Annotated in this window: 105 protein-coding genes, 2 tRNA genes and 1 pseudogene; 56 read left to right on the forward strand and 52 right to left on the reverse strand. The window is 51.6% G+C overall.

The window, feature by feature from the left end; all coding sequences use genetic code 11:
• On the forward strand, positions 1-703 hold a 703-nt coding region (locus GOV45_RS17455; RefSeq protein ID WP_170480160.1), incomplete at its 5' end, for a DUF3604 domain-containing protein.
• A gap of 685 nt (positions 704-1,388) precedes the next feature.
• Here GOV45_RS17455 and GOV45_RS17460 read toward each other — a convergent pair.
• The 5 genes from GOV45_RS17460 to GOV45_RS17480 all read right to left on the reverse strand — a co-directional run bounded on the left by GOV45_RS17460 (position 1,389) and on the right by GOV45_RS17480 (position 7,397).
• Positions 1,389-1,823: a hypothetical protein gene (locus GOV45_RS17460; RefSeq protein WP_170480162.1), complete on the reverse strand. Its 435-nt coding sequence runs from the start codon at positions 1,821-1,823 to the stop codon at positions 1,389-1,391.
• 8 nt (positions 1,824-1,831) lie between these two features.
• A complete protein-coding gene (locus GOV45_RS17465) occupies positions 1,832-3,883 on the reverse strand; it encodes a glycosyltransferase (RefSeq protein WP_170480164.1) in 2,052 nt (683 codons plus the stop codon).
• On the reverse strand, positions 3,880-4,935 hold the full coding sequence (locus GOV45_RS17470) for a glycosyltransferase (protein WP_170480165.1): 1,056 nt from the start codon (positions 4,933-4,935) through the stop codon (positions 3,880-3,882). Before GOV45_RS17470 ends, GOV45_RS17465 begins: the two co-directional genes overlap by 4 nt.
• A gap of 32 nt (positions 4,936-4,967) precedes the next feature.
• Positions 4,968-5,279 carry a hypothetical protein gene (locus GOV45_RS17475; RefSeq protein ID WP_170480167.1) on the reverse strand — a complete coding sequence of 104 codons (312 nt, stop codon included), beginning with the start codon at positions 5,277-5,279 and terminating at the stop codon, positions 4,968-4,970.
• Positions 5,280-5,354: 75 nt separating this feature from the next.
• Positions 5,355-7,397, reverse strand: coding sequence for a hypothetical protein (locus GOV45_RS17480; RefSeq protein ID WP_170480169.1), 2,043 nt, complete (start codon positions 7,395-7,397; stop codon positions 5,355-5,357).
• Between the two features lie 657 nt (positions 7,398-8,054).
• Here GOV45_RS17480 and GOV45_RS17485 point away from each other — a divergent pair.
• The 4 genes from GOV45_RS17485 (at position 8,055) to GOV45_RS23660 (ending at position 12,090) form a co-directional block, all read left to right on the forward strand.
• Entirely contained in the window at positions 8,055-9,053 is a 999-nt protein-coding gene (locus tag GOV45_RS17485; protein ID WP_367648158.1) for an alpha/beta hydrolase, read from the forward strand.
• A gap of 555 nt (positions 9,054-9,608) precedes the next feature.
• Positions 9,609-10,991 carry a cytochrome ubiquinol oxidase subunit I gene (locus GOV45_RS17490; RefSeq protein ID WP_170480173.1) on the forward strand — a complete coding sequence of 461 codons (1,383 nt, stop codon included), beginning with the start codon at positions 9,609-9,611 and terminating at the stop codon, positions 10,989-10,991.
• Positions 10,991-11,992: a cytochrome d ubiquinol oxidase subunit II gene (cydB, locus tag GOV45_RS17495; protein WP_170480175.1), complete on the forward strand. Its 1,002-nt coding sequence runs from the start codon at positions 10,991-10,993 to the stop codon at positions 11,990-11,992. Before GOV45_RS17490 ends, cydB begins: the two co-directional genes overlap by 1 nt.
• Positions 11,989-12,090 (forward strand): DUF2474 family protein, encoded by a 102-nt coding sequence (locus GOV45_RS23660; protein ID WP_170480177.1) that lies wholly within the window; start codon positions 11,989-11,991, stop codon positions 12,088-12,090. The genes cydB and GOV45_RS23660 overlap by 4 nt, the downstream gene beginning before the upstream one ends.
• Before the next feature lie 484 nt (positions 12,091-12,574).
• Here GOV45_RS23660 and GOV45_RS17505 read toward each other — a convergent pair whose 3' ends face one another.
• The gene (locus GOV45_RS17505; protein ID WP_170480180.1) at positions 12,575-13,534 is read right to left on the reverse strand and encodes a radical SAM protein; all 960 of its coding nucleotides are present in this window, start codon (positions 13,532-13,534) and stop codon (positions 12,575-12,577) included.
• Between the two features lie 371 nt (positions 13,535-13,905).
• Between GOV45_RS17505 and GOV45_RS23725 the strand changes: the two are divergent.
• Positions 13,906-14,247: pseudogene (locus GOV45_RS23725) on the forward strand (DDE-type integrase/transposase/recombinase); the annotation flags it as partial.
• A gap of 128 nt (positions 14,248-14,375) precedes the next feature.
• Here GOV45_RS23725 and GOV45_RS17510 read toward each other — a convergent pair.
• Entirely contained in the window at positions 14,376-17,672 is a 3,297-nt protein-coding gene (locus tag GOV45_RS17510; protein ID WP_170480181.1) for an adenylate/guanylate cyclase domain-containing protein, read from the reverse strand.
• A gap of 387 nt (positions 17,673-18,059) precedes the next feature.
• Here GOV45_RS17510 and GOV45_RS17515 point away from each other — a divergent pair, with 387 nt between their 5' ends.
• On the forward strand, positions 18,060-19,022 hold the full coding sequence (locus GOV45_RS17515) for a PLP-dependent cysteine synthase family protein (RefSeq protein ID WP_170480183.1): 963 nt from the start codon (positions 18,060-18,062) through the stop codon (positions 19,020-19,022).
• A 200-nt stretch (positions 19,023-19,222) separates the two neighbouring features.
• On the opposite strand, the gene GOV45_RS23500 is transcribed toward GOV45_RS17515, so the two are convergent.
• Positions 19,223-19,354: a hypothetical protein gene (locus GOV45_RS23500; protein ID WP_302478477.1), complete on the reverse strand. Its 132-nt coding sequence runs from the start codon at positions 19,352-19,354 to the stop codon at positions 19,223-19,225.
• Positions 19,355-19,547: 193 nt separating this feature from the next.
• Entirely contained in the window at positions 19,548-20,555 is a 1,008-nt protein-coding gene (locus GOV45_RS17520) for a helix-turn-helix domain-containing protein (protein WP_170480185.1), read from the reverse strand.
• A gap of 396 nt (positions 20,556-20,951) precedes the next feature.
• On the opposite strand from GOV45_RS17520, the gene GOV45_RS17525 reads away from it, so the two are divergent.
• Positions 20,952-21,332, forward strand: coding sequence for a hypothetical protein (locus tag GOV45_RS17525; RefSeq protein ID WP_170480158.1), 381 nt, complete (start codon positions 20,952-20,954; stop codon positions 21,330-21,332).
• Complete coding sequence (locus tag GOV45_RS17530; protein ID WP_170480187.1) at positions 21,329-22,546, forward strand: HlyD family secretion protein; 1,218 nt, start codon at positions 21,329-21,331, stop codon at positions 22,544-22,546. Before GOV45_RS17525 ends, GOV45_RS17530 begins: the two co-directional genes overlap by 4 nt.
• A 228-nt stretch (positions 22,547-22,774) precedes the next feature.
• Here the strand turns inward: GOV45_RS17530 and GOV45_RS17535 are convergent, their stop codons facing one another.
• Positions 22,775-23,677 carry a LysR substrate-binding domain-containing protein gene (locus tag GOV45_RS17535; protein WP_170480188.1) on the reverse strand — a complete coding sequence of 301 codons (903 nt, stop codon included), beginning with the start codon at positions 23,675-23,677 and terminating at the stop codon, positions 22,775-22,777.
• Positions 23,678-23,841: 164 nt separating this feature from the next.
• Here GOV45_RS17535 and GOV45_RS17540 point away from each other — a divergent pair, with 164 nt between their 5' ends.
• The 7 genes from GOV45_RS17540 (at position 23,842) to GOV45_RS17570 (ending at position 31,689) form a co-directional block, all read left to right on the forward strand.
• On the forward strand, positions 23,842-24,885 hold the full coding sequence (locus tag GOV45_RS17540) for a D-cysteine desulfhydrase (RefSeq protein ID WP_170480660.1): 1,044 nt from the start codon (positions 23,842-23,844) through the stop codon (positions 24,883-24,885).
• A 43-nt stretch (positions 24,886-24,928) separates the two neighbouring features.
• The gene (locus tag GOV45_RS17545; RefSeq protein WP_170480190.1) at positions 24,929-25,888 is read left to right on the forward strand and encodes an ABC transporter substrate-binding protein; all 960 of its coding nucleotides are present in this window, start codon (positions 24,929-24,931) and stop codon (positions 25,886-25,888) included.
• 115 nt (positions 25,889-26,003) lie between these two features.
• Entirely contained in the window at positions 26,004-27,059 is a 1,056-nt protein-coding gene (locus GOV45_RS17550) for a quaternary amine ABC transporter ATP-binding protein (protein WP_170480192.1), read from the forward strand.
• Complete coding sequence (locus GOV45_RS17555; protein WP_170480194.1) at positions 27,056-28,597, forward strand: ABC transporter permease; 1,542 nt, start codon at positions 27,056-27,058, stop codon at positions 28,595-28,597. Before GOV45_RS17550 ends, GOV45_RS17555 begins: the two co-directional genes overlap by 4 nt.
• Positions 28,594-29,316: an alpha/beta fold hydrolase gene (locus GOV45_RS17560; RefSeq protein WP_170480195.1), complete on the forward strand. Its 723-nt coding sequence runs from the start codon at positions 28,594-28,596 to the stop codon at positions 29,314-29,316. The genes GOV45_RS17555 and GOV45_RS17560 overlap by 4 nt, the downstream gene beginning before the upstream one ends.
• A 304-nt stretch (positions 29,317-29,620) precedes the next feature.
• Positions 29,621-30,976 (forward strand): MATE family efflux transporter, encoded by a 1,356-nt coding sequence (locus tag GOV45_RS17565; protein WP_170480197.1) that lies wholly within the window; start codon positions 29,621-29,623, stop codon positions 30,974-30,976.
• 125 nt (positions 30,977-31,101) lie between these two features.
• Positions 31,102-31,689: a PepSY-associated TM helix domain-containing protein gene (locus GOV45_RS17570; protein ID WP_302478479.1), complete on the forward strand. Its 588-nt coding sequence runs from the start codon at positions 31,102-31,104 to the stop codon at positions 31,687-31,689.
• A gap of 35 nt (positions 31,690-31,724) precedes the next feature.
• Here GOV45_RS17570 and GOV45_RS17575 read toward each other — a convergent pair whose 3' ends face one another.
• Complete coding sequence (locus GOV45_RS17575) at positions 31,725-33,428, reverse strand: SulP family inorganic anion transporter (protein ID WP_170480201.1); 1,704 nt, start codon at positions 33,426-33,428, stop codon at positions 31,725-31,727.
• Between the two features lie 147 nt (positions 33,429-33,575).
• Positions 33,576-34,775, reverse strand: a complete 1,200-nt coding sequence (locus tag GOV45_RS17580) for a cytochrome-c peroxidase (protein ID WP_170480202.1) — start codon at positions 34,773-34,775, stop codon at positions 33,576-33,578.
• An 87-nt stretch (positions 34,776-34,862) separates the two neighbouring features.
• Between GOV45_RS17580 and GOV45_RS17585 the strand changes: the two genes are divergently transcribed.
• A complete protein-coding gene (locus GOV45_RS17585) occupies positions 34,863-35,333 on the forward strand; it encodes a tetratricopeptide repeat protein (protein WP_170480204.1) in 471 nt (156 codons plus the stop codon).
• A 34-nt stretch (positions 35,334-35,367) separates the two neighbouring features.
• On the opposite strand, the gene GOV45_RS17590 is transcribed toward GOV45_RS17585, so the two are convergent.
• From GOV45_RS17590 to GOV45_RS17615, 6 genes are read right to left on the reverse strand one after another with little or no spacing between them, the layout of a single operon-like run.
• Positions 35,368-36,429, reverse strand: coding sequence for a TRAP transporter substrate-binding protein (locus GOV45_RS17590; protein WP_170480206.1), 1,062 nt, complete (start codon positions 36,427-36,429; stop codon positions 35,368-35,370).
• Positions 36,430-36,453: 24 nt separating this feature from the next.
• Entirely contained in the window at positions 36,454-37,743 is a 1,290-nt protein-coding gene (locus GOV45_RS17595) for a TRAP transporter large permease (RefSeq protein ID WP_170480208.1), read from the reverse strand.
• Positions 37,744-38,331, reverse strand: coding sequence for a TRAP transporter small permease (locus tag GOV45_RS17600; RefSeq protein WP_170480210.1), 588 nt, complete (start codon positions 38,329-38,331; stop codon positions 37,744-37,746).
• Between the two features lie 43 nt (positions 38,332-38,374).
• Positions 38,375-38,899, reverse strand: a complete 525-nt coding sequence (locus GOV45_RS17605) for a flavin reductase family protein (protein WP_170480212.1) — start codon at positions 38,897-38,899, stop codon at positions 38,375-38,377.
• Positions 38,899-39,789, reverse strand: coding sequence for an aldo/keto reductase (locus GOV45_RS17610; RefSeq protein ID WP_170480213.1), 891 nt, complete (start codon positions 39,787-39,789; stop codon positions 38,899-38,901). Before GOV45_RS17610 ends, GOV45_RS17605 begins: the two co-directional genes overlap by 1 nt.
• Positions 39,789-40,943 (reverse strand): LLM class flavin-dependent oxidoreductase, encoded by a 1,155-nt coding sequence (locus tag GOV45_RS17615; protein ID WP_170480215.1) that lies wholly within the window; start codon positions 40,941-40,943, stop codon positions 39,789-39,791. The genes GOV45_RS17610 and GOV45_RS17615 overlap by 1 nt, the downstream gene beginning before the upstream one ends.
• A gap of 106 nt (positions 40,944-41,049) precedes the next feature.
• On the opposite strand from GOV45_RS17615, the gene GOV45_RS17620 reads away from it, so the two are divergent.
• The 4 genes from GOV45_RS17620 (at position 41,050) to GOV45_RS17635 (ending at position 44,476) form a co-directional block, all read left to right on the forward strand.
• On the forward strand, positions 41,050-41,760 hold the full coding sequence (locus tag GOV45_RS17620) for a GntR family transcriptional regulator (RefSeq protein ID WP_170480216.1): 711 nt from the start codon (positions 41,050-41,052) through the stop codon (positions 41,758-41,760).
• A 19-nt stretch (positions 41,761-41,779) separates the two neighbouring features.
• Positions 41,780-42,880 (forward strand): Gfo/Idh/MocA family protein, encoded by a 1,101-nt coding sequence (locus GOV45_RS17625; RefSeq protein ID WP_170480218.1) that lies wholly within the window; start codon positions 41,780-41,782, stop codon positions 42,878-42,880.
• A 172-nt stretch (positions 42,881-43,052) separates the two neighbouring features.
• Entirely contained in the window at positions 43,053-43,421 is a 369-nt protein-coding gene (locus tag GOV45_RS17630) for a group I truncated hemoglobin (RefSeq protein WP_170480220.1), read from the forward strand.
• On the forward strand, positions 43,418-44,476 hold the full coding sequence (locus GOV45_RS17635; RefSeq protein ID WP_170480222.1) for an adenylate/guanylate cyclase domain-containing protein: 1,059 nt from the start codon (positions 43,418-43,420) through the stop codon (positions 44,474-44,476). Before GOV45_RS17630 ends, GOV45_RS17635 begins: the two co-directional genes overlap by 4 nt.
• A gap of 5 nt (positions 44,477-44,481) precedes the next feature.
• On the opposite strand, the gene GOV45_RS17640 is transcribed toward GOV45_RS17635, so the two are convergent.
• The 9 genes from GOV45_RS17640 to guaA all read right to left on the reverse strand — a co-directional run bounded on the left by GOV45_RS17640 (position 44,482) and on the right by guaA (position 54,426).
• Positions 44,482-45,096 carry a TetR/AcrR family transcriptional regulator gene (locus GOV45_RS17640; RefSeq protein ID WP_170480224.1) on the reverse strand — a complete coding sequence of 205 codons (615 nt, stop codon included), beginning with the start codon at positions 45,094-45,096 and terminating at the stop codon, positions 44,482-44,484.
• Positions 45,097-45,792: 696 nt separating this feature from the next.
• Positions 45,793-46,662 carry a polyphosphate kinase 2 gene (ppk2, locus tag GOV45_RS17645; protein ID WP_170480226.1) on the reverse strand — a complete coding sequence of 290 codons (870 nt, stop codon included), beginning with the start codon at positions 46,660-46,662 and terminating at the stop codon, positions 45,793-45,795.
• A gap of 49 nt (positions 46,663-46,711) precedes the next feature.
• Positions 46,712-47,641: an alpha/beta fold hydrolase gene (locus GOV45_RS17650; protein WP_254448043.1), complete on the reverse strand. Its 930-nt coding sequence runs from the start codon at positions 47,639-47,641 to the stop codon at positions 46,712-46,714.
• A gap of 13 nt (positions 47,642-47,654) precedes the next feature.
• Positions 47,655-48,572, reverse strand: coding sequence for a homoserine O-acetyltransferase MetA (gene metA, locus GOV45_RS17655; RefSeq protein WP_170480227.1), 918 nt, complete (start codon positions 48,570-48,572; stop codon positions 47,655-47,657).
• Between the two features lie 44 nt (positions 48,573-48,616).
• Positions 48,617-49,483, reverse strand: coding sequence for an ATPase (locus GOV45_RS17660; protein WP_170480228.1), 867 nt, complete (start codon positions 49,481-49,483; stop codon positions 48,617-48,619).
• A gap of 49 nt (positions 49,484-49,532) precedes the next feature.
• Positions 49,533-50,429, reverse strand: a complete 897-nt coding sequence (locus tag GOV45_RS17665) for a DMT family transporter (protein WP_170480664.1) — start codon at positions 50,427-50,429, stop codon at positions 49,533-49,535.
• Positions 50,430-50,532: 103 nt separating this feature from the next.
• Positions 50,533-51,750, reverse strand: a complete 1,218-nt coding sequence (locus GOV45_RS17670; RefSeq protein WP_170480230.1) for an OmpP1/FadL family transporter — start codon at positions 51,748-51,750, stop codon at positions 50,533-50,535.
• Between the two features lie 119 nt (positions 51,751-51,869).
• On the reverse strand, positions 51,870-52,772 hold the full coding sequence (locus GOV45_RS17675; protein ID WP_170480232.1) for a DMT family transporter: 903 nt from the start codon (positions 52,770-52,772) through the stop codon (positions 51,870-51,872).
• Between the two features lie 94 nt (positions 52,773-52,866).
• Positions 52,867-54,426 carry a glutamine-hydrolyzing GMP synthase gene (gene guaA, locus GOV45_RS17680; RefSeq protein ID WP_170480234.1) on the reverse strand — a complete coding sequence of 520 codons (1,560 nt, stop codon included), beginning with the start codon at positions 54,424-54,426 and terminating at the stop codon, positions 52,867-52,869.
• A gap of 93 nt (positions 54,427-54,519) precedes the next feature.
• On the opposite strand from guaA, the gene GOV45_RS17685 reads away from it, so the two are divergent.
• Both GOV45_RS17685 and GOV45_RS17690 read left to right on the forward strand, forming a co-directional pair.
• The gene (locus GOV45_RS17685; RefSeq protein ID WP_170480237.1) at positions 54,520-54,978 is read left to right on the forward strand and encodes a GNAT family N-acetyltransferase; all 459 of its coding nucleotides are present in this window, start codon (positions 54,520-54,522) and stop codon (positions 54,976-54,978) included.
• Between the two features lie 116 nt (positions 54,979-55,094).
• A complete protein-coding gene (locus GOV45_RS17690; protein WP_170480239.1) occupies positions 55,095-56,639 on the forward strand; it encodes a trimethylamine methyltransferase family protein in 1,545 nt (514 codons plus the stop codon).
• Here the strand turns inward: GOV45_RS17690 and GOV45_RS17695 are convergent, their stop codons facing one another.
• Complete coding sequence (locus GOV45_RS17695) at positions 56,640-57,032, reverse strand: DUF6477 family protein (protein ID WP_367648693.1); 393 nt, start codon at positions 57,030-57,032, stop codon at positions 56,640-56,642.
• 145 nt (positions 57,033-57,177) lie between these two features.
• Here GOV45_RS17695 and GOV45_RS17700 point away from each other — a divergent pair, with 145 nt between their 5' ends.
• From GOV45_RS17700 to GOV45_RS17715, 4 genes are all read left to right on the forward strand, one after another.
• Positions 57,178-58,284: a DUF6456 domain-containing protein gene (locus GOV45_RS17700; protein ID WP_170480241.1), complete on the forward strand. Its 1,107-nt coding sequence runs from the start codon at positions 57,178-57,180 to the stop codon at positions 58,282-58,284.
• A gap of 60 nt (positions 58,285-58,344) precedes the next feature.
• On the forward strand, positions 58,345-59,268 hold the full coding sequence (locus tag GOV45_RS17705) for a hydrogen peroxide-inducible genes activator (protein WP_170480244.1): 924 nt from the start codon (positions 58,345-58,347) through the stop codon (positions 59,266-59,268).
• A gap of 456 nt (positions 59,269-59,724) precedes the next feature.
• Positions 59,725-60,675 carry a lipoyl synthase gene (gene lipA / locus GOV45_RS17710; RefSeq protein WP_170480246.1) on the forward strand — a complete coding sequence of 317 codons (951 nt, stop codon included), beginning with the start codon at positions 59,725-59,727 and terminating at the stop codon, positions 60,673-60,675.
• The gene (locus GOV45_RS17715) at positions 60,672-61,823 is read left to right on the forward strand and encodes an amidohydrolase (RefSeq protein ID WP_170480248.1); all 1,152 of its coding nucleotides are present in this window, start codon (positions 60,672-60,674) and stop codon (positions 61,821-61,823) included. The genes lipA and GOV45_RS17715 overlap by 4 nt, the downstream gene beginning before the upstream one ends.
• A gap of 70 nt (positions 61,824-61,893) precedes the next feature.
• Here the strand turns inward: GOV45_RS17715 and hpt are convergent, their stop codons facing one another.
• Positions 61,894-62,436, reverse strand: a complete 543-nt coding sequence (hpt, locus tag GOV45_RS17720) for a hypoxanthine phosphoribosyltransferase (protein ID WP_170480250.1) — start codon at positions 62,434-62,436, stop codon at positions 61,894-61,896.
• Positions 62,437-62,508: 72 nt separating this feature from the next.
• On the opposite strand from hpt, the gene GOV45_RS17725 reads away from it, so the two are divergent.
• Both GOV45_RS17725 and GOV45_RS17730 read left to right on the forward strand, forming a co-directional pair.
• On the forward strand, positions 62,509-62,955 hold the full coding sequence (locus GOV45_RS17725) for a type II toxin-antitoxin system RatA family toxin (protein WP_170480252.1): 447 nt from the start codon (positions 62,509-62,511) through the stop codon (positions 62,953-62,955).
• A 38-nt stretch (positions 62,956-62,993) separates the two neighbouring features.
• On the forward strand, positions 62,994-64,289 hold the full coding sequence (locus tag GOV45_RS17730; RefSeq protein WP_170480254.1) for an MmgE/PrpD family protein: 1,296 nt from the start codon (positions 62,994-62,996) through the stop codon (positions 64,287-64,289).
• Here GOV45_RS17730 and pyrC read toward each other — a convergent pair.
• Positions 64,286-65,323 carry a dihydroorotase gene (gene pyrC / locus GOV45_RS17735; RefSeq protein WP_170480256.1) on the reverse strand — a complete coding sequence of 346 codons (1,038 nt, stop codon included), beginning with the start codon at positions 65,321-65,323 and terminating at the stop codon, positions 64,286-64,288. The genes GOV45_RS17730 and pyrC overlap by 4 nt on opposite strands.
• 167 nt (positions 65,324-65,490) lie before the next feature.
• On the opposite strand from pyrC, the gene GOV45_RS17740 reads away from it, so the two are divergent.
• Entirely contained in the window at positions 65,491-66,399 is a 909-nt protein-coding gene (locus GOV45_RS17740) for an AAA family ATPase (RefSeq protein WP_170480258.1), read from the forward strand.
• Positions 66,400-66,404: 5 nt separating this feature from the next.
• The gene (locus GOV45_RS17745; protein WP_170480260.1) at positions 66,405-67,664 is read left to right on the forward strand and encodes a vWA domain-containing protein; all 1,260 of its coding nucleotides are present in this window, start codon (positions 66,405-66,407) and stop codon (positions 67,662-67,664) included.
• A gap of 3 nt (positions 67,665-67,667) precedes the next feature.
• On the opposite strand, the gene GOV45_RS17750 is transcribed toward GOV45_RS17745, so the two are convergent.
• Complete coding sequence (locus GOV45_RS17750) at positions 67,668-68,168, reverse strand: hypothetical protein (protein WP_170480262.1); 501 nt, start codon at positions 68,166-68,168, stop codon at positions 67,668-67,670.
• 326 nt (positions 68,169-68,494) lie between these two features.
• Here GOV45_RS17750 and GOV45_RS17755 point away from each other — a divergent pair, with 326 nt between their 5' ends.
• The 5 genes from GOV45_RS17755 to GOV45_RS17775 all read left to right on the forward strand — a co-directional run bounded on the left by GOV45_RS17755 (position 68,495) and on the right by GOV45_RS17775 (position 74,402).
• Entirely contained in the window at positions 68,495-69,463 is a 969-nt protein-coding gene (locus tag GOV45_RS17755; RefSeq protein ID WP_170480264.1) for an XdhC family protein, read from the forward strand.
• Positions 69,460-70,461, forward strand: coding sequence for a molybdopterin-binding protein (locus tag GOV45_RS17760; RefSeq protein ID WP_170480266.1), 1,002 nt, complete (start codon positions 69,460-69,462; stop codon positions 70,459-70,461). The genes GOV45_RS17755 and GOV45_RS17760 overlap by 4 nt, the downstream gene beginning before the upstream one ends.
• Before the next feature lie 152 nt (positions 70,462-70,613).
• Entirely contained in the window at positions 70,614-71,099 is a 486-nt protein-coding gene (locus GOV45_RS17765) for a (2Fe-2S)-binding protein (protein ID WP_170480267.1), read from the forward strand.
• A 55-nt stretch (positions 71,100-71,154) separates the two neighbouring features.
• Positions 71,155-73,515 carry a xanthine dehydrogenase family protein molybdopterin-binding subunit gene (locus GOV45_RS17770; protein WP_170480269.1) on the forward strand — a complete coding sequence of 787 codons (2,361 nt, stop codon included), beginning with the start codon at positions 71,155-71,157 and terminating at the stop codon, positions 73,513-73,515.
• 95 nt (positions 73,516-73,610) lie between these two features.
• Positions 73,611-74,402 (forward strand): FAD binding domain-containing protein, encoded by a 792-nt coding sequence (locus tag GOV45_RS17775; protein ID WP_170480271.1) that lies wholly within the window; start codon positions 73,611-73,613, stop codon positions 74,400-74,402.
• Between the two features lie 29 nt (positions 74,403-74,431).
• Here GOV45_RS17775 and GOV45_RS17780 read toward each other — a convergent pair whose 3' ends face one another.
• Positions 74,432-75,346 (reverse strand): MurR/RpiR family transcriptional regulator, encoded by a 915-nt coding sequence (locus tag GOV45_RS17780; RefSeq protein ID WP_170480272.1) that lies wholly within the window; start codon positions 75,344-75,346, stop codon positions 74,432-74,434.
• Between the two features lie 117 nt (positions 75,347-75,463).
• Between GOV45_RS17780 and GOV45_RS17785 the strand changes: the two genes are divergently transcribed.
• A complete protein-coding gene (locus GOV45_RS17785) occupies positions 75,464-76,228 on the forward strand; it encodes a 3-keto-5-aminohexanoate cleavage protein (RefSeq protein ID WP_367648694.1) in 765 nt (254 codons plus the stop codon).
• Positions 76,225-77,541 carry an aspartate aminotransferase family protein gene (locus GOV45_RS17790; protein ID WP_170480276.1) on the forward strand — a complete coding sequence of 439 codons (1,317 nt, stop codon included), beginning with the start codon at positions 76,225-76,227 and terminating at the stop codon, positions 77,539-77,541. The genes GOV45_RS17785 and GOV45_RS17790 overlap by 4 nt, the downstream gene beginning before the upstream one ends.
• Before the next feature lie 52 nt (positions 77,542-77,593).
• Here GOV45_RS17790 and infC read toward each other — a convergent pair whose 3' ends face one another.
• The 7 genes from infC to cobA form a co-directional block, all read right to left on the reverse strand.
• Positions 77,594-78,142, reverse strand: coding sequence for a translation initiation factor IF-3 (gene infC / locus GOV45_RS17795; RefSeq protein ID WP_170480668.1), 549 nt, complete (start codon positions 78,140-78,142; stop codon positions 77,594-77,596).
• A gap of 159 nt (positions 78,143-78,301) precedes the next feature.
• Positions 78,302-79,135: a ferredoxin--NADP reductase gene (locus tag GOV45_RS17800; protein ID WP_170480278.1), complete on the reverse strand. Its 834-nt coding sequence runs from the start codon at positions 79,133-79,135 to the stop codon at positions 78,302-78,304.
• Between the two features lie 108 nt (positions 79,136-79,243).
• Positions 79,244-79,651, reverse strand: coding sequence for a DUF934 domain-containing protein (locus GOV45_RS17805; RefSeq protein ID WP_170480280.1), 408 nt, complete (start codon positions 79,649-79,651; stop codon positions 79,244-79,246).
• Positions 79,648-80,409, reverse strand: coding sequence for a phosphoadenylyl-sulfate reductase (locus tag GOV45_RS17810; protein ID WP_170480281.1), 762 nt, complete (start codon positions 80,407-80,409; stop codon positions 79,648-79,650). Before GOV45_RS17810 ends, GOV45_RS17805 begins: the two co-directional genes overlap by 4 nt.
• Positions 80,399-82,063: a nitrite/sulfite reductase gene (locus tag GOV45_RS17815; protein WP_170480283.1), complete on the reverse strand. Its 1,665-nt coding sequence runs from the start codon at positions 82,061-82,063 to the stop codon at positions 80,399-80,401. Before GOV45_RS17815 ends, GOV45_RS17810 begins: the two co-directional genes overlap by 11 nt.
• A 64-nt stretch (positions 82,064-82,127) precedes the next feature.
• Positions 82,128-82,442, reverse strand: coding sequence for a DUF2849 domain-containing protein (locus GOV45_RS17820; protein ID WP_170480285.1), 315 nt, complete (start codon positions 82,440-82,442; stop codon positions 82,128-82,130).
• Positions 82,442-83,218, reverse strand: a complete 777-nt coding sequence (gene cobA, locus GOV45_RS17825; protein ID WP_170480287.1) for a uroporphyrinogen-III C-methyltransferase — start codon at positions 83,216-83,218, stop codon at positions 82,442-82,444. Before cobA ends, GOV45_RS17820 begins: the two co-directional genes overlap by 1 nt.
• 143 nt (positions 83,219-83,361) lie before the next feature.
• Between cobA and GOV45_RS17830 the strand changes: the two genes are divergently transcribed.
• Entirely contained in the window at positions 83,362-83,841 is a 480-nt protein-coding gene (locus tag GOV45_RS17830) for an Lrp/AsnC family transcriptional regulator (protein ID WP_170480289.1), read from the forward strand.
• A gap of 10 nt (positions 83,842-83,851) precedes the next feature.
• Here GOV45_RS17830 and GOV45_RS17835 read toward each other — a convergent pair whose 3' ends face one another.
• Complete coding sequence (locus GOV45_RS17835; RefSeq protein ID WP_170480291.1) at positions 83,852-85,033, reverse strand: cytochrome P450; 1,182 nt, start codon at positions 85,031-85,033, stop codon at positions 83,852-83,854.
• Positions 85,034-85,080: 47 nt separating this feature from the next.
• On the opposite strand from GOV45_RS17835, the gene GOV45_RS17840 reads away from it, so the two are divergent.
• The 5 genes from GOV45_RS17840 to GOV45_RS17860 all read left to right on the forward strand — a co-directional run bounded on the left by GOV45_RS17840 (position 85,081) and on the right by GOV45_RS17860 (position 91,500).
• Positions 85,081-86,814 (forward strand): sensor histidine kinase, encoded by a 1,734-nt coding sequence (locus tag GOV45_RS17840; protein WP_170480294.1) that lies wholly within the window; start codon positions 85,081-85,083, stop codon positions 86,812-86,814.
• Positions 86,811-88,040 (forward strand): sigma-54-dependent transcriptional regulator, encoded by a 1,230-nt coding sequence (locus GOV45_RS17845; protein WP_170480670.1) that lies wholly within the window; start codon positions 86,811-86,813, stop codon positions 88,038-88,040. The genes GOV45_RS17840 and GOV45_RS17845 overlap by 4 nt, the downstream gene beginning before the upstream one ends.
• A gap of 289 nt (positions 88,041-88,329) precedes the next feature.
• Complete coding sequence (locus GOV45_RS17850) at positions 88,330-89,331, forward strand: DctP family TRAP transporter solute-binding subunit (RefSeq protein WP_170480296.1); 1,002 nt, start codon at positions 88,330-88,332, stop codon at positions 89,329-89,331.
• 115 nt (positions 89,332-89,446) lie between these two features.
• Positions 89,447-90,124 (forward strand): TRAP transporter small permease, encoded by a 678-nt coding sequence (locus tag GOV45_RS17855; RefSeq protein ID WP_170480298.1) that lies wholly within the window; start codon positions 89,447-89,449, stop codon positions 90,122-90,124.
• Positions 90,124-91,500 carry a TRAP transporter large permease gene (locus GOV45_RS17860; protein WP_170480300.1) on the forward strand — a complete coding sequence of 459 codons (1,377 nt, stop codon included), beginning with the start codon at positions 90,124-90,126 and terminating at the stop codon, positions 91,498-91,500. The genes GOV45_RS17855 and GOV45_RS17860 overlap by 1 nt, the downstream gene beginning before the upstream one ends.
• 71 nt (positions 91,501-91,571) lie before the next feature.
• Here the strand turns inward: GOV45_RS17860 and tpiA are convergent, their stop codons facing one another.
• Positions 91,572-92,321 (reverse strand): triose-phosphate isomerase, encoded by a 750-nt coding sequence (gene tpiA / locus GOV45_RS17865; RefSeq protein ID WP_170480302.1) that lies wholly within the window; start codon positions 92,319-92,321, stop codon positions 91,572-91,574.
• A gap of 125 nt (positions 92,322-92,446) precedes the next feature.
• Here tpiA and GOV45_RS17870 point away from each other — a divergent pair, with 125 nt between their 5' ends.
• Positions 92,447-93,361 carry an isopenicillin N synthase family dioxygenase gene (locus tag GOV45_RS17870; protein WP_170480304.1) on the forward strand — a complete coding sequence of 305 codons (915 nt, stop codon included), beginning with the start codon at positions 92,447-92,449 and terminating at the stop codon, positions 93,359-93,361.
• On the opposite strand, the gene GOV45_RS17875 is transcribed toward GOV45_RS17870, so the two are convergent.
• Positions 93,358-93,723, reverse strand: coding sequence for a HesB/IscA family protein (locus GOV45_RS17875; RefSeq protein ID WP_170480306.1), 366 nt, complete (start codon positions 93,721-93,723; stop codon positions 93,358-93,360). The genes GOV45_RS17870 and GOV45_RS17875 overlap by 4 nt on opposite strands.
• A gap of 188 nt (positions 93,724-93,911) precedes the next feature.
• Between GOV45_RS17875 and GOV45_RS17880 the strand changes: the two genes are divergently transcribed.
• On the forward strand, positions 93,912-94,247 hold the full coding sequence (locus tag GOV45_RS17880) for a hypothetical protein (protein WP_170480308.1): 336 nt from the start codon (positions 93,912-93,914) through the stop codon (positions 94,245-94,247).
• A 242-nt stretch (positions 94,248-94,489) separates the two neighbouring features.
• Here the strand turns inward: GOV45_RS17880 and GOV45_RS17885 are convergent, their stop codons facing one another.
• The 3 genes from GOV45_RS17885 to GOV45_RS17895 form a co-directional block, all read right to left on the reverse strand.
• Positions 94,490-94,852, reverse strand: a complete 363-nt coding sequence (locus tag GOV45_RS17885; RefSeq protein WP_170480310.1) for an SUF system Fe-S cluster assembly protein — start codon at positions 94,850-94,852, stop codon at positions 94,490-94,492.
• 97 nt (positions 94,853-94,949) lie between these two features.
• A complete protein-coding gene (locus tag GOV45_RS17890) occupies positions 94,950-95,228 on the reverse strand; it encodes an NfeD family protein (RefSeq protein WP_170480312.1) in 279 nt (92 codons plus the stop codon).
• On the reverse strand, positions 95,228-96,118 hold the full coding sequence (locus GOV45_RS17895) for an SPFH domain-containing protein (protein WP_170480314.1): 891 nt from the start codon (positions 96,116-96,118) through the stop codon (positions 95,228-95,230). Before GOV45_RS17895 ends, GOV45_RS17890 begins: the two co-directional genes overlap by 1 nt.
• A 174-nt stretch (positions 96,119-96,292) precedes the next feature.
• Between GOV45_RS17895 and GOV45_RS17900 the strand changes: the two genes are divergently transcribed.
• From GOV45_RS17900 to uvrA, 6 genes are all read left to right on the forward strand, one after another.
• Positions 96,293-97,204, forward strand: coding sequence for a nucleoside hydrolase (locus GOV45_RS17900; protein ID WP_170480316.1), 912 nt, complete (start codon positions 96,293-96,295; stop codon positions 97,202-97,204).
• Positions 97,205-97,265: 61 nt separating this feature from the next.
• Complete coding sequence (tgt, locus tag GOV45_RS17905; protein WP_170480317.1) at positions 97,266-98,396, forward strand: tRNA guanosine(34) transglycosylase Tgt; 1,131 nt, start codon at positions 97,266-97,268, stop codon at positions 98,394-98,396.
• Positions 98,397-98,599: 203 nt separating this feature from the next.
• Positions 98,600-101,008: an endopeptidase La gene (lon, locus tag GOV45_RS17910; RefSeq protein ID WP_170480319.1), complete on the forward strand. Its 2,409-nt coding sequence runs from the start codon at positions 98,600-98,602 to the stop codon at positions 101,006-101,008.
• A 419-nt stretch (positions 101,009-101,427) separates the two neighbouring features.
• Positions 101,428-101,504: transfer RNA gene (locus tag GOV45_RS17915), tRNA-Asp, on the forward strand.
• Positions 101,505-101,556: 52 nt separating this feature from the next.
• Positions 101,557-101,633 (forward strand) — tRNA-Asp (locus GOV45_RS17920).
• A 171-nt stretch (positions 101,634-101,804) separates the two neighbouring features.
• On the forward strand, positions 101,805-104,663 hold the full coding sequence (gene uvrA / locus GOV45_RS17925; protein ID WP_170480321.1) for an excinuclease ABC subunit UvrA: 2,859 nt from the start codon (positions 101,805-101,807) through the stop codon (positions 104,661-104,663).
• Between the two features lie 6 nt (positions 104,664-104,669).
• On the opposite strand, the gene GOV45_RS17930 is transcribed toward uvrA, so the two are convergent.
• The 4 genes from GOV45_RS17930 to GOV45_RS17945 all read right to left on the reverse strand — a co-directional run bounded on the left by GOV45_RS17930 (position 104,670) and on the right by GOV45_RS17945 (position 108,222).
• The gene (locus GOV45_RS17930) at positions 104,670-105,056 is read right to left on the reverse strand and encodes a hypothetical protein (protein WP_170480324.1); all 387 of its coding nucleotides are present in this window, start codon (positions 105,054-105,056) and stop codon (positions 104,670-104,672) included.
• Positions 105,057-105,155: 99 nt separating this feature from the next.
• Entirely contained in the window at positions 105,156-106,028 is an 873-nt protein-coding gene (mmsB, locus tag GOV45_RS17935) for a 3-hydroxyisobutyrate dehydrogenase (protein WP_170480326.1), read from the reverse strand.
• Between the two features lie 3 nt (positions 106,029-106,031).
• On the reverse strand, positions 106,032-107,072 hold the full coding sequence (locus GOV45_RS17940; RefSeq protein WP_170480327.1) for an enoyl-CoA hydratase/isomerase family protein: 1,041 nt from the start codon (positions 107,070-107,072) through the stop codon (positions 106,032-106,034).
• A gap of 7 nt (positions 107,073-107,079) precedes the next feature.
• The gene (locus GOV45_RS17945; RefSeq protein WP_170480330.1) at positions 107,080-108,222 is read right to left on the reverse strand and encodes an acyl-CoA dehydrogenase family protein; all 1,143 of its coding nucleotides are present in this window, start codon (positions 108,220-108,222) and stop codon (positions 107,080-107,082) included.
• 159 nt (positions 108,223-108,381) lie between these two features.
• Here GOV45_RS17945 and GOV45_RS17950 point away from each other — a divergent pair, with 159 nt between their 5' ends.
• Entirely contained in the window at positions 108,382-109,242 is an 861-nt protein-coding gene (locus GOV45_RS17950; protein ID WP_170480331.1) for a hypothetical protein, read from the forward strand.
• A gap of 2 nt (positions 109,243-109,244) precedes the next feature.
• On the opposite strand, the gene GOV45_RS17955 is transcribed toward GOV45_RS17950, so the two are convergent.
• On the reverse strand, positions 109,245-110,360 hold the full coding sequence (locus GOV45_RS17955; RefSeq protein WP_170480333.1) for a carboxylate-amine ligase: 1,116 nt from the start codon (positions 110,358-110,360) through the stop codon (positions 109,245-109,247).
• 139 nt (positions 110,361-110,499) lie between these two features.
• On the opposite strand from GOV45_RS17955, the gene GOV45_RS17960 reads away from it, so the two are divergent.
• Positions 110,500-111,351: a class I SAM-dependent methyltransferase gene (locus GOV45_RS17960; RefSeq protein ID WP_170480335.1), complete on the forward strand. Its 852-nt coding sequence runs from the start codon at positions 110,500-110,502 to the stop codon at positions 111,349-111,351.
• A gap of 71 nt (positions 111,352-111,422) precedes the next feature.
• Complete coding sequence (locus GOV45_RS17965) at positions 111,423-111,899, forward strand: fasciclin domain-containing protein (protein WP_170480337.1); 477 nt, start codon at positions 111,423-111,425, stop codon at positions 111,897-111,899.
• A 75-nt stretch (positions 111,900-111,974) separates the two neighbouring features.
• On the opposite strand, the gene GOV45_RS17970 is transcribed toward GOV45_RS17965, so the two are convergent.
• Positions 111,975-112,574 carry a L,D-transpeptidase gene (locus GOV45_RS17970; protein ID WP_170480339.1) on the reverse strand — a complete coding sequence of 200 codons (600 nt, stop codon included), beginning with the start codon at positions 112,572-112,574 and terminating at the stop codon, positions 111,975-111,977.
• Positions 112,575-112,782: 208 nt separating this feature from the next.
• Positions 112,783-114,282: a CoA-acylating methylmalonate-semialdehyde dehydrogenase gene (locus GOV45_RS17975; protein ID WP_170480341.1), complete on the reverse strand. Its 1,500-nt coding sequence runs from the start codon at positions 114,280-114,282 to the stop codon at positions 112,783-112,785.
• Positions 114,283-114,386: 104 nt separating this feature from the next.
• Between GOV45_RS17975 and GOV45_RS17980 the strand changes: the two genes are divergently transcribed.
• On the forward strand, positions 114,387-115,289 hold the full coding sequence (locus GOV45_RS17980) for a LysR family transcriptional regulator (RefSeq protein ID WP_170480343.1): 903 nt from the start codon (positions 114,387-114,389) through the stop codon (positions 115,287-115,289).
• The last annotated feature ends 54 nt before the right edge of the window (positions 115,290-115,343 follow it).

Genomic DNA, 115,343 nt, shown 5'->3' on the forward strand with positions numbered 1-115,343 from the left:
TCTTTTCCTTGTGGCGGATCTGGCCGAGGTAGACCGGGTTCGTGAGGATCTTGTGGATCTGGCCAGTGGACAGAGGACCACCGCCCTGTTCCCGACCCGAATGGAACCGGTGACGCTTGGAGCGCAACCCTATGCGACAACAGGCCCGCGGATGATGGTGCGGTTTTTCGGCGGTTGGAACTTTAATGAAAACGATCTGCGTTCACGTTCCCCTGCGTTTGCCGGTTACGAAAAAGGTGTGCCAATGGGCGCTGACTTACGAGCCGCCACGTCAGACGCACCGAGCTTTATGGTTTACGCATTGCGTGATCCTATCGGTGCAAATTTGGACCGGATCCAAATCGTCAAAGGATGGATGGACGCTAATGGTAACCTCAATGAGAAAGTATATGATGTAGTGTGGTCCGGTGACCGCGCGCCCGACGCAGACGGGAAACTTTCGCCAGTGGGTGATACAGTTGACGTTGAGGCTGCAAATTTCACAAACACCATTGGCGCGTCGGAATTGGCTACTATTTGGACCGACCCACAGTTCAACCCGGCCGAGCATGCCTTTTACTACGCCCGGGTAATTGAAATTCCGACCCCGCGATGGGTTCTTTACGACAAGGTGCGTCTAGATGCCGAAATCCCAGAGGGAGCCAACCTATCAACACAAGAACGGGCTTACACATCACCGATTTGGTACACTCCGCAGAAATAGAGTCGTATCATAGCAAGTAGTAAGCGATTGCCGCCGGGTTGCCGCTTTGGGATCTGGGCGGTCATTCGCTGCGGTCGCGAACAAAGATGTCGTTTGAACGTCTTCTTTGGGATCGTTGCAGTCATTGAAGCCATTTTAGCGAACGTCCGTTTCTGAGCGCAAACCCGTCGTTCGCACCGCGCCTTGCACAAAGCCTGACAGCGAGAGCGCGAGCCCGAGGGCTTTGCCCGGGCTCGCGCTCTCGCTCCTGTTGCGATGGTTCAGGGGAGCTTTCGTAGCGTGTAGTCACGACCAAACCAAGTAGACGACAAAAGTGCGTTATTGAGAGCGATTTTTACCAAAAGCGGGAACAAAGCCGCGGCGTTGAAATTTCTTAAAAAATTGATGGAGCGCCACGGTCATTGGTAAGAAATCGTCACTGATCGTTTCGACGACGAAAACTCGCGATGCAGCGGTTCGGGCATATGCGAAGTATGTAGAAGTTCGTTGCTGTTCACTCCTCTGTCCACAACCACCTTCCATAAGGTGAGAACTCTCATCCATCGAGACACCTCCAAGCAGGTGCGATCCGTTGCTCTTGGCGTTTGACGCGAATTTGGCGCAGCATGCAGGGCCTCTTCACTAGCCTAACAGAGACTGGTACGAGTTGTCCGGACGCCACTAGGTTAAGGTCGGATCGAAAGAACTAACTTAATTTGGCGACTTCGTGCCCTTCTAATATAATCGCAAGCGTCCAGTATTTTCTAATTTCTTCTTCTGCGGCTTTTGCAGCTAATTCTTCGTCGGGAATGCGCTCGACCCGGAAACCGAATTGTTCGAACCCGCAATTATCAACCCTGCTCAGGATAATTGGGACCACATTTCTTTCTATCGCGGCGGCGCTGAGACGTCTTGCGATTTCACATACGGCTTCTGGCTTTTTGCGGATTCGGATCCCTATATTTGTATGGTTTTCTGCATCACGTTCCCAAAGGGTAGTGGACGGAAGCAGGTCCATATCAGGGAATAGAAGTTCTCCACGCGTCTTGCTCTCTCGGCTAGGAGCGATCACGTCGTCAAGATCTACTGGCCGCTCTGGCGTAGTGTTGCTCAGAATTTTGTACCAACGGTTCTCTGTCATCATTTCTGTCATGTTGTTGCAAGCAATTCAGCGGCGGTTGAGGCGCCCGGTTCGGGCAGTTCAATATTCATTAGCGCAGACCGAAACGTTTCCGCGATTCCGTGATCCAGGAATTCCAACACTGCGCGCTCGAGTTTCATGAATTCACTTTCAGTAATCGTTGCGCAAAGTGCGCGGTCGGACAATGCCCTTGCGCGGCGTTCCTGGTCATCCAAATACGGCGCAGACTGTGGGATCAGAATTGACGGAATCTTGTGGTACAGAAATTCATGGACCGAATTATACCCGGCCGCAGATATGACTAGATCCGCGGCCATACACAGCCTGATAGCCTCTTGGGTATAAACCAATTTGGTGTTCTTCCATCCGAATGCTGATGCCTGAACCGTACTTCCGGGCCACGTTACCACGAGATGCAGGCAATCTTCGCGGTTCTCCAGCATCCCCGAAATCGCTTGCAATTGAGCGGACCGATCCGAGGCGACGCCCCCACCCAACATACTGACGACCATTTGCTTAAAGTCACGCCCGAACCTTTCAGCCAGCCGCGCCCGAAGGAGATCCGAGTCTTTCTTTGTTTGGACTATCTGACGAAAAACCGGTCCTACATAGTGAACCTGGTCGCCATAACTGTAAGCATCGTTGAGCTCATCAAATGCTTCAGAGGGTACAATGACCCGGTCGAAGATATCTTTACGGCGCAGCATCGTGTGTCTTGATCGACCTTGCGGCCACAGGCCGCGCCTTATCCAAACCGCCGACAATCTGTTTTCTTGAATTACGCGATGAACCGAGTCAAATACGTAACCTCCATCAAAGACCAATTTGTCGCCTTTTTGTAAAACACCGCTCAGACGGCGATAGTTCAGGATGTCATTAGCGTTGGAACTGTCCAAGGCGTCAGAACGCGCCACCAACGGGACACAGTCGAAGCCTTCGCGCCGGGCAATCGGAACGCAGCTTGGGAATACGGCAAATACAGGTGAAATGTCTGAGGGTAATGCGTTGGCAATAACTGTACACCGTTGCGCATGTCCTAACCCCACACCGTTCGTTGGCAGGAACAAGGTTCTTTGAGTGGTCCGCGAGGGTTGCTGCGGTTTGGCGACTAGGCCTGCTGCAGATTCCAGCTTGGAAATGTCCATGGAACGCAGCCATTGGGATTTCTGCGCTTGTTCAGCGATGAACGAAGTGTTTGGCAGAACCTTGTCAGTCAGGTATCCACCCAGAGCAAAAAGCGATGTTGGTCCTTGTAGTGTTGGGGCGCCGGACGACATAAGAACTTGGTCTTCCGTACAGTCAATCACCAAGCCGCCTGCAGCGATTAATTCAACTGCAAATTCCGCCATCCTGTCTCCGGCAATACCATTTCCGAACATCGCAAGAATGTCGGTTGTTCCCGCCAGAGCAAGCGGCGAAAGATCAGTGTATAGAGTTCTGGAAAGATCGCTGAATTGCGTTTCCTTAAAAAACTCGTTCTGCGCGCCGCTGACGACAAGCTTCAGATTATAGTCACTCTGATTGCTCATCCTGAAAAGACAGGACAAGATTTCTGGGTTGTCCAACTCCATAGAACCCAGGATTACTGTTACTTCCGTCACTTCACCAATAGGACGCTTAACTGGCCGGAGTTCAGCGACCAATGGGCTTACAGCCGAGTTCAGCATGGGCCTGGGCTGGGTGTCGGTCAGGTCAATCATTTTGGCTTCGCGCCCTAGCGCAAATGCCAGTCGCGCTTTCGAACCAATATAGCTTTGATGGGTCTGAAACCGGCCGGTTGCGATAACCGGAATATCCGGGTCTAGCGCTTTTTGTCTCAATGATGCGAGCAGTTGATCTTCGACTTCCTCGGCACCGAGTACGAAGACGGAGTCGGGTCTATGATCTCCGGGGTCGACGAGAAGCCTGGCCGCCTCATAAAGCCTGCCGCGGCCCGCATCATCTGGTAGATAGTCAGCATCTACGCAGGCATTGAACCCGCGATTTTTTAGTTTCTGGGCAAATATCAACTGAGCATCAAAGGATCGGATCGAGCGTGTGCCAGCCTCAACAAAAATCAAGTTTGCACCCCTTTTTCAGCAGTCAGAATACTCGCCAGTTGCACCCTGAAACTTTGGGCTGAGTAGCGTTCAAGCGTTGCCTGCGACGCAACAACCTGCGCACGATATTTCTGCGGGGATGAAACAAAGTCAGATATGATCTCATCCACTTGGGCAGGTTGACACGGGATTACAGCTTTACCAAAGGTTTTTCCGGTCTTCGGATCTGTCAGCACCACCTTGCCGGCTGCCAGAGCTTCGACAATCACCCGCCCAAAGCTCTCGCGCCAAGTTGGAGCGGTAAAATAAACAAAAAAATCTATCTTCTCGAAAAAGCTTTCGACGCTAATGGCATCGAACGGCAATAGCGTCCAGTGCGGTCGCGAGATACCATCACCCACCATCGCATTTGCGCCTAAAATTACATTCGATTTGGCGTGTTTCGGAAAACATAGATCAAGGTCGGCGAGTGGCGGAAACTTCTCAAAACCGGGTCGCGAACGCCTTCCGCGACGATCCTCAGGCTGATCGCAGGGTTCGTTAAGATCAGCAGCAAAAATATTGAACCAGTCAGTTTCCAAGACGCGCCAATGGTGTGTATCACGGAAATCCGAAAGCCAATTCGTCACGGTTTCGCGGTTATACTGCGAAATCGGTGCGAGGGTCTTTCTAAGTGCTAGAGTCGACTGGTCTATCTGGTCGAGGCAGTTCGACACGTCGAAACCTTCTTCGCCACCCGGACGCAAGAAATTCTCATGCGTTACGAGGATTAACTCCCGCGCGAAGATTTCTGCATCCAAAGATGTTTGAAACTTCAAAAAAGATGGATTGTGCAGAATTACAAAATCGGCGGCGATCCGAGGAGCGTCCCAAATAACAGGCATGTTCAAGTCATCTATCACCTGTCGCAGGATTGGGGCGATATGCTTATTGTCACCGAACATCTTAGACGTTCTCGCATGCACGACCACGTCTGCGAATTCGGCGGCAATGGGCAGCTCTGCGGCAACAGCTGCTGATGTGCCTCCTGAAAACCGGGGTTCAATTACATAGGCAATCTTGAGTTTGCCCATACATCGAATGACATCAAACACGGGCATACAAATCAGTGCTGAAGCGAACTATCAGTTCGCGTGGCCTCTGTGCCTTCTGAAGCAGCGGGGGTGTAACCGTAATCCTCTACCGCGCCACGAGTGGCTTCTTCACTAAAATTACGAAGTTCATTGGACAATTCATCATCGCCCTGAAGCAGTTCGGGATTGCTCTGCAAATATTCCAAAAGCCCTTGGGTGTTATTGTTTGACAAGAAGTCATCAAGGGCCAGCAATTGTTCCACCGTTATCTCGGCCCGTACGCCGTGATACGTCGTCAAAAACGAAAGAGCGGTCACTATGGCAACTAGCTTACTGTTAGGCATCTAAAAAACCTGGTCGATGATTATATACACTACTTTACTTGTTTCACACTCTTTCAGACAAAAACCTGTGCTCAGTCACTGGTCCGTCGCTGTTCTAAGTTTACTTAGCACCCGTTTTTTGAGCAGATCGACTGGATTTGCTTGAGGAGCTTTGCTGCTTACCTTTTTCTCTGCTGGTTTCGCGGCGCTATCACCGGCTAACCACAACTCGATTATACCATTTGGTGTCTTGGATCCGGAATCTGTGAAATCCCGCAACAAGGCACCGGCATCCTTTGCAAGCGCCGCTGCCTTTGCTGCGTCTTGTGGGTGATAGAAACGAACGTTGGATTTATTGATCTCGAAATCGACGCTGTTTGATGCCCTCAAATCATGGCCTGTTGTTTCCAGATTTGTAACGACAGTTTCTACCATATCCTCGGTCAGGCTGCTGGGCGCAAACAATACAAAGCGCGCGCTCTCTTTGCCTGCGGCCGATCCAACAGGCTCCGGAGCCGCGACTGGCTCTGTAGAAGTTGTTATTGCTTCAGACGGAATTGAACTAGGTTGCAATTGGTTTGGTGCCAAACCTTCCGAATTTGGCGGCAAGTCGTTTGTTTCGGTCTCTGAGGGTGATGAAATCGTGGTTAGCCGGACACCCTTCTTTTCAATTGGATTAGGCACTTTAGGTGGTTTGTCGAAATCCAGAACAGCCAATTTTACTGGCTCTGGGGAATTCGGCATAGCCGGGAAAATATCTGATACATCCGGTTTCGATCGAAATGTCAGTGCTTGAGCCTGTAGCGATTTATAGTCTTCACCAAAATATAGCGCGACGGGCAGAAACGACTGATCAGGCGGATTAGAGGGGGCAGTAGCAGCGGCGGGAATGTCAATTCCTTGAACTACAGCCGCAATCTGATTCAATAAAACGGGTACTGATCCTTGGGCGGTTTGTGGATCAGTGCTTTTCACAAAGCCTGGAATGGAGTCGGTTTGATATGCTCTGTCAGAGTTCATGGTTAACGCTCGAGGTTGTTCAAGCGCCACAAGGTTTCTTAAAACATCCGGCGCGACCCGTAATTGGCCCGGCGCAATTGGCACTCTGTCCACTGACATTTCCGGCAAGCGGGGCGCAGCCACAATTTTGATGGGCGTGTCCGTTGTCTCGCTAAAAATAGATTCTGGTTCGGGCACGAGGGGCGGTGCTTCGATTGCGTCTGGCGAACTGTAGGCAAGATTCTGAACCTTGGTGGGAAATCCGCTTGTCGGAGTTTCCAATTCCCCCTCATTTCTGTCTGATCGTGCCGTAGGTTCAACTAATTCAGCGCTTGGATTTACGGAGCTGGCGTTTTCGGAGGCCGTCGTTGATTTCCACTTGGGCAGGACAAAAAAGGCAAAGGACGTTGCCGTCACTATCGCGGCACATCCAAGAGTAACTGCAACTAGACCACTTTTGATGGATCGTCTTCGCGCGAACGAACTGTCGGGAAGCGTGTCGGAGTTTTTCTCTGCCGGGAATTCGTCAAAGAGGCTTGCAACTCTACTCAACGCAATCTTTTCTTGCAGATCGTTTTTCGCACTTTCCAAGTTGGCCTGAGTGCCACTGGGTGGCGAGGCGATCTCACCGCTAATGTTTTCTATCGCCGTTTTGCGCTTAGGAACGTGGGAAGCTGGAGCAGATGAATTATGGTCCTGCCGTTCGGAATTAGTGTTCCTTTTTATTCGCCTTTGCGCGCCGGAAATTGCGTGCGCTAGTACATCGACACCATCCTTAGTCTTAACACGGCCGAATGATGCCGACTCACTTCGACCGGAGTTATCTATTTCTGCCGCGCGTTGCGAGAGTATTTTTTCCCGTTTCTCGCGTGCCTCGTCGACTCTTTCCAAAAAGCTCTTTGAACTGCTTCTTTGAATCTTTTTAGTTGAATCTTCTCCTTCACTTTGTTCCGGTTCAGAATCTAGATTTCCGTCATTTGTCCGGTTGCGGGATGTTAGATTTACTTCACGTTGTTTCCGTGCGAGTTCAAGCAGTTGCTGCCGTTCTTCGGATTGCGAAAAATCATTCATATGCGGCAGGTCTTGGCCACCTTTGTCGGCAACCTTAGGAGGCGTTATGGCGCCGCTGACCTTTGACAAGAATAACCCCCCGAACCTGTAACCGCACCGCATTCAGTGCCCACAAAAAAAGAGCAACGGTACCTAAACTCGTCTCCAATAATCTAGCTAAAACCCAACTAATTATAAAAATTTCCCACTCAAAAACAAGTAAGGAGCACTGACCCTTGCGAATGAGTATTCGATGTGTTCTTGAGTCGATTTTGGGTGTCCTTAATATCAGTTGATCAAAGCACCGCAGCGTCAGGCACATTCGTGGCCACAGGTCCGCAACGTCAAAAAATGTCAAGTTCGCGCCAGCGCAGCGCTTGCCGTATTGGGCTAGTGAATGTGTCAAGTGCCAAAAAAGAACCCGCGTCTTTAAAGATTTGTTTTACTTCAAAGTGATTTGCATCAAGATCGAAACCGCAAGGGGTATTTTGTGGACCGCGGCGTATGACCCGATAAAGTAAGATTATTCAAACTACAGAACGTATCGCGCAAAATTCGGTGTGCTCCATTAGTTTGCGAGATCAGAGAGAAGATGTAGTTTATGCTCCAATTGACTTTGAGAGGGCTGTAACAATTACTGATCACGTGTTTATACGGGTTTTGCTTTGCCTTTGTTTTACGTCGCTAATCTCTGCCTGTTCGCGTCCGCCTGAGTTGGTTGGCATAGAAAATCCGGAAATCGACGCCGTGGCACAAATTGGTGTCAAAAAGCAAAAAATCTTTATAGCAACGACTCGGAAGGCTACAAACGTCACTGGGGTCTTCTATTCCGGTGAGAGAGCGCCGGAAATTGGCCTCGCCTCGGTGGATGTGACAATTCCACCAACACACGAAATCGGTAAACTTGAACGGCCAAAAAAACTGCCGCCTGATCCAAATACAGAATTTTCTATAGTCGACCCGATCGTTTATTCGAGTGATGCAGCATTTGTATCCGCGATAAACAGAGAGTTGAACTCGCGCCCGCCGTCGCAACGCACCATTCTGTTCTTTGTACATGGTTACAACAACACCACTACAGATTCACTGTTAAGGCTTGCCCAGTTTGTGGAGGACTCGGAGTTTGACGGCGTGCCCGTATTAATGTCATGGGCGTCCGCCGCAAAGACGACTGGATATGTATATGATTTAAACAGCGCCTTGGTAGCGCGGCAAAAACTTCCAGAGATCGCGGGAATACTTCAAAAAACAAACGCGCGCAGCGTGGATGTTGTCGCGCATTCTATGGGTTCTCTTTTGACAATGGAAGGCATAGTCAATTCAGTTCAGACAGGCCGCGCACGAGGCATTACCAGAGTTGACAATATTATGCTCGCCTCCCCTGACATCGATATCGATCTATTTAGATCTCAAATGGAGATTATCCCCCAATCGATCACAGAAAGAATATTCATTCTAACGTCTGAAGATGACGGTGCTCTCAAAACCTCGCGTCGCGTAGCGGGAGGAATTCCCAGGGTGGGCGCATCGGATGCGCAGGAACTGGAAGAGGAATTCGGAGTTCTCGTCATAGACCTGTCCGAAATTGAAAACTCCGATTCCGGGAGTCACAGCAAATTCACAGGATCTCCGGAGGTCGTTCAATTGATCGGACTTGGATTAAATTCCGCTAGCAGATTTGGGACCAGCGCCGCCCCTCCGATCGAGCGTATTTTGGCGAACTCGCCTATTAGAGTGTTTGATTGAAAACAGGTTGTTGAACCATTGCAAGCGTTCCAGTTCGCTAGCAACGAGTCCAGCGGACTACGTTAAGCCTTTGCGCCGCTATTTCGATGCACAACCGAGATAAAGCTTAATAACAAAAACTGGGTTCGCCGAAGTGGCCGATGCATTGCGTCTTGTCAGATGAACCGAACAATCTGATGTAAGCCCCGAAAATAACCACATTTGTTGGATTTCGCCTTTTCAACACCTCATCAGAAAACGGGTTACGACCCTTTTTTGTATAGTCGACAATCGCTTCGGATGATGCGAATTCGGAAAACCTGCGGGAAACAAGCAACGAAACGTTCCGGTTTAGCTCCAAAAATTCTGCGGTTACTCTTACGGACTTGCACACAGCAACTCATGATCTGAGAGCGGTGACTTTGTCCAGAAACCTAAAGCATCCGTCCAGAACACAAAGGAACCGACAAGGGCAGTACCCCTAAATTCAGCTTATCCGAAGAAATCGATGAGCTGGCGCCTGACCTGACTTTCCTGACTGCCGCTCCTTGCAATCCAAAGCCAAAGGAAACGGCAATGAACTTGTTCGCAAATTTCGACGCAGAAATTCTGGCACGCATCCAATTTGCCTTTACTGTGTCGTTCCACATCATCTTCCCGGCCTTTTCCATTGGCCTGGCAAGTTACCTGGCCGTTCTCAATGGCCTCTGGCTTTGGCGCAAGGACCAAACTTACCTTAACCTTTTCAACTATTGGAAAAAGATATTTGCCGTCGGTTTTGCGATGGGTGTCGTGTCAGGCATCGTGATGTCTTACCAATTCGGCACGAACTGGAGCACATTCTCGGACACTGCAGGCCCTGTAATTGGGCCCTTGATGGCCTACGAGGTCATGACGGCCTTTTTCCTTGAGGCTGGTTTCCTCGGCATAATGCTCTTCGGTCGCGAACGCGTCGGTCCCGGCTTGCACATGATGGCCACAGCGATGGTTGCCCTTGGCACTCTGATATCGGCCACGTGGATCCTGTCGGTCAATTCCTGGATGCAAACCCCGGCCGGGTTCGACATCAACGAACTGGGGCAGTTCGTTCCCGTCGACTGGTGGTCGATTGTTTTCAATCCGTCTTTCCCTTACCGCCTGATACACATGGTTCTTGCTGCCTATCTCACGACCGCCTTCGTGGTGGCTGGGGTTGCAGCCTGGCACTTGCTGTGCCGCAATCGAACGGCCGAGGTAACCCTTATGTTCTCGATGGCGATGTGGATGGCCGTTTTGGTTACTCCTCTGCAGATCGTTGCGGGTGACCTTCATGGTTTGAACACGCTGGAGTATCAACCTCAGAAAGTGATGGCGATGGAGGGCCACTTCGATAGCCACCCCGAAGGAGCGCCACTGATCCTTTTTGGCATTCCAAACGAGGATGAAAAGCGCGTTGACTATGCCATAGCAATTCCGAAACTATCGTCGCTGATCCTGAAACATGACCTGAACGCGCCGATTGATGGGCTGGACACTATTCCCGACGAGGAAGAACCCCCGATCGCGATCGTCTTTTACAGCTTCCGCGTCATGCTTGCTATTGGTTTTGCAATGCTAGGAGTCGGCTTGTGGTCGCTTGTTCAGCGGGTTCGGGGCCGCCTCAACGAAGATCGCTGGTTGCACCGGGCATCCATCCTGTTGGCGCCCAGCGGGTTTGTGGCAGTTCTGGCCGGTTGGATCACTACAGAAGTGGGGCGCCAGCCGTACACGGTGTACGGGCTGATGCGGACATCGGAATCCCTTTCACAAGTGGATGCACCTGCTGTTGCAGCGTCTCTGGTTGCCTTCATTGTCGTGTATTTCACTGTGTTTGGAGCAGGCACGTTCTATATGCTGCGTCTCATGGGCAAAGCGCCCAAATCAGGTCTTCAGAAAACCCAAAAATCCCTTGAATTCTATTCCATGGCGGAGGCGGTGTAATGCTTGAGCTTTCGACAATCTGGGCTGGCATCATTGCCTTTGCCGTTCTGACCTATGTAATCCTGGACGGTTTCGATCTTGGAATTGGGATTCTCTTTCCATTCGCGAAAACCGACAAAGATCGAGATGTCATGATGAACTCGGTCACTCCAGTATGGGACGGAAACGAGACCTGGCTGGTCATGGGAGGCGGAGGCTTGTTCGCTGTTTTCCCGCTGGCCTATTCCGTGGTGATGCCTGCGATCTACATGCCCGTCGTCACCATGCTTCTCGCGCTTGTCTTCCGCGGTGTTGCCTTCGAATACCGATGGAGAACAGTGCGCGGGCGCTGGCTGTGGGATGTCGCGTTTCACGGTGGTTCAACCGTGGCCGCCATGTGCCAAGGCATCGCGCTCGGCGCGTTGGTTCAAGGTATCCCGGTCGCAGATCGAATGTACGCCGGAGGATGGTGGGATTGGCTCACGCCATTCTCTCTACTGACGGGTGTGGCTCTTGTAATCGGGTACGGTTTGCTGGGCGCGACATGGCTCAACATGAAGACTACCGGCGGTATTCAGCGTCTGATGCGTTCATATGTCCGTCCACTGATGTTCATGACTCTGGGATTGATCGGCCTCGTCAGTCTCTTGACCCCCTTTCAAGACCCGATCTATCTGGTCAGATGGTTTTCGTGGCCGGGTGTCTTTTTCTCTGCGTTTGTACCGGCTGTTGTTGTTCTCATTGCGTGGATGCTTGATCGGGGCCTGAAGATGCAGCGCGACTATCAGCCGTTTTTCTGCGCCATTGCCTTGTTCATCGTGTGTTTCATTGGCATAGGGATCAGCTTCTATCCCTATATGCTACCTCCAAGCCTAACGATTGCCGAATCCGCCGCGCCGGACAGCAGCCTGGCTTTCGCTCTGGTCGGAGCCGTCACTCTGCTGCCCGTGATCTTGGCTTATACCGCTTACACATATTGGGTCTTCCGAGGGAAGATTGATCCAGAGGAGAGTTATCATTGAAAACACTAAATCGAGTTTTATGGTTCGGTGCGATCTGGCTATGCAGCGTTTTGTGCTTAGCTGCCGCAGCTTACACAATCAGGTTGTTTATTATGTGAAAATCTTGGGGCGGAAATGCTTGTTGGTTAATGTGAACAGCCGCTAACGCCAAGCGCAGAGATAGTCTGCATTGAAACCATTGTGCCTAAAGCTAAACCTTGGACAGTCCGAGAATATTTTTCCAAAGTTAGTTTCTTGTGGTTTTAACAAGAACTATTTGTTTTCTCCGACCCGGGAAATTCTGACCCAGTTGCCTCAAAATTCGCCATAACATACCCCGCGTGTTACCGCAGAAATTTACGATAAATCCCTTTGCAGCAACATCAAGCGGGAGATGGAATGGTTATGACAGCTCAGTCCGAAAAACGGTTGCTCTCGCCGTGTGCAGCGAAAAACAGCAAAGAGCCCAACGTTGACGCCGAGGTGAAGTTGTCGCGCTACGTCGTTACGAACGACAGCTTGGAGCCTAAAAGCTGACACAAAACCAGTGCGTTCTATTCCTCCGACAATACCATCGCAAAGACTGAAGATTTGTTCTGAGCGTCACAGCTCTTTGCGAGTCAAAATATCAGCCAAGCACGAACAATGATCTCTAGTACATCGAATTGCTTCGCTTGGCAGGTGGATTTCTTCACCCAGATTTCCAAGCACACCGCCGACGCCACAGACACCCCGATGGACTATGCCATTCCCTTTAACCCGCAGGGATTCGAGCCCGATGTTGCACTTGTAACCTTTCCAGCGGTTGACACCCCTGAGAATAAATTCATTTGCTCGCAGCGTTTCGTTTTTACCCGACCGCGTTGTCGTGCGCATGACGGATCGCGGTGTTTCACCAGTCGGCTTGCGCGTTGACGGCAATCCTTTCGAGAGCACACGCAACTGGTCATCTGTGTAGTCGTAGAGATCTGACCCGAATTCTTGTCGCAACGGTTTTAGAGAGATGGTTGCCGCCGGCAGTGCTGCGCGCAACGCTCGCGCCGCATCCAGGGTTTCATTGAAACTTTGGGGATGCATCGTGACATTGATCTGGACGCTAATCCGGTCAACCATCATTTTCGCAACGCTGATAAAATGATCTAACTCGGCAAATTCAGAGTGATAAGTGAGAATAATGTTGTTCAAACACCCGTTTATCTTTTCCCAAAATCGAAGTGTTCGCGACGCATTACTGATCAGGCTGACTTTGAAATCGTGCTCTGACGCTCGGCGCAGCAAATCCATGATGCGGGGATGCATGGTGGGTTCTCCACCCGTGAATTGGAGCCAGACAACCTTGCCTCGCTCATCCACATAGTGCCGTTGCAACTGATGATACAAACTCAGAATGTCGTCAGTATTTTGCCACTTGATCGATCCGTCATGCAATGACTTTGGGCAATAGCTGCACGCATAGCTGCAGGAATTACCTAGCATCCAGTCAACAAGAACCACCTTTCCATACGCGGGGTCGGAATGATCGATCAGTGTAAACACGTCGTGTTCTTCTTGAATATCTTCCATTCAAATCCAAACAGTTTGCATTAAGGTTACTCAGACATCTTTGTAAAAGGCGTTGAACGCATTTATGCGGCACTTACCAACCATTACAACCTACCTTGAAATTGGTTCCCGGACAAAGAGTTTACAAGGTTCGCATCTGAATTCATTGATAGTCGTTTACCATTTGCAAAATCTCGCCCCAATGAGTGCTAAGCGAGCCGGATACGCTGCGATCCGACTAACGTCAGCTCAGTCCGCAAAGCGGTCAGCCAAACGATATTGCTCGCTCTGAGAGCGGTTCGTCTGTTGTCTCTGAGTTGAAGAAATCTTTGCATGAAAACGGCTTATGCAAGATGTGTAAAACTACGCACCGGCGACACATATTTCCGGCAAACAAGGCAGTAGTACTGAAATTTCTCAAAAAATTATTGAAACGCCATGGTTGTGCCGATGGGATCGCCACCAACCATTTAGCATCCTGCATGGCTGCGCTCAGCTAATTCGGTGCTAAAGAAAAGCAAAATAAGGGCAGGGGGTTCAACAATCGAGTTGAAAATTCGCGCCTCCCTTTTCGACGACGAGAACGGACAATGCAGTGTTTAAGGCGGATGCGAAGTTTGCAGAAGTTCGCGTCCGAGCATTCCTTTGTTTGCAACCACGTCCGCCAGCAAAGATCGCCGACCAGCCGAGACACCTTAAAGCGTTTCCGTTCCGTCGCTCTTTCCTTTTGGCGCAGCACAAAGGATTGCTTCGATCGCCTAGCTGAGACTGGTTCGAATTCGTTGGAAAGCGCGGAAAAAATGTCGAAAGTTTCAGGTTCAAAAGGAACGCACGCCAAAATTCTGAATCGTTAACATTCCAATTAAACCGGTCGTAGTTTGAAAAGAGCTTCTTCAATATCTGGGATCGACGGCTGATAACTTCTTTCTTCGGCAAATACTTTCAGTTCCTCAAGAATTTCAGGAAGTTCCGATTTTGAGCTGCCCCTTTCAACTTCTACTAAGGCGCGCGTTCTATCAATGTTAAAATTTGTCCACTCTAAGGGCTCGTTTGCGGTATAATCCTCCAGCGCCTCCGCGTAATGCAAAGCTCTGTCCAATTCACCGGCGGCTCGGCATGCGTCCATCGCGTCAATGTAGAACATCAAATAATTGTGGCTAACCGCTCCTGCGGCCAGCACATTTTCCGCCTGAGTTAACGCCCACTTGCGGTCGGTTGCAGATTGCGCGGCTAAAGCGCCTGTGCCCAACGCGACCGCGCCAAAAAACGCGGCCCCAACCTCTTCGCAAATTGCGTGGGCTGTCTTGATCAATTCGAATGCGCCCGCGGAATCGCCTTCGACAAAGAACTTGCAATCTGCGTAGCTTTTTAATGCGAACGGGATGAAGCGTCTGGCTCCGATGGTGTTAGCAAGTTCTTCCAGATTTTTTGCGTGTTGCCATAGGGCATCGTAGTCACCCCTACGTCGCGAAGTCTCCAAAAGCACGGCGTGGCTGGTTAACTGGGCTCTGAAATCTTTAATCTCAGTGGCTTTGGTAATTGCGTCATGCGCACACATATCAGCACCGTCCGGGTCACCTAAAAAGTGCATGGCAAGGCCGGTCATAGGCAAGTTTGCAACCTCAATGCGGCGAAGGGACTTTGATCTTGCGATTTCAAGGCAGCTCGAGAATTGATTGAAAGCTGACCGTATTCGACCGCCGACGTAATTAGCATCCCCCAGTCCACCCAAAGCTTTTGCCTCGGCCTCCAGTGAATTTGCTTGACGAGCATAACCAAGCGACGCCTCATGCTCGGCCATGCAATCACCGATACGGCCCAGCGGAAAGAAAAGATTCCCTCGTTGATAATGAACTTCAGCCAACACGATTTCCATATTGTTCGCCTGGGCTACTGATTGAGCTTTTTCGAGTTGAATGAATGCGTCATCTGCCCGCTCAATAATCCGCATTGCAGCCGCTAACCCCATATGAACGCGACACCTATCTTTGTCGTTGTCGGCGAAGTCCAGTGCGGTTTCGAATGCCTGAATCGACTCAGCATTTTGTCCAAGATCCTGAAGCAAATCGCCACGTAAACAGTTCAGCTCAAATCGCGGTGATACAGTTGAGTTGATTTCCAAGGCGCGCTCCACGGCGCTCAATGCGGCATTGAGGCGAAGTCTTTCTTGTTGTTTCCTTGCTGCATTTAAATATGCACCGGGAGCTTCTGGATCGCCTGCATAGTCGAGGTGTTGCGCGTGAAGAAATTGGTCCGAATTGCGAAAGTAGTCGGCCGCCTTAGTGTGAAAGTCTTTTCGTTGAGTGCGTAAGAGGGTTTCGTAGATTCCGTCACGGATGAGAGCGTGAGCAAATTTGAACTCTTTCCCGGTTCTGCGAAGTAGAGCCTGACCAATCAACATATCCGGTCGAAACGTGTTGCCGCTTATTGCTTCCACGGCGGCATCCGTGAACTGCTGCCCCAAAACTGATGCAGACTGAAGCATTTGCCTTTCATTGAAGGGCAAAGCGTCAAGACGTGCTTGAACGATTGTCTGGATTGATCCCGGTAACTCCCCATCGCCCACTTCGTCGACGTTATAAAGTAGCTGTTCCAATAAAAGCGGATTGCCGCCGGATTTTTCTACACACGTCATAGCCAATTGGCTGTCTATGTTTGCAAAACACTTCGCTAGCTCTCCAGCTTCGTCCGGATTTATTGGTTCGAGTGTCAGAGTTGAGATCTCTGCATCTGAGCATTCTTTGCGCCAATCTGAACGAAAAGGATCACCAGAGAGGCGAGTCGTCAAAACCAGCACAACTTTTTCCTCTGCGGTTAGACGCGCAAGAATGGCGGCGCTGTCTAACAAAATAGGATTGGCCCAATGCAGGTCTTCTACCCTAAGCAACACCGGCTTGTCCTGAGCCGAGGCGCGAACCAATTCGGCTAGCGTTCGTTGCTTTCCCGCATTTCGCAACTTGTTATCCATCGCATCGTAGAAACCCTGAAGATCCGGCGATTGGTCAAGGTCAAGAAGATCATTGAGGAATGCGCGGTGGTGTTCGCCAAGTTTTCCAGATGCGATTGCTTGATTGGCGATCTCTGATCTTTGGAGGTCACTTGCATCTTGCTCGATGGACAAGAGGCTGCGGGTAAGAGCGCGAACCGTATCCCGGCCGGTCATTGTCCCGAAATCCAGCACAACACCAGTGTGCGTCTCAAAACGCATCTCGCGTGCCAGTCTATCGAATTCGTCCAGCAGTCGGGACTTGCCGATCCCAGCTTCTCCTCTGACGATGCATACAGCACCGTGCTCTTCCTTCAAGCAACGATCCAGAATTCTCTTGAAATTTTCGCATTCAACCTTGCGGCCAACAAACGGAAGCCTGTCGGTTTCAGCTAGATCAGCAATTCTGTCCAGCTGCCAAACTGTGACTGGTTCGGGTAGTCCGTCTATTAGTTTTTCGCCCAGACTTTTGCCAATAAATGATTTACCGAGTGCTCGTTGAATTGACTCGGATACATAAGTTTCTCCGGCTGAGGCAAGATCAGTCAGCCTTGAAGCCAGATTCACGCTGTCGCCAGTAACCGTATATTCACTATGTTCCGACCCGCCTGTGGCACTTGCCACGACTTGTCCTGATGCGACACCGATATGAACTTTGAGCGGAGGATCCAATTTCTCCACAATATAATGGATTTCGACAGCGGCGCGGAGCGTGCGTTCGTGATCATTAGTGTGCGCAAATGGGGCGCCAAAAACCGCCATAACCGCGTCGCCTATGTGTTTGTCGACTATCCCTCCGTAATCAGCGATGACTTCTCCCACGGCGACAAAAAAACGATTTAGCAGCGCATGTGTCTCTTCCGGATCCATTGTAGCCGACAGGGTCGTGAACCCTGAAAGGTCGGCGAACAAAACCGAGACTTGCCGTCGCGTTGTTTCGGGCAATATCGCAACATTTTTAACTTGATTTGGCTCGTCATGTTGCTGCGGTACGACGTTGGAGATTGCTCCCAGAATTTTGCGTCGATGACCAACAGAACGCACACCAATTTCACGAAGATCCTCGCTGGTTAGGTTGGGCAAAACCAGAAGATCAATATCGTTTTCCTCGAATGCTTCGGCGTAGCGTCCAAGTTTTAAGTCTTCGAGCCATTCAGAGACAGAGTCCGACATTAGCCTTCCTCCCAGACCGGCATTGCCTTCCGCTAATCATACCAAAAAATGATCGAAATTTCTCCTTTGACTAGATATGAGACGAATGTGTTCTTACTATTCAGAGCCCTTCATTGCGATCTCAACTGATCATCATTCTGTATGGCAGGGGGCTAACTTAATCGTTTACACAACGTTAACTATAACCTTTTTGGTTTCCAGCTTTCGAATTAGAACCTGCAGATGGTGCTTTTGAAGCATGTATTTTTTCGCAATCAGAACGACTTTATCTGCGGCGCGAACGCTTGTGTTTGAGTTGGCGGATGCTTGCCAAAAGCCCAAATTGTGGATTTTTGTTTAATGAACTAGCGTCGACATTGCAGACCCTATCGACCCGGGAAAAACGACATGAATTGTCCTTCGCGCTCCATTTTAGAGGCAATTGGAAATACGCCGCTGGTAAAACTTGACCGACTTACAAAACACTATGGATGCGACGGTACGATCCTTGCAAAACTGGATCATCTTAACCCAGGATTTTCCAAAAAGGACCGCGCAGCCCTTGGTGTAATTCAAGCTGCTGAGCGCGATGGAGCGCTGGAACCTGGGCAAACCGTTGTTGAGTTAACAAGTGGGAATATGGGAACGGGTCTCGCGATAGTCTGCGGCGTCAAAGGCTATCCATTTGTCGCGGTAATGTCGAAAGGCAATTCACCCGAACGCGCGAAAATGATGGCAGCCCTTGGCGCCGAGGTCGTGTTGGTCGACCAATTACCCGGAAGCCGACTTGGTGAGGTTTCCGGCGCCGATCTTGCCGAGGTAGATCGCGTTGCGACCGAGCTAACCTTAGAACGCAACGCGTTTCGGGCTGATCAGTTCCGCCGTGAAGGAAATCCTAGCTCACATGAGCATACGACTGGCCCCGAGCTTTGGAAGCAGTCAGGAGGTAGCATTGATGCGTTTTGTGATTTCGTCGGTTCAGGTGGAACTCTGGCAGGTGCTTCAAAATATCTGCGTGGACAAAACCCAAAGATCCGTTGCTATCCGATCGAGCCTACTGGCGCAGCTGTTATCGCGGGTCAAACCGTAACCAAGCCGGATCATCCCATTCAAGGCGGTGGGTATGCCATGGCTGATCTCGACTTCTTGCGTGGCGTGAGTTGGGACGGGTTTTTGCAGATCGACGGTGAAACAGCCCGTCAAACCACCCGAGACCTTGCGCGATATGAGGGCATCTTTGCTGGATTTTCAGCCGGTGCAAACGTTGCCGGAGCAATCGAACTTTTGCGAGGCGCTCATAAAGGTCAAACCATTGCGGTTATCATTTGCGACTCAGGTTTAAAGTACCTCTCAACCGATCTTTTTGGGTGAGGAGAGGAGATTTTCGTATGTCAGCCCGCAGGCGGTTAAGTTCTCAAATGACAGCTTTGGGAATTCCCTTTCAAGCCCGATTCCCGATTATCGCCGGACTAAACTGATCTAAAGTGGGTCAGGGGTAAATGAGTGCAGGAGCGTGCGCAAGTTTCGCCCAATTAATTACCCCGAGCACGATCCTCGTGTTAACCTTCCCGTTAATCAAGCTTTAAAGGAACAACAAAACAGATTTGCCACCCGTGAGCCTTCAGGACCCGGGTGGCAACTACGGTAAACAGCATTGCTGCGGAGATCGGAGCGATAAAGAATAATCTCTTAGAGGTAGTCATTGTTTCATCCTTGTTCTGGCAAGCAACCTTTGTGGTTGCCCTGTGCCATTGAACTAGGTGATCAATAGACCAGTTTTCTTTTGGCGACGGGACAAGGTTTTGTTGATCCTGGACATCCGTGAAATTTACTTGAATAGGTTTCTGGACTCGGTGAAAGCGTGCTAACTATTGCTTTCCTAAAACTGCGCAAAGGCTAGCGACCGGACTTTCTGAACTTTGCCGGTGTCTCCCCGGTCCACCGCTTGAAAGCGACCGAAAAGGCGGCCTGATCTGCGAAGCCCAGCATAAAAGCAACGCGTGCAACGCCCTCGCCGCTGCGGAGCATCCGTTTAGAAAGATCGCAAAGCACGCCTTCCAACAATAGTTTGAAACTTGTCCCTTCGGCCGACAGATGTCTAGTCATAGTGCGGCGTGTCAGGCCTAATTCCCCGGCTATTTCGTCTCCATTTGGAATCGGCCCGGGAAGGCGTTGGCCAAGCACGTCTATTATGCGGTCCGAAAGGCTGCGGACTGTATTGGGCTGTGCTTTCAACTGTTCTTCGCCGTGCCTGCGCAGATGACCTAACAGGGTAGGGTCCGCAGTCGGGATCGGGAAACTCATACCGTTAGGCGGTAAGCTCAGTGCGTACCCGGCGTTAAACCCTTCAACATGGCAACCTGCCAGCTCGGCCAACATTCGACAATGATCGGTGTCGTCGGTCTCCAACTCAATAAAGATCGGAGTAAGACCGCCAGAGGTGATCTGCTGAACGCGTTTAAAAAGGCCGAACAGTAACATCTCGCGGTGGCGGGGATATTGATGCGATGGGATTACGTTACTTTCCAGCGTGATTTTTGGCGCTTCAGGTGTACCAACAAAGTCCAGGCGCAAATCAGGGTCTTGCATCGCATAAAATCGCTGCGTCATTTTCAGCGCGTCTTCAATAGTTTCTGCAGCTCGTACGATATAAGCAAGAAGCGTTCCTGGACCTCGCGCCGAAAGACCAACACGGGCGGCGAATGTCTTGTCTTCAAGCACACGGCAGGCCGTTTCGAGTGTGCCCGCTTCGTGCAGTAACTCGACAGTTGCATCGGGTCCATCGATGACCTCGGGAGAAGCGCCTGCCATTGCCAGAACTTCAGCAAACGGAATTTGCGCGTTTGGTTCCAGCGCATAAAGGCGCCCGACATTTTGCAGTCTGTATGCGCTGACGCGTGGCACCTTTTTTGTCCTCCCCGACCGGCAGGCGAAGCCCAAATCTTCTGCAATTGTCCAGAAGCCAACAACAAATGTCCAGAAGCCTAAGGATCGCGAACGAAGCGGAGGTTAGATCCCGGTCATCAGAAAGGAAAAGGCAATGTTCAATTTCGCAAGGTACTACCGGGTTTTTAAGGCAATCCAAGGGCCGGTCAAAAAAGCGTGGTCCAATGAAAATACTGACGGACCACAAAGTCTGGTACGCGGCGAGAAAACTTCAAAAGGGCGCCCTTGGGACCCCCCCTATGCCCCAGCACAGCGACCTTCCAATCCTTCGCAAAAACTAACCTGATTCTGAAATTCCAAACAAACGAAACGCTTCACTCGCAGGCTGCCTGCGTTAGTAAAAGGACTTGAAACATGAAACCACCCTCGTTCCTGATGGCGCCTGTGTTCGGCATCATCTCGACCCCTGCGTTCGCCGCGGGCGGTGACCCCCGCTGGTGGGTCGCGCCTGATCAGACCGACAATTACGCTTGGGTCGGTCTAATAGTCTTCTTTCTTGCAATCCTTTTGGTCGTTCATCTTTATGCGCGCTTTGATCGATATACCGAACACAAGGCAACCGGTACTCCGCTGCGCACAACAATCCCGATGATGCTGACCGTTGCTTTGGCTTATGAGCTGATGCCAGCGCTAAGTCATTTCAGCATTCTATTGCCAGCCGCTTTGCTTCTGACAGCGATCGCCCGTGACTTCATGCTTTGGTGGCGCCCATCTAATGAGGAGACGGTAAAATGATCGAACTGCTCGTCACATCTTTCCCTTTTGTAATCCGCGTAATTTTCCTGAAATGGCGCGGGATGCCCATAACTCTTTACAACGTACATCGGGCTGTCTTCATGTGGTTCGTCCTCGCGCTGATCGTTTTCTTTGCGGTCTTCTACTATTACCCCAAATCCTACACTGGCCTCGTGCCATTCCGCACGGTCCCAGTCGTCGCCGAAAACGGAGGAACGGTCACAAAAGTCTTCGTCAATGGTGGTGATCATGTAAGACCGGGTGATCCGCTTTTCGCCGTCGAGAACACGTCGGAAAAAGCCGCGGTCGAGTTCGCCAAGCGCAAAGTCGAGGAAATCGAAAGCGCCAAGCTAGCCGCTGATCTTCAGGTGGAAACCGCTGAAGCCGTGCTGGATGCTGCTATGACGGCAATGGGACAGGCCGAGCTTGTGCTGATGGATCACCGGGCGCTTCAAGCCAAAGGCTCGTCTGCGTTTCAAGTGAGCCAGCTGGAGAGGGCGCAAGCAATGCTAGACACCCGAGAGGCTGAAGTTGAAGCCGCTGAAACCCAATTGGGAGTAGCTCAAGTCCAAGCGACCGCGGTTTTACCGGCTCAGCTTGCCTCAGCACGGGCATCTCTCAAACAGGCCGAGGTGGAACTGGCAAAAACATTGACACTTAGCTCGGTCGACGGCGTAGTTGAGCAAGTGACCCTTAGTGTTGGATCGCGCGCAGCCCAAGCAGCGATGAGCCCCGCCATGCTTATCGTTCCGGAGAGAAGTGATGTTGAACGTGGCCGAATTGTTGCCGGTTTCTCTCAGGTCTCTCGTACCGAACTGTACGAAGGCATGGCTGCAGAAGTTGCATGCGAAAGCAACTTCAATATTTCGATGCGCAACACCGTTTTGCCTGCGCGGATCGTCCGTATTCAAGAACCCATCTCTTCTGGCCAACTCGCCCCCAGCGGACGTCTGATCGAGCCCGGCGAAAAGGCAAAACGTGGTCAAATCGTCGTACATCTCGATCTCGTGCATCCTGAACACCGCGACCTTTTGGTGCCGGGCAGCGGCTGCATCGTTCAATCCTACACAACGAATTTGGATGGTGATTTGGAAGGTACAACTGTCGCCCATGCGATTCAGGCAATGGGCATTATCAAAGCTGTCGGCTTACGGATCAAAGCTTGGTTTGGTTTGACTTCAGGAATCGGATTAATAGGTGGCGGACACGCTTGATCTATTTAGTTCACTTAGATCTGTGCCCCGCGGTCCCCGGCTTTTACCGGGGGCCGCTACGGGTTTTTTCTGGGCTCAGATCAATATAAATTAGGTCGGGTTCTCAATGTCTACTTGGCCGAATTGGAATTATTGAGTGAGCGCGTAGAGCTTGGCACGAGTGCGGAATGAAACCGCTAAATAGAAACGTTGGCTAATCCTGTATAGATCGCGCGAAGCCTGAACTTTCTACTGTGAAGACTTCGGTCTGTTTGTCCAGAAATCTACAAGCTGTTCCGCTATTTCAATATGGCGATGAGCGTAAATTGCTACATCGAGTGCAACCCGGCCAAAGCCATTGCTCAACGCGATCAGTTCACCGCTTTCGATTTCTCTGTGTACCATACTGAATGGAAGCCAGCCCACACCAAGACCTCCTAGGATCATTTCTTTCGCACCGCTAGAAAATGCGGTCTGGCACACTGGGTTGCTGCTGAAGTTTGCCGTCCCAAATTGACACTGCGATTTGTTCAGTACATCTCCGAAATAGCTGTTTTCGGGATACACTATGGCGGGCGTATCCAGTGGGACGTCATGATTATCCCTCACCGCATAACGCAATACGCCTCCAACAACCGGGATGAGGTAATCATGCCCCCAAAGCTCACGGCGCACTCCGGACCCAAATTGCATCGAGCCTACACTGCTCGCCTCGTAGCATAACAAGATGTCTGTATCGCCGCGCAAAAAGAGTGACACACAATCGCTCAGGTTCGCCGCCCGAACGCGAAACCGGATTCCTTTAAAGGTTGAGCGTGCACGCAAAGCCATGTCCGGGAATGTCGAATAAATTGAAGCGTGCGGCGCAGCTATTCCAACCACAGATTCGGCGGGATCATGTTGCGAAATTTTTGTTCGTAACTCATTTAGGTGCGCGATCAGAGAACGAATTTCTTCTTCGTTGGTGGAGAGGGCGGGGCTGATCTCGATCCGATTGGCCTTTCGGTCCAAGACTTCGACGCCCAACCATTCCTCAAAACTGCGAATTCGCCTTGAAAAGGCAGGTTGTGTAATGTTCCGCCGGTCCGCAGCGCGGGTCATATTCCGCTCTTCTAAAAGTGTTAGTACGTCTTCAAACCACGACATATCCATTTTCTGACTCCCTTTGCTCAAACAAATAGTATGGGCAGGCCAAGAAATTAACACTGTTTTTCCACGATATACTTTGAAAAGGTTTGGCTGCACATTAAGAGGGGGGCTGCTCTGTGGCAGACATTGAACAAACCATCGATCGCGAAACGGCGGTCGGGACTGGAATGGCCTTGAGCCTGTGCAAAGAGTTATCTGTCACGTTAGCAAAATTCCCGCGAATTTCGCTGGGGCATCTTCCTACTCCTCTGGAACCTATGGACCGGCTCAGTGAGGTACTCGGTGGCCCGCGTCTATGGGTCAAGCGCGACGATTGTACTGGCCTTTCCTCAGGCGGAAACAAGACCCGCAAACTGGAGTTTTTAATGGCAGATGCTGTCCAAAAAGGGGCAGACACCATCATCACTCAGGGCGCCACACAATCCAATCACGCCCGCCAGACCGCTGCGGCGGCTGCGAAATTAGGTATGGAATGCCATATTCTGTTGGAGGATCGCACGGGCTCCAATGACCGGAATTACATTCTGAACGGTAACGTATTGTTGGATCGCCTGCACGGTGCCACGGTGTCTAAGCGCGTTGGTGGCGCCGATATGAATTCCGAAATGGAGACCCTTGCCGCGCAGCTGCGAGATAGTGGAAGGTCGCCTTATGTAATCCCAGGAGGGGGGTCGAACCCGATTGGAGCACTGGGGTACGCGAATTGCGCGCGTGAATTAACTGAACAAGCTGTCACAGCAGGATTGAAAGTCGATGCGCTTGTTCATGCGACAGGAAGCTCCGGCACCCAAGCGGGGCTTGTCGCTGGCCTTGCTGCGCTTCGGAGTGATATTCACCTGCTAGGAATAGGCGTGCGAGCGCCAAAAGAAAAACAGGAAGCCATGGTTTACGATCTGGCAGTTCGAACGGCAAAATTGATGGGTGCGGGTGATCAGATCGATCGCGAAGCTGTTCGGGCCAACTGTGAATATGTCGGTGCCGGCTATGGTCTTCCCACACCTGGTATGATTGAGGCACTTAAACTTTTAGCGCGTACAGAGGGGTTGTTGTTTGACCCGGTGTATTCAGGAAAAGGTTTGGATGGCCTGATCGACCAGATCCGAAAAGGCTATTTCGATGGAATGGAAAATGTCGTCTTTCTTCATACCGGCGGTAGTGCGGCGTTGTTCGGCTATCCGGACACATTTGATCTAGCCGGATACACGACCTGAAATTTAACAAAGACAAAAAACTACACAACAAGGAGACCTGCCCATGTCAATAAAAAACACACTAATTAGCGCTGCGGTACTCGGCCTTATCAGTGCACCCGCTTTCGCAGAAGACGTAAAAATTGGCGTGCCATCTTGGACCGGCGCGCAAGCTATTGCCCATGTCCTGGGCGAAATCGTTTCTTCGCGCATTGGGGGAACGGTCGAGTACGTGCCAGGTAACAACGCCACGATCTTCCAAGCCATGGACCAAGGCAAAGGTGATATAGACGTGCACCCAGATGTCTGGCTGCCCAATCAGGAAAGCTTTACCAAGAAATACGTTGATGAGGCCGGTACAGTCACCTTGTCCTCCAACCCTTACGAAGGAAACCAAGGCTTTTGCGTTTCCAAAGACTTCGGCGAGAAGATGAATATTACCGATATCGCTGATCTGGGCCGTCCGGATGTGGCAGCGGCCATGGACAGCGATAGCAACGGTAAGGGTGAGATGTGGATTGGCGCACCAGGTTGGGCGTCCGCCAATGTTAATGAAGTCAAGGTGCGCGACTATGGCCTACTGGACTTCATTGAACCCATCCGCGCAGAAGAGGCCGTGAAAACCGCGCGCATCAAAGACAGCATCGCAAAGGGCGAAGGATATGCCTTCTATTGTTACAAGCCCCATGCAGTATGGTTCATGTTCGATGTTGAGATGCTGACCGAGCCGACATTTGATCCGGCAAAATACGTTATGGTGCAGCCCTCTGACGATCCTGATTGGTACAACAAATCAATGGTGGCGACCAAGGACGCTTTGAAACAAGTTCAGATCGCGTGGTCTAACTCACTGGTAGATCGCTCGCCGGCTATTGCCGAGTTTTTTGACAACTTTGCTTTGACGGCAGACGACGTCAGCTCGCTGGCATTCGAGATCAGTGCAAACGGTAAAGATCCTGCCGATGTCGCCAAGTCGTGGGTGGAGGCGAATTCCGACCGCGTAGACAAGATGCTTGGCCTGTAAAGTACCACAGCGAGATACTCGCCCCCGACCTTGTCGGGGAATAATTTAACAGGACGTCGAGATCCGAGGTCAATCTTGGGTCTCGAAACTATAAGTTGCGAGTCGGGACGAAGCCATGAACGCCGAAACAGTTATTGAAATCTCGAACGTTTGGAAGATTTTCGGCGGCAAGCCCGAGGCAGCCTTACAAGCGATCCGCGATCGAGGACTTACGAAGGCGGAAGTCCTGAGCGAGTTCAATGCCGTTGTGGGTGTCGCCGATGTATCCCTCTCTGTTAAGCGGGGTGAGATTTTCTGCGTTATGGGCCTTTCGGGTTCAGGAAAATCAACGCTTGTACGTCACTTCAATCGCTTGTTGGAGCCCACTGCGGGAAAGATCGAGATTGAAGGCATCGATGTAATGGCGCTTGGGCAAAAGGAGCTGCAACGGTTCCGCAATCAGAAGATTGGCATGGTCTTCCAGAATTTCGCGCTCATGCCGCATCGATCAGTGCTCGACAATGTAGCGATGCCACTGGAAATCCGGCGCGTGGCAAAGAACGAACGTATGCGTCAGGCGGCGGCTATTCTTGACATCGTCGAGCTTGGGGCGTGGGGTTCGAAATTCGCACACGAACTGTCGGGCGGTATGCAACAGCGGGTTGGATTGGCGCGCGCCTTGGCAGCGAATCCAGATGTGCTTTTAATGGATGAGCCATTCTCAGCGCTCGACCCACTTATCCGCCGCCAATTGCAAGATGAATTTATCCGTTTGTCGAAGATTCTTAAGAAAACCACCGTTTTCATTACGCATGACCTTGATGAGGCCGTTCGGATCGGAGATCGAATAGCGATCATGCGCGACGGCAAGGTGGTTCAAGTGGGAACCGCTGAAGATATCGTGATGCATCCTGCCGATGACTACGTTGCGGATTTTGTTGCGGGGATTTCGCGGCTCAAAGTTGTTCATGCTCATGCAGTGATGCAGCCTTTAGAGGCTCATGTCGCTGCCCACGGGCCAATCCCGGCAGACGTTCCGCGTGTCAACGAAAGCGAAACGCTTAGCAATCTGATCAATCTCGCAATTGAAGGCGATAGTGCCATTCTTGTTGAGGACGGCGGTACTGATGTTGGCGTGATCACTCGGGCTGATCTGCTCCGCACCGTGATAGAAGGAACCGAAGTCTCATGAAGGAAGACACCACAAACCCACTAGAGGATACGACCTCGGCCGCTGCAAAGGCTTATGCCGAAGAGCGGCGGGAAAATATCCGCACCTTCGTACGGACTTCACCAGAATATTACATCCGGAATTTTGATAAGATTGGCACCTCGGCCCGCTTTACACCCACCTTCAATGTGTTTGCTGGCCTATTTGGACCCATCTGGTTCGGAGCACGCGGCCTTTGGTCCTGGGCGTTACCGTTTTTAATCCTTGAAGCGCTGGCCTTTGTGCAAATTGCGCGAGGTCTATTCGGTGATCTAGGGGCAGATGCCATGGCACGCATCACCTCCATCGAAGGTACGCTCGAATTGCGGCGCCAACAACTCGCTGCGGCTATTGAAAACAATTCCGATCGGGTGGATGCGTTTCGCCGTACTGTCGAGTCGCTTGAGGCCAATATCGAAGGGTTCAGGGCCGAGGCCGAAGCCGCTGCGGCCCAAGGGCCAACAATTGCGCTGACTGGTCTTGTGATTTTGCTTGTCGTTAAGCTGGTGCAAGCTGTGACGGCCAATACAGCGCTTGAAGCACGTTTTTCGGACTGGCTCAGCGACCGAACAATCCGCTCGGGAATGCCCGTTCAGCAGATAGTTTTTTCAGCCGTCTTCATGGGGTTAATCGTTGCCGCTGCCGTTGTGCACTACAGCTTTCCGGATCGATTTACGCTGCTGACCAATTTTCCGACCGACCCGGATATACGCCTTGTATCGATCGACGGCGTAGAAGCATTTTTTAACTGGGCCGTTCTAAACGGTGAGGCGTTGTTTGATGGAATTACTTATGTAATCCGACTTGTGCTTGACGCTTTGGAAACCATTTTCGTCAGTACGCCCTGGATCGTAATTGCAGCGCTGATCATCTTACTCACATGGCTGACAGCTGGCGTTCGGATGGCGATCTACTCCGGTGCTTTTCTCGCTTACATGGGCTTGCTGGGCTTCTGGGAGAAAGCCATGACAACACTGGCGCTCCTTGGAACTGCGGCTTGCCTTTCTATTGTTATCGGCATTCCGCTTGGTATGTTCGCCGCCCGCCGTCCACGATTTTACGCGTTTATTCAGCCCATCATGGACTTCATGCAGACAATGCCGGCCTTCGTGTTCATGATTCCTGTTATCGCATTCTTTGGCACAGGAAAACCGGCCGCGGTCGTCACGACGATGATCTTTGGAGGAACGCCGGTTGTTCGTCTCACCGTCCTGGGGCTGCGCGGAGTACCCGAAAGTGTGCGCGAGGCGGCTATTAGCTTTGGAGCTAACAAATGGTATCTGCTAACCAAGGTTGATTTACCTCTTGCAAGCCCCTCCATCCGGGCAGGTATAAATCAAACCATCATGCTTTCGCTTGCTATGGTCGTGGTTGCTTCGCTCATTGGAGCCAAGGGGCTTGGCGAAGATGTGTTGGAAGCGTTGCAATACGCCAATGTGGGACAAGGTATTCTGGCGGGTTTCTCTATCTTGTTCTGCGCTATGATCCTTGACCGGATCGTACAGGGTCAGCGTAAGTGAACGCGCTTGTCCTTATTCATGGGTTCATGGGCGGTGGCGCGCAATGGGAAGGGTATATAGATGGCTTGGCCGGGCAGTTCGATCTTATTACGACAGATCTGCCGGGTTTCGGCGCAAGGTCTCATCTATCGCCGATCGACAGCATCAATGGATATGCAGATTGGGTTATCGATCATCTAAGAAAAGCGGGTGTCGTTAGGTATCACCTCCTTGGTCATTCCATGGGCGGTATGATTGCCCAGGAAGTTGCCCTTAAAGACAATGATCGAATTGATCGCCTTGTGCTTTACGCTACTGGTGCAATCGGCGTTTTGCCTGGGCGGTTTGAGACAATAGAAGAAAGTAAAAGGCGGGCGCAAGAAGAGGGTTCTGCAGCTACCGCACGACGTATCGCGGCGACTTGGTTTCTTAAAAGAGAAGCGGCAGAAGGTTTCGAGCGTTGCGCGACGATTGCAGCGCAATCAAAATTGCCTGCAATAAATGCTGGGCTTGACGCTATGCAGTCTTGGTCGGGCAAACAAAACTTAAGCCAGATTGAAAAAGAAACTCTGGTCATATGGGGTGATCGTGATCGAACTTACCCATGGACGCAAATCCAAAAGCTTTGGACAGATATCCCAAATTCTTCACTTGCCGTCGTGCCGGATTGCGCTCATGCCGTCCACGCTGAGAAGCCTGAATTATTCGGGCGTCTGATTGCTGATTTTTTGGCTCGTTGATACTTCAAACCCAACGACCGGTTCATGAAACTGAGTCCGGTAAGTTTGTTGCAAAGGCAAGGGAAGAAGTTGCGGCATTGTGAGAACGGTTAGACTCAGCACATCCACCAGAATTTGGAAAAGAACATAGGCCGGGCGTCTCACGAAAAGAGAATGAACGAAGCAGTATTTTGATCCTTCGGCAAAAAATTCTTGCCGCGCAATTGGGAACACAGGCAGGGTGGTTCAGCGACTTTTGGTGAGGCTTTTTTAACGGATGGCAGCACAATCCGAAAACCAAGCAGTCTTCCTTTCTGGGGGACTGATGAGGCACGTAGTCAGAATGTCTCTGACCACCAGCATTGGGTTAATGGCAATCTTTGCCGTTGATTTCGTCGATATGGTCTTCATTTCGATGCTGGGTAACGACGCGCTGGCCGCGGCGGTTGGCTATGCTGGCACTTTGTTGTTTTTCACCAATGCTGTGAATATCGGTCTTTCTATTTCCGCCGGGGCTTTGGTTGCTCGGGAACTTGGGGCAGGTCGCCCGGATGATGCCCGAAAGTTTGGATCAAGCGTTGGTGTTTTGGGTGTATTAATTGGGGTTCTTGTGTCCCTGATTGTTCTGATTAAAGTTGAATTCTTGCTGTCTTTACTGGGCGCAAAGGGCGAGGTGCTGAGATTAGCGTCTAGATACGTGTCAATAATCCTTCCCACAATGTGGGTCATGTCGGCGGCAATGACTGCCATGGCAGTTTTGCGCGCGCATGGGGATGCACGAAGATCGATGATGGCGACTATTTACGGGGGTGTTGTAAATGCCGTGCTGGACCCAGTTCTAATTTTCGCTGTGGGTTTGGGATTGGATGGGGCCGCGATCGCCTCTGTTTTGGCGCGGATCACAATGTTGGTTGCGGCATTGCTGCCTGCGCTGCGCGTTCATAATGGGTTTGCGAGGCTTTCGATCCGGCAAGTCACGCGGGACTTTAGTGCTGTTCGAATGATTGCAGTACCAGCAATCCTCACAAATATTGCTACTCCGATTGGAAATGCGATCGTGGTGCGTGAGATCGCTGAATACGGCACCGACGCGGTCGCAGGAATGGCGGTCATAGGACGTTTGATGCCCGTTGCGTTTTCGGTAATTTTCGCGCTGTCCGGTGCGATAGGGCCAATCATCGGTCAGAATTTTGGTGCAGGACAGTACGATAGAGTCAGATCGGCTTTCATTGCTGGTGTAAAGTTTACCGCGACGTATGTGTTGATTATGGCGGCTGTTTTGTTCGTATTGCGTTCACCAATTGCTGATTTGTTTGATGCCCAGGGCGAAACACGTGCGCTAATTTATCTTTTTTGTGGGCCGCTGGCGCTGGCGGCGTTCTTCAATGGCGTAATCTTTGTTACAAATGCCAGCTTTAATAACTTGGGCTATCCGATCTACTCAACTTGGATAAATTGGGGACGGCACACTGTCGGAACGTGGGTCTTCGTAATTATTGGTTCGAAAATAGCCGGTGCGCCGGGCGTGTTGCTTGGGCAGGCTTTTGGTGGTGTTTTATTCGCCGTGATCGGTTGGGTGATGGTCAATCGAGTTATTTCGCACTTGTCGAGGCCCGGCCCAACTGACCCGTTCGCCGATCAAAGGCGCATACATTCACTATTTGGGCGCCGAGGGTGGTAGTTTTCAGTTCGGTTCATTTGCATGTTGCTAGTCGGAAGTAAGACAACTTTCCTTTGTTGGGCTAGATCCGCGCCAGCATGAACCATGAGCGAAGTGAAGTACCTTGCGCCTTGGAGAAAACACCTATGCCAGCATCCGGGGGTAGTTCCGGACTCGTCGGAATTTTGGGTCCGGTCACAATGGACTCTGTAGACCGTTTCGCGCGCGAAATCGGGTTCGAAGCGCGGTATCAGTTGAACTTGCCGCAGGGTGAAAACGGGGTTTGGACACTGAGCCGCGACCCTATGAGTACTGATAGTAATTCCCCAACTACAGATAGAACCGTGCACATTGATCAGTACACAGGCAAAATTCTGGCCGATGTGCGATACGAAGATTATTCCTTGGCGGGTAAGGCCATGGCTGTTGGTATCGCACTGCATATGGGCACACTAGGTTTATGGAGCGTTTTGGCGAACACGATTTTCTGCCTGTGCGTTTTGTTCATGTGCGTCACTTCCATCGTGCTGTGGGTAAAGCGTCGTCCGGTAAACGCAAGACGACTTGCTGCGCCCCCAATGCCCAGCGAATTGCCTGTTTGGCAAGGTGCAGTAAAGGTGGGCCTGGCAGTTTCCATTGCTTTTCCGATGGCGGGTGTCGCCATTTTGACGGTACTTTTGTTTGATGCCTTTGTGTTGACCTATTTGCCAAGAGTACGTCGCTGTTTAACTTAAAGTTATAGGCGCAGCGTTTTCGCGTGCTGCGCCTTTCAACTGCCAGTGGCCTTGTTTTGATAGACGGATATCAAACTTTCGCCAGTATCGAAGAACGACTCGGCACCTATCAAATCGCTGACGCCAAATTTGTCGAGCTGGGCTTTGACATCAGGTTCCAGCATCAGGAAAACAAGCTGTATTTTGTTCCTTTTCAAGAACTTGAAAATTGATTTCAATGTATAGCCAGCAGTGAAGTCAACTGTATCTATTGCAGACGCGTCTATGCAGAACCAATTAATCTTGTTCGAAGTTGATTGCACGATGCTTGTAACTTCTTCCGTCAGGCGCTGAGTGTTGGCATAGTACATCCCGTGAGAAAATCGGTAGATAACAAGACCCGGTAAAATCTGATTGGGCTCAGCCAGAGATTTGGTGTGCCACCCTATTTTCTTTCCCTGCACAATCACTGAATTCTTGGGCCGATAACCATGTCTTGTATGATCTATTAGGGACAGTACCATCGCGAAAATGATGCCTTGCTCGACGCCGACGATCACCACCACGCCGGTTGTCGATACGGCAATCCAAAACTCGGATCGCGCCTGTTTATAGATTTTCACCAATCCACGAAGGTCGATCAGGTTAACACCGATTAAAAATACAATAGCAGACAGGGCGGCGTTTGGCAGGTAAGCAAGTGGCGCAGTCAGAAATAGGATGACGACCAGAACAATAAGTACCGTCGTTAACTGTGCGATCTGGCTTTTTCCCCCAACACTAGCGACCATTTCAGTCTTTGTTGGACTGCCGTTGACAACGAATGTACCGGAAAAAGCCGCCCCAAGGTTAGCTGCGCTCAATCCGATTAGATCGTTGTTTTCGCTGAACTTGTCATCGTAACGCGCGGCGTAGGCACGCGATGTAGCTGCACTTTGCGCAAGAATGACCACGAAAATTGCCAAAGCTGTCGGCAACAACTGCTTAATCGGCGCCCAGCTCCAATTCACCTCTGGGATCGCAAGGGCAGGCAGACCACTGGGAACGGGACCAAGTACAGCAATTCCCGAAGCATCGAAATCCAAGAACCAGCTTAAACAGATAACCCCGACTACGGCTATCAAAGGGCCAGGTACTTTACGGGATAGTTGCCTTCCAACTAACACGACCAAAAGCACCGCAATAGAAATCGCCACTGTTGGCCAGTGAAATTGATCAAAGTTCTGAACGAAACTCCACAGTTTGTGCAGTGTTCCATGTTCTGATGCTTCAATCCCCATCATTGGTGGGATTTCGGTCGACGCCACTTGGATTCCTACTCCTGTCAAAAATCCGACCAGCACTGTTCGGGAAAGAAAGTCGGCCAAGAACCCAAGGCCAATAATTCGAGCTGTGATCAAAAGAACACCTGCCAATAGTGCCAGCAGCGATGCCAGCGCTAGATATTCCGACGAGCCAGCAACAGCCATTCCCGCCAGTGCGGAAGCCGTAATCGCCGCAGTTGCGGAATCCGCACCGACAACCAAATGCCTCGACGATCCAAAGATCGAAAACAACGCCATCGGTATCAGGATTGTATAGAGGCCGGTAATTACCGGTGTCCCAACTATCTTCGTGTAGCCCATGACTTCGGGGATCGCGAGGCTCGCAAATGTGATTCCAGCAAGAATTTCAGTCGGCAGAGCAGGGCGATCAAATGGTAGAACACCTTGCAGAACGGGCAGCCGAAATCGATTTAGATCAGATCCCCGTTTTCTCATGTGTTCACCCTTACTGCTTGATATCCAGATTGCCGATTCAGATGATAGAAAAATCTTTGGCAATGAGCGAATTGAGTTTCCCATTCGATACTGAGTCAATGGTGAGCCCATTTAACGGTGTGCGAGCAACGGGTCCTTTAACTTAAGCTACGGCTGAAACCCGTCCGGAACTCCAAATGGCGGTTCTTCGACACTGGTACCAGTCAATGCGTACAAAAAGGCCACTAAGTTGCCGATTTCTTCGTCTGACAAGGTTACTGGACGAATGTCGACTGTCGATCGAACACGCTGCATTTCTAACTTGTCCTGCCAAATTATGAAATCTGCTCCTTGCAACCAAGGCACGGGCGGCAGGTTAGCGTCATATTCAGCCCAATTTTCAAAGCTGACTGCTGGATCGAGATGGTGCCTGACGACGCTCTCCAAGTCGGGGAAGGCACCGTTGTGACCGTAAGGTGCGGTTAAAGCTACATTGCGAAGCATCGGTGTGCGAAAGCGATAGGCATCTTCCAATCTGTTGCTTTCCCCCATGCGACCAACATCGCGAGCGTATGGATCCCATTGCCGCGTCCTACCCGGGCCGAAAGGTGGGATGCTTAACGCATGAAACTTTTGGTCCGACATTAAGGGGCCGGAGTGGCAGGTTGCGCACTTGGCTTTACTATAAAACAGGTCCATCCCTTTTTTCTGCTTTGGCGACAAAGCTGTGGTGTCACCGGAAAGGTACTGATCAAAGGGGCTGTCGGTGCTGCGCCATTCGAGCGCCATAAAAGCAGCAAGTGCGTTCACAACCTGAACAATCGTTATTTCATTGGGTGTGTCTACATCATCAAACGCTTCAACGATGGCTTGCCCGTAAAGCGGATCCGTTCGAACGCGTTTTGCAATGATAGGCCAGCCTTTGTCGATTCTGTCATGAACAGCACCTGTAACTTCGTTTTCAGCAACATTTCCGGCCATTTCAAACTGTGCAGTCAGAGGAAACAAAGCCTGTGCTGCGAGCAGCGAATTCAGTCCTTTCGGCAGCCATTCTTGCGCAGGTGAGTTGATGCCGTTTCCGTAAACATCAGAATGGCTGAGGCGTCCGTCATGAAACAGAGTATGAATTTCCTTTGCGCCAAGGTTCCATAAACCAGGCGAGTTTCGCGGTATGCGTTTGCGAATTTTATGCCGGCCTTTTCCAGGTGTGCGTTCCGGTCCAAGTCCTTCGCCGCCCTCTCCGATGCCAAGAGATAACCCGTCGGAAGTGCCAAAGTCGGGGTGATGGCAATGGGCGCAGGAGATATTTTGATTTCCAGATAAAACCGGATCGTAAAAAAGCTGATGACCGACGGCAGCCTGTTTCATATCAAAGGGGATGAAATCTTCATCTGTCAGCGGCCGAGGTAGCTCTTGTGACGTTGCTGGTACAGCGAACAGGAAAGCAAAACACAAATGCGTCAGTACATTTTTGCCTTTTGTCTTATTGCAACGCCGACGCTGGCTGAACTTGAGGGCGCGCGTGACTTGATGGAAGCCGGAGAGTTTGAAGCCGCCCGAGACGAACTGATGCCAGCTGCGCGCTCGGGTAATGCCGAGGCGGAAGAATTGATTGGCGTGATGTATGGTTTGGGGCTTGGAGTGGAACAGGACTATGAACGAGCTTTTGAATGGTATTTGCGGGCTTCTATGAAAGGACATCCGGGTGCGCAATCGGGCATCGGCTGGTATTACGAGTTGGGGCTCGGTATGCCCGCTCCAGATCTTGTACGCGCCTACATGTGGTACACGCTCAGCGCCATCGGTGGCGATCCCGACGCGGCGATCAGCCTTGAAGAAATAGTCAAGAAAATGACGCCAGAGCAGATCGAACGAGCTCATATTCTAGTAAACGACTACAAAGGGTGGATGTACCCGTTTCGATAGCGGGGCCGGACTGTAACAGCCCGACCCCGGTAGGTCAGTTCAGGTCTGCATCGCGCGATGCGTTGACCTCCGCCTCGGCTGCAGCCACAGCCTCGGTCAGAGCTGAAAACACCTCATCTCCGCGGCCCACGTTAGACTGGAACCATTCGTAGACGGGCGTAGCCGCCTCTTTGAAGGCTGCTTTCTGCTCAGGGGTCGGAACGTACAGATCACCTCCGCCAGCTACGAAATCCTCGTATGCTTGAATGGATTTACGTTTTGGCGATGCAAAAGTAGCCTGCTGCAACGCATAAAATCCATCAACTACGACGCGTCGCATGTCTTCTGGCAGTTCCTGGAATTTCGCGTTGTTCATCCACCAGAGAGCGCCCATATAGGCATGACCATCCAGCGTGACGTATTGAAGCCCTGCATCAGGGAACTTCATTCCCATGATGTCAGTGATGCCGTTCTTGGAACCTTCGACGACACCTGTTTGAAAGCTGGTGAACAGCTCTGGCCACGGGATAGGTGTTGGTGAAGCGCCCAAAGCCTTTACCAGCTCCTGCGGAAGGTCCGCTACCACGGTGCGGATCTTCAGACCTTCCATATCTGCTGGCTCTGCGATCCGGCGCTGAGTGTTGGCAAAGTTGCGCCAGCCGCCAGTATTTCCGATTGTCATCAAGCGGATCGCGCCGCCGGAGTCTTCCAATGCCATATCGCGCATTTTGCGGGTGAAATCACCAGATAGAACGTGTTCGGCAATCCGGTCATCGGCCATAAGATAGGGCAAGTCCAGAACCTGAACGTACGGGAAAATACCGGATGCACCACCAGACGTCGAAATGTATATATCGATTGTTCCGTCAGCGACACCTTGCAGACATTCCGCGCCATTCGAACAAAGCTGAGTACCAATGAAGAGTTCGACTTCGATCGCACCGTTCGAGGCAGCCTCAACATAGTTTTTGAAAACGATCAATCCGTCATAGTCTTCATCGTTTTCATTTGAATTCGCCGTCGCGCGCAGTGTGTAATCTGCAGCCGCAGCTGCAATGGCGGATGCTGCAACCAGCGAAGTGGCCACCGCGGCCGATTTAATGAATCTTCTGAGCATGCGTTTCCTCCCTGTGATACTCAGTTAGTTGGCAAATCCCGTTATTCTCGGGATCGTCATTGAGATTGCCGGAACATAAGTAATCAAAAAGATCACTATGATTTCAACAGCCAGAAACGGCAGAATGGCCTTTGCGATGGTTTCGACTTTTTCGCGCGAAACAGCGGCAGCGACGAAAAGGACTAAACCCATGGGTGGCGTAGCCAGACCGACGGTCAAGTTAACGCTCATGATAATGGCAAAGTGGATAGGGTCTACACCGAGACTGGTAAAAATTGGTGCCAAGATCGGGCCGAGAATAATGATCGCTGGACCAGCGTCCAAAAACATACCCACGATGAACAACAATAGGTTGATCAGGAACAGCAGAATAAGCGGGTTTTCCGACAGGCTGAGGATAAGCTGGGCCAATTGTTCTGGTGCATGGCTTAGGCTCACTACGGTTTTGAAAGCCATCGCCGCACCAACAAGCAACAATACAACAGCGGAAGTCAGACCCGCATTGCTAAGGATTTCGGGGACTTCTTTGAGCGTCAGGGTACGTAAAACGAAAAAACCGATCAAAAATGCATAACCAACGGCAACAGCGGCGGCCTCCGTCGGGGTAAATATGCCGCCCAAGATACCGCCAAGAATGATTACTGGAGTCAACAAAGGGAAAAACGCTTTAAGGCTTGCCTGACGACGCTCGCCCCATGTGTATTTGCGGCTTGCAACTGGGAAGTCATAACGGTCGGCCATTACCTTGATCATCAGCATCAAACCGACACCCACCATTACGCCAGGTACGATTCCTGCTAAGAAAAGGGCGGCAACACTTTCGCCCATGACATACGCGTAGATGATCATGATGCCCGAAGGCGGAATAATCGGTCCGATTACTGAGCTGGCCGCTGTAATTGCAGCAGCAAAACGGCGGGTATACCCCTGTTTTTCCATAGCGGGAATCAGCATTGATCCCAGCGCCGAGGTATCTGCGACGGCCGACCCAGAAAGGCCTGCAAAAAGAATGGAACTGAGAACGTTTACATGCGCCAGTCCACCACGTAGATGCCCCATCAGTGCTTGACTGAATTCAACGAGGCGTATGGTGATCCCACCTCGATTCATAAGCTCTCCGGCGAGCATAAAGAAAGGGATCGCCATAAGGGGAAAGCTGTCCATACCGTTGTAAACATTCCGATACAGCAGCGTGATGTCGTTGGTTTGGCCGTTTAACCACAACAAAATTCCCGGCGCAGCCAGAAGGGCAAAAAAGACCGGCAGACCGATCATCAAAAAGACCAAGAATGTCGGAAGGAACAAGATAAGCATTTATTCAGCTCCTGCTGGGGCGTCGGCGATTTCAGGCAGCATGTCACCGCCGCCCAACAGTGTGATTACCGCCCGCAGGATAAGTTCAATGTTGACTGCGATCAGAAGGATAACACCAACCAACAGTGAGGCCATCATCCAGCTGCGTGGAATTCGGTACCATTCGTCAAATCCAATTGACGTCGGAAGATACAGTGCTGCGGTCGCGAATTTGCCACCAAAACCGGTGACTTCGGACCATCCTATATTTACGGCAACCAGCAAGACTGCCAGGGAAACGACAAGCAAGAAGATGTTCAGCAATTGTCCGAAAACTCGAGGCAGCATTTGCGGAACCATGTCGATCGCTACAAATCCGCCACGACGGAACGCAGTTGGCGCCATCAGACCAGTCATCCACAGCATGCAAAATCGCGCAGCTTCATCCGGCCAGGGCAGGGCATTACCCAGAACGTATCGAAAAAACACCTGAATCAGAATTGCTATGACCATAACGGCCATCGCAACGACCCCAACCGCACGGCCCAGTCGCAGCGCGGTTTCATTTACATACGCGATCGGTGCAAGGACCGATGTTAATCCGCTCATGCGGATCCTCCCTTATTTGGTCACAGGTTAAACCCCGCAACACTTACCGCGCTTTTTGGTGCGCGAATTGGCCGAGTTTCCCGGCGTAGAAGGTCAGGGCGTCTCCGTCTGCCATGCTGGCCCTAAGAACCTTTCCTATTACAATAACGTGGTCACCCGCGTCGTGATACGCATGCCGTTCGCATTCGAATCTTGCCAGACAACCTGTCAGTATTGGCGTGCCATTTTCACAGCGATTGTGTTCAATCGCCTTCAATGCAAACGCATCTTTAGAGCAGCCATAGCATAGCTCTGCCTGTTTCGACGATAAAACGTGAACGCTGAAGTGTTTCGCCTCACGAAAATACCGAAACCTTTTTGAGTTTCGGTCTCCCGCCCACATGATTAAAGCCGGATCCAATGATAATGAAGAAAAGCTGTTGGCCGTAATGCAAATAGGGCCGTCACCACTGTCGCAGGTGACGACTGTCACTCCGGTTGCAAATCGGCCGAATGCGTCTCTCAGAGTTCGGGTGTCGTCCTTCCGGGGAACAAAAGTGTGCGCCATGTTCGGGGTGATTGCGTTCATCATGGTACCTCATGGCCCAGCGCCGCCTCATACAGGCGGAACCAGGTTTCCCGATCCAGATCGACCTTAAGCGCGTCAGATATGCGCTTTATCCGATCTAGATTGTTGGTGCCGAGAACCGGCAGTATCTTTGCAGGATGGGCAAGCAAAAACGCAACCGCTACAGCAGCGCGGTCTACGTCGAACTCTTTCGCAATCTCGTCGGCAACGACCCCGACCGGCGGGTTGCCGGACATTAGCATGCCTCCACCCAGCGGCGACCAAGCCATGACAGGATGGCTATTTTGTTGATGAAATGCCAAATCCCCATTGGTGAACGGAGCGATTTCGCCCAAAGAAATCTCGATCTGGTTTGTGACCAGTTGCGATTTCATTGCGGATTGCAATAGGTTCCAATCCCAAGGCCGAAAATTCGACACACCAACTGCGCCGACTTTGCCACTGTTCACAACTTCGTCCAAAGCCGCCCCGGTTTCGTTGTGGTCCATAAAGGGGTCGGGGCGATGAATCAAAAGAAGATCGATATGGTCGGTGGCCATTTCCGAAAGAGAAGTATCCACCGACTTCAGAATATGCTGCCTTGACGTGTCATAGTATTTGACTTTGACATCTGAATACCGCCCGCACGGAGCAACGATATCGCACTTGGTCACAATCTCCATTTGCTGACGTACGCGAGGGTTGGCGCGTAAAGCGTTCCCCAAAACGGCCTCGGCACCATAATCGCCATAAATATCCGCTTGGTCGAAAGTCGTGATGCCTTGATCCAGACAGGACTGAATCTTGGCTTCGACGTGAGAGGCAGAGGTGTCATTATCATCACCCAGCCGCCACATGCCGTAGACAAGACGGCTCATCTCAAGCGTTTCGGATAATTTAACGCGTTGCATTAGCGACGGACTCCATTGCCTAACGGGGTAGCAGGGGTTTCAGTAGGAACTCTTCCATAAGCTTCTGGAAGAGAGCAGGTTTTGAGGTTTGGCATAACGCGGGTGCCAAAATGCCGCGCCTCATCCAAATGAGGATACCCCGAAAAGATAAAGGCGCGGATCCCCATCTTTTGGTATTCCTCGATCTTTGTCATCACCTGATCGGCGGATCCTACCAGAGCAGCACCGCAGCCTGAGCGTGCCCGGCCAACGCCGGTCCACAGGCCAGGTTCAATATAGCCATATTGGTCCGCCAGATCACGGTTTTTGGATTGATGTGAGACGCCCAGCGAAGTCGCATCCAATGCTCGTTCACGAATGGCGCGGCCATATTCGTCGTCAAGTTTCGACACGATAAATTCGGCGTATTCCTGCGCCTCGGCCTCGGTATCGCGAACAATCATGTGAACACGCAGGCCGTAATCCAGTGTGCGACCGCACTCATCGGCCACGGCATGAACCGCTTTCATGCGCTCAGCCAATTGATCCTTGGTTTCTGGCCACATCAGGTACACATCGCAATGTTCACCGCACAACTGCAAAGCAGGAGGCGAATAGCCGCCAAAGTACAGCAGTGGCCCACCGATTTGGTAGGGGCGTGCTGGATCAGTGGTCAGTCCGGAAAAATTGTAAACCTCGCCTTGATGATTGATCTCGTCTCGCGTCCAGGCCTGCTTAAGTATTTCGACTACCTCGCGTGACCGCTGATAGCGATAAGAGCTTTCAGCTTTTTCGCCCGGAAAGTCAGAGGAGATAATGTTGACGGTCAATCGTCCTTTGAGCATGTGATCAAGTGTTGCAACCGTTCGCGCAAGCATTATCGGCTGCATCTCACCACAACGTACAGCCGCTAAAAGGTTGATCCGATCAGTTATGGGCGCGCAGCCCGCAACAAAACTCAACGTGTCTTGGCCGACTTGATAGGATGACGGGCACAGAATATTTCGGAAGCCTTGAGCTTCAGCCTCTTTCACAATGCTCGAGCAATGTTCCCAACTTGACCGCAAATTACCGTCGGGTACGCCGAGAAATTGATAGTCATCTGAACATAGCGCAGCAAACCATGATACCTCAGCCGCATCCAGATCAGGGGATGTGATTGGGACGATTGTCATTTGGTTGGGCTCCGAGATGTTTTTTGCATTTACTCTTGCGTAGCAATCACTTTGATGTAGATCAATAGTGTATCAATTTTTCCTGCGACCGAGTGAAGCGCCCCTCGTGACACAAGCTGACAGAAATCCGAATGCCCTTCCGATTTATATCCAGATCGCAGAACTGCTGATCAGGGATATAACTGCTGGGCGTTTGATAAAAGGAGAGCGTCTACCGCCGGAACGCGATATGGCTGCGGATATGAATGTATCGGTAGGTACATTGCGAAAATCGCTGGCCGAGCTTGAAAAAAAAGGCATGTTGGAGCGTATTCAGGGCTCCGGAAACTATGTATGCGAGACTGGAACACATAACAGCGTCTACGCGATGTTCCGCTTGGAGCTGCCCGAGGGCGGAGGGTTGCCAAGTGCCGATATTCTTTCCGTCGATCATCTTGCAAAGCCTACCGATCTAGGAGATTTCGGGGAATCGGACCGTGGTTCACGAGTACGCAGGATTCGCTATCTCAATGACACAATTATTGCTCTCGAGGAGATCTGGCTGGACGAATCAGTTGGACTCATTGATGAGCAGCTGCTGTCAGACTCGCTCTACCGTTATTATCAACACCAACTTGGGTTCTGGATTGCCCGGGCTGAGGATCGAGTGACCATTGGATCGCTGCCTGATTGGACGCCAGCCGAATTCACAAAGCCTGCTGGACAGATTGTGGGTTACATCGAACGGTTCAGCTGGTCTGAAAAGGCCGAACCTGTCGAGTTCTCAAAAACTTGGTTTGACCCAGATCGAGCAGCATACGTGCAACGTCTTAAGTAAATAGAATGAGGGATATCGCATGACCCGGACCATAAATTACGGGCTGATCGGATGCGGAATGATGGGGCAAGAGCACCTACACAATATAGCATTGCTTGAGGGTACGCGCGTGTCGGCCATATATGAGCCTGACACAGACATGGCTGATATTGCGCGGCGGATTTCGCCGGGCTCAAGGTTGGTGGCATCGATAACCGATTTGTTGTCAGTAGAGGATTTGGATTGCCTTGTGATAGCAAGCCCAAACCACTTGCACGTTCACCAGATTGTTGAAATCGCCAAAGTCCGCCCTTTACCGTTGCTGGTTGAGAAACCTTTGTTCACAAACCCTGCGGACGCTGATCGATTGCTGGAGATCGAAAAAACATATCCGCATCCGATTTGGGTAGCGATGGAGTATCGGTACATGCCGCCCATTTCAGCCCTAATCGCCGAAGCCAAGGATGCTTTGGGCGGGATCAAAATGCTATCGATCCGAGAACACCGCTTTCCGTTTTTGGACAAAATCGCCAACTGGAACCGATTCAACCGCAATACGGGGGGTACATTTGTCGAAAAATGTTGCCATTTCTTCGACCTCATGCGGCTAATTCTAAATTCTGACCCCGTCAGAATTTATGCCAGCGGAGGGCAGGCAGTTAATCATTTAGATGAAGAGTATGACGGTGAAACGCCCGATATTTTAGACCACGGTTACGTAATCGTCGATTTTTCCTCGGGTGCCCGCGCTATGCTTGAATTATGCATGTTCGCGGAAGGATCTGAATACCAAGAGGAAATCGCCGCTGTAAGCGCCCAAGGAAAGATTGAGGCGTTGGTTCCCGGTCCGGCTAGATTTTGGCCCGATCATCTTGGTGTGCCGCCAGTTCCAAAACTTGTCGTCAGCCCGCGAAAGCCAAAGGGACCAATTTCCAAGGATATACCTGTGGATCCGCGCCTCTTGGCTGCGGGGGATCACAATGGCTCAACTTATTTTCAGCATCAGGGCTTTCTTGAGTTGGTGCGCGGGCACCGGACCGTTCCGGACGTTACTTTGAACGATGGTATCTGGGCAGTTCAAATGGGAATTGCCGCGCAAGAAGCACTTCAAGAAGGCAAAGCCATACATTTCAATCGTTAAGAGCTTCTGACGTGTTTTAGAACGGTCGACAAGGGTAAATTCGTTCAGTGTTTCGACGCTTGTCTGCGGTCGCCTGCAACAGCAAAGGCCTAGTGTTCGTAAAACCGTTAACAAAACTGTCAAGTTGATATAACCTCAAGTTGTTATTGAAACTTGTGAACCGGTTAGCGTTGTGAGTCAGTCGATCTATGAAAAATACGGCGGGTTCAAAGCCATAAGCCGTATAGTGATAACTTTCTACGAAATGGCCCTGGACTCGGAAGAGATCGGGTTTCATTTCGAAAATATTGATTTGCCAAGACTAATCGACCACCAAACGAAGTTTGTTTCTTCGCTGGTAGGAGGGCCAGCGTCGTTCAGCGATGACCGGATCGAGGCGGTACACCGACATCTCAATATCTCGCACGCGCATTTCGACGAAATGTCTGCGTTGTTCAGAGAAGCCCTAGAAATGCATGGTATGGCCGAAGAGGATGTTAATCTTGCAATAGACGCAATTGAGGAAAAACGCTCCATCATCGTTACGCGGAACGCCGCATGAGTATTCTTGCCATAAATGAGCAGTTGCTGCGAGCTATTGGAGTGGGCGTCGCTGTTGTTCGCGCCTCGGACCTAAGTTTTGTTTTTCACAATGGCCCCTTTGCAGAGTGGTTCGGCTCGCCGGAACCAGGCCAGTCTCTGCTGGACGTGCTACCGGGTCTTGACCCCAAGGAATTGGACGACGTCAAACAATCTGGGCTTCGTTACTCTGTCGAGTTGCAGATCAAACCGCGACGCCGAACGTTGATTTTTGCAACCGCGGTCTCATTGGCAAACGGTCTGGAAGAACAAGTGCTTGTCGTAGAATGTCAAAATATCACGAGGATACGTGAGTTGGAGAGCATGATTGACAGCTATTCAACTATGGTCGAGCGCAATACTCGTGAACTGGAGCGTGAAAAGGAAAGGGTTGAGCGCCTTCTGCTGAATTTGATGCCCCGCGCCGTTTACGAAGAGTTCAAGACATTTGGCGTAGTTACGCCACAATTGTTCGATCAGGTTTCGGTCGTAATGCTGGACTTCGTTGGGTTCACGGATTTTGCTGCAAAAACCGATCCCACAGTCACGCTAAGCGAATTGAACGATATATTCACTGCATTCGACCGTATCGTTGAGCAGTTCGGTTGCGAAAGGATCAAGACCATCGGCGACGCCTATCTGGCAGTGTCGGGAATGCCTGATGAAACACCAGATCACGCCACGGCAGTCGCCCACTGTGCGGTCAGATTTCTGCGGTACTTAGAACGGCGAAATGAAAGCCATCCGCACAAGTGGCAGGCCCGTATCGGGTTGGGTATGGGCGCCGCCGTAGGCTCGGTCGTAGGAATTCAGAAATACGTTTATGACGTTTTTGGCCCTGCAGTGAACATAGCTTCCAGATTGCAAGTATTCGCAAACCCGATGAACATCGTTGCGCCCGCAGAAATGAAATACGCATTGATTGATGAGTTTCAAATAACAGATCTGGGCCCTGTAAATATAAAAGGTATGGGGCAGATGGATTTGATTAATGTCACGTCTCGTCTATCAACACCAAAACCCAGCCGGGCATTCTGAGATTTTTAGTCATCAGGGGCGACCAGACCCAATCCCCGAAGATAAATACCAATTCCAGATTCCAGCAAATCTTCTGGGGGAAAGGGCGATGTTGCTCCTGTATTTCGGGCGTAAAGTTCAACCACTCCGTGGCTCATCGCCCAAATGTGTGCGCTAAACATAGAGGCGGGGGGGCGCTTTTCCGGCGGGATATGCTGCGATAGATTCTCGGCGGCTTTTTCTAATACGCTCTTTGCTCGGTTGGCGGCCAAAGCCAATTCCGGCGTACGGTTCAGTGATATGCCGCTTTCGAACATCGCGATATAGTGTCCTGGATGCTTTCGAGCGAACGCTAGATAGGCGCGTCCGGTTGCCTCAAAAGCTGCTAAAGCCGATGGCTGACCCTTGTCATAAGCAAACTGCATAAGGTCCGCGAACATCTCGAAGCCTTGTCGTGCAGCCTCGGCAATCAAATCTTCTCGCCCGTGGAAATGCCGATAAACCGCAGCAGGGGTCACGCCGGCAGTCTTCGCAGCCTCGGATAAGGTGAACCCGGTCGGTCCTTTTTCCTCAATCAGAGAGAGAGCAGCCTCGATCAAAGCCTGTTTGAGGTTTCCGTGGTGATAGCCGCGTTTCGTCATCCCTGCCTCAGGCGAGTTTTCATTTATTATAATCAGAGGACAACGAATAGAGTATCAAGACCGCTTCGTCCAACCGAGAGTGGGCAGTCGACGCGCCACTGTTAAAGGCACTAAGACTTCAGCTGAATAATGAACTTTGTGAAATCCCCAAAGAAATTGAACTTTATGAAAGATTTAGTGGCCAATCTACAACGCACCGCCAAACGCCAGTATGATCAACGATTATGTAAACGGCAATAATCGCTGACTAAGAGCGTTCAGGACCAACCTGGCGGCTATGGGAAGGTTTTTCGCTGTTTGATACCAAAACGGCACTTGGATCAGGGGCAAAGTGCAAATCGCAATGATCAAAGATTTATTTATGAAAACAAAACGTAATCGGATTTAGCTAATCAGCGAGCAATCATATTGGCAGGCAGAATTCAATCAATTATTCCCTTGAATCGATGCTACTTGGAACGTTCGCAACTGAGTATGGAAATGCAAATCGCTGTAATCAAAGTGGCAATCTGAATAAACAATGACAACCGCTTACTAGGTCAAAAAAAGATCGATTAGGCTCCGAAAAGCTTCAATGACTTGTTCGAATGTCTGTCGAATTCGCGAAAGTTCAAAAAGCCACTTTTTAGAAACAATAGGCAATCTGCGGGCAGGTTGGGGCAAGGATTGGAAGTTTATCTGCGCACATTAGGTGTTTCATGCTTCCCAAATCTCCGGTCCACCACAGATTTTGGGATCCGGAGAGCCAACGACGGCAGGATCTTTTTCATCGTAGTCCAGCGCCTGCAAAACCGTGCGGATAGCTGCAAGTCTGGCACGCTTTTTGTCGTCGGAACGTACAATGGTCCACGGGCAGAATTTACTGTGACTTCGAGTCAGGGTTTCCGATATCGATTCGGTATATTCCTCCCACTTGCTTAAACCTTCTATGTCAATTGGGCTCAGTTTCCATTGCTTTAAAGGGTCGGTTTCGCGCGCCAAAAAACGGTTTAACTGCTCGGCCCGGCCGACGTTTAGCCAAAACTTAAATAAGACAATACCGTCTGTTATTAATCCAGTTTCCAAAGGCAAAACCTGCCGAAAAAACCGTTCTCGTTGCTGTGAAGTACAGAAGCCGAAGACGTTTTCTACAACCCCGCGATTGTACCAGCTGCGATCAAAAAACACGATTTCCCCGCCTGAGGGCAGATGGGGAATATACCGTTGAAAGTACCATTGAGTACGTTCGGCATCCGAAGGTTTTCCGAGCGCCACGTTTCGCGCCCCTCGTGGGTTGAGATTTTCCCGGAACCTTTTGATTGTTCCGCCTTTCCCTGCTGCATCGCGACCTTCAAATATTATTGCGACACGTTGTTCGGTTTCTTTTACCCAGGACTGCATTTTGACCAACTCGATCTGCAGTGCCTCCATCTGCTGATCGTAATCCTTGGTCTTCATTTTGTCTTCGTAGGGGTAGGTGGGGTTAACGATTTCGCCTTTCTTCGACGCTTCAATAGCTTTCCGAATGTCTTTTGGGGCGTCGTCGCGAAAGTACTTTTCGATAGCGCCTTTTTTGGCACGGGTCATGGGCCACCTCGCAATAATATCCATACTCCACTATGGATTAGGGAGCGTTCTAACGCAAACCTGCCCGGTCTGCCGCTCTATCTATAGCCGCTGCAACTTCGGGGGCTGCAACGACTTGAGGCATGTGACCAATTCCCTCTAATTCAATTAACTCTGCCCCGGGTATCTGTTCGATCAGGCGGTCGGAATGCCAGCCAAGCCCAACAGTAGCGTCCGCAGTGCCGTGGACAATTTCAGTTGGCACATTGATCTCTTTGTAGCGGGGTTGAAGTTCTGTCACCTCAGCCAGCAAGTTTGCGCGTTGTTTGGCATTTGCGTGCATAGACGCACGTCGCGAAGTTAGACCCGGGCCGAAATGATCTGTATAACCATCTGGTGCAATTTGAGGGGCAAAAACCTTGTCCAATGCCTGAGCCACATACCAATCAGGCACGAAAGCTGTAATCAGCGGGAGGACTAATGTGCGACCTGCAGCCGTCGCTCCGATAGTGTTGAAAGCATCCAGCGGCGTCTCCCACGGAATGGCCGCTGGCGCTATCAATACTAGCCCGGAGAGATTGTTGGGACGTGTGACCGCCCACGCCAAGGCCACTGATCCACCATAACTTTGCCCCGCGACTATTGGCTTCTCTGCCCCAAGTAATTCCGCAGCCTTTTGAAGGATTTTTGCTTGTTCAACAATGGTTTCCCCGTCGGGATTAAAGCTTTCAGAGTACCCCAATCCGGGACGATCAAAAACAATTACTCGATAAGAACCGGCAAGTATCGGCGCAAGCGCAAACGTCATGTCACGGGTGTTTCCACTGGAACCGTGAATCAACACGACATCAGGACCTTTACCTGAGACGACGGCGTGGATCGCAATTCCATCAACGTCCAGAATTTGCCCTTCCGGTGGATAGGTTGCTTCGGCAATCGCTTCGCGTGAGGCAGATCGCCAAACAACAGCCCCAGCCACTAACGAAAGGGCAAGGCACAAGGTTATCAGAAACTTAGCGACCAATCTTTTCCAAATCAAAAGGTGTGGACTGGTATATTTCGTTGATCCAATTACCGTACAACAAGTGTGCGTGACTGCGCCACCGATTTTGTGGAGTCTGGTGCGGATCGTCATCCGGATAATAGTTAATCGGAACGTTTATTGGCGTACCGTTGGCGATGTCCCGGTCATATTCTTGCTTGAGCGTATCGCTGTCATATTCAAAATGGTTGAAAATATAGAGCGCGCGATGCGCTGTATCCTCAACCAAGCAAGGACCTACCTCGTCGCTTCCCAGAAGGGTTCTTAGACCTTTGGCAGCGTCGATTTCGTCTTGCTTCATTTCCGTCCAACGGCTCACTGGAATCACACAATCATCAGAAAAGCCTCGCAAAAACGGCGAAGCAGGGTCCAGATTGCGGTGCCGAAAGCAGCCAAAGGCTTTGTCGTTCAGCATATGTTTTTTGACATCGTGAAAATGATTAATCATCGCCATGCCGCCCCAACACACGCCAAAGGTCGAGTGAACATTTGACTGCGTCCATTCGAATACTTCGCCCAATTCATTCCAATACGTCACATCTTGAAATTCGAGGTGTTCTATGGGGGCGCCAGTGATGATCAGGCCGTCAAACTTTTGGCTCTTTACGTCCTGAAAAGGTTGATAGAACTCTGCCATGTGTTCGGCTGCAGTGGTCTTTGTCTGGTGTTCAGTCATCCGGATCAAAGACAATTCGATCTGCAAGGGTGTGGCTCCAATTAGACGAGCGAATTGGTTCTCGGTTTGAATTTTTTTGGGCATAAGGTTCAGTAACCCAATGCGAAGTGGGCGAATATCCTGTCGCGCTGCGAGATCCTCGGACATGACCATTACGCCCTCTTTGGTGAGGACATCGAAAGCGGGCAAGTCTGATGGTATCTTTATAGGCATGAGATAACGCTATTTGTGCTCAATACGAAATCTGAAACTTAGGCTCAGGAGTTGATGTTCTCAAGGGTGCGTTCAATCAACTCGTCGAAGTCGCTCCCATCGCGAATTTTGTTCACGTCGTCTGCAGTAACCGTGATGCCCCAGTTTGCAGCCATAGCCTCGTATCTAGGCTGCCGATGAGCCAAAGCTTGTGCATAGGTCCAGCGAATAAACTCATTTGGGTTCACGTTATTATCTCTGAGATCGTATTGCTGAAGGTATTCCGCCCAAACCCGGGCTAAGAACTCGGCCTGATAAGACATTGGTTTTGGCGCCTTGTCGAACCGTTTGATTAACTCAGCGGTGTGTGCCTCGTCGCCCTGAATCCAAATCATCAATGTGTGTCGCGAAAGTTCGGATAAAATTTGGTCATTCGGGTCGTTTGGATCCACCCATTCGCAAATCGAACCACCGGTATCGCAAATGAAATTTGGGTATTGATACAGTCGCTTCGCGCGATCGATGAAGTATTCAGTATCCAGCAAAGCGTGTATTTCAGCCAGACGGAATTGTTCTTGCCGCCGACGATACTCGTCGATTTCGAGGCCACCAAGATCGGGATTGCCAGGTTTTCCCAGATATGTCGACACCGGGGTCAGATTGTTGAATGAAATGTTGGATCCAATAAAAATGGAGTCTGACAAAAGCAGTTCCCGTAGAAACGGGACCTTCATCGCCTCGGCCTTGGCGTTGTCAGTTATATATTCTCCCATGTAGCGGGTTCCGATACGGTAGTCGATCGAGTAGTGAAACCAATCACCTTCATCCCTTAGGATGTTTGAAACATAAGTTTTTCCCAATCCGGACATGCCGAAAAACAGCACTTTCTTTCGCGCTGCATCACGCCATTCCCTCGCTGAGTTGTAAATCATGTGTCGTCATCCGTTGTTTAGACCTAGCTAAATCGGGCAGGGGATGGCGTCAATCTCGTCTGCCGGATCGGTTCAAAATTAACAAGCCAACGGCCAGTACCGCGAAACCAATATAGGCGCTTGTCGGCATGCGTTCATCGCGAACAATGGCGCCAAGTATTATTGCTATTGGCGGGATGATAAGCGTCACAAGCATCAGGTTTCCGCTGCCTGCCATCGCAAGGACGCGATAATATAAAAGATACGCACCAGCCGTCGCCACTATAGAATAGTAGGCAATTGCTGCCCATGTTTGCCACGGCAAAATCATCGAGGGCATTCCATCCACGGCCAATGTAATCGGAAACATGATCAGAGCAGAGGCTGTCAACATCCCCGCCGCCGCAACTTGCGGTTCCAGATGGCCAAGGTTTAGGCGTGCCCAGACGGAGGCCAATGCATAACAGAGTGTTCCGGCGAGAATAGCGAACTGCCCTAGGTTGTTGGCACTCAGTGAATCAAAGTTTCGCAAGCCTACAGCGATCGAGACACCAAAAAAGCCAATACTTATTCCGATAATACGGGATTTACTTAAACGCTCGTCAGAAAAGAACAAAGCAGCCAGCAACACGCCAAAGATCGCTGTGGCAGCGTTCAGGATCGAGGTCAAACCGGTTTCGACGTACAGTTGTCCCCACGACATAAGCGAAAATGGCAAGACATTGTTTAAAAGTCCCATGACGAAAAATGCCCCCCACAAGCGCGGGTCGCGAGGGACGGGCAGGCGCTTGAACACAATATACGCCCACAAAACCAAGGTTGCCCAAAATACCCGATGAAACACTGAAGTCATCACTGGGATCGTGTCCAACGCAATACGAATTGCTAGAAACGAAGCGCCCCAAATCAAACCTAGGAGAGCTAGTTCTGACCACGCGCGTGGCGAAAGGGACTTTTGATTGGTCATAACCTTGTTTGACACGCTAGAACCGATCAAGCGATCCGTTTCTTGCGGCAAAATTCAAGCCCCGCCGATCCGGCGAGGCTTACAAACCTTTCAGGGCTTCAGATTAATTCAAGGCATAGGTTACTTGCAGTCCGACACTCCACGCGCTGTTGCCTTCGAAAGTAGCCCGGTTGCCGGGGCCTGTGCCGTTTGCAGTTGCATCTCCAATATCTGTGTAGCGAACGCCACCCGAGATTTTTGCATTTTCGATGGAGTATGTGCCACCCAAACCGATGCTCCAGAACCCATCAGTCGGACCGAGGTTCGAAACCGAGTTCCCCTGAGACGACTCGTATCCAAGAGTTACCGCACCCGAGAATTCATTGGTAAACTGATAACCCAGTCCCAGAGAGTAGGTCCAAGTAGCATCTTCGTAATCTACCAAATTAATTCCGGTCAGACTTGTGTAAACTGGCGGCGCATAGACAGTCTGCGGCCAGTCAACCCACCGAATAGAGCCGAAAAGCAGAGTCTTTGGAGCAACGCCAGTCTGGAAGTCCAAATTTACCGACTGCGGTGTCACGACCTCTGAAGAAGTGTCCGCACTGACCCTGCTGGCTGCAGGACCAAGCGGAGTAAGGCCAATTACGTCTCGCGCTTCGGTTTGAGACAGATCATGGGTAATCTTCGAGTTATACGTCAAGGCGACCCGCGCCGCGATTTCAGGTTTCTCCCAAGCAACTCCAAGAACGTAGCCGAAATCAATTTCCGCGTCGGTTTCAGTTCGATATCCGCCTTGGGGGGGCGTAACACCTGCGCCGGCAATGGGTACAGAAACACTTGCCTTCAAGCGCTGTGCTCGGACACCACCGATAACGCTGAAGCCACCGTCAAATTTGTATCTTAACAAGGCTGTTATTGCGTCGGTATCAGCTTCTGCCCGTAGGACATCGGTTGTCGCTCCTGGAATTCCAACCAAACCCAAAACATTCTGAGATAAGGGGTAGTCTGACGAATAGTCGATATCCGCGCCAAATGGCTGGTCGTAGATCAGAGCAAAATCCAGTTCTTCGGTCAGGGCAGTTTTATACGCCAAATGCGGCGACCAAAAACTATTGGACACGTTGCCAGAGTCGATCGTTTGACCAAATGTTGGGCTGGCTGGGATCAGATCTTGCATCGATCCAGATACGTCTGGTTTGGTGTAGCCTAGACGAAGCTGCACAGCTGAACCTTCCTCAAAAAGGATGTTCACACCCTGACCGCTTCGATCAAGACCGCCGGCCTGTACAGTGGTCGCGCCAACACATACCGCGCACGCTTGAAACAGCGTCTTCTTCATTATTCTCTCCCTTGCACTGTCTGCTCGCCTACGATGTGCACCTTTTTGCGCACACCCGGCTTTGTTACCGGGATGTTACTTTCTTAAACCCTAATTAGTCGTCAACTGATGACCGAACGTTACTTTGTTGGAGTACCACTCCGAACTGTTGCCGTTTGGCTACGATTTTCGGAGTGAACATTCAAAAAGATGCCTGCGAATATGACCATGGCCCCTAAAAGCGTCCAATAGTCCAAAGGTTCCCTATATAGAATCATCCCTACGATCGCGATCGTAGGCAGGCGGGCAAAATCAAACGGCACAACGACCGTCGCAGGGGCAATCGCGAGAGCATTTGTGATGCAATAATGTGCAAGCAAACCGGCCAGGCCAACTAAAAGCAAAAATGGCGCAGTACCAGCGTTGGGCATGGTGATCTGACCATCAATTCCAGCCGCCAATAACCCCAGTCCGGCTTGCATCACCGTCAGCCAGAACATGATGCACCCTATACTTGCGAAACGGGTTAAATACTTCGTGGAAATAGTTGTAAAGGAAAAGAAAATAGCAGACATCGCCGCAGCGATCATACCAACATTCATGGGTACAGCACCGGGGCGCGTAACAATCAGAATCCCGGTAAACCCGATGAGTGCGGAGATCACTCGCAGTGTTGTCAGCCTCTCTTTCAACAGAAGTGGAGAAAGAAGAATGACCCAAATCGGTTGCGTGAACTCCAGCGCAAATACCTGCGCCAATGGGACTACGCTCACTGCGTAAAACCAAAGGTTCTGACCGGTGAAGTGCACTACGTTTCGAATGCCATGCAGCCCAATTCGATGGGTCGAAACCTGGTGCCATTTACGGGTCAATGTCAGGATTGCCGCCACCACGCAGATGCCAACAAGGCTGCGGTAGAACATTATTTCAAACGTATCATGAGTAGTGCTCAACTCGCGACCTGCAACGGCCATCGACGAGAAGGAAGCGATGGCGCCCGTCATCCATAGGGCAGCCTTACCGACCTGCACCTTTTCGTTCATAAAGCTTCTCGCGAACTTAGTTCTTTAACAATCGGAAACTATTAAGGTTTCTCCCGAGCGTCAAATAACTCGCGAAGGTAAATTTCCAAATACTTTACTCCCATTCAATTGTGCCGGGAGGTTTAGAAGTAATGTCATACGTGCAACGATTGATGCCCTTAACTTCATTGATGATGCGAGTTGCAGTCTCGCCAAGAAATTCATGGCTAAAAGGATAATAATCGGCGGTCATCCCATCAACTGACGTTACGGCACGAAGCGCGCACGCGTAATCGTATGTCCGTCCATCACCCATTACCCCAACGGTTCGCACGGGCAGAATCGCCACAAAAGCTTGCCAGATATCGTCATATAGCCCGTGTTTGCGAATCTGCTCGATAAAAACAGCGTCCGCTTCACGAAGGATATCCAATTTTTCGCGCGTAATCTCACCGGGGCAACGGATCGCAAGGCCCGGACCCGGAAAAGGGTGACGACCGATAAAGCTGGGCGGCAATCCCAACTCACGCCCCAAAGCCCTCACTTCGTCCTTGAATAGTTCGCGAAGAGGTTCGACCAACTTCAGACCCATTTTTTCTGGAAGGCCCCCGACATTATGGTGCGACTTGATCGTAACCGAAGGCCCGCCAGAGAATGATACCGACTCAATCACATCAGGATAAAGCGTGCCTTGGGCGAGGAACTCAGCACCTTCTATGGTATCTGCATGTTTCTGAAATACGTCGATAAATAGCTTGCCGATGATTTTACGTTTGGTTTCTGGGTCGCTTTGGCCGTCCAGCTCACCAAGGAAAAGCTCACTTTCATCGGCGTGGATCAGTTGAATGTTATAATTGTCCCGAAACATTCCGACGACCTCGGCAGCTTCGTTTTTCCGCAGCAAACCGTGATCAACGAAAACACAGGTCAACTGATCCCCGATAGCTTCGTGAATCAATATGGCTGCGACGGAACTGTCGACGCCGCCGGACAGGCCGCAAATGACCTTTTTATCTCCGACCTGCTGGCGGATCTTGTCGATCATCTGTTCACGATACGCGCCCATCGTCCAGTCGCCAGTAAACCCCGCCAGCTTTACAAAGTTCTCGTAAAGCTTTGCGCCTTTTGGTGTGTGGTGAACTTCGGGGTGGAACTGCACCGCGTAAAAATGCCTGTCGGTGTCGGCAGTTATCGCGAAGGGAGCATTCGGTGATGTGCCAAAAACTTGGAACCCCGGCGCGATTTCGCTGACATGATCGCCGTGACTCATCCAGACCTGTTCATCACCGTCCGCAAACCAGCCGGTTAGAATATCCAGCTTACCTTTTGGGGTGACAAAAGCCCGACCGAATTCGGCGGTTCCATGGCCACTTTCGACGCTGCCGCCCAATTGGTGCATCATCACTTGTTGGCCATAGCAAATTCCCAAAATTGGAACGCCAAAGTCAAAAATTTCTTCTGGAACTCTTGGAGAACCCGCCCGGGTGACGCTGTCGGGCCCTCCCGAAAAGATAATCGCACGAGGCGCCATTTCACGTACGAATTCCATCGTGACGTTTTGGTAAGGGTGAATCTCGCAATAAACGTTCAGTTCGCGCAGACGACGAGCGATCAACTGCGTTACCTGGCTGCCGAAGTCGATGATCAGAAGGCGGTCATGAGTGTCTTGGGTCATGCTTGGCTATTAGGTCGCATACCTTGCTTGTGCAAGCGCAATGACGTCAAATGCCTTGCACCCTTGGTTTGGCAACGACAGGAGAACGAAAAAATGGCCGCTATCGAGTACCGGGCAGCTGTTCCTTCCGATTCTGGCGCTATACGTCTTTGCGTTGCCCGTGCCTACGCATCAGCGCTTGGCGCCATAGCCGATTTGCCGGACGTGACCAGCGGAATCGAGCAAGACATCACCAAGCACAACGTGACTGTCGCGGAAGTGGACGAACAAATCCTTGGGGTAATTATCTTCGATGAAGTTTCTGACGCCATAATGATATTCAACCTTGCCGTTGCTCCCGAGGGGCAGGGCCGTGGTATAGCGCGTCGCCTATTGGAAGTTGCTGAAACTACAGCACGCGATTGTAGTTTTTCATTGCTGAGACTTCGTACGCACAAGCTTATGCGAGACACGAGATCGATATACCGTCACCTTGGCTGGTTCGAAGTCGCCCAAACAGAGAATTCGGTACTGCTGGAAAAACCAGTTGCAAGGTTAGTTGCTGAGCAGTGATTTGCTGGGTCCTTACATGTCGCTTTTTCCCCGATTACGCCGTTATGAACCTTCGGCGTCGTGCAGTGATCTTGTAACAAACCAGGCAACAGTTACCAAATAGACGGGATAATCTCATGGCAGAGGCAAACACCCGCCGCAGGGCGAGAGGGGGCGGAGGCGCGGCCCGTCGAGCTGAACGGACCGCGGTTGTCATCGAAACCGCTAAGTACATTGAGCGCAACATACCCAATTTTGAAGTCCTCAACGATGAAGCGCTGGAAATAATCGAAAACAACGCGGAAACCGTACTAGAGGAAATCGGGGTAAATTTTGTTGACAACCCCGCCGCGTTGGATCGTTGGAGCGAGGCGGGTGCGGACATAGACGGCGAACGAGTCCGTATTCCGCGCGGGTTGGCGCGTCAGTTGACAAAGACAGCGCCTTCGCAATTCACTCAGCATGCCCGAAATCCAGAAAAATCTGTGGTGATCGGTGGGCGAAATTTGGTTCTTGCCCCGGTTTATGGGCCTCCGTTTGTGCGGGATGCGCAAGGTGGGCGGCGTTACGCGACCATGGACGATTTCAACAAGTTCGTGAAACTGGCCTACATGTCGAAATGGCTGCACCACTCCGGGGGGACAGTATGTGAGCCGACGGATGTGCCCGTGAACAAGCGCCATTTGGATATGCTGATGGCTCATATGACTTTGTCCGACAAACCCTTCATGGGATCAGTTACAGAGCCGAGCCGCGCGCAAGATTCGGTGGACATGTGCGAAATTCTGTTTGGAAAGGATTTTGTGCAGGAAAACACCGTGATGACGTCTCTTATTAACATCAATTCGCCAATGACTTTTGACGATGTGATGATGGGCGCGCTGGAGGTTTATGCCAAAAACAATCAGGCGTGCATCGTCTCTCCGTTTATTGTCGGAGGTGCAATGGCACCGGTTTCTGTGGCGGGAACCCTGACACAAGTTCTGGCCGAAGTTTTGGCAGGTGTTGCGTATAGTCAGCTTATCCGACCCGGAGCCCCGGTAATTTTTGGCGCTTTCGTTTCTTCAATCGACATGAACTCCGGTGCTCCGACATTCGGCACTCCGGAAGCGTCACTTGTGACATATGGGGCCGGCCAATTGGCAAGGCGGTTGGGCTTGCCGTATCGCTCTGCGGGTTCGTTCTGTGGGTCGAAATTGCCTGACGCGCAGGCTGCATATGAGACAGCTAACTCGTTGAATATGGGGCTGATGGCGGGCGTGAATTTTATGTTGCATTCTTGCGGTTGGCTGGAAGGCGGTTTGGTAGCTGACTTTGAAAAATTCGTGATGGACGCGGATCAACTGGGTGTGCTGCACGGTTTGGCTAAAGGCGTTGCCTATGACGAAAACGCACTGGGTCTGGATGCCATTCGCGAGGTAGGCCCGGGTGGTCACTATCTCGGCTGCGCCCACACGCAAGCCAACTTCCGCGATGCTTTCTGGAAATCCGAACTGCTGGACTACAAGCCGTTTGAAACCTGGGAAGAAGAAGGCAGCCGCGACACCCGCGTTTTGGCCTCGGCGCGTGTCGAGCATTTGTTAGCGAACTACAAACAACCGCAGCTTGATCCGGACATCAATTCCGCTTTGCAAGACTATGTGGCCGAAAAAAAGGCATCAATGCCGGATGCCTTTACCTAACTACTCAAGGCGATAGGCGCGGCTTGCTTGAAATAGTCGCGCCTCTCCAACTATTGCGATCATCAGATCTAAATGACGAACCAGTGAATAAGCTGAGTCATCCTCAAGGCGTTGTGCATTAACGTCACGCTCCAATTCCATAAGACGCATCAAAGCTGCCCCTGATCCAGGTAAGCTGCCGTAACCAAGAATGCGCTGCAGGTGCCGCTCACGCACGTATTCCTGAGCGCCCTCTTTTGCCGCTCGAGCCAGCAGGCGAGGGCGGCGGAGTGTCGAGATCGTTGTCATCAAGTCCTGCACTGTGTGTTCCTTTGCATTTGAGGTTGCACGGTGTTTGTACACAACCTGAGCAAGTGTTGCCTTGGACCCCGTCACGCCGGACGATGGTTTCACGAGTGTTTATCTTTTTAATTGAATTCTATCGTTCCCCGTCTGCGGTTAACGAACAAGTAACAAAAACGTACATATTTATAATTGGTTAACCATGAATCCAGCGGCGAGCAGTGGCAGTTTGTTAAATCGACAAAGGCTTAAATCTATGGAAAACACTCTGGCTTTCACCGTTCCAGCGTGGGTCCCTGAAGGGGCTCAACGTTATCTCGATCACACTGAGTCCGGCCGATCCATTCGTGATATTGCGCGGTCGGCAGGGTGCCATGCCTCGACCATTCTCAGGCAAATTCGTCGTATAGAAATGCGCCGGGATGATCCGCTGGTTGATGCAGCATTGCAATCGTTGGCTCGGACGCACTTTCCGCACGTTGATGGGGGTGACCAAATGGCCGGAAACGCTACGCGTCAAGCGGACTTTGAAGCTCCAGGAGATGATGAGTTTGAGCGAGAAGTGCTGCGAGTGCTGCGCAGGTTATGCGAGACGGGAGCGGTGCTTGCCGTGGCAGAGGACATGGACAAGGCGGTCGTCGTGCGCGATGGAGGCTTCAGAAGTGCGACTAAAACCACGGTTGTCGACTGCAAAATCGCCCAAGCAATGGCCCTTAAAGATTGGATTTCATGCGATAAACCGGGGCGAATTTCGCGCTACAGAATCTCCACGTCAGGCCGCGCTGCGCTTAGCCACCTTATTGCCAAAACTGAAAACACAGCCCGAACCCGAAATGAATACGGAATGGGCGAGGCTCAATCTGCTTTCCAGCCATGTGCAGTGGATGAAAAAGATCGGATTAGTGAACGGACGCGACGAATACGCTACAACGCCGCCGAAAGTCCGTTGATGGCATTGTCACGCAGACGCGATCGGAATGGCAAACCATTTCTTGATGAAACGTTAGTTGCTGCCGGAGAACGTCTGCGCGAGGATTTCGAGCTTTCGCAGATCGGACCGCAGGTGGCCCAAAATTGGGACCGATATTTAACTGGAGGCGGGCGAGGCGGCTTCCAGCCTGACACTTTTTCCGGGCAAGGCGCATCTGCCGCGCGAGACCGGGTGGTTCGGGCCCTGTCGGATCTTGGGCCTGGCCTAAGTGACGTGGCTTTGCGCTGTCGCTGCTATTTGGAAGGGTTGGAACTTGCCGAAAAGCGAATGGGTTGGTCAGCACGGTCTGGCAAAATTGTCCTACGTATCGCACTACAGCGACTTAAGCGACACTACGATGATCAAGCCGAACGGGACCGTCTAATCGGATAAAATCCCGCCTCAAAAATAAGGCCTTCTTGCGAAAATGCCGAAAATTGATAGTCAGAGGTTATGAATTTTACTCTTAGGCAGTTGCTATATTTCCAAGCCGTCGCTGAACAGCGAAACTTTGGCAGAGCGGCGCAAGTCTGTAATGTTTCGCAACCGGCTTTATCTGTTCAGATCAAAGCACTGGAGGAGGCAATGGGCGGTTCTCTGTTGGAGCGGCAGGCCCGCGACATCCTGCTTACCCCTCTAGGCCGAGATGTCCTTGAACGGGTACGTTCAATTCTTGAGGCGGCGGACCATTTGGAAAAGTTTGCTCATGATCACTCGGGCGGACACCGTTCTTTGTCGCTGGGTATAATACCGACGGTAGCCCCCTATTTGCTTCCGGGTGTACTGGCGGGGCTACGCGCGGGTGATGTCTCGTTGCGGGTGCAAATTCGAGAGGCCAGAACCGATGGATTAATATCAATGTTGCGTAACGGCGAGATTGACGCGGCTGTTCTGGCTCTGCCGTCAGGCGGCGTTGATTTGTACGAACAACCACTGTTCGAGGATCGGTTCCTATTGGCAGGCAGCGGCGAACGCGTACGCCGACTTGGCGTCAACCCAGACGCTGTACGACCGGTCGATCTCAAAGCTGCGCAGTTGATGTTACTTGAAGACGGTCATTGTTTGACCGATCAGGCGTTAGAGGTTTGCGGGCAGGATCGATCCAGCGGTCAAATCAATATGGGCGCGTCATCACTCGCGACTTTATCACGGTTGGTAGCAGAGGGATTCGGGCTTACGCTGATGCCCGAGCTGGCGGCGCGATCTGAGACGGAAGCGGTTCCGGGCCTGCAACTACTCAGATTTGGATCTCCACAACCATCCAGAACAATTGGATTGGTCCGGCGCAACTCGACCGCCTCGGAAGAATGGTTTGATGGGCTGTCCCACGTGGTGCAGCAGGTCGGTGAGAGGATTGTGAAGAACACACGTATATAGTTTCACGCCACACCCTCAATTATCACGCTGGAAATCCTTTGCATTGATCGCGTTCAACGCTTGTTCTGTTCCGTTCTTCTCCGGAATACGTCTATACGCTGAAACCATGATTGCGTAATTGGAAATTCACAGAAACTATTGACGCCAAAAATCTGATTTTATTGGTTAACCTAATTTTGAGTGTGCTTCATTGTGATGTTTCATTTTCCGTTAGAGATAAAAGGTTTTTCCGACTGATCCAGCCAGGTGTGCGTGTCGAAAACAAATTCCTGGTGAATGCGCCGCGGCAGTGCGATGATAGTCGTGACTGTATTAAAGATTTCGAATGTGCATTCAGCGACTTAAGTTCCGAATCCACGCCCAAATTCGCATAGCGGATATGCTCTGATGGTCTAGAGGCAGTTCGCAAACTATGTTAGGCAATGGAAAATTCACAAATAGCCAGGAATTACGTCAGTGCGTGATCTGAAAATACCCGAGCAAAGACATCCTGAAAAAGCCCATCGGCCTGACAACGCGCAGCCGAAAAAGCCAAAGTGGATTCGCGTGAAGGCCCCGGGTGGCAAGGGATACGCGGACACTCACAAGATCATGCGTGAAAATAATCTGGTAACTGTTTGTGAGGAGGCCGGATGCCCGAATGTTGGTGAGTGTTGGAGCCAAGGGCACGCTACCATGATGATCATGGGTGAGATTTGCACCCGAGGATGCACGTTTTGCAACATCGCTACCGGGCGCCCCGATGAACTTGACGTTTTCGAGCCCGGTCGCGTAGCTCACGCCGTTGAAAAGTTGGGCCTAAACCACGTTGTGATTACGTCTGTCGATCGGGATGATCTCGAAGACGGAGGGGCAGATCATTTCGCACAAACTATCCGAGCTGTTCGACACCGTTCGCCAAAAACAACGATCGAGATTTTGACGCCCGATTTCCTCAAATGTGATCCGTCAGTTCTGGAAACTGTGGTTGAGGCGCGACCTGACGTTTTCAATCACAATCTTGAAACTGTTCCCGGCCTTTATCCGCAAGTGCGTCCGGGCGCCCGGTATTTTCATTCTCTACGCCTTTTGCAACGTGTGAAAGAGATGGACCAATCGATTTTCACTAAATCAGGCATTATGGTCGGATTGGGCGAAGATGAACAACAGGTCCGTCAGGTTATGGATGACATGCGTGCAGCCGACATCGATTTTCTTACCATCGGTCAGTATTTGCAGCCGACCCCAAAACACCACCGTGTCGATCGCTTTGTCACACCCGAAGAATTCGCCGCATACGAAAAAGCAGCCTTTGGTAAAGGTTTTCTGATGGTTTCTGCGACGCCTTTGACCCGCTCCTCATATCATGCAGGAGATGATTTTGCCCGGCTACGAAAAGCACGTGAGCAAAAGTTGACAAAAGGGTGACACCTGAGGATCAGGCATGGTTGACGCAAATCCGCCACGAGCTTCACAAGCGCCCGGAAATATCTGGGGAAGAACAAGAAACCGCGGCTGCAATCGTAGAAGTTTTAGCCGCCTGTTCCCCGGATAGAGTATTGACTGACATAGGTGGCCATGGTGTCGCCGCCGTATATGAAAGCGGAAAAAAGGGCCCGATTGTAGCAATCCGGTGCGAGCTTGACGGGCTGCCGATTCAAGAGACCGCAGACTTAACCTATGTGTCCGAATATACCGGCAGAGGGCATCTGTGCGGTCACGATGGTCACATGGCCATGGTTTTGGGTGTGGCCAAGGCGCTGTCTAACTCTCGACTGGAAACCGGATCGGTCGTTTTAATCTTTCAGCCCGCAGAGGAAACAGGAAAAGGCGCAGTTGCTTTTCGTCATGATCCGAAATTTGCAGAAATCACTCCGGACTATGTATTCTCGCTCCACAATTTGCCGGGGCTTGACCTAGGGCAAGTTGAGTTATGTCCGGGTCCAGCAAATTGCGCGTCGCGCGGAATGCGAATAGTTTTGGTCGGCAAAACCTCTCACGCAGCTGCGCCACATGACGGCAAATCTCCCGCGCAGGCATTATCTCGGTTAATGTTTGAACTTGAAAAAATGGGGCAGGACGGCCCTGTGGATGAAGCCTTTGCTTTAACCACTGTAACGCACGCCAATCTGGGCGCAGCCACATTTGGTGTGTCCCCGGGTCATGCTGAGCTGTGGGTGACATTACGTACAGTGACGGATGTCAGAATGGCGGAATTGATTGGGGCAGCCGAAAGCATGGTTCGTTCTTTGGCGGAAGCTGAAGGTCTGTCTGTAACCATTGAATACGATGATATTTTCGAAGCTTGCAGCAATGATTCCGAAGCTGTTCGAGTTGTTTCGGACGCATGTGCAGCAATGGGTCTATCTGTTCTAACATCGTCAAATCCACAGCGATTTTCCGAAGATTTCGGACAATTTGCCAAAGGTGCGAAAACGGCGATGTTTTGGCTCGGAGCAGGCGAGCACCATCCGCAATTACACAACCCTGACTATGATTTTCCAGATGCCTTGATTCCGGTCGGAACCGGCGTTTTTCTGGCCGCAATAAACCGTCTTTTGGGTTTTGATTCCTGATGTCGACTGTTAGCTTCGGGCCCAAATACACGTTCTTTGCGTCTGGTGCATGACTGTGTGTTAGTTCCCTTTAGTCGCCAATAAAGCGTACTTTACCGATAAAAGGCAAATTCCTGTTTCTTTGTGCGTAGTCGATTCCGTAACCCACCACAAATTCATCCGGAATCTCAAATCCGATCCAATCGGATCGGAAATCCACTTCTCGGCGGCTTGGTTTGTCCAGTAAGGCAATGGACTTTAATCGCTTGGGTGATCGGCTATTCAACAGTTGCGTGACATGGTTTAGCGTATGGCCTGTGTCGACGATGTCCTCGACAACCAGAACGTCACGACCTTCAATAGCACCTCGCAAGTCTTTGAGAATACGAACTTCTCTACTACTTTCCATCGCGTCTCCGTATGAGGACGCTTCGAGAAAATCCACCTCGATTGGTAAATCGAGTTCTCGCACCAAGTCTGCGATGAATACAAAACTGCCACGCAGCAGGCCGACAACAATCAGCTTGTCGGTATCACCGAATTCTGCCGTGATTTCCCTACAAAGCTCCTCTATCCTGGCGGCGATCGCTTTGGCCGAGATCATCTCATCTATCACATACGCGCGGTCGCTCATCAGTGCCCCCTTGATCTTTGGCGCGCAACATACGACATGACGCGCCATTGTCACCTGCTAATACCGAAAGCCATGCCGACCCATTCCGAAACGCGAACTCTGCCATACACTGCCCAGCAAATGTACGAATTGGTGGGTGATGTGTCGCGATACCCAGAGTTTTTACCATGGTGCGCAGCTGCGCGTATCAGGCGAACTTATTCCATAGGTGAGGGTATGGTGATGGAGGCGGACCTGGTGATCTCTTTTAAAGTGTTTCGAGAGCGCTTTGGCAGCCGAGTCACGCTTTATGATTGGAAAAAAAAGATCGATACCGAATATTTGGACGGTCCTTTCAAATACATGCGGTCAGACTGGCAATTCGAGGATGCGCCAGAGGGTGGGTGCAATGTTTCATTCCATGTAGATTTTGAGTTTAAGAACGCGGTGTTGCAGGGCATTATTGGTGTAGTATTCAATGAAGCGATGCACCGTATCGTAAGAGCCTTTGAACAACGGGCTGCCGAACTTTATGGCTGAGGCTTTACCCACCCAATACGGACGCTAGACTGTTTTTCATGACGGTTTTGACCAACGCTCTTGCTAATTTTGCGGCCGGACCTGTATCGACTACGGCTCAGGCGCGCATTGTGACTTCTCTTTCAGCATTGGATTGGCTGGCCGTGGGTCGTGCGGGTGCAGATGAGCCCGTCTCGCAAATCGTTCGCAATATGGTACTGGCCGAAGGCGGGGCAGAGCAGGCCAAGCTATTCGGAGGCGGCGCGGCTCCTTTGCGTGCGGCCTCTTTAGTCAACGGAACAGTTTCCCATGCTTTAGACTATGACGATACCCATTTTGCCCATATCGGCCACCCATCCGTGGCTGTTTTTCCGGCAGCACTCGCAGTCGCCCAGGCCTTAGACAAGCCGATAGTCGATCTGCTTGAAGCGGCTTTGGTTGGGATGGAAACATCGATACGCATTGGTCTTTGGCTTGGACGAGGGCACTATCAGGCTGGCTTTCATCAGACCGCGACATCGGGGGCATTCGGGGCAGCGGTGGCCTCAGGTCGTTTGATGGCTTTCGATATGGAGCAGATGAAAAAGGTTTTGGGTCTGACGGCAACTCGTGCCGCTGGACAGAAAACGCAATTTGGAACGATGGGAAAACCTTATAACGCAGGTCTTGCATCGTCCAACGGGGTTGAGGCGGCTTTGCTTATCCAAAGCGGCTTCGAAACCAATCCTGATGCGGTCGAAGCAACCAATGGGTTCGGAGCGACTCACCTTGGGGCGGATGATAAAGCAAGCGCTCTGGAGGGTCTTGGTGAGGAATGGCTGTTCGAAAATGTCAGCCACAAATTTCACGCCTGCTGCCACGGCTTACACGCGGCCCTTGAAGCAGCGCGAGAGTTGGACATTGCTGAACCCGAGGTCGCCGAACTTAAGGTCAAAACTCACCCCAGATGGATGAGTGTGTGCAATCAATTGGCGCCGACAACGGGGCTTGGTGCAAAGTTTTCTTACCGGACGGTTATTGCAATGCAGGCTCTTGGCCATGATACGGCCTTGCCCGAGAGTTTTTCGGATGAAGTTTGCACTGATCCGCGTCTGATATCCCTACGAGACCGAATTTCGGTCGAAGCCGATGAAAATTTGTCTGAAACACAGGCGTTTCTGTCTTTGTTGAGAAGGGACGGAGCGCGGCGCGAGGCAGTTCACGATCTGTTGACTCCTCTTTCATTGTCCGATCGTGAGGACCGAGTGAGGGAAAAAGCGTCAAAGCTAATTGGCGGTGAAACGGTCGACGAAATTTGGTCCATGTTGCGTACCGGTGGGCGCGCGGCAGAGTTGGCCGCGCGATTGGGCGGCTAGGAAACGCGCCAATGCAATGGAAACCCTGGCTCGAATACGGTCACTGGGCCGTCGTCTGTTTCTATCTTCGCCGGATACTCAACTGGGCCGCCTTTGGTAAGGGTGATCGTTTCCTCATTGACAGGTAGACCATAAAAACTGGGCCCGTGGATCGAGGTAAATCCTTCCAGCTTGTCGAGCGCTCCTTTGCTTTCGAACATTTCAGCCAGCAATGACATGGTATTGCTGGCGGTGAAACATCCGGCACATCCGCAAGCCATCTCTTTATTGGCGTCAGTATGTGGCGCACTGTCAGTGCCCAGAAAAAACCGTTCGTCGCCTGAAGTGGCGGCGACCAAAAGTGCTTGACGGTGCTCTTCTCGTTTGGCGACCGGCAAACAGTAGTAGTGCGGCTTTATCCCACCCGCCAGTATATGGTTTCGATTGATAATCAGATGATGCGCGGTGATTGTGGCTCCCAGACCGACTTCACTCGAAACGACATACTCGACGGCGTTCGAGGTAGTAACATGCTCCATCACAACGCGTAATTCCGGCGTGGACATTCGGATCGGGTCCAGTACTCGATCAATGAAAACCGCCTCGCGGTCAAAAATGTCGATCTCGGCATCCGTGACTTCGCCATGCACGCACAACGGCAGGCCAATTTCCGCCATCCTTTCCAGTACCGGTCGGATCTTATCAAAGTCCCGCACACCCGAGGCCGAATTGGTTGTGGCACCTGCGGGATACAGTTTGACTGCTTTGATCAGCCCGCTTTGATGGGCGGCGGCCACATCATTAGGGTCGGTATCCTCGGTCAGATACAGCGTCATCAAAGGCTCAAAGCTCATGTTCTTTGGGAGTGCCTTCATGATCCGGTCTCGGTAAGCTGCGGCCTGATCGCCGCGCACAACCGGTGGCACCAGGTTCGGCATGATGATCGCGCGCGCAAAATGACGAGCGGTTTCGGGCAGGACGGCCTGCAGCATTGCACCATCGCGTAGATGCAAATGCCAGTCGTCGGGGCGTCGGATCGTGAGTGTGTCGGTCATTATATCCCGCTACCACAGCCTTAATCGCTGTAAAAGGCCATAGGGTCGAAGTCTTAATCTATAAAAAGTTTGCCATTGGATCGCAGCGTTGTAACTCCTCCGATGAAGACAGCCTTGACGAGCGGTTTTGGTCGTGACCTGTTGGGCGGAACACAAGTGAGGGCAACATGAAGCATCCAAATTCCATAGATGCCGTGCAGCAAGTTTTAAAAGAACAGGGTTACGTTTGCGGCAGGGCGCTGGCGACGGTCGTTTTCCTTTCGCTGAAATTGGGAAGACCATTGTTTCTGGAAGGTGAAGCCGGTGTCGGCAAAACAGAGATTGCCAAAGCGATTGCCGCGGGGTTGGGACGTCGACTAATTCGACTGCAATGTTACGAAGGGTTGGACGCGTCTTCGGCTGTCTATGAATGGAACTTTCCGGCTCAGATGGTTGCGATTAGGACGGCTGAGGCCGCGGGCGGTGCTGATCGGGGTGCGCTGCAAACCGAGCTTTTTTCGGATGAATACTTGGTAGAACGTCCTTTGCTGCAAGCGATGCGGCCCGACGAACAGGGCGCTCCTGTCTTGCTGATCGACGAACTCGACCGAACAGACGAACCTTTCGAAGCTTTTCTTCTAGAGGCGCTCAGCGATTTTCAGGTTACAATTCCTGAACTGGGAACAGTCAAAGCCCCAGAACCACCGATCGTGATCGTAACGTCGAACCGAACGCGCGAAGTGCATGATGCGTTGAAGCGTCGCTGTCTTTATCACTGGGTCGATTACCCCGACTTTGAACACGAGATTGAAATCCTTCACGCCCGTGCACCAGAGGTTGCAGATGCACTTAGCCGTGAGGTCGTGGCGTTTGTTCAGCGTCTGCGCACCGAGGATTTGTTCAAGAAGCCGGGCGTGGCCGAAACCATCGACTGGGCAAAATGCCTGCTGGCCCTGGACGTGATGAACCTAAGCCCTGAAGTGATTGGTGATACGCTGGGGGCCATACTCAAGTATCAGGACGATATCCAAAAACTACAGGGGTCCGAAGCCAAACGGATTTTGGATGAAGCCAAAGCGACGCTTGAACCTGCCTGATTGTTATGGCTGAACAACTCCCGCTGGACATACCGGACAATCCAAAGCTTGCGCATAATATCACTCATTTTGCGCGGGCGCTGCGCAAGGCTGGGTTGCCGATTGGACCCGGTCGTGTGATCGATGCTATCCGCGCCGTACAGGCAGCGGGTTTTACCAAAAAACAGGATTTTTACTGGACGCTTCATGCCTGCTTCGTCAACCGACCAGAACACCGTACAGTTTTTGCGCAGGTTTTCCGAATGTATTGGCGCGATCCGCGATACATGGAACACATGATGGCGATGATGCTGCCTGCTATTCGCGGTGTGCAGGAGGAACGTAAGGCCGACGCCGGTGAAAAACGCGCGGCCGAGGCGCTGCTGGATGGAGTGGAACGCGACGCACCCGAATCGGTTGATCAACAGGAAGAAGAAACCGAGATCGAGATTGATGCGACACAGACCGCGTCATCTGAGGAACGGCTACGTAATCTTGATTTTGAGCAAATGAGTACGGCCGAAATTGCCCAGACAAAACGGATTTTGGCGCGTATGACATTGCCGGTTAAGCCCATCCAGTCGCGTAGGGGTAAAGCCAGCCATCTTGGACACCGCATTGACCGGGCACGAACGTTACGTGCAGCTATGAGGCAAGGGGGCGAGATGCGAGACATCGCACTGTTACAGCGCAAACCGCGCTGGCCCAACCTTGTGGCGCTTTGCGATATCTCTGGTTCGATGAGTCAATACAGCCGTATTATTCTACACTTCCTGCACACAGTATCGAATGCTAAAGGCGCGGGTTGGGCCAAGGTCTACGCTTTTACGTTTGGCACTCGGCTTACCAACATAACTCGCCATCTTCATCAACGTGACGTCGATGCAGCGCTGGCCGCGGCTGGTGCCGAAGCACAGGATTGGGAAGGAGGAACCCGCATCGGCGATTGCCTTCATCATTTCAATCGCGACTGGTCAAGACGTGTCATGGGGCAGGGGGCGGTGGTTTTACTGATAACCGATGGTTTGGAGCGTGGCGATCCGGACCGCCTTGAAGCAGAGATGGAACGCCTCCATCTGTCATCCCGCCACCTGATATGGCTAAATCCATTATTGCGATGGGACGGGTTCACTCCTAAGGCGCAGGGTATTCTTGCAATGCTGCCGCATGTCGACAGTTTCAGAGCAGGCCATTCAATTGCTTCTCTGGAAGAATTGGCCGCCGTGATCTCGCAACCCGACGACCAGGGACAAAAAGCTCGGCTAATGGCCTCGCTCACCTCATAGTGTTTACGACAGTTGTTCTTCGTTACATTTTCGCGCCATTTCCATGGCTTTGTATGTGCCTGTAAGATCGACTGAAAAGGCAAACTCCTTTTCCGGGAACACGATCATGACCTTTTGTCTGGCAATATCATCGGCGAACTGCGGATCATCGGATAAAACATAGCCGCCAGAGTACCCTTTGGTTATGTTGCCCTTCATTCCGGTGGCTTCGCCGACGTAGATATTTTCACCCAAAAGAATGGCAACAGCTTCTGTCTCACCTCGTTTTATATCAGTCTCTGCCTTGGTGAAAACGCCAACGTAACCTACGCCTCTATCTTCGGTAAGACCCATTTGCACGACGTTTTCAGAATCGTCGACTGCTTCGATCAGGCAGGACTTTTTATCTTGGTCAATAAAGACCTTCCAACCTTCAACCTCGCCATATTTCAGAAATGTGTCTGCTGACACAGCTGAGGCAGCGGTTAGCCCGATTATTGTGGCCATTGAGGTAATGATTTTCAATTTTCTGTCTCCTTTTTTAGAAATTTGGCGGGGACTGCGCTGAAACAAAGATGCTGCGCTTAGTTCAAGCTAAATCTCGTACCATACATAATCAACGCTTTGTGTATTCGTATACTTGTGGCACGAGGATATCCACTCATCCAAAGAATAAAGAATTCTGGCTGTGCAGTCCTGGTAAGGGTAGTTATGCCCGCCATTACCTTGGAAGGTTTGAACAATCCGCGAAGCGATTGTCGACAGAGGGGAAGTGGCGTGCAGTATACACAGACAGCTTTTCATTGCGCTAAACCTCCCTATGTTGGATCGCAATACCGTCGGAGGTTAGGATGGACAGATTCGACAACAGTCCTGAAACAGCACTGAACTGGTACCGTAGTGGCAAAGGTGCTGCGCTAGCGACAGTCGTGCAAACATGGGGTAGCGCGCCAAGGCGTGTTGGATCACAATTGGTAATAGGAGGCGATGGTCAAATTGAAGGATCGGTGTCGGGTGGTTGTGTCGAAGGGGCGGTAATTGTCGAAGCCCTTGACGCTATCGAAGAAGGCGAAGCCCGCCTTTTGGAGTTCGGCGTCAGCGACGAGGACGCCTTTGCCGTCGGTCTTGCTTGTGGTGGAACGATCAGAGTGTTGGTCGAGCCGATCGGCAGGGTTTTCCCCGAAGCAATGCTTGAGGAATTGGTGGCAGCCCGCGCTAATCGGGAAGCGATTGCTTACGAGGTAAATGTCGAAATCGGGCAACGTGCCTTACGTCACAACGCCTACCCGGATCGATTGCGAATGGACCGTTCGGGTTTCGAAGAGGACGGTCAGACGTTTGTCGCAGTCCACAACCCTCCGTTGCGCCTAATCGTTGTCGGGGCGGTTCACATCGCGCAAGCACTTGTTCCCATGGCAAGAATTGCAGGCTATGATCCGGCCATTGTCGATCCAAGGGAAGCTTTCGCCTCTAACGCCCGGTTTCCCGGAGAGAAAATCCTAACGGATTGGCCGGACGAGGCGGTAACACAGCTTGGGCTAGACTCGCGAACTGCAATTGTTTTGCTTTCACATGATCCGAAACTGGATGACCCCGCGCTGCAAGCCGCTTTACAAGCGAACGTTTTTTATATCGGAGCCTTGGGATCCAGCCGTACACACGCCAAGCGCATTGATCGGATGAAACAGGCCGGTTTCACGGATGATCAGATTGCGCAAATTCATGGTCCAATTGGGCTTGATATCGGTGCCGCGGACCCATCTGAAATCGCCGTTGCAATTCTTGCGCAAATGACTGCGGTTCTACGAGGTAAGGCGTGAAGTTCGGACCGATCCCGGTTTCGCGAGCTAGCGGAACGATTCTCGCGCATTCTGTTAAGGTCGGGGATCGAAAGCTCCGCAAAGGTGTTCGGCTGACACCCGAACATATCGCTCAGATGGATCGGGCGGGTTTAACAAATGTCACAGTTGCACGGATGGAACCAGGCGATTGTCACGAGGACGAGGCCGCGCGAACTCTGGCAACTGCGCTTGCTCCTGATCCATCTTTGGCCAATCTAAGATTGACCGAAGCATTCACCGGGCGTGTCAATTTGGTTGCTGAAAGCCCCGGGGTCGCTGTATTGAGTACAGACGCGCTGCATCGGTTCAATCAAGTTAACGCGATGATTACTGTTGCAACGGTACCCCAATATCAGCAGATGAATGCTGGCGGCATGGTGGCAACCATCAAAATCATCTCTTATGCCGTCCCTAAGGCCGATGTTATTTACGCTGCAAATCTTGCTCATGGCGCGATACGGGTTGCGAAACCTGTTTTGCATACTGCAGGTCTTGTCGTAACGGATATTCCAGGCGGCCCGCCCAATGAAAAAGGCATCGCCGCTATCCGAGGCCGGGTGGAAGAGCTAGGGATGGAGTTGTCGGACGTTCGAATCGTTCCCCACCAAACACAGGCGATCTCAAACGCGATTCTGGATACTCACGGCGACCTAGTGATGATTCTGACGGCTTCGGCGACCTCGGACGAAAATGATGTTGCACCCGAGGCGGTTCGCGCTGCGGGTGGAACCGTGGATCGGTTTGGTATGCCAGTAGATCCCGGCAATTTGCTATTTCTTGGGTCCTTGCATGGCCGTGCCGTAATCGGTCTGCCGGGTTGCGCACGCTCGCCTGCATTGAATGGGGCAGATTGGGTTCTGTCCCGAGTAGCTTGCGGGATCGAAACGACAGGCAACGACATTGCCGCCATGGGTGTCGGCGGCCTTCTCAAAGAGATACCAACAAGACCGCAACCCCGCGCCGCAAAAAGCAAGTGACGCAACGGCACTTTTGCCGAATTGCTGTGTTGATCCACTATCTCAGACTCGAGAAAGTTCATCTTGGGAAAACACGCAAATATTTTTGTTCTCAAACAAAAATTCCCGTGTTTAACTCGGGCCAAGGAAAAACACTAAATAGGGAGGATCTCATGACACAGGTCTCAATGACCGTGAACGGTAAGGCCGTTAGCGGTGACGTCGAAGGCCGGACCCTGTTGTCCAGCTTTTTGCGGGAACACCTGTCACTGACCGGTACCCATGTTGGCTGCGACACCGCACAATGCGGGGCTTGCGTCGTACACGTGAACGGAGAAGCCGTTAAGTCGTGCAACATGCTTGCGCTGGAAGCAGACGGATCGGAAGTTGGCACGATCGAAGGTCAGGCAAACCCGGACGGGTCGTTGAACGTGATTCAACAGGCTTTCCAAGATCATCACGGTCTACAATGCGGTTTCTGCACGCCGGGAATGGTAATGAGCGCGGCAGCACTACTGAAGGAAAACCCGCGCCCAACTGAGGCCGAGGTGCGTAAGTACCTTGAAGGAAACCTGTGCCGTTGCACAGGCTATCACAATATCGTCAAAGCGATCATGGCCGCGTCCGGCCAAGACGTCAGCAGCATAGCCGCCGAGTAACGCGGCCAAAAAAGAATTTTCCAGGGAAGTTCTTTTTCAGGGAGGAGAACAAGCAATGCCCAAAGACAGTGGCATCGGAGCCAGTTCCAAGCGGCGCGAAGACGTGCGCTTTCTGACCGGAGCAGGCAATTACACCGACGACATCAACGTGCATGGCCAAGCTTATGTGCATTTTCTAAGATCCGACATCGCGCACGGCAGAATTAAGTCCGTGGACACCTCTGCGGCAGAAAACATGCCCGGAGTTGTGAAAGTTTTTACCGGTAAAGATTTCGAGGGCGTAGGCGGGATGCCCTGCGGGTGGGAAGTGACCGATCGTCATGGCGCTCCTATGCAGGAGCCACCGCATCCAATTCTGGCGCAGGGAAAGGTTCGCCATGTAGGGGATCCGATAGCAGCGGTAGTCGCGGATTCGCTGGAACAGGCACGTGATGCGGCCGAAGCAATTGCTTTGGACATTGAAGAGTTACCCGCGGTTCTTGACATGAAAGCTGCTGCGCAGGACGGCGCCACTCTGGTTCACGATGATCTGAAAAATAACATCTGTTATGACTGGCATCTTGGTGAAGCTGATAATGCAAAGTTAGATGAGGTCTTTGCCAATGCGGCGCATGTGACCACGCTGGATTTGGTCAACAACCGTTTAGTTGCAAACCCGATGGAGCCTCGCGTTGCCGTTGCTGAATACAAGCGCGGTACTGACGAGTACACGTTGTACACCACGTCGCAGAACCCGCACGTTATCCGTTTGCTGATGTGCGCGTTTGTTCTGGGCCTTCCGGAGCACAAGGTTCGCGTCGTCGCACCCGACGTCGGCGGTGGATTTGGCACCAAAATCTTCCACTATGCGGAAGAGGCTTTTTGTACCTTTGCGGCGAAAGCTTGTGGGCGACCCGTCAAGTGGACCGCAAGCCGATCCGAGGCGTTTATGTCTGACGCACAGGGCCGTGATCACGTCAGCAGAATCGAATTGGCGCTTGACGCGGACAACAATTTCGTCGGCTTGCGTACTGACACATATGCCAACTTGGGCGCATATCTTTCGACTTTCTCTAGTTCAGTTCCGACTTGGCTGCACGGTACTTTGATGGCGGGCAACTACAAGACGCCGGTCATTCAGGTGAACGTGAAGGCTATGTTTACCAACACGGTGCCCGTGGATGCCTATCGCGGGGCAGGTCGCCCCGAGGCCACGTTCCAGTTAGAGCGTGTGATCGACAAAGCCGCCCGTGAATTGGGTGTGGATCCGATTGCTCTCAGACGGCAGAACTTTATCACCGAGTTCCCATACGACACTCCCGTGGCGTTGACCTACGACACTGGGAATTACAATGGGACAATGGACAAGCTTGAAGCAGCTGCCGATCTGTCTGGCTTTGCGGCGCGCCGCGCGGAAAGTGAGGCCAATGGCAAACTACGCGGCTTGGGTATAAATTGTTACATCGAGGCGTGTGGAATTGCCCCATCTAACATTGTTGGCATGTTAGGGGCTCGTGCGGGTCTTTATGATGCTGCGACGGTGCGGGTAAACGCCACTGGCTCAATCAGCGTCATGGTCGGCGCACACAGCCATGGCCAGGGCCATGAAACGGCTTTCCCGCAAGTCGTAGCGGACATGATCGGTATCGACGAGTCGATGGTCGAGATCGTGCATGGTGATACTTCCAAAATTCCGTTTGGAATGGGAACGTATGGTTCGCGTTCGCTGGCCGTCTGTGGCTCGGCCATGGTAAAGGCAACAGAAAAAGTGATCGATAAAGCGAAAAAGATCGCTGCGCATCTGTTGGAAGCGTCAGAAGCTGATATCGAATTGAAGGATGGTCAGTTCACTGTTGCTGGCACGGATAAATCCGTGGCGTGGGGCGATGTGACGTTGACGGCTTACGTTCCTCACAACTTCCCTCTGGAAGTGGAGCCTGGGCTGGAAGAGACGGCGTTCTATGATCCAGCCAATTTCACGTTCCCTGCGGGAGCCTACGCTTGTGAGGTCGAAGTCGATCCAGAGACTGGACAGGTCACAATTGAAACTTTCACGGCGGCAGATGACTTTGGCAATATCATCAACCCGATGATTGTGGACGGTCAGGTGCACGGTGGAATTGGTCAGGGAATTGGTCAAGCATTGCTTGAAAATTGTGCCTATGACGAAAATGGCCAACTCCTAAGCGCCTCATTCATGGATTATGCGATGCCGCGTGCGGACGACCTTCCGTTTTATGGTGTGGATCATTCCAGCCAGACTCCGTGTACGCACAATCCGCTAGGCGTGAAAGGCTGCGGAGAGGCTGGCGCAATCGGGTCGCCTCCTGCAGTGGTCAACGCGGTTCTGGACGCTTTAAACTCGGGTGGCAAAACCGTCGATCACATCGACATGCCGGTAAGCCCCTCACGCGTCTGGGCAGCTTTGAACAGCTAAGTTGTTGTGTGGGTGCGAGGGGCAATCCTTCGCACCCCAAGGATTTTAATTGCCAGAAGAAGGGCGGTTCCGCGCCTTTTGGAAAGGAAAACGAAATGTACAATTTCGAGTTCGAAAAACCCTCAACCATCGCCGATGCAGTTGCTGCGATGGGAGGAGAAGAAGCTCAGGCATTGGGGGGCGGGCAAACCTTGATCCCTACGCTAAAGCAGCGATTGGCCGCACCATCGTCTTTGGTATCTTTGACAGGCATCCCAGAGATGCGCGGTGTTTGCGTCGAGGATGATGGGTCAGTTTCTATTGGTGGCGCTACGACGCACGCTGCCGTGGCCGCTGATGCGGCTGGCAACTATCCCGCGTTGGCGGCCCTGGCCGGTCAGATCGGCGATCCTGCAGTTCGAAACCGTGGTACCATTGGTGGCTCGATTGCCAACAACGATCCTGCAGCCTGCTATCCTGCGGGTGCGCTCGGCTCAGGAGCAACGATCGTTACCAATAATCGCCAAATTTCTGCAGATGACTTCTTTGAGGGTATGTTTAGCACCGCCCTGGAAGAAGGCGAGATCATCACGTCGGTCCGCTTTCCAGTGCCTCAGGCGGCAAGCTATCAGAAGTTCTTGCAACCAGCCTCCCGTTTCGCGTTAGTCGGGGTATTTCTGGCACGGTTCGCCGACGGCGTTCGAGTCGCGGTAACCGGTGCAAGCGAAGATGGGGTGTTCCGCTGGTCCGAAGCAGAACAGGCGTTGAGCAAAGAATTCCGCCCAGACGCTCTGATGGATCTCAGGATCAATGCAATGAATATGATTGCCGACTTGCACGGTAGCAAAGCATATCGCGCACATCTTGTTAGCGTGATGACAAAGCGCGCCGTCGAAGCGTGTATGTAACTATAGACGAAAAAACAAAAAAGCCTCGGCTAATAACCGGGGCTTTTTATTTTCTTTACGCGGGGCAGTCGTGATGGTTGCCAATATGCCCCCGTATCTTCGCGGGCTTTCAAGTGAAGTTCGGCCCGGTCACGCGCGGCGTCACCGCCCGCAGAAACGAGATGCCCCAACAAACACTCCAAAACAGCCATCGCCCCCGAAAAGCTGGAGAAATGGTGCAATGATCGTGTGCTTACTGGTAAAACCACGTCTGCCGAGATACCTGGCGCGATTACATCGCTGTCGGACATCATTATCAGCTTGAGTCCTTGTTTTTTTGCAAATCGCATCGCTTGGATCGTATCGGCAGAATAGGGTTGAACAGTTATTGCAAACAGACAATCCCGTTCATCCGCACTAAGCAAATCATCGATTGCCGAGCCAACATGCCGAGGCGCTAGTTTAAGCCCAGGATGCGCCATTCGCCCTGCATAATGAAAATAATTTGCCAGGGCATAACTGGCGCGAGTTGCTGTGACATAACAACGATTAGACTGCATAATCAATTGTGTCGCCGCGCCTATCGTTTCAGGTTCCAGCAACCTTAGGGAGCGGGACACAACATTCAATTCGTTCCTGGCGAATTCCGCCTGCGCAGTTCCGTAATTCCCGGATTTATCTGATTGGTCCAGCCAATCCTGACCTAGTTTTTCTTCGGCATCCGTAACCAATGCAGACCGAAATGGTTGGCGGAACGCGTTGAAACCGTCAAATCCCATTTTATCGGCCAAGCGGACTAGTACGTTTGGGCTTACTCCGATCTTTTGAGATGTGACCCGAATTGGGTCGATCCCAAAATCACCCGGGTGATCAATAATATATTTTGCAGCTGCCTTTAGTTGCGTTGGCAAATTGTCGATGTCGCGACGCAATCGATTTGTCAGTTGTGTTACATGGAGTTCCATATCAAGAAAAAAACATATGTTTTGGAAATTACAAGTGCGAAACGTTTGGGCTGAACGTAGATCGCAACTATAGCGCCTAAAATGTGGGCTATGGGTAGATTAATCAGGAAGAACATCGTGTCGCAATTAGATGCAACTGGGCCTTACATTCTGGTTGCTCCAAACGGAGCAAGACGCCGGCTTACGGATCATCCGGCAATACCGATTTCAATGGACCAGATCGTTTCAACGGCGAAGGCGTGTTATGATGCTGGTGCTCGTGGCTTACATTTACACGTTAGGGACGACTATGGCCGGCATTCTTTGGACGCTGGCAGGTACCTCGAAACTATTTCGGAACTGCAACAAAATGTACCTGCGATGGATGTTCAAATTACGACTGAAGCAGGTGGTATGTATGACGTTGAGGCGCAATATCTCTGCCTGTCAGAAGTTAAGCCCAAATGGGCTTCGATTTCAGTCAGAGAGGTTGCAAAAAACCCTGAACTCGCGGCACGTATATACAGCCTTTGCGAGGATCAAGGAACCCGCGTACAGCATATCCTGTACGATGCGGCAGATACTGATCTATTGATTGAGTGGCAAACTGAGTGTGTGGTTAAACCGTCGCAAGTGGACAGACTTTTGGTGTTGGGACGCTATTCATTGGACCGAAATTCAGTGCCTGAGGATATCGAAAAATTTCCCATCGACACTTCTCCGTGGATGGTGTGTGCCTTTGGATCGCAGGAGCATACTTGTTTGGTTAACGCGGCATTGCGCGGAGCTGATGTTCGGGTTGGGTTCGAAAACAGCTTGACCATGGAAACTGGTCAACAATGGGTCGACAATGCCGCATCAGTCGCAGCATTAGTGGCGCAGATAAAAGGTAGATCAAGATGAGTCATGTTTTCCCACGTCACACAAAATCTGAATTGCCGACCGCAATAAGCGGGGAGGGTTGTTATCTGATCGACAGTCAAGGGCGGCGATATTTGGATTGCGGCGACGCTGCGGTTTCGTGCTTGGGGCATTCGAACAAGGCAGTCATCCAAGCTGTTCAACAACAAGTGGAACAGATTGCCTTTGCTCACACCGGATTTATGACTTCGGAACCAGCTGAGGCTCTTGCTGACCTGCTCATAAAATACGCTCCGGGAGAACTGGATAGAGTCTATTTTGTGTCCGGTGGATCAGAGGCAACGGAGGCAGCGATCAAGCTGGCTCGGCAGTACTTTCTTGAGATTGGACAGCCCACTCGAAGTCACGTCATCGCACGTCGTCAGAGTTATCATGGCAATACATTGGGTGCATTGTCGGCAGGTGGGAATGAGTGGCGCCGGGCACAGTTCTCTCCGATGTTGATAGAAATGAGCCACATAGCACCCTGCTACGAATATGCCGAAAAAACCGCCGCTGAGAGCAGTTTTGAATATGGGCAACGAGTGGCCAATGAACTGGAGACAGAAATTCTACGTCTTGGACCAGAGTCGGTCATGGCATTTATGGCCGAACCTGTAGTGGGCGCGACATTGGGAGCAGTTCCTGCCGTTGATGGATACTTCAAACGGATCAGAGAGATTTGTGATCAATACGGAGTGTTATTGATTTTGGATGAGGTCATGTGCGGCATGGGACGGACCGGGCACCTGTTTGCGTGCGACCATGACGGCGTGGTGCCAGACATTCTGTGTATCGCAAAGGGACTAGGCGCCGGATATCAACCAATCGGCGCCATGATGTGTACCGGAAAAATATATGACGCTATTCGCGACGGATCGGGTTTTTTCCAACATGGCCATACTTATGTCGGACATCCAGTTGCTACTGCTGCAGCTTTGGCGGTTGTGACAGAATTGACCGAAAGAAACCTGCCGGAACGGGCGGGCGTCAAAGGTGAAAACCTGCAATCGGCATTAGAAGCGACGTTTGGCCAACACCCGAATGTCGGCGACATTCGGGGAAGGGGACTTTTCCGAGGAATCGAATTAGTTTCCGAAAGAAACAGTAAGACCCCATTTGATCCCAACAACGGAATCGCAGGTAAGGTCAAAAAAGCAGCCTTGGCCGAAGGGCTGATTTGCTACCCGATGTCAGGTACCCGCGACGGCCGAACAGGAGATCACATATTGTTGGCGCCGCCGTTTATAATCCAAGACTCTGAGGTCGACGAGTTGGTGGTAAAGCTGAAACGCGCTCTAAATAACGTATTATAAAAAGGGCTCCACCCACTTTTGAAAGAGCCCTTAGAATAAGAAATGCGCAATCTTACTTTTGTGGTAGCGGCCCAATCATCATGATCATTTGACGGCCTTCCATCTTCGGCATGTTTTCTATCTTGCCGATTTCCTGAATGTCTTCAGCGACGCGTTCGAGCAACTCGCGCCCGAGATTTTGGTGCGCCATCTCACGGCCACGAAAGCGTAGAGTTATTTTGACCTTGTCGCCCTTTTCAAGGAACTTTACGACGTTTTTCATTTTGACGTCATAGTCATGCGTGTCGGTGTTCGGACGGAATTTGATTTCCTTCACCTCGATGACTTTTTGTTTCTTTCGGGCTTCGCTTTCGCGTTTTTGCTGTTCGTATTTAAACTTGCCAAAATCCATGATCTTGCAGACCGGTGGGTTCGCGTTGGGCGATATCTCGACCAGATCGAGGCCAGCTTCGGCGGCAAGTTGCATGGCTTTCGCGGGATGAACCACCCCGACATTTTCGCCATCAGCGCCTATCAGGCGAATTTCGGGGGCACGGATTCTGTCATTTACGCGCGGTCCGGTTTCTCTCTGCGGTGGCGCGTTGTGAGGTCTGCGAGCTATGGGTTCATTCCTTTGATGATTTCAGAAATTCGAGCCCGGAATTTAGACGTCTCCGGGCATCGTTTCAAGCGGCATAACGGGGTATTACACCGAAAAATCTAAGTTTTGTCTGGGGTTTTTAGCAGGCAAGGTAAGTTTTAGCCCTGCCTTTGAATTGTGTCAGCCCACAAAGGCCTTTTCGACCACGAATTCTTTGGGTTCGGAATTAGCGCCTTCGCGCAAGCCGAAACCTTCCAGAATAGCTTTAATGTCGTGGTTAAAGGCGAGACTTCCGCAAACCATAGCACGATCTGTCTCGGGCCTTATTCCACCTTCGACACCCAAATCAGCGAATACAGTTCCGTCCTGCAACAAGGTGGTGATACGTCCCATCTTTGGACTCTCTTCTCTTGTTGTTGTCGGATAATATCGAATCTTGTCGGCGAAGTCTTCGCCGATGAGTTCGGCCAGTAACTCGTCCTGCCGAATGTTGTCGATCAATTCCTGGCCATAGTTCAACTCGGCCACGTCGCGACAAGTGTGAGTGATGATGATCTCGTCATAATCTTCATAAGTCTGTGGTTCGCGCAGCAGGGAAGCAAAAGGAGCGAACCCAGTTCCTGTGGCAAAGAACCAAATACGCTTGCCCGGCAGGAGCGCGTCGTGCACCAGTGTGCCAACTGGTTTGGGTCTTAGAATGATCTGATCGCCAGGTTTGATATGCTGCAGCTTGGACGTAAGCGGGCCATCCTGAACCTTGATCGAGTAAAACTCCAATTCTTCGTCCCAGGAAGGGGAGGCGATAGAGTAGGCACGCAACAGCGGTTTACCGTTATCACCTAACAGTCCGATCATAACAAATTCACCTGAACGGAACCGTAAAGAGGCCGGGCGTGTAACTTTGAACGAAAACAAACGGTCCGTCCAATGTTTGACGTCGGTCACAGTTTGGGCGTCTGGCAAGACGGGAGCCTTAACGGCGGTTGCTTCGGTCACGGATTTCATCTCTGTCATCGTTTCGCTGCCGATCTGCTAAACCGACATCTCCGTTTAATCTTTGATCCAAGTCAGGAAAAGGGGCAGATTGTCCCTTTCGGCGTCTTACGTTGAAGCGTCGGTTGATCAGCCGCGAAGACGCGCCTGATAGTTGTGCTCCTGCCAATCGGCTCTGCTCAGCCATTGGTCTTCGGGTTGGCGGGCAGCCAACGCGTGATCAATCTCAATCTCATCAAATCCACTTCTTCGGGCCATTGCATATTGATCAGCCAACACATGGCCCTTGGCCCTCAATCGGCCTTTATAGCCTTTCAGGCGCAATGTCCGCGCGATGGTAAAGCCGCGACCGTCAGCAAAGGACGGGAAGTCCACGCGAACCATTCGGGAGCTGCCCAAGCGTTCCATTAACTCGTCAGGGTCTGTGTCTGAATTCACATCCAGCGCGACAACATCATTAGCCGCATCATCAAGTGTGACGAAACCGTCTGTCCAGTCGTCAGGGGAAAACCCCCCGTCGGTAACAATTACGTTCATGTTTTTTCTCCGGTACGGACCATTTTTCCATCAATGAAATGGATGCCGCATTCTTCTTTGTTCTGATTGCGCCAACGTCCGGCGCGCGGGTCTTCGCCCTCTTTGACCGACGATGTGCAAGGGGCGCAACCGATCGAAGGGTATCCTTTTGCCACCAGTGGATGTCGTGGTAAGCGATTTTCGTCCATATAGGCACGTACGTCTTCTGGTGCCCAATGTGCCAACGGGTTGACCTTGATCCGACCTGTTCCGTCTTCGACTTCGAAGAACTCCAGAGTGGCCCGAGTGCCCGACTGAAAGCGCTTTCGCCCTGAAATCCAGCCGCTGTAGCCAGAGAGTGCCTGTTGCAAGGGAAAGGTTTTCCGCAGATTGCAACAGGCGTCTGTATCATGAACGTGAAGGGCGCCATATGGGTCGTCACGCTGTACATCTTCGTCATTCGCTCGAATAATACGTACGTTGCTCAGCCCCAGCCTATCACTAACTTCATGCTGATACTCCAAGGTCTCAGTAAACAGCATCTGCGTATCAATGAACAACACTGGTGTAGCCTTATCGACTACTGCCACCATGTGCAGCAAGACGACTGATTCCGCTCCAAAGCTGGAAACCAGGGCAAGATCTTCGATTTCTGCCAGCGCGCCATGCATCACGTCATGAGCACTGTGGTGCCGGAACCGATCATTCAGCGCACCGACTTGCTGTGTCAGCGCGCGACGATCCCGGCCAAGTTCCGTTTGTATCAGGTCAAGCGGCATTCGCTCGAGCCTCTGGATAGAGAGCAGCCTTGAACGGCGCCATTCCAACGCGACGGTAAGTTTCCAGGAAGGTCTCTTCGGTGCCGTCTCGCTGCTCCAAATAGGTTTCTACGATACGTTCCACGGCAGGCACGATTTCGTCGTAAGCAAAACCAGGCCCGGTGCGATCACCAACCGCGGCGGATTCGGTTGCGTCGCCACCCAATGTAATTTGATAGTTTTCGACGCCAGCACGATCCAAGCCAAGAATACCAATATGGCCTACGTGGTGGTGGCCACACGCGTTAATGCAGCCCGAAATCTTGATCTTCAGGTGGCCGATATCATGCTCAAGTTTCAGCTCGTCGAAGCGGGTCGCTATCTCTTGTGCAACCGGGATTGAACGGGCGGTTGCCAGCGCGCAGTAATCCATGCCGGGGCAGGCAATGATGTCGCTGATCAGGCCGATATTGGCTGTGGCCAGCTCATACTCTTTCAGCTTGGCATGGATCACCGGCAGGTCCGACTTGTGGACATGCGGCAGAATCACGTTCTGCTCATGGCTGATGCGCAGCTCGTCATAGGCGAACTCTTGGGCCAGATCCGCCATCACGCGCATCTGCTCGGCAGTCGCATCACCCGGTGTCTGACCGTGCTTCTTGATCGAGATCGTGACGATCGCGTGGTCCGCGTTCTTGTGCGGTGCGATGTTGGTATCGACCCACGAACGGAAGACCGGATCGTTGGTATAGGCGCCTTCGAACGACGCAACCGAACCTTTGCGGAAGGCCGGAGGTGCAAAGTGGCCTTTGATCTCATCCAGCAGAGCCATATCGGCGCCCTTGAACTGCGGGCGAACCTGTAGGAAGCGCTCATTCACCTTGGCGCGGATGGCGTCGATGCCATGTTCGTGCACAGTGATCTTAATGCGGGCTTTGTACTTGTTGTCGCGGCGGCCGATCTGGTTCCACACGGACACCGTGGCTTCCAGATAGGCCAGCAAATCGTCAAATGCGACGAACTCGGACAGCTCCTTGCCGATCATCGGAGTGCGGCCAAGACCGCCACCCACGATAACCCGGGCACCAAGAACGCCGTCACGTTCAACCAGTTGCAGGCCGATGTCGTGCGCCTTTATCACTGCGCGATCGTTCTCCGAGCCGGTAATAGCGATCTTGAACTTTCGCGGCATGAACTGGAATTCCGGATGGTCGGTGGACCATTGACGCAGAAGTTCAGCGTAGGGGCGGGGGTCCGCAATTTCATCTGCCGCGGCACCCGCAAAATGGTCGGCAGTAACGTTGCGAATGGTGTTGCCCGAGGTCTGGATGGCGTGCATGCCAACCTCGGCCAGCGCATCCAGCATATCCGGCACGTCATTCAGTTTGGGCCAGTTGTACTGGATGTTTTGACGGGTGGTGAAGTGACCGTACCCTTTATCCCACTTCTCGGCTAGCAGGGCCAACTGGCGCATCTGAGCGCTGGACAGCGTACCATAGGGAATAGCTACTCGCAGCATGTAGGCGTGCAACTGCAGATAAAGGCCATTCATCAAACGAAGTGGTTTGAATTCATCTTCGGTCAAAGAGCCGTCAATTCGACGTTCAACTTGAGCGCGGAACTGCGCGTTGCGCTCTGACAAAAATGCTGCGTCAAACTCAGAGTAACGATACATGATTAGTTGTCCTTAAATGCAGCCCCGAACCTTGGGGGCCTTTACGGGGAGAGAAGGCCGGAGGTCAGGCCCGGGGCTGCGGGGAAGTTTCCTGTTTGCCATGGGCATAATTGGACGGGCCAGTCCGTCGGAAATCTTCCCGAAAATGGGTAGGTTCAGGACCTGAGTCACCCGCCACAGCATCAGCGAGATAGGCGCCGACAATCTTGCTGTACTGGCGTTCGGCATCTAGCAATCGAACTTGCGCGTGTGCTTCGTCGGTGATCAGTTCCGCATCAGAAAAATCGCGAGACCAACGGTCATCTTCTGTCAGGTAAACCACATCTCCTTCCAACAGATCGTTGGCGGTGACAACTTTGGGTGTAAAAGCGCGGGCCATCAGGCAAGCTCCTTGTTGAAATCTTTCTGTGCGGCGAATGCGTCTCGCGGCGACAAACCGTAAAATGTCAGCGCAGGTCCGTTCATCTCAGCGGCGGTCAGATCGGCTGACAAACGATCCAGTGTCGTGTGCAGCACGCACTGATCAGAACGCGACGCGTTTTCGACAATGGTAACGGGTGTATCGCGATCTGCCCCATGCATGATCAGACGGCCCTGGATGAATCTGGCGGATTTTTTGCCCATATAGATTGCGGCCACAGAGCCAGGGCGCGCCAAAGCAGCCCAATCGTGATCAGCAAACCCGTTCACATCGTGGCCCGTTAGAAATCGAACGGAAGAGTTACGTTCTCGCCGAGTGAGGCTTTGGCCAATTGTCGCTACTGCTGCCGACGCTGCAGTAACACCGGGCACAATGCGCCATGAAATACCTGCAGCCTCAACGGCATCTATTTCTTCATCAAGGCGGCCAAAAACGGTCGGGTCGCCAGACTTCAAACGAACGACACGCTGATACTTGGTTGCGTATTCGACCAGCAGTGCGTTTATGTCACTTTGTTTCCATGACGGGCCAAAACCGGCTTTGCCTACATCCACTAGGGGCGCTTTTTTGCCGGCCAGCTCGAGCACTTCAGAACTTATTAAGCGGTCATGCAGAACAACGTCCGCCAATTCAAATGACCTTATCGCCTTAACGGTAAGCAGTTCTGCATCGCCGGGGCCAGCGCCGACAAAATCGACGTGACCGGGTTGAACTTTGTCTTGATGATGCTGCATTTGGCGATCCGGGCGCGGTTTGACTTACCTCACAATATAGGAAATATTTCCTCTATGACGCCATAATGCGTGAAAAAAAAGAACATTTGTTCCAAATTTTACTGCCGAAGGAACAAGAGTTTCGAAACGAGAGGAAAACAAGAATGTCGGTGCGAATAGACGCCACAGACCAGAAAATTCTGTTCGAGCTGCAAAGAGACGCTAGCCAATCTCTGGATGAGATCGCAGCTCGTGTTGGTAGTTCGAAGACACCAGTTTGGAATCGCATACGAAAGCTGAAGGGTGCTGGTGTTATAGGTCAGCAAACTGTCTTGCTGGATGCCGAGGCGTTAGGTTTCGAGGCGACATTCTTTGTCCTGATCCGAACTTCGGAGCATGAGGCTGAATGGCAGCGTAAATTTCTCAACGCATTGCGAAATCGCCCCGAAGTTCAAGAAGCGCATCGGCTAGCAGGCGACATCGACTACATTCTGAAGGTTCGGGTCAAAAATGCCCGCGCATACGATGCGTTTTATCAAAACCTGATTTCCGAGGTTCGGGTTCACAACGTCACCGCCTTACTATCGATGGAAGAAATTAAGTCCACAACCATGTTGCCGTTGAATGCGATTTCCCTGGACTAACACGCGAAATTCATGCTTGGACCATTAAGTTTGACAGGCCGTGAAAGTGATAGGTGTCAGCGTACCGCGCCTTTTCAATGAGGCGCAAATTTGGGCATCTATCGAACAAAACGCGCAACGCAATGCGCATCTCAAGTCGCGCAAGAGGAGCTCCGACGCAGAAATGCAGCCCTCCGCCAAAACTAACATTAGCAATTGCTTTGCGGCTGGGATCGAATAAATCTGGCTGCGGCCAAACCTCGGGGTCTCGGTTTGCTGCCGCTAACAGTAAGGCGATTTGCTCACCTCTACTGAAGGTATTTCCAAAAACTTCGACATCTTCATAAGCGTATCGCGTGAACATGTGCAAAGGTGGATCGTACCTTAAGACTTCCTCGACCAATTGGTCTAAGGGGTTGGAAAATAAGTCCTGAGAAAAGGCTCCATCAGTCAGTACAGCATTTAAGCCATTTCCAAGGGTGTGCACGGTTGCTTCATGTCCCGCGTTCAGCAAAAGTATGCAGGTTGCAATTAACTCATCTCTGTTTAGCTTTTCACCATCTTCTTCCGCTTGAATCAAACGTGTGATGAGGTCGTCTTTCGGATCGTTACGGCGGTGTTCGATGTATTCGTTTAAGAACGCACTGAATTCGCTTGAAGATTGGGCAGCCGCGTCTTCGGTTTGCCTTGTCCTGCCTGCCTGATACATAGCGACCATATCGTGCGACCAAGCCAGAAGTTGTGGGGCTATATCCTCAGGCACCCCGAGCAAGCGACAAATAGTGATGACGGGAACTTTATTGCAGTATGCTGGCAAAAGATCGAACGGTTCTTTGGGAAATTCGTCGATCAGACTATTGCATAGCTCTTCAATGCCCGTTGACATCGCTGAGATAGCCCGGGAAGTGAACGCGCGCAGAACCAATGCCCGCAACCTTGTGTGACGAGGCGGTTCAAGCTCAAGCATTGAGTTGGCCTCGACCGACAACCAAGGGGCTAGATGCGAGGGTCCCGGCGAAGCCATTTCAGGCGGAACCTCGCGGCCAAAGCGACGATCACGCAACAGGGACAGGACAGCCCGGTTAGATACAGCCGCAACCATCCCGTAATCTTGCCAAAATAACAGGTCGCCATATTGTCGAGCTTCAGCATAAAAGGAATAGGGGTTCTGTACGAAGGACGGGTCAGTAGGAGATTGTGTCAACGTCTTCATGAACCGCACACTTGCCATGGCGCCCGTCGAATGCAAGACCCTAAAGCATGCATCGGTTATGGATCATACTAGGGTTTCTCTCAGCGGTTGGGCTATTGTCTGTGGGCGTTTGGACCTATGCGTATCGTCAAGCTCTCTCGCAACTAAGTGAAAAGGCAGAGGCGGACCTCGAACTTGCGGCCGACAGGTTGAGCACACAGATGCAGGTGTACCAAGAATTGGCTGTGTTGATGGCAGACCACCCGGGCCTGCGTACTCTCGAAGACGCATCGCAGAAACGGGCAGCGCGGTTACTGTTGTTGGACGTGGCGGACAAAACTGCTGCAGTCAACATTATGTATTTGGATCGCAAAGGGCAGGTTCTGGCGGCAGCACAACCGACGCCACAACCAAGTTTAGCGAAACACCCTGCATTTAAACGGGCAATGCAAGGCGCCTTGGGCACTGCGCATGGTGTCATGCCGAACAGCGATGATCGTACATATTCATATGCTGCGCCTTCTTTCGGTCCTTTTGGGGAAATTGAAGGCGTCTTGATGGTCGTCGCAGACGTTCAGGATGTGGAACAAACCTGGCGTGGTAGCACCGAGGCGGTATTCTTCGTCGATTCCGATGGGATCGTCTTTATCTCCAATCGGTCTGATCTTTTGTTTTGGCAAAGGTCCGAAGGGCAACCCGGACTGGTCCCTCCCAACGGTGGGTCCGTTGATTTCGCCTCAATTCACGTTGGGGTTCACGAGGTTTGGAAACTGAACTGGGGCCGTTATCTGCCTAATCGCGCACTGCATCTTACGCTTGATCTTCCAGTGATCGACATGACGGCGGAGGTGTTGGTGGACGTCGCACCCGCACGGCGCTTAGCTATTTTACAGGCCGCTGCCGTTGCTGCGATTTGTTTGGCATTTGGTGCATTTTTGTTTCTTGCGACCGAGCGTCGACGTGCGCTGTCCGAAGCTAATGCGGTATTGGAAAGCCGCGTTGCGCAGCGAACACGCGCCCTCACTGCCGCAAATACTGCTCTGCGCCACGAGGTTTCAGAAAGACAAGAGGCGGAAGCGGCCCTTCGACAAGCACAGGCTGAGCTTGTGCAAGCTGGTAAGCTGAGTGCGTTAGGGAAAATGTCAGCAGGGATCAGTCACGAACTGAACCAACCACTGATGGCAATTCGGCAATTTGCTGACAATGGCTCTGCGTTTCTTGATCGTGGAAACGAGTCGCGCGCTGGGGAAAACTTGGGGCGGATTTCCGAAATGGCGGCTCGTATGGCGCGGATCATCAAGAACTTGAGGGCATTCGCCCGAAACGAAAGCGAACCCATGGGTAGGGTTGATCTCGTTCAGGTCCTCAACACAGCTGTGGAACTGACCGAAACTCGTTTGCGCACTGATGGAGTCGATTATGACTGGGAACCTCCAACTACACCGGTATGGGTTTGGGGCGGCGAAGTTCGTTTAGTTCAGGTTTTTGTTAACCTTATCACCAATGCCGCGGATGCTATGGAGGGATCCCAAAACGCAAGAGTCAAAATAACACTACACACTGATAGACGGCCAAGGGTCTCGGTTCGAGACACCGGGCCAGGCATCGAGGACCCGGATCGTATGTTCGAACCTTTCTACACCACTAAATCAGTCGGCAGCTCGGAAGGTATGGGGTTAGGCTTGTCAATATCGTATGGGCTTGTTCAGAGTTTCGGGGGCGACATACGGGGCAGGAACACACCAGAAGGAGCTGAATTTACTGTCGAGCTTGACCCCTATACCAAGGAAAAGGCGGCATAATGCGCAAAGTTCTTTTGGTCGACGATGATCCTGCTGTTCGCGAAGCTCTGGCACAGACACTAGAACTTGCGGACTATGAACCGGTTTCCACAGGTTCGTTTGTAGCTGCCAAGGATCATATTCGAAGGGATTTCGCAGGAGTAATTGTATCTGACATTCGTATGCCGGGTCGCGATGGTTTTCATCTGCTTACATACGCCCGAGACATCGATCCAGAGTTACCGGTTATTTTGCTTACCGGAGAAGGCGACATACCAATGGCGGTTCAAGCTATGGGGAAGGGCGCCTTCGACTTTCTGGAAAAACCTTGTGCCGCCGACGATTTAGTGTCGGTGCTGAAAAGAGCGTTCGCCGCCCGTGACGAAATACTCGATCAGCGAAAACAAAAACGGGAACTAGAGAAGGGTGACCCTGCGGCGCGCATGTTGTTTGGGTTGTCGGATCAAGCGGAGGCGCTGCGGGCCAGGGTTAGGACAGTAGCCGCAACCAAAGCTGAGGTTTTAATTAAGGGTCCGACCGGTAGTGGTATTTCCAAAGTCGCGGAAGTCGTGCACTTGATATCCGCCAACGGACAGGGGGCTTTTGTAAAACGCCCTGCGTCGGGCTTGTCGAGCCAAGAGTTGATACAAAGCTGTGAGGACGCAGCCGGTGGCTCGTTGTTTCTGGATGAAATTTCGGCAATGCCCACCGCGACTCAATACGCGGCACTGGACATTATGGAAAAGGGTTCCCTTGCACGGATCATCGCCGGATCGACAGCTGATCTGGAGAAATTGTCTGCAGATGGGCAGTTCAACGCAGATCTTTTCTATCGATTGGACGTAATGCGTGTAAGGATCCCATCGTTGGCTGAACGGCCCGAGGATATTCCCGTTCTTTTCCGGCAATACGTCGACCAGGCCGCAGAGCAAGCGGGATTGACGGCACCCGACGTATCCTCGGAACACCTTGCGGCACTGATGGCGCAGGATTGGCCGGGTAATGCCAGATCTTTAATGTCGGCGGCGATGCGTTTTGTGCTTGGTATGCCAGAAGAGGCCGCAAAAGCTGCGGATCAGGGTTTGAATGAACAGATGGCCAGCGTAGAGCGTTCGCTGTTGATCGCGGCTTTGGGGCGACACAACGGTAAGGCTTCGGAGGCGGCAAAAGCGCTAAAGCTGCCGCGTAAAACATTTTACGACAAGCTCGCTCGTCACCAAATACGGCCCGAGGATTATCGAAGATAAAATCTGTTGCCGCGTCTTCGAAACATAAGTGCGCCTCGATCTGTTGATTCGATGTGTGCGGATTTTCGCACAGCCAGGGTGACCGGTGTGCGGGAATTCGCACAATGAATTCTGGATCATCTCTCAAACTCTTAACTGAGGGTCATAACACAATGTTTTTGTGGCAAAAACTGTTTTGCGAAGAGCTTGGAAACAAATCGTTGAGGTCCAAGCGGCGATTCGCTTCACTTCGCGCAGCGATCGCTGGCACAGCGTTCAGCAGTGAATTGAAGTCTGGGAGGAAAGACAAATGAAGTTTTTGACAACAGCTGCCACGGCTCTGGCCCTGTCCGTCACGGCCACGGCAGGTTTTGCCGCATGCGAAGAAGGCGAAATCGTCGTCAAATTTGCGCATGTGACAAACACAGATAAGCACCCCAAGGGAATTGCGGCATCACTTCTTGAGCAGCGCGTAAATGACGAGATGCAGGGCGTGATGTGCATGGAAGTTTACCCGAACTCCACGCTTTACAACGACGACAAAGTGCTTGAGGCGATGTTGCAGGGTGATGTGCAGCTAGCGGCTCCGTCGCTATCGAAGTTCGAAAAATTCACCAAGCAGTTCCGGCTGTTTGACCTGCCGTTCATGTTCAAGAACATTGACGCTGTGGATGCTTTCCAGGCGTCTGCTGACGGCCAAGCTATGAAAGACAGTATGCAGCGCCGCGGACTGCAAGGACTGGCATTCTGGCACAATGGCATGAAGCAGATGTCGGCTAACAAGCCTCTTATGGATCCGTCAGATGCCGACGGCCTGAAGTTCAGAGTTCAGTCGTCAGACGTTCTGGTTGCCCAGATGGAGGCAATTGGCGGCAGCCCGCAAAAAATGGCATTCTCAGAGGTTTATGGTGCGCTGCAGCAAGGCGTTGTGGACGGACAAGAGAACACTTGGTCGAACATTTATGGCAAAAAATTCTTCGAGGTTCAGGACGGTATCACAGAAACCAATCACGGCATTATTGACTACCTTGTTGTGACGTCCGTTGACTGGCTAGACAGCCTTGACCCCGAAGTAAGAGAGCAGTTCCTAACCATTTTATCCGAGGTCACCGAGCAACGTAACAAAGAAGCTTTCGCCGTAAACGAAGCTGCAAAAGCCTCGATAACAGACGCCGGTGGCATTATTCGCGATCTCAACCCAGAACAGCGTCAGGCTTGGGTCGATGCGATGAAGCCTGTGTGGGACAAGTTCGCAGATGACGTAGGTCAGGACAAAATCGACGCCGCTCAGGCGATCAACGCAGGGTTCTGATCCCTGATCGGGTCGCGCGTCTGACGACTGGGGAGTGATCGACGCGCTGGCCGGGCGGGCCACATTTGGCCCGCCGCACTTTACTCTCGTTACAAAAAAATGCGGGGACAGATAAATGTCTGGTTCAAAAACCGGCCAAGGCGGGTTGGTTGACCAAATCGAAGAAACCATGATTGCGTTGCTGTTGGGTCTTATGACAGTTGTGACTTTCGCCAACGTGATCGCGCGGTTTGTGTTCAACTCCAATATTCTTTGGGCTCTTGAACTAACGGTCTTCACTTTTGGCTGGTTAGTTCTTTTGGGTGCATCATACGCCGTTAAAAAACACGCCCACCTGGGAGTGGACGCTATCCTTAATATGCTTGCGCCTGCACCTCGTCGCATTCTAGCCTTGATAGCCGTTGCGTGCTGCCTTGTTTTCTCGTTGCTGCTGTTGAAAGGGTCCTACGACTATTGGGCCGTCTTCGCGGACTTGCCACCAACATCTGGTCGCTGGTTTCCAACTGGGTTCGATGCCGGCGCGCGTAGCCAAAGTTTTTATGAAGTAGATGACATTCCAATGGTTGCACCGTTGCGCTTTCTGGAAGACCTCATCAACTACGGCGAAGGCTATGAAAAACTTCCCAAGGTGGTGCCGTATCTTGTTCTGCCTGTTTCCATGCTGCTGCTTGTGATCCGATTTTCACAGGTCGCCGTGCAGATCTGGCGCGGTGAGACTGATCGCCTTGTTGCCAGCCACGAAGTTGAAGACGAGATCGAAGAAGTTCGGGCTCAGCAGGGAGAGCACGACTAATGGACGTAATACTTCTATTTTCGATGGTCATCGGCCTGCTGTTGATCGGGGTTCCGATCGCCGTAGCTTTGGGCCTAAGCTCAACCCTCTTTCTGTTGATCTACTCCGACAGCTCGCTGGCCTCTGTCGCCGGCACGCTCTTTGAGGCGTTCGAGGGTCACTTTACTCTGCTTGCGATTCCTTTCTTCATATTGGCCTCATCCTTCATGACGACCGGTGGTGTCGCGCGAAGGATCATTCGCTTTTCAATTGCCTGCGTCGGTCACTTGCCAGGAGGTTTGGCGATTGCCGGTGTCTTCGCCTGTATGTTGTTTGCGGCTTTGTCCGGATCCTCTCCGGCCACAGTCGTTGCAATCGGTTCCATCGTCATCGCGGGAATGCGCCAAGTCGGTTATTCCAAAGAGTTTGCCGCCGGTGTGATCTGTAATGCTGGGACATTGGGTATCCTGATCCCGCCATCAATTGTGATGGTTGTCTATGCTGCAGCTGTCGAAGTTTCAGTTGGGCGAATGTTCCTTGCCGGAGTTATTCCGGGCCTGCTTGCAGGTTTAATGCTTATGGTCACCATCTATGTCATGGCAAAGGTGAAGAACCTGCCAAAAGGCGATTGGAAAGGGTGGGGCGAAATAGTCGTTTCGGCCAGAGAGGCCGGTTGGGGTCTGTTTCTTATTGTCATCATTCTGGGCGGAATCTATGGCGGTATTTTCACCCCGACGGAGGCTGCGGCCGTGGCTGCGGTTTACGCCTTCCTGATTGCGAGCTTTGTCTACAAAGATATGGGCCCGTTAAGCACTGAAGGTGAGGCGTCAAATATTTCTCTGCTGAAGAAACCTCAGGCACTGATTACGGCGTTTTTTCACCCAGATACAAAGCACACGTTGTTTGAGGCCGGAAAACTGACTGTTACGCTGCTGTTTGTGATCGCCAACGCCTTAATCCTGAAACATGTACTGACAGACGAACAGGTGCCGCAACATATTGCCAGCGCAATGCTTTCCGCGGGTTTGGGTCCGGTAACTTTTCTGATTGTGGTCAATGTAATTCTGTTGATCGGTGGTCAGTTCATGGAACCATCCGGCCTTTTGGTGATCGTTGCGCCATTGGTATTTCCAATCGCGATCGAACTGGGAATCGATCCGATTCACTTGGGCATCATAATGGTCGTAAACATGGAAATCGGAATGATAACGCCCCCGGTGGGATTGAACCTGTTTGTGACTTCGGGTGTCGCGGGGATGCCAATGATGGGCGTGGTGAGGGCCGCGCTGCCCTTCTTGGCAGTGTTGTTCGTGTTCTTAATATTGGTCACTTATGTCCCTTGGATATCGACCTATTTACCAAACACGTTTATGGGGCCGGAAATCGTCACGAATTAGAATATCTACAATGAAAGGGGTCGGACCCTTTGCGGGCCCGACTTCTCTTTTTTGAACATAATCAAGTAATGTCAGGCGTTTTCCAACGCTTGAATAATGCCTGAGAAGTCTTCTGCCTTAAGGCTGGCGCCGCCTACCAACGCGCCATCGACGTTTGAAACGGAAAAAATTTCGGAAGCATTTTTCGGCTTTACCGACCCACCGTACAGTAACCGGATCGAGCTTGCTGAGGCCGCGCCAAAGCGGTCTTCAAGTTTTGCCCGCATAAAGTCGTGAACTTCGCAAATCTGATCCAGAGTGGGAACTTTGCCTGTTCCAATTGCCCAGATAGGTTCATATGCCACGACTAGGTTCTCTCCGATTGGTTGGTCCGGAATAGAACCCGACATCTGTTCACCTATAACATCCAGTGTTTCCGCAGCCTCGCGCTGCTCTAGGCTTTCCCCCACACAGACGATGGCAATTAGTCCGGCATCCTTCGCTGCGATGGCCTTAGCTCTTACAAGTTCATCGGATTCGCCATGATCCTGCCGCCTCTCAGAGTGGCCCAGGATCACGTATTCGGCGCCCGCATCTTTTAGCATCTCGGCGCTCAGATCGCCGGTGTGTGCACCGGCAACTAGTGCGTGGCAATCCTGTCCACCCACGATCACGCTGTTGGCCTGAACAGCCTGAGCTGCCCGATGCAAAAGCGTAGCAGGTGGGCAAATCAGGATGTCGATATCTGGATTTGGGTACAAACTAGAGAGTTTCTCTAATTCCGCGAGAGAGGTAGCCGTACCGTTCATTTTCCAATTGCCCGCTGCAAGTTTGCGCCGCATCTCCAACTCTCCGTTGTGAAAATTTCGTAGCATTTCAGTTAGCACCCCTATCGAAAGCTTACAATTCCGCTTGCGGTCAGTTGCATTGCAGGGCAGGAGTTTCGCGCGAATAAATCTGGTGCGAAATGATAGACAACCTAAATCTTGAAAAATTGGATCAACGCGACTCCGCAGAACTAGCCCGACTAGCGCGAGGGGTACGGGAGCTTGGCTTTCTTACAGTTTCCGAAACCGGACTGAACGAGCAACAACTTAAGGACGTTTTCGACGCCTATCGTAATTTTTTTCACTTGCCCGAATCTGAAAAACAAACGGTCAACATGGCTGCCACCGGATCGAACCGGGGATGGGGTGCGCCAAAGTCAGAGCAATCCAACCCTGATGCTAATCCCGATTTCAAAGAAGTTTTCGACTGTGGATATGAGCTTCCACCCGGAGACCCTTATAGCACCCGAAATCTCAGCGTTTATGCACCCAACCTGTGGCCAGAAAATCCGCCTGGATTTCGTCCGACAATCGAATCTTACTACAGCACCGCCTGCAATGTCGCGATGAGGGTGCTTCGGGCTATCGCCGTAGCCGTCGGTCGTGATGAAGCCAGTTTTGACAACGCGTTCGACACCCCGATGGCGCTGCTACGTGGAAACTATTATCCGCAGCGCCCTCGATGGGCCGGAGAAAAAGACTTCGGAATTGCCGAACACACTGACTATGGCTGCCTGACCTTGCTGGCAACCGATGGAACACCTGGGCTTGAGGTGAAATTGCCTGATGGAAGCTGGCAACTGGTTCAAGCTGGACCCGGTCAATTCATAATAAATTTCGGAGAAATGTTGGAACTCTGGACTTCCGGAGAGGTCAAAGCGACGTTGCACCGTGTGAAAGGAGGGGGACAGGAACGGATTTCGATCCCACTATTCCTCAACCCGTCATTCGACACAAATGTCGCCCCGCCGCGTTCGGGTGAAACCATAACCGCAGGCGAACATTTGACGCGGCGGTTCAACGAGACCTATGTACATCTGCAAAAAGCGTCCTAGGACTGGGGCGCGATGTTTTCGTCGAATTTGATGGACTCACCGCAGCCACAGGCATCAACTACGTTGGGGTTGCGAAACTTGAATCCTGATTCAAGCAACGACACCTCATAGTCGATTTCGGTTCCAAAGAGGAACATCTGGGCCATCGGAGCAATAATAACGCGGGCGCCGTCCTGTTCGACGACTTCATCATTTGGATCTGCCTGATCGACGTAGTCCATGGTGTATTCCATCCCGGCGCACCCGCCCTTTTTCACACCGATGCGCAGCCCGGCATGACCACCCGACTGCATCAGGCGAACAATCTGCTCGGCGGCTTTAGGCGTCATGGTAACGGCCTGTTTGCCCGGAATACCAAACATAGAAAACTCCAACTTCCACGTGCTGGCACCAATTTAGGATGGACAGAAGCCGGGCTCAAGAGACGTCAAACAAAGACATGCAACAATTCTACCTACGTTTCGTCAATTTGAGACGGGTTGCGTGTGATTGGTGGATGGAGTTAGCCTGCCTGAAATATAGAATTAGTTAAATTGGAAGGCATCGAGCAATGGCCCAACTAAGTAAATTCTACAACAACAATCTGACGCTGATGGCTGCCTTAGGATTGATGTGTATTGGACACGCGCAATTGGCAGTCGCTGACACAAAACGCCATCCAGTCGGTTGCGCCACAGCCGAAGGCGATTTACGTGCAATAGCGGCAGAGAAAAAACATGCCCAAGATCAACAGGTTGAAAGCGTTTTTTCCATCACTCCGGCCGGCGCACTTTTGGGTTTAGTTACCGGAACCGAAGACAAAAGGCTCGAAATGCTGTCCGGTGAGTATGTCAAGCAACTGGACGAACGAGCCGCAGAAATAAGAGCGAAGTGTAACGTTAAGTAATTAAACAGACCGTTCTTTGGCGACAGCGGTCCGCAGCGGACCAAAATTGTAGGGATGGCAGGAACCAAAGGCCCGCGCAGTTCGCGTAATACGTTTCGGCAGCTGGCCAGTTGGAAAAGACGCCCTTAACCTTCATGTCCCGCGCAGGACACAACCAGCAACAATATGACATTCCGGAAACAGTTATTTACCAACCTACACATCGCTTTGTATCGGCCAAACTTGTTCAGAACATACCGGAGTTACATAAAGCCCAGTTCAAGACGTGCTTCGTCGGACATCATTTCCATGCCCCACGGGGGTTCCCAAGTGAGCTCTACATCGACTTCCTTAACACCGGCAACCGGTTCGATCGCCTCAACGATCCAACCCGGCATTTCGCCAGCTACCGGGCATCCCGGCGCCGTTAAGGTCATGATGACCTTGACGACATTTTCGTCACTGATATCAATCGTGTAGATCAAGCCCAAGTCGTAGATATTGACCGGAATTTCAGGGTCATAGACCGTTCTACAGGCGTCAACCACGGGCTCGTACAAAGGATGCTCGATAGTAGATGGAGCAATCAAAGGACTGCCTTCAAACTGTTCGCTTGGGTGGTTCATCTATGCCTCGGGTTTGTTACCTGACGAATTATATAGGGAAAGACCCCGGCACCGTCCAGAGGCGGTATGGTGCCCGAGATGCGGGCACCGTACCGGTTCATTCGTTAATGTCGTGATCAAAGGTTTTTACTTGCCCGTGCGGCATTGCGAACATACGGCGCAATACCAACCAAACGATCAGTGACAAGGCAGCAAAAATTAGAAGCAACACAGGCAATGTTGGCGTCATTCCAGAGATAAGCAACAAAATCCCGGTTGCCGCTCCGCCGACGGCAAATCCCAAAAAGATAAAACCGGGCAGGAACACTTCGAGAATGGCCAGTGAAATGGCGGCCGCTATCCAGATCCACCATGTCAACCAAAATGGATCAGCCATTACTTATTTCCTTTCAGCATGTTAAACGCATTTCCGAATGCTTCTAGCGCGTTTGCAGGGACAACAATAGTCTGAGTTCCGCTGCCGTTACCGAGCGCGTTCAGAGACTCAACCTGTTTCAGCGCGACCTGATATTGCGCGGCCTCCAGCCCGTTTTCCTGGATTGCTTTGGCAACGACACCAGTGGCATAAGCCTCTGCCTCGGCCTGAATACGTCGCGCTTTGGCGCTTTGCTCGGCTGCATAAAGCTCAGCTTCAGCCTGAAGCTCGACAGCACGCTTTTGACCTTCGGCCTCGGTCACTTGCGCGCGACGCGCGCGTTCGGCGTTCAATTGCTGCAACATTGCGTCACGGGTGGCCTGGTCAAGATTCACGTCTAGGATTTCAGCCCGGGTTACTTCGATTCCCCAATCGTCAACTGCAGTTTCAACACTCTCTTGAATGCGTGTTATCAGTTGCGCGCGGTTAGATTGCACTTCATCTAGGTCCATTTTACCGATTTCCGCGCGAACTATTCCCGCCACAGTCGTGGCTATCGCTCCGTCGACATCGCGAATACGATAGACCGTCTTTTCAGGTTCAAGGATACGGTAAAACACCGAAGTGTCGATTTGAACAAGTACATTATCCTTGGTGATCGCATCCTGTGTGGCGTTGGGCAACTGACGCTCTAGAATGGATATCTTATGCCTTGCAACATCTAGAAAAGGAACAATAAAATTAATTCCAGGACCAAGAACAGAGTGCAGACGCCCAAATCTTTCGACAACATATTTTTCGGATTGCGGAACTATTTTTATGCCTTTGAATATAACGGCAATTATGAACGCCGCCGCCAGTAAGTAGATTATGTTTGAAGAAATCAGGCCTATTATCTGGTCTTCGGTCATGTCTGTCCTCTATTATTGTGTACGATAGTATACATTTGGGGATTGAGTCAGCAGATATCAACTCTGGTTGGAATTGAGGTCGCAACGTTGAAAGTTACTAAGCTGATCATGTCAAACGAAATACCCGTGAAGTGATTGCTTTGCATCCTGTTCTGACTGCGATATCGGACGGTAATGAAGCTGATTATTGATACAGACCCCGGAATTGACGACGCAATGGCAATTGCATACGCAGCAGCCGCGCCTGAAATTGACTTGATCGGTCTTACAACCGTATTCGGAAATACTCTGATCGACCAGTCCAGCCGAAATGCCAGGTTTCTTTTGGATAAACTCAATCTAACCGTACCTGTTTCTCAAGGTGCGTCTTGGGCTTGGGGTAGGGACAGTCATCGCGCTTCGGTACATGTTCATGGCCCAGAGGGATTTGGGGACGTTACAGACATTCCCGACCTTGGCAAAAACCACCACATGCCTGCAGCCGAGTATCTGGTCGAGATGGCCCGATGCCACAAAGGTCAATTGACAGTTTGCGCCGTGGGTCCATTGACCAATATCGCCGACGCAATCGCGCTTGATCCTGCGTTCTCGTCCAATTTGGCGAGATTGGTGATTATGGGAGGTGCGGTATTTTGCCGAGGCAATGTCACGCAACACGCCGAGGCCAATATACACAATGACCCCATTGCTGCGCAGTCTGTTTTTGACAGGCCTCCTGAGACGGTTTTGGTCGGTCTGGATGTCACAATGCAAACCCTTTACCAAGGTTCGGATTTCGATGCTTTAGCCAAGCAGTCCCCGGATTTCGGAGGGTTTTTGCGCGATATTTCGGACTTCTACCTGAGGTTTTATCAAGACATAGCTGATCAGGATGGCTGTGGATTGCATGATTCGACCGCAGTAATTGCCTGTAGTCACGAGGATATGTTCGAGACTGTCGAAACGGGCGTGAGAGTTGTTCAGGACGGTCCAAGCGTAGGTCGGACCGTACCCGACCCCAATCGGCCAGCGATAAAAGTGTGTCAAGATGTCGACGCTGTGGGAGTGGTTAATCTGTTCACAGAGCGGTTAAGTTCACTTCCTTGACGGGTTGCAATGCCTCGACAGATGAGGCAAAGCCTGCCCGTTCTGGACCCGAGGAATAACGATGACTGACCGTTTCTCATTTGATTTGAAAGCAACAGATGGAAAGGCCAGAACCGGTGTAATTCATACGCCAAGGGGTGAGGTTCGGACACCCGCTTTCATGCCTGTTGGCACTGCCGGTACTGTGAAAGCGATGATGCCAGAAAGCGTGCGCGCAACCGGGGCTGACATTCTATTGGGAAATACGTACCACCTGATGTTGCGCCCTACAGCGGAACGTATAGATCGTCTTGGCGGATTACATAAGTTCATGAATTGGGACTTACCGATCTTAACAGACTCGGGCGGATTTCAAGTAATGTCTTTGGCCGGGCTGCGCAAACTTACAGAAAAAGGTGTCACCTTCAAATCTCACATCGATGGCTCGAAACATGAGCTTACCCCGGAACGTTCGATGGAGATTCAACGTTTGTTGGGTTCTGACATCGTCATGTGTTTCGATGAATGCCCAGCGTTGCCAGCGGACCGCCATCGCATCGCGGAATCGATGCGCCTGTCTATGCGATGGGCAGAAAGGTCGCGTGACGCATTTGGAGAAAGACCAGGCCACGCTCTGTTCGGCATAATGCAGGGCGGTTTGGAACAGGATCTAAGACAGGAGAGCGCCGAAGCACTGACGTCTATCGGCTTTGAGGGTTACGCTGTAGGTGGTCTGGCGGTTGGGGAAGGGCAACAAGCCATGTTTGGCTGTCTTGATTATGCGCCCGGTTTTCTGCCTGTCGATAAACCACGTTATTTGATGGGAGTGGGGAAGCCAGACGACATCGTCGGCGCTGTTGCCCGTGGAATTGATATGATGGATTGCGTACTTCCATCTCGCTCTGGCCGTACCGGACAAGCGTTTACACGTTTTGGTGTCGTGAATATTAAAAATGCGCGTCATGCTGACGACCCGCGACCGCTGGATGAAGAATGTAGCTGCCCTGCTTGCTCAAACTATTCACGGGCGTATTTGCACCACGTGTTTCGCGCAAATGAAATGATCTCGGGAATGTTGCTGACATGGCATAATTTGCATTATTTTCAGGAGATTATGCATGGAATGAGGAATGCGATCGGAAACGGTACGTTTTTGTCTTGGCAAGAAGAATTCTATTCCAAAAGAGAACAAGGCGATATCGAGCCGTTGTGACCCATTAATCGCAGAAAATTGCCGGATATGTGCGCTTGATGCCTTGCAGTCGGTTCGACCTCGGGTCATTCTTAAGCCCAACAGGTGATGGTAAGGTTGAAATGTGGCGCGAACCGCCCCACCTTTACCGTCCAAGACAGGAGACGGCCGGGAGTTGCCTCGATGAGGGACCAGAGCCGTCTTGCCAACGATAAGGATAGAGCATGCAAGAGCCTCTGAACTCCTCATACCCAGTACTGCCACTGCGCGATATTGTTGTGTTTCCACACATGATCGTCCCACTTTTCGTGGGCCGAGACAAATCTGTCCGCGCCCTGGAAGAGGTTATGCAGGATGACAAGCAAATACTATTGTCCAGCCAAGTAGACCCGGGCGAAGACGACCCGGATACAGACGGCATTTACCGTTCAGGAGTGCTGGCCAACGTACTGCAATTACTGAAGTTACCGGATGGTACGGTCAAAGTTCTGGTCGAAGGCCAGGCTCGGGTGCAAATCACCGAATTCCTCGAAAATGAGGATTTCTTTGAGGCTCGTGCGGAATATCTGACGGAGATTCCGGGTGACGTGACCACCACGGAAGCGTTATTGCGGACCGTCGCAGATGAATTCGAGCGTTACGCCAAAGTTCGCAAGAACATTCCCGAAGAAGCGTTGACAGCAGTTGGCGAAACGACGGAGCCAGCCAAATTGGCTGACTTGGTATCAGGTCATTTGGGTATCGAGGTTGAGCAAAAGCAAGAATTGCTGGAAACGCTATCTGTAAGTGAGCGGCTCGAAAAGGTTTATGGCCTGATGCAGGGCGAAATGTCTGTTTTGCAGGTCGAGAAAAAGATCAAAACACGCGTCAAATCACAGATGGAGAAAACACAGCGCGAGTACTATCTGAATGAGCAAATGAAGGCGATTCAGAAAGAGCTTGGCGATGGCGAGGATGGAAGTAACGAAGTCGCCGAACTGGAATCTAAGATCGCAGAAACCAAGCTGTCTAAAGAAGCCCGGGAAAAGGCCGAAGGTGAGTTGAAAAAACTCCGCAATATGAGCCCGATGTCGGCCGAAGCTACTGTAGTTCGGAACTATCTAGATTGGATTCTTTCTCTGCCGTGGGGCACCAAGTCTCGCGTTAAAAAGGATTTGGGTCGTGCGCAGGATATTCTCGATGCTGATCACTATGGCCTCGAAAAGGTCAAGGAACGGATTGTCGAATATCTGGCAGTTCAACAGCGTTCGAAAAAGCTGAAGGGTCCGATCTTGTGCCTTGTGGGTCCCCCGGGTGTTGGTAAAACCTCTCTCGGTAAATCAGTTGCCAAAGCTACAGGTCGTGAGTTCATACGCATCTCGTTGGGTGGTGTGCGTGATGAATCCGAGATTCGTGGGCACCGCCGCACCTATATTGGTTCGATGCCTGGCAAGATTATCCAGGCGCTGAAAAAGGCGAAAACTACAAACCCGCTCATCTTATTGGACGAAATTGATAAGATGGGTCAGGATTTCAGAGGTGACCCAGCCTCGGCCATGTTGGAAGTTTTGGACCCGGAACAGAATAATACGTTTATGGATCACTACTTGGAGGTCGAATATGATCTTTCCAATGTAATGTTCCTGACCACTTCGAACAGTTACAACATGCCTGGGCCTTTGTTGGACAGGATGGAAATTATCCCGCTTGCTGGTTACACCGAAGAAGAAAAAAGCGAGATTGCCAAACAGCATTTGATCAGCAAGCAGATCAAAAACCACGGGCTGAAAGCAAAGGAATTTGATCTGACTGACGAGGCGCTGCAGTCGATTATCCGCACCTACACGCGGGAAGCAGGAGTGCGGAACCTTGAACGTGAGATCGCCAAAGTAGCGCGAAAATCACTGACCAAGATCATAAAGAAAGAAGCGGAAACCGTGACGGTTACACCTGACAATCTTGATGAATTCCTTGGCGTGCCCAAATATCGCTACGGCTTGGCGGAGCAAGACGATCAGGTTGGTGTGGTGACTGGCTTGGCGTGGACCTCGGTTGGAGGCGACCTGCTGCATATTGAGGCGCTTAAACTGCCCGGTAAGGGCCGGATGAAGACCACCGGTAAGCTGGGTGATGTGATGAAGGAGTCCATCGACGCGGCTTCGTCTTATGTTAGGTCCGTTGCGCCTGAAATAGGGGTGAAACCGCCGAAGTTCGACAAGATTGATATCCACGTGCACGTGCCTGACGGAGCGACCCCCAAGGACGGTCCAAGCGCAGGACTGGCTATGGTAACGTCAATTGTTTCGGTTCTGACGGGCATCCCAGTACGTAAAGACATTGCCATGACGGGCGAGGTGTCCTTGCGTGGGAACGCGATGCCGATAGGCGGATTGAAAGAAAAACTGTTGGCGGCGCTGCGCGGTGGAATAAAGACTGTGCTGATACCGGAGGAAAATGCAAAGGATCTGGCTGAAATCCCGGATAACGTTAAAGACGGGCTTGATATTATTCCGGTAAAACATGTTTCGGAAGTTCTAGAGCATTCGTTAGTCCGCAAGCCCGAACCTGTAGAATGGGACGAGGCGGCAGAAGAGGCGGCTGCGGCTGCGACCAAGTCCGCAGACACAGGTGGGCAGACGGCGACTGCTCACTAATATTCGCAACATAGTACTTTCAAAGGCGGGCTTAATGCCCGCCTTTTTTGACTGCCCAAAGGTTGCAACTCTAAACCACGGCCCCTCAGTATCTATGTATAACGCTCCGTGGTGTTTGACTGGCATGACGTTAATCCTGCCGATCATGAAGTTGATATGATATCAATGCGTTGCGGAAAAATTTTCACTCGCTCATAATTCTAGAAGAATCTTTGAGAAACCATCAAAAGTAATTTCTCGATAAAACATCCACTCGTCGCCAGACAAAAGGAATTTGCTCAAAAAGATTAATCTAATCGTTCTGAAATGTCTCGCGGTCCAGAAAACCTCGAAAACAGGAAAAAACTTTAAAACGCCGCTTGACGATACCGGGGTTGAGCCATAATACACCCCAACGTTCAGCAATGAACGGGCAGTGGGCGGTTGTAGCTCAGTTGGTTAGAGTACCGGCCTGTCACGCCGGGGGTCGCGGGTTCGAGCCCCGTCAACCGCGCCATCGCTGCCAGCCTTAGATCCAGGCAAATGGATCGGACATAGACCCAAAATGCGCGGTTGTAGCTCAGTTGGTTAGAGTACCGGCCTGTCACGCCGGGGGTCGCGGGTTCGAGCCCCGTCAACCGCGCCATCATTAATTCAAACTGAATTACAAATTGTGCGTGCCCGAAGTATGGGGCCGTGGTGGCAATGTGATTTGGTGTCGGCAATAAATCGTTAGTTCACACTTTGTTCTAACTTTTTTGTTGGAGACTCAGTGCCGCTCGCCTATTTCTAAGACACTTATGTTTTGGGGGCCGAAATGGCTGAACTAAAGAATATTGAGGTGCGTGGCGCACGCGAGCATAACCTCAAAAGCATTGATGTTGATATTCCACGTGACCAGCTTGTCGTGATTACAGGGCTTTCTGGTTCGGGTAAGTCTTCATTGGCCTTCGACACCATTTATGCTGAGGGCCAACGCCGCTATGTCGAAAGCCTTTCGGCCTATGCGCGGCAATTTTTGGATATGATGGAAAAACCAGATGTGGATCACATCAGCGGTCTTTCACCTGCTATTTCCATTGAACAGAAAACGACTTCGAAGAACCCTCGCTCGACGGTGGGCACTGTAACGGAAATTTACGATTACATGCGCCTGCTGTTTGCACGTGCCGGGACTCCCTTTAGCCCGGCAACGGGGCTGCCAATCGAAGCGCAGCAGGTGCAAGATATGGTGGATCGAATAATGACGATGGAGGAGGGGACGCGCGGCTACCTTCTTGCTCCAATCGTCCGTGATCGGAAGGGAGAGTATCGAAAAGAGTTTCTAGAGCTTAGAAAACAAGGATTCCAACGCGTTAAGGTCGACGGCGCGTTTTACGAGTTGGATGAACCACCGACGCTGGACAAGAAATTCCGCCACGATATCGACGTGGTGGTAGACAGACTTGTGGTGCGCGAGGGCATGGAAACCCGCTTGGCCGACAGTTTGCGAACCGCGCTGGACTTGGCCGATGGCATCGCGATTCTGGAAACGGCACCGCGCGAGGGCGATCCGGAACGTATCACATTCAGCGAAAATTTTGCTTGTCCGGTCAGTGGTTTTACGATCCCGGAAATCGAACCTCGGTTATTTTCTTTCAATGCGCCATTTGGGGCCTGCCCGGACTGTGATGGTTTGGGAGTCGAATTGTTTTTTGACGAACGGCTGGTGGTTCCGGATCAAACCCTAAAGCTTTTTGATGGTGCGCTGGCGCCGTGGCGAAAGGGAAAATCACCCTATTTCCTGCAGACAATCGAAGCAATAGCGCGCCATTATGAATTTGATAAGAACACACCCTGGAAGGACTTACCTGCCAAAGTTCAGCAGGTTTTCTTGCGAGGATCAGGCGAAGAAGAAATCCAGTTTCGGTACGACGAAGGCGGGAGAGTGTATCAGGTCACGCGCAGCTTTGAAGGCGTCATTCCAAATATGGAACGCCGCTATCGCGAGACAGACAGTGCCTGGATCCGCGAGGAATTCGAGCGATACCAAAACAATCGGCCCTGCGGGACCTGCAACGGATATCGGCTTCGGGCCGAGGCTCTTGCGGTCAAATTAGCGGGCCTGCATGTTGGGCAAGTGGTCGAGATGTCAATCCGCGAAGCGCTGGATTGGATAGAGGACGCTCCAAATCATCTCAGTAGCCAGAAAAACGAAATTGCTCGTGCGATCTTGAAAGAAATACGTGAAAGGCTTGGGTTTCTGAATAACGTAGGTCTGGAATACCTTACGCTTTCACGTTCAAGTGGCACATTGTCAGGTGGTGAAAGCCAGCGCATCCGTTTGGCCAGCCAGATCGGCTCGGGGCTGACTGGTGTGTTGTACGTTTTGGATGAACCTTCGATCGGGTTGCATCAACGTGATAATGACCGCCTTTTGGGGACGCTCAAGAACCTTCGAGATCAAGGTAATACGGTGATTGTTGTCGAGCATGACGAAGAAGCAATCCGTGAAGCCGACTATGTTTTTGATATCGGCCCAGGAGCTGGAGTGCATGGAGGCCAGGTCGTGAGCCATGGCACGCCTGATCGCATCGCGGGGGATACAGCTTCTATAACTGGGCAGTATTTGTCGGGAACGCGAGAGATTGCCGTGCCGGCCGAAAGACGCAACGGCAAGAAACACAAGGTTACGGTGGTTAAGGCGACCGGGAACAACCTTAAAAACGTGACTGCGGAATTTCCACTTGGCAAATTTGTGTGCGTGACGGGTGTCTCTGGTGGAGGTAAATCTACCTTAACAATCGAAACCTTGTTCAAGACGGCCTCGATGCGCCTTAATGGTGCACGTCAAACACCAGCCCCCTGCGAAACGATAAAAGGTCTTGAATATCTGGACAAGGTTATCGACATCGACCAGCGTCCCATCGGGCGGACTCCTCGTTCAAATCCAGCCACTTATACCGGGGCTTTTACCCCAATCCGCGATTGGTTCGCAGGTCTGCCCGAGGCGAAGGCGCGTGGGTACAAGCCAGGTCGGTTCAGCTTTAATGTCAAAGGTGGTAGGTGCGAGGCTTGTCAAGGTGATGGTGTAATTAAGATCGAGATGCACTTTTTGCCAGACGTGTACGTGACGTGCGAGACCTGCAAAGGAGCGCGCTACAATCGAGAGACACTGGAAATTAAGTTCAAGGGTAAATCCATCGCGGATGTGCTTGATATGACGGTGGAAGACGCTCAGGAGTTTTTCAAAGCCGTTCCGTCGATCCGAGATAAGATGGATGCTCTGGCGCGGGTTGGGCTTGGATATATCAAGGTCGGGCAACAGGCGACCACGCTTTCGGGCGGTGAAGCTCAACGAGTGAAACTTTCAAAGGAGTTGTCTAAACGTTCGACTGGCAGGACGTTGTATATCCTGGACGAACCAACAACTGGTCTGCATTTTGAAGATGTTCGCAAGCTTTTGGAAGTACTGCATGAACTGGTCGACCAAGGCAACACTGTCGTCGTAATCGAACACAATCTGGACGTGGTTAAGACTGCGGACTGGATCATCGACATCGGCCCCGAAGGCGGAGATGGGGGCGGCCAGATCGTAGCCGTGGGAACACCCGAAGATGTGGCTAATTGCGAACGCAGCCACACGGGTCGATATCTTAAACCAATGCTGGAAGGTCGTGCAGTTGCGGCAGAATAATTCGGATTAGTACAAGATATCCGCGACAGCGCCGATCAAGTTAAGCACCTTTTGTGTGTCGGGATCGACACGATAAACATAATTGCCTGCGCGCACGTAATTTCCACGACGGTCCAGACCGTAGCGGAAAGGATCCTCAATCCAAGTGTAGTCGCTACCTATCTGGTCTCCGACACGATACCGGTTCTTGACTTGACCAGGTGGAACACACGGTACGGCCTTTTTGGCAAGGCCGGGCGGACAATGCTTCGACTTTGCCACAATAACACCATCTTGCGGTACCGCTCGGTGGACTTCAAAACCCTTGCTCTTACTCTTTCCATTTCCAGCTAACCCAATGGTTGGGCTAATGGTCATCAGCGCGATCAATACTAAAAAGGCGTTAGGTTTCATTTACGCGGTCTCCAACAAGGAATTGTGGATCATATAGCCACTAAAGTTGCTGGATTCCCGCGAATTCTACGCCTTGAGCGGGTTTTCGCCTTGATGCGTTCAACTGCGATTGCGTTTTTCAAAACGTGGAAGCATCGCACTGAAGTCCATACCCATACCATTCTCATTTTCTACGAACTGCTCATATAAATTTGTTGCGATGTATCCCATTGGGGTGTCTGCATCCACGCTTTCTGCTGCCTGCTGACTAAGGCGCAAGTCCTTGAGCATGAGTTCGGCGGCGAACCCGGGTTTATAGGCATTGTCGGAGGGGCTTTGAGGGCCGACACCCGGAGCGGGGCAATAGGCGTTCATGGTCCAGCTATAACCAGATGAAGTGCTGACGACATCGAACATTTTTTGCCGGTCCAGTCCTAGCTTGTCTGCCAAGGCAAAAGCTTCGCACGTAGCGATCATTGTCACGCCCAAGATCATGTTATTGCAAATCTTTGCTGCTTGCCCTGCGCCGGATTCCCCGCAGTGAACGGCCTTTTGTCCCATAATATCGAATAACGGGGCAGCTTGGGCAAACGCCGCTACACTGCCGCCAGCCATAAACGTCAGAGTTCCAGCCGCTGCTCCGCCAATTCCACCCGAAACCGGAGCATCGACAGGAAGAAGCCCAACAGTCTGAGCCTGATTTGCGACAGCACGCGCACTTTCCACGTCAACTGTCGAACAATCCACGAACCCAGCACCCGCTTGCATCACTGGTATGATGTCGTCAGCAACTGCGCGCAAGATTTCGCCATTTGGCAACATAGTGATTACCACGTCCGCGTCCGATGCAGCCTCTGCGCTCGATCCGGCCATCACTACGCCCTCGACGCTCACGCTTGCCATGTCAAACCCTACGACTAAGTGCCCCGCCTTTGCCAAATTGGCGGCCATCGGTGCGCCCATATTTCCAAGCCCAATAAACCCAATTTTCATTGCCTACTCCTCCGGAAAACTTAATGCATCCGATCCAAGCGGCTGCAGCATTTTTGAAACCGCTACCGCCGGGACGTTCATGTCGGCAAATTGCCATTGCGGATTGCGGTCTTTGTCGATGATTTGGGCGCGAATTCCCTCTAGGATGTCTCCGTGTTCCATAGCTCTGAAGGTGAACCGGTACTCCAATTCCAGCGCCTTTCGTATGGTCAAACTCGTTCCTCGCAGCCGGTGAAGCATCTCTATCGTGCAGGCAACTGAAAGAGGCGAATTGCGTCGAAGGGCGGTCATCGCCTTGTTCGAAAACTCGGATTCAATGTTGCGTAAATTGTTCAAAATGTCTGACAGGGTCTCTCCATCAAAACACTGATCGATTTCTGCCTGTAGATAGTTAAGAGTCCCAATGGGTGGCGTATACGCGTGATCGTCTATTATTTCGGCGCGTCCTGAAGCCTCAAGCAACTCGATCAGGTCGGGCCAGTTTATTTGCGGGATAAAGTAGTCCGCGAAACCAACAAGCATCGCGTCTGCCGGACCCATGCGATACCCGGTAGTGCCCAGGTATTCTCCTAGTCTTCCTGGCGCAAGTGCAAGCATGAGCGATCCGCCAACGTCGGGCACCAAACCAATCGAGCATTCGGGCATCGCAATCTGAGAACTTTCTCCTACCACTCTGTGGCTTCCGTGGCATCCGATCCCAACGCCACCGCCCATGGTAAAGCCCTGCAAAAAACTGATTACGGGCTTGGGGTACTCAAATATCAGCGCATTCAATCGATACTCATCGCGCCAAAAAGTCTGACCAAAAGTAAAATCTTCTTTAGTGCCAGTTTCGTAAAGTTCCGCGATATCACCACCGGCGCAAAAGGCCTTTTCCCCTTCTGCATCCAGAATAACGAGATCCACATCGTCGTCCTCGCGCCAGTTGCGCAGGGCGCTATCGATAGCCATACACATGTCATAGCTGAGGGCATTCAGCGCCTTAGGACGGGTCAAAGTAATACGCCCGGCGCGTCCTGTCGTTCGAATATCGATGTCCGGCATTGAGTCCTCAGCGATTTTTCAACATCTGCCGCGCGACGATGACGCGCATTATTTCATTGGTGCCTTCCAAAATCTGATGCACGCGCAAGTCACGTACAAGTTTTTCGATCCCGTAGTCGGCAAGGTAACCATACCCGCCGTGAAGTTGCAGACACTGATCAACAATTTTCGAGCCCGTCTCGGTAACGAACTTTTTGGCCATGGCGCAGAACTTGGTGGCGTCCGGCGCACCCTGATCCAGCTTCCATGCTGCCTGACGCAGAAACGTGCGGGCTGCTTGCAAATCGATTTCCATATCTGCAAGGCGGAATTGCAAGGCCTGAAACTGATCAATTGATTGACCGAATGCCTTTCGTTCCGACATGTACTGAAGCGTCATGTCCAAACCGTTTTGCGCCGCCCCCAGGGAACAGGATGCGATATTCAACCGGCCGCCATCCAGCCCCATCATCGCGTATTTAAATCCATCGCCCTCAGATCCAATAAGATTTCCCGAGGGAATTTTGCAATCGTCGAACTGAACTTGAGCCGTCGGCTGGCTCTTCCAACCCATCTTTTGTTCAAGGGCTCCAAAGCTTAGGCCGGGTGTTCCATCTTCCACGTAAAGAGAAGATATCCCCTTGGGCCCGTTCTCACCGGTACGAACCATGCAAACATATGCGTCAGAGTAGCCACCCCCTGAAATGAAGGCTTTGGTACCATTCAATGTATAGCCTTCGTTTGTTCGTTCTGCGCGCGTTTTCAAAGCAGCTGCGTCGGACCCTGAACCGGGTTCCGTCAAGCAATAGCTGAGAACGGTGTTGAGACTAAGAACATCCGGCATTATCCGCGACTTCAACTCATCATTGGCGAAGCTGTCTAGCATTTTGGCGCACATGTTGTGGATCGACAGAAACGCCGCCACGGAAGGGCACGCCATGGAAAGGGCTTCGAAAACAAGCGTCGCATCTAGTCGCGTTAACCCAGAACCCCCGGCTTGTTCCGAGACATAGAGTCCGCCGAAACCGAGTTCACCAATCTGTGGCCAAAGCTCTTTAGGGATCGTGCCGTCGGCTTCCCACCGTCGAGCAAATGGCGCGATGTGCTCTCGCCCAAATGCGTGTGCCATGTCGAATATGGCTGTCTGTTCCTCGGTCAGCGCGAAATCCATGGCGGAAAATCCCTGTTACTGGTGGAATTGAACAAGTGTTTTATTATTCAATCCTTACAGAACTTTTGCAATGACAGCAAACCATCCAGTCAAGTTTCGGGAACTCCCATGATGCGCTATAATGCAGGCATTGTTGCAAACAAATTTACGGAGGCATTGATGTCCAATTTCAAAATGGCAGTAGTCGCCATTCACGGCATGGGAAGCCAGCATAATCCGCAGAACCAACCTCCGTCGTCCACGCCCACATTTTCAAAGGATCTACGGAAGAAAGTTGCTAGAGAAGTTGGCTCGGACATGGACAAAGTAAACTGGCAAGAAGTTGTTTGGGCTCAGATTTTGCAGGGACGACAAAAGGGATACCTACGTAAGATCAATCGAAGCCTGGGCTATGACAAGTTGCGCGAATTTGTTGTCTGCAACTTGTCGGATGCGGCGTCTTATCGTCCTACTCCTGATGGAGGTGACAAGATTTACGCCGCAATTCACGAAAAAATAGAGCTCGTGATGCGGGTCATCCGGCATCAGATCGGGGACCACGCCCCGATTTTAATCGTAGCCCACTCACTGGGCGGTCACATAATGTCGAATTATATTTATGACAAACAACGACACTTGAGGCACGGTGGACCGCCAACAGAACCCACGCCAGTTGAAAACATGCAAACAGTGGCCGGCATCGTGACATTTGGCTGCAACATCCCAATTTTCCTGTTTGCCTATCCCGAAAACGAAATTTATCCGATCATGGCACCAAACCGGGATCTGCCGCCTGCGCTGCGGTTTCGGACCTGGTGGTACAACTACTATGATCGTCACGATGTTTTGGGCTTTCCATTAGGCAAAAGTGCTCCGAGTTACGAACAATTGGCCAGAGACAGGGCGCTGAGAGATAAGCCAATAAATGCTGGTAAGGTTTTCACATCTTGGAACCCATTTTCGCACAACGGATACTGGAAAGATCGGGATTTGTACGAGCCGGTGGCGGACCGCATCAAAGACATTCTTGCGCGGGTCTGACTTTAGAGGTCAGCGTGGAATTCCTGGATCAAGTGCTCGACTACCGCTTTGCCCGGATCGGCGCCGCTGGCGGCAGCCTCGGCATGTACGCGGCGTTGACGGGTTGCCGAGGTTCCGTTTTCCGCAATTTGACGCAATCGGGCAAGTTCAGACATGGTGCCCAAAGCCTCGGCATCTTCTGCCAGCATGCCCATCAATTCACCCATAAGCTCGGCCATTGGTTTAATCGAACGGTCCCCAAAATCAATCAAACCTTCGCCAACGCCGTAACGCTGGGCGCGCCACCGATTTTCTCCAATTAAGAAACGGTCATACTGCCGCCACCTAAGGTTTCGTGCCTTCAGGCGGCATAGCATTCGGGTAAGAGCCTGATTGAGTGCGGCCAATGACAAGGTATGTTCCAGTCTGGGTTGAACATCCATGATACGAGTTTCAAGGGTTGGAAACCGATGTGAGGGTCGCAAATCCCACCAAATTTTGGTGGTATCTTCGATCACTCCCAGTTCGACAAGTGCACCGGTGGTCCGTTCATATTCAGCCCAACTTCCAAAGATAGGCGGCAGACCCGTACGCGGTAGATTGTCAAATACGGTTAATCGGTAAGAAGACAAACCAGTATCTTCGCCGCTCCAGTAGGGAGAGGAGGTGGATAGCGCCAACAAATGAGGCAGGAAATATGAAAGCTGAGGCATTAGATCAGCCCGCAGGGCCGGGTCCTCGATGCCGACATGCACATGCATCCCGCAAATCAGCATACGGCGCGCGACGCCGCCCAAAGCATGTTGCAACGCGTCATATCGTTCCTTGCGGGTGTGGTGCTGGTCCTTCCAATTGGCAAATGGGTGACAGGAAACAGCAATAGGTGCCAGGTTATATTCCGCAGCCCGTTTGGAGACACAAGAGCGCAGGCGCTTTAAGTCTTCTCGCGCACTCTTAATCGTTACATGAGGTCGCGTCCCAACTTCGATTTGGCACTGCAGAAATTCAGGGCTTACTTGACCTTCAAAATCAGCCTGACATGCGTCCATCAACGCTTCTGGGGCTTCAGCAAGTTGCAAGCTGTCGCGGTCGACCAGCAGGTATTCTTCTTCAATACCAAGAGTAAATTCTTGCTGCATCGCGCTCCCCCGTCGTTCAGGTTAAACCAGTGAATACGGAATTAACCGGTTTGCCAAGGGATTGACGCAGTGCGGCTTGCGAACACCCGGCTCCCACGGGTAAGGAGCATCAGTCAGATCATTGCTTGGAGTCACCTGCGTGAAACCCAGAAAATTTCCCCGAATAAATTCTGTCCTTGATCGGTTTGGCGTAAAGCTTATCGACAAAGTGACCGAGCGGGAGGAACAAGCGCGTTTGGAGACTTTTGAGCGCGCTGGCGGGTTGGCCAAACCTGCATATGCCCTGTCTCCGGGAATGGAGGGGTTTGATGTAACGCAGCTTCTCGAAGAGTTTTCGACCCATTCACAAGCGCTGGAAGCTTTGAAAGACCCCGCTAAAAATCAAACCGGCTATCGTTCCGGAAATGGCTACTATGACAGTCCGGACGCCGATGCGCTTTATCTGATGATCCGGCGTTTTCGACCAAAGAATGTTGTTGAGGTGGGTTGCGGGAACTCAACCCGGGTGACAAGGCAGGCGATCATTGATGGCGGACTGGAGACGAAAATCACTGCAATAGATCCCTTTCCAAGGGCCGACATAGCGCACGTGGTAGATTCATTTGAACAAAAACGGTTGGAGGAAGTCGATCCTGCGCTTTTCGAAAGACTGGAAGCAGGCGATGTCTTGTTTATAGATTCTAGCCATGTCGTGAGAGTCAGTAACGACGTCGCGCATCTGTTTTGCAGGATCATCCCATCCCTGAAACCAGGTGTTGTTGTTCACGTGCACGATGTTTTTTTACCTTTCGAATACCCCAAGCGCTTTTTCTACGATTGCCCCGGCTGGGGGGAGCAGTACATGCTGCACGCAATTCTTCAATCTGGTTCATTTTCAATGCTTTGGCCGGGTTACTTTCTACAGAAGATGCGGCCAGATGTGGTTGAGGCACTACCTTTCTTAAAGGACGGTCGAGCGCAAAGTATCTGGGTTCAAATTAAAGAAAATTGAAACCAAAGTGATCCGCTAGCGTAAACCTGCCGTATCCCTCCCCATAACAAGCTGGAGAGGAGAAGACAGCCATGTTCCGCCGTACATTTATGGGCGCAGCCGCCGCACTAGCCTTTGCTATGCCTTTAAAAGCCGAAGCAGCAGACATCGTTGATACCGCTGTATCAGCAGGTTCGTTCAACACCTTGGTCGCTGCCGTCCAAGCTGCTGGTTTAGTAGATACGTTGAAAGGCGATGGTCCATTTACAGTGTTTGCTCCGACGGACGAAGCGTTCGCGGCACTACCAGAAGGTACAGTCGAGTCTTTGTTGTTGCCCGAAAATAAGGATCAGCTCGTCTCGATCCTGACCTACCACGTGGTACCAGCGAAAGTGATGTCAGGCGACATAGCAGGAAAGCGTGCGAAGGTACTTACAGTGCAGGGTGATCGGCTCAGCGTAAACGCGAAAAACGGTGTCAAAGTCAACGATGCTAAAGTCGTACAGGCTGACATTGAAGCCAGCAATGGTGTCATACACGTTGTAGACGCGGTAATTCTGCCAGAATAATTACTGGTATCCTCCAAAAGTTAAGCCCCGGTCCAGAACGGCCGGGGCTTTCCATTTTGAAAATCCAGCCTGCAGTTAGACCAGTCGTACCTTTGTGCCAACCTTAACCAGCGGATACAGTTCTTCAACGTGCTGGTTGTAGAGGCCAATACACCCAGACGAGCTTTGACGCCCGATCTTGCGAGTATCATGCGTGCCGTGAACCAAGTAAGCCGGCCAAGACAGGTACATTGCGCGGGTTCCTAGCGGATTACCAGGGGCGCCCCCTTCGATACTCACGGGCAGGGATGGATCCCTTTCACGCATGGACGCGGTCGGCGTCCAGCTTGGATTTTCTCGCTTTCTTACTACTTCAGTGTAACCGCGCTTAGTAAGTTCCTCGCTCATTGGAACAGAACTTGGATACAGTTTATAAGTGCCGTCCGGCCCCCAATAATGGACTGCGCGACTGGTGATATCGGCCAACAAACATCCAACTCCGATCTGATCAAAATGATCTTGCCAGCTCTGTTGCGAAAACGACGAAGTGTTGCGACGCACAGGTAATTGCGTGCTGATCGCTTCCTCGTCCTGCGGAAACGCGTCCAGGCTTTGAGCGCGTAAAAGGGTGGGGGTCGCCAAAAGGGACGACACGCCCAGCAAAGCGGAACGACGGGTAATACGGGATTGGGACAATGCTGCCTCCGAGGATAAAATCTGCACAATCGTCAACTTGGCGGCAAACTATTCGCACAAACACTAATTTTCCAGAGTTGTGGTTCTGAATTTCTCGTGATTGCGGCACTTGGGCATTATGCTATCAGTATTTTGAAAAACTCGGCCAATTTATTTGGCCGAGTTTCGTTTCTTAGGTGAGTGAGAGTGAGTGGTGGTGCTGTCTGGATCAGTCCATGGCTTTGAAGTTGAACTCGCCACCTTCCTTGATCCCGGACGGCCAGCGTGACGTCACAGTCTTAGTACGGGTATAAAACCTAAAACTGTCGGGTCCATGCTGGTTCAAATCCCCAAACATGGATTTCTTCCATCCACCGAAGGTGTGGTAGGCCAACGGCACTGGAATTGGGACGTTGACGCCAACCATGCCGATGTTGATGCGGCTGGCAAAGTCACGCGCAGTATCACCGTCGCGGGTAAAGATAGCTGTGCCGTTGCCGTATTCGTGATCCATGGCAAGTTTCAGCGCCTCTTCGTAGGATCCTGCACGAACGGTGGAAAGTACCGGGCCAAAGATTTCCTGTTTGTAGATATCCATGTCAGGGGTGACATGGTCGAACAGATGAGGGCCAACAAAGAAGCCGTCCTCATATCCCTGCAAACTAAAGTCGCGGTTATCAACAACCAATTTCGCGCCTTGTTCCACGCCCGAGTTGATCAGCCCAAGAATACGCTGCTTTGCGGCACCTGTAACGACCGGCCCCATATCCACATCATCACCAGCGGTATATGGTCCAACCTTAAGCTTTTCGACACGTGGTATCAGTTTTTCTATTAGTGCGTCGGCTGTTTCCTCGCCTACCGGAACCGCGACTGAAATTGCCATGCAGCGTTCGCCCGCTGCACCGAAACCAGCACCAACTAACGCGTCTGCCGCTTGGTCCATATCAGCGTCTGGCATAACGATCATGTGGTTTTTTGCACCACCGAAACATTGCGCGCGCTTACCGTTCGCAGTTGCACGTGAATAGATATATTGTGCAATCGGCGTGGATCCGACGAAAGACACACCCTGAATTATTTCGCTATCTAGAAGAGTATCGACGGCTTCTTTGTCGCCATTAACGACTTGGAACAAGCCCTTTGGCAAACCAGCTTCTACAAACAGTTCAGCCAGCATCAGTGGGACAGAAGGGTCGCGCTCGGATGGCTTCAACACCACGGCGTTGCCGCAGGCCAAAGCTGGACCAACATGCCACAACGGCATCATGGCCGGGAAATTGAAAGGCATGATCGAGGCAACAACGCCAAGCGGTTGACGCATCGAATACATGTCGATGCCTGGGCCCGCGCTGTCAGTAAATTCTCCCTTAAGCATCTGTGGGGCACCGATGCAATATTCGATCACTTCCAGACCACGTTGCAGGTCGCCCTTGGCGTCGGGAATGGTTTTACCGTGTTCGCGGCTTAGCGCTTCGGCCAGTTTGTCCATGTCTCGGTTTATCAGACCGACCATAGCCATCATAACACGTGCGCGTTTTTGCGGGTTCGTTGCCCCCCATGCAGGCTGGGCGGCCGCTGCCTGTTCGATGGCCATAGTTGTCTCGTCAGCACTCGCCATTGGGCATTTGTACTGAACTTCACCCGTCGCAGGGTTGAATACATCGTCGAAACGACCAGACGTGCCCGGTACCATCTCGCCGTTAAAAAAATGAGTCAGGTCGTTCATTGCAAACTCCTCAGATAAATTTAGCCGCACAATAGACTTGCAAAAATCCCGCGAACAGAGGCAATGTCTCAAAAGAGCTTTGCAAAAATGCAAAGAGGACAGGAATGACACCAAACTGGGATGACATGCGGATATTCCTGGCGATTGCGCGCGAGGAAAGTCTTTCTGCGGCGGGGCGTATCCTAAAAATTGATCCGGCAACCGTAGGGCGCAGGATTGCCCGCCTCGAGGCGTCTTTGGACACGGTGCTATTCACCAAATCGCAGCAGGGTTACGTATTGACTGCCGCTGGTGAAAGACTGATGGATCATGGGCTTCAAGCGGAAGAGGCGATGCGGAGTGCAGCCGGAGCCGTCGCTGGATCGACAAAGTCTCTGAGTGGTCAAATCAGAATCGGTGCACCAGACGGATGCGCCAATTACTTACTTCCACAAGTTTGTTCGCGTATCTGCGACGCCAACCCAGACCTCGACATACAAATTCTAGCCTTGCCGCGGATCATCAACCTTTCCCGGCGAGAGGCCGACATGGCGGTAACCGTTAGTGCGCCTACGGCAGGCAGGTTGTTGGTCCAAAAGATAACAGACTACCGGTTGCATGTGGTGGCCAGTCAAAATTACTTGCAACGAAACGCACCCATAATGTCAGGCGATGACCTAAAGCGGCACCGAATGATCGGATACATTCCAGACATGATATTTGATCGTGAGCTGGATTACTTGAATGACCTTGGAATTGACAGGGTTGCCCTGGCATCAAATTCCGTCTCAGTACAATTGCGGCAGGTGTCGCTGGGATCAGGCCTTTGTGTTGCACATGACTTCACCCTTCCGTTTCATCCCGGACTGCAAAAAATTGTAACGGATCAAGTTAGTTTAACCCGGAGTTTCTATCTGGTTCGGCATCAGGGGGATCAGCGCAACGAACGGCTGAACCGCTTCGCTGGTGAGCTGACGCAAGGCTTGCGCGATGAGGTTACGAGACTTGAGGCAGAAGCTTCACCTTGACAGGTTCATTCATTCCGGCAACGCTTTGTAAAACGGCAAATTATTTCGGAGGTT

The sequence above is a fragment of the Ruegeria arenilitoris genome, assembly GCF_013035425.1.
Lineage (GTDB): Bacteria > Pseudomonadota > Alphaproteobacteria > Rhodobacterales > Rhodobacteraceae > Ruegeria > Ruegeria arenilitoris_A.

Excerpts from the sequence above, each read along its gene's own strand:
- GOV45_RS17460 (WP_170480162.1), bottom strand. The coding sequence starts at position 1,823 with ATGACAGAGAACCGTTGGTACAAAATTCTGAGCAACACTACGCCAGAG.
- GOV45_RS17470 (WP_170480165.1), bottom strand. The coding sequence starts at position 4,935 with ATGGGCAAACTCAAGATTGCCTATGTAATTGAACCCCGGTTTTCAGGA.
- GOV45_RS17475 (WP_170480167.1), bottom strand. The coding sequence starts at position 5,279 with ATGCCTAACAGTAAGCTAGTTGCCATAGTGACCGCTCTTTCGTTTTTG.
- GOV45_RS17490 (WP_170480173.1), top strand. The coding sequence starts at position 9,609 with ATGAACTTGTTCGCAAATTTCGACGCAGAAATTCTGGCACGCATCCAA.
- cydB (WP_170480175.1), top strand. The coding sequence starts at position 10,991 with ATGCTTGAGCTTTCGACAATCTGGGCTGGCATCATTGCCTTTGCCGTT.
- GOV45_RS17505 (WP_170480180.1), bottom strand. The coding sequence starts at position 13,534 with ATGGAAGATATTCAAGAAGAACACGACGTGTTTACACTGATCGATCAT.
- GOV45_RS17510 (WP_170480181.1), bottom strand. The coding sequence starts at position 17,672 with ATGTCGGACTCTGTCTCTGAATGGCTCGAAGACTTAAAACTTGGACGC.
- GOV45_RS17515 (WP_170480183.1), top strand. The coding sequence starts at position 18,060 with ATGAATTGTCCTTCGCGCTCCATTTTAGAGGCAATTGGAAATACGCCG.
- GOV45_RS23500 (WP_302478477.1), bottom strand. The coding sequence starts at position 19,354 with ATGACTACCTCTAAGAGATTATTCTTTATCGCTCCGATCTCCGCAGCA.
- GOV45_RS17525 (WP_170480158.1), top strand. The coding sequence starts at position 20,952 with ATGAAACCACCCTCGTTCCTGATGGCGCCTGTGTTCGGCATCATCTCG.
- GOV45_RS17530 (WP_170480187.1), top strand. The coding sequence starts at position 21,329 with ATGATCGAACTGCTCGTCACATCTTTCCCTTTTGTAATCCGCGTAATT.
- GOV45_RS17535 (WP_170480188.1), bottom strand. The coding sequence starts at position 23,677 with ATGGATATGTCGTGGTTTGAAGACGTACTAACACTTTTAGAAGAGCGG.
- GOV45_RS17540 (WP_170480660.1), top strand. The coding sequence starts at position 23,842 with ATGGCCTTGAGCCTGTGCAAAGAGTTATCTGTCACGTTAGCAAAATTC.
- GOV45_RS17545 (WP_170480190.1), top strand. The coding sequence starts at position 24,929 with ATGTCAATAAAAAACACACTAATTAGCGCTGCGGTACTCGGCCTTATC.
- GOV45_RS17550 (WP_170480192.1), top strand. The coding sequence starts at position 26,004 with ATGAACGCCGAAACAGTTATTGAAATCTCGAACGTTTGGAAGATTTTC.
- GOV45_RS17555 (WP_170480194.1), top strand. The coding sequence starts at position 27,056 with ATGAAGGAAGACACCACAAACCCACTAGAGGATACGACCTCGGCCGCT.
- GOV45_RS17565 (WP_170480197.1), top strand. The coding sequence starts at position 29,621 with ATGAGGCACGTAGTCAGAATGTCTCTGACCACCAGCATTGGGTTAATG.
- GOV45_RS17570 (WP_302478479.1), top strand. The coding sequence starts at position 31,102 with ATGCCAGCATCCGGGGGTAGTTCCGGACTCGTCGGAATTTTGGGTCCG.
- GOV45_RS17575 (WP_170480201.1), bottom strand. The coding sequence starts at position 33,428 with ATGAGAAAACGGGGATCTGATCTAAATCGATTTCGGCTGCCCGTTCTG.
- GOV45_RS17580 (WP_170480202.1), bottom strand. The coding sequence starts at position 34,775 with ATGAAACAGGCTGCCGTCGGTCATCAGCTTTTTTACGATCCGGTTTTA.
- GOV45_RS17585 (WP_170480204.1), top strand. The coding sequence starts at position 34,863 with ATGCGTCAGTACATTTTTGCCTTTTGTCTTATTGCAACGCCGACGCTG.
- GOV45_RS17590 (WP_170480206.1), bottom strand. The coding sequence starts at position 36,429 with ATGCTCAGAAGATTCATTAAATCGGCCGCGGTGGCCACTTCGCTGGTT.
- GOV45_RS17595 (WP_170480208.1), bottom strand. The coding sequence starts at position 37,743 with ATGCTTATCTTGTTCCTTCCGACATTCTTGGTCTTTTTGATGATCGGT.
- GOV45_RS17600 (WP_170480210.1), bottom strand. The coding sequence starts at position 38,331 with ATGAGCGGATTAACATCGGTCCTTGCACCGATCGCGTATGTAAATGAA.
- GOV45_RS17605 (WP_170480212.1), bottom strand. The coding sequence starts at position 38,899 with ATGAACGCAATCACCCCGAACATGGCGCACACTTTTGTTCCCCGGAAG.
- GOV45_RS17610 (WP_170480213.1), bottom strand. The coding sequence starts at position 39,789 with ATGCAACGCGTTAAATTATCCGAAACGCTTGAGATGAGCCGTCTTGTC.
- GOV45_RS17615 (WP_170480215.1), bottom strand. The coding sequence starts at position 40,943 with ATGACAATCGTCCCAATCACATCCCCTGATCTGGATGCGGCTGAGGTA.
- GOV45_RS17625 (WP_170480218.1), top strand. The coding sequence starts at position 41,780 with ATGACCCGGACCATAAATTACGGGCTGATCGGATGCGGAATGATGGGG.
- GOV45_RS17635 (WP_170480222.1), top strand. The coding sequence starts at position 43,418 with ATGAGTATTCTTGCCATAAATGAGCAGTTGCTGCGAGCTATTGGAGTG.
- GOV45_RS17640 (WP_170480224.1), bottom strand. The coding sequence starts at position 45,096 with ATGACGAAACGCGGCTATCACCACGGAAACCTCAAACAGGCTTTGATC.
- ppk2 (WP_170480226.1), bottom strand. The coding sequence starts at position 46,662 with ATGACCCGTGCCAAAAAAGGCGCTATCGAAAAGTACTTTCGCGACGAC.
- metA (WP_170480227.1), bottom strand. The coding sequence starts at position 48,572 with ATGCCTATAAAGATACCATCAGACTTGCCCGCTTTCGATGTCCTCACC.
- GOV45_RS17660 (WP_170480228.1), bottom strand. The coding sequence starts at position 49,483 with ATGATTTACAACTCAGCGAGGGAATGGCGTGATGCAGCGCGAAAGAAA.
- GOV45_RS17665 (WP_170480664.1), bottom strand. The coding sequence starts at position 50,429 with ATGACCAATCAAAAGTCCCTTTCGCCACGCGCGTGGTCAGAACTAGCT.
- GOV45_RS17670 (WP_170480230.1), bottom strand. The coding sequence starts at position 51,750 with ATGAAGAAGACGCTGTTTCAAGCGTGCGCGGTATGTGTTGGCGCGACC.
- GOV45_RS17675 (WP_170480232.1), bottom strand. The coding sequence starts at position 52,772 with ATGAACGAAAAGGTGCAGGTCGGTAAGGCTGCCCTATGGATGACGGGC.
- guaA (WP_170480234.1), bottom strand. The coding sequence starts at position 54,426 with ATGACCCAAGACACTCATGACCGCCTTCTGATCATCGACTTCGGCAGC.
- GOV45_RS17685 (WP_170480237.1), top strand. The coding sequence starts at position 54,520 with ATGGCCGCTATCGAGTACCGGGCAGCTGTTCCTTCCGATTCTGGCGCT.
- GOV45_RS17690 (WP_170480239.1), top strand. The coding sequence starts at position 55,095 with ATGGCAGAGGCAAACACCCGCCGCAGGGCGAGAGGGGGCGGAGGCGCG.
- GOV45_RS17700 (WP_170480241.1), top strand. The coding sequence starts at position 57,178 with ATGGAAAACACTCTGGCTTTCACCGTTCCAGCGTGGGTCCCTGAAGGG.
- GOV45_RS17705 (WP_170480244.1), top strand. The coding sequence starts at position 58,345 with ATGAATTTTACTCTTAGGCAGTTGCTATATTTCCAAGCCGTCGCTGAA.
- hpt (WP_170480250.1), bottom strand. The coding sequence starts at position 62,436 with ATGAGCGACCGCGCGTATGTGATAGATGAGATGATCTCGGCCAAAGCG.
- GOV45_RS17725 (WP_170480252.1), top strand. The coding sequence starts at position 62,509 with ATGCCGACCCATTCCGAAACGCGAACTCTGCCATACACTGCCCAGCAA.
- GOV45_RS17730 (WP_170480254.1), top strand. The coding sequence starts at position 62,994 with ATGACGGTTTTGACCAACGCTCTTGCTAATTTTGCGGCCGGACCTGTA.
- pyrC (WP_170480256.1), bottom strand. The coding sequence starts at position 65,323 with ATGACCGACACACTCACGATCCGACGCCCCGACGACTGGCATTTGCAT.
- GOV45_RS17740 (WP_170480258.1), top strand. The coding sequence starts at position 65,491 with ATGAAGCATCCAAATTCCATAGATGCCGTGCAGCAAGTTTTAAAAGAA.
- GOV45_RS17745 (WP_170480260.1), top strand. The coding sequence starts at position 66,405 with ATGGCTGAACAACTCCCGCTGGACATACCGGACAATCCAAAGCTTGCG.
- GOV45_RS17755 (WP_170480264.1), top strand. The coding sequence starts at position 68,495 with ATGGACAGATTCGACAACAGTCCTGAAACAGCACTGAACTGGTACCGT.
- GOV45_RS17765 (WP_170480267.1), top strand. The coding sequence starts at position 70,614 with ATGACACAGGTCTCAATGACCGTGAACGGTAAGGCCGTTAGCGGTGAC.
- GOV45_RS17770 (WP_170480269.1), top strand. The coding sequence starts at position 71,155 with ATGCCCAAAGACAGTGGCATCGGAGCCAGTTCCAAGCGGCGCGAAGAC.
- GOV45_RS17775 (WP_170480271.1), top strand. The coding sequence starts at position 73,611 with ATGTACAATTTCGAGTTCGAAAAACCCTCAACCATCGCCGATGCAGTT.
- GOV45_RS17780 (WP_170480272.1), bottom strand. The coding sequence starts at position 75,346 with ATGGAACTCCATGTAACACAACTGACAAATCGATTGCGTCGCGACATC.
- GOV45_RS17790 (WP_170480276.1), top strand. The coding sequence starts at position 76,225 with ATGAGTCATGTTTTCCCACGTCACACAAAATCTGAATTGCCGACCGCA.
- GOV45_RS17800 (WP_170480278.1), bottom strand. The coding sequence starts at position 79,135 with ATGACAGAGATGAAATCCGTGACCGAAGCAACCGCCGTTAAGGCTCCC.
- GOV45_RS17805 (WP_170480280.1), bottom strand. The coding sequence starts at position 79,651 with ATGAACGTAATTGTTACCGACGGGGGGTTTTCCCCTGACGACTGGACA.
- GOV45_RS17810 (WP_170480281.1), bottom strand. The coding sequence starts at position 80,409 with ATGCCGCTTGACCTGATACAAACGGAACTTGGCCGGGATCGTCGCGCG.
- GOV45_RS17815 (WP_170480283.1), bottom strand. The coding sequence starts at position 82,063 with ATGTATCGTTACTCTGAGTTTGACGCAGCATTTTTGTCAGAGCGCAAC.
- GOV45_RS17820 (WP_170480285.1), bottom strand. The coding sequence starts at position 82,442 with ATGGCCCGCGCTTTTACACCCAAAGTTGTCACCGCCAACGATCTGTTG.
- cobA (WP_170480287.1), bottom strand. The coding sequence starts at position 83,218 with ATGCAGCATCATCAAGACAAAGTTCAACCCGGTCACGTCGATTTTGTC.
- GOV45_RS17830 (WP_170480289.1), top strand. The coding sequence starts at position 83,362 with ATGTCGGTGCGAATAGACGCCACAGACCAGAAAATTCTGTTCGAGCTG.
- GOV45_RS17835 (WP_170480291.1), bottom strand. The coding sequence starts at position 85,033 with ATGAAGACGTTGACACAATCTCCTACTGACCCGTCCTTCGTACAGAAC.
- GOV45_RS17840 (WP_170480294.1), top strand. The coding sequence starts at position 85,081 with ATGCATCGGTTATGGATCATACTAGGGTTTCTCTCAGCGGTTGGGCTA.
- GOV45_RS17850 (WP_170480296.1), top strand. The coding sequence starts at position 88,330 with ATGAAGTTTTTGACAACAGCTGCCACGGCTCTGGCCCTGTCCGTCACG.
- GOV45_RS17855 (WP_170480298.1), top strand. The coding sequence starts at position 89,447 with ATGTCTGGTTCAAAAACCGGCCAAGGCGGGTTGGTTGACCAAATCGAA.
- GOV45_RS17860 (WP_170480300.1), top strand. The coding sequence starts at position 90,124 with ATGGACGTAATACTTCTATTTTCGATGGTCATCGGCCTGCTGTTGATC.
- tpiA (WP_170480302.1), bottom strand. The coding sequence starts at position 92,321 with ATGCGGCGCAAACTTGCAGCGGGCAATTGGAAAATGAACGGTACGGCT.
- GOV45_RS17870 (WP_170480304.1), top strand. The coding sequence starts at position 92,447 with ATGATAGACAACCTAAATCTTGAAAAATTGGATCAACGCGACTCCGCA.
- GOV45_RS17875 (WP_170480306.1), bottom strand. The coding sequence starts at position 93,723 with ATGTTTGGTATTCCGGGCAAACAGGCCGTTACCATGACGCCTAAAGCC.
- GOV45_RS17880 (WP_170480308.1), top strand. The coding sequence starts at position 93,912 with ATGGCCCAACTAAGTAAATTCTACAACAACAATCTGACGCTGATGGCT.
- GOV45_RS17885 (WP_170480310.1), bottom strand. The coding sequence starts at position 94,852 with ATGAACCACCCAAGCGAACAGTTTGAAGGCAGTCCTTTGATTGCTCCA.
- GOV45_RS17890 (WP_170480312.1), bottom strand. The coding sequence starts at position 95,228 with ATGGCTGATCCATTTTGGTTGACATGGTGGATCTGGATAGCGGCCGCC.
- GOV45_RS17895 (WP_170480314.1), bottom strand. The coding sequence starts at position 96,118 with ATGACCGAAGACCAGATAATAGGCCTGATTTCTTCAAACATAATCTAC.
- GOV45_RS17900 (WP_170480316.1), top strand. The coding sequence starts at position 96,293 with ATGAAGCTGATTATTGATACAGACCCCGGAATTGACGACGCAATGGCA.
- tgt (WP_170480317.1), top strand. The coding sequence starts at position 97,266 with ATGACTGACCGTTTCTCATTTGATTTGAAAGCAACAGATGGAAAGGCC.
- lon (WP_170480319.1), top strand. The coding sequence starts at position 98,600 with ATGCAAGAGCCTCTGAACTCCTCATACCCAGTACTGCCACTGCGCGAT.
- uvrA (WP_170480321.1), top strand. The coding sequence starts at position 101,805 with ATGGCTGAACTAAAGAATATTGAGGTGCGTGGCGCACGCGAGCATAAC.
- GOV45_RS17930 (WP_170480324.1), bottom strand. The coding sequence starts at position 105,056 with ATGAAACCTAACGCCTTTTTAGTATTGATCGCGCTGATGACCATTAGC.
- mmsB (WP_170480326.1), bottom strand. The coding sequence starts at position 106,028 with ATGAAAATTGGGTTTATTGGGCTTGGAAATATGGGCGCACCGATGGCC.
- GOV45_RS17940 (WP_170480327.1), bottom strand. The coding sequence starts at position 107,072 with ATGCCGGACATCGATATTCGAACGACAGGACGCGCCGGGCGTATTACT.
- GOV45_RS17945 (WP_170480330.1), bottom strand. The coding sequence starts at position 108,222 with ATGGATTTCGCGCTGACCGAGGAACAGACAGCCATATTCGACATGGCA.
- GOV45_RS17950 (WP_170480331.1), top strand. The coding sequence starts at position 108,382 with ATGTCCAATTTCAAAATGGCAGTAGTCGCCATTCACGGCATGGGAAGC.
- GOV45_RS17955 (WP_170480333.1), bottom strand. The coding sequence starts at position 110,360 with ATGCAGCAAGAATTTACTCTTGGTATTGAAGAAGAATACCTGCTGGTC.
- GOV45_RS17965 (WP_170480337.1), top strand. The coding sequence starts at position 111,423 with ATGTTCCGCCGTACATTTATGGGCGCAGCCGCCGCACTAGCCTTTGCT.
- GOV45_RS17975 (WP_170480341.1), bottom strand. The coding sequence starts at position 114,282 with ATGAACGACCTGACTCATTTTTTTAACGGCGAGATGGTACCGGGCACG.
- GOV45_RS17980 (WP_170480343.1), top strand. The coding sequence starts at position 114,387 with ATGACACCAAACTGGGATGACATGCGGATATTCCTGGCGATTGCGCGC.